This window comes from Sphaerisporangium flaviroseum (assembly GCF_039537005.1).
Classification (GTDB): domain Bacteria; phylum Actinomycetota; class Actinomycetes; order Streptosporangiales; family Streptosporangiaceae; genus Sphaerisporangium; species Sphaerisporangium flaviroseum.
Genome location: NZ_BAAAZR010000009.1, coordinates 1 through 115,343, shown reverse-complemented (window position 1 = coordinate 115,343; position 115,343 = coordinate 1). Strand labels below are relative to the sequence as shown.

Annotated in this window: 78 protein-coding genes; 36 read left to right on the top strand and 42 right to left on the bottom strand. The window is 71.2% G+C overall.

Going from position 1 to position 115,343, the window contains the following annotated elements:
- Positions 1-12: 12 nt before the first annotated feature.
- Positions 13-1,461 carry an amidohydrolase family protein gene (locus ABD810_RS20045; protein WP_344942228.1) on the bottom strand — a complete coding sequence of 483 codons (1,449 nt, stop codon included), beginning with the start codon at positions 1,459-1,461 and terminating at the stop codon, positions 13-15.
- A 205-nt stretch (positions 1,462-1,666) separates the two neighbouring features.
- Between ABD810_RS20045 and ABD810_RS20040 the strand changes: the two genes are divergently transcribed.
- The 5 genes from ABD810_RS20040 to ABD810_RS20020 are packed head-to-tail and all read left to right on the top strand — an operon-like array spanning position 1,667 to position 5,903.
- Positions 1,667-2,857 (top strand): CaiB/BaiF CoA transferase family protein, encoded by a 1,191-nt coding sequence (locus ABD810_RS20040; protein ID WP_344942225.1) that lies wholly within the window; start codon positions 1,667-1,669, stop codon positions 2,855-2,857.
- Entirely contained in the window at positions 2,850-3,692 is an 843-nt protein-coding gene (locus ABD810_RS20035) for a citryl-CoA lyase (RefSeq protein ID WP_344942222.1), read from the top strand. Before ABD810_RS20040 ends, ABD810_RS20035 begins: the two co-directional genes overlap by 8 nt.
- On the top strand, positions 3,685-4,548 hold the full coding sequence (locus ABD810_RS20030; protein WP_344942219.1) for a DODA-type extradiol aromatic ring-opening family dioxygenase: 864 nt from the start codon (positions 3,685-3,687) through the stop codon (positions 4,546-4,548). The genes ABD810_RS20035 and ABD810_RS20030 overlap by 8 nt, the downstream gene beginning before the upstream one ends.
- Positions 4,545-4,907, top strand: a complete 363-nt coding sequence (locus ABD810_RS20025) for a hypothetical protein (protein ID WP_344942216.1) — start codon at positions 4,545-4,547, stop codon at positions 4,905-4,907. Before ABD810_RS20030 ends, ABD810_RS20025 begins: the two co-directional genes overlap by 4 nt.
- Positions 4,908-4,910: 3 nt before the next feature.
- Positions 4,911-5,903: a quinone oxidoreductase family protein gene (locus tag ABD810_RS20020; protein WP_344942213.1), complete on the top strand. Its 993-nt coding sequence runs from the start codon at positions 4,911-4,913 to the stop codon at positions 5,901-5,903.
- Here ABD810_RS20020 and ABD810_RS20015 read toward each other — a convergent pair.
- Together ABD810_RS20015 and ABD810_RS20010 are read right to left on the bottom strand one after the other, a co-directional pair.
- Positions 5,890-7,263: an alpha/beta fold hydrolase gene (locus ABD810_RS20015; RefSeq protein WP_344942210.1), complete on the bottom strand. Its 1,374-nt coding sequence runs from the start codon at positions 7,261-7,263 to the stop codon at positions 5,890-5,892. The genes ABD810_RS20020 and ABD810_RS20015 overlap by 14 nt on opposite strands.
- A 94-nt stretch (positions 7,264-7,357) precedes the next feature.
- On the bottom strand, positions 7,358-9,412 hold the full coding sequence (locus tag ABD810_RS20010) for a hypothetical protein (RefSeq protein ID WP_344942207.1): 2,055 nt from the start codon (positions 9,410-9,412) through the stop codon (positions 7,358-7,360).
- 198 nt (positions 9,413-9,610) lie between these two features.
- On the opposite strand from ABD810_RS20010, the gene ABD810_RS20005 reads away from it, so the two are divergent.
- Positions 9,611-10,483, top strand: coding sequence for an AfsR/SARP family transcriptional regulator (locus ABD810_RS20005; protein WP_344942204.1), 873 nt, complete (start codon positions 9,611-9,613; stop codon positions 10,481-10,483).
- An 11-nt stretch (positions 10,484-10,494) separates the two neighbouring features.
- Here ABD810_RS20005 and ABD810_RS20000 read toward each other — a convergent pair whose 3' ends face one another.
- From ABD810_RS20000 to ABD810_RS19990, 3 genes are read right to left on the bottom strand one after another with little or no spacing between them, the layout of a single operon-like run.
- Complete coding sequence (locus ABD810_RS20000) at positions 10,495-12,384, bottom strand: ABC transporter ATP-binding protein (protein ID WP_344942201.1); 1,890 nt, start codon at positions 12,382-12,384, stop codon at positions 10,495-10,497.
- A 35-nt stretch (positions 12,385-12,419) separates the two neighbouring features.
- Positions 12,420-15,305 carry a type 2 lanthipeptide synthetase LanM family protein gene (locus tag ABD810_RS19995; RefSeq protein ID WP_344942199.1) on the bottom strand — a complete coding sequence of 962 codons (2,886 nt, stop codon included), beginning with the start codon at positions 15,303-15,305 and terminating at the stop codon, positions 12,420-12,422.
- A 4-nt stretch (positions 15,306-15,309) separates the two neighbouring features.
- The gene (locus tag ABD810_RS19990) at positions 15,310-15,555 is read right to left on the bottom strand and encodes a DUF6229 family protein (RefSeq protein ID WP_344942196.1); all 246 of its coding nucleotides are present in this window, start codon (positions 15,553-15,555) and stop codon (positions 15,310-15,312) included.
- Positions 15,556-15,724: 169 nt separating this feature from the next.
- Here ABD810_RS19990 and ABD810_RS19985 point away from each other — a divergent pair, with 169 nt between their 5' ends.
- Positions 15,725-15,970: a hypothetical protein gene (locus tag ABD810_RS19985; RefSeq protein ID WP_344942194.1), complete on the top strand. Its 246-nt coding sequence runs from the start codon at positions 15,725-15,727 to the stop codon at positions 15,968-15,970.
- Here the strand turns inward: ABD810_RS19985 and ABD810_RS19980 are convergent.
- Complete coding sequence (locus tag ABD810_RS19980; RefSeq protein WP_344942191.1) at positions 15,957-17,033, bottom strand: LacI family DNA-binding transcriptional regulator; 1,077 nt, start codon at positions 17,031-17,033, stop codon at positions 15,957-15,959. The genes ABD810_RS19985 and ABD810_RS19980 overlap by 14 nt on opposite strands.
- A gap of 195 nt (positions 17,034-17,228) precedes the next feature.
- Here ABD810_RS19980 and arfA point away from each other — a divergent pair, with 195 nt between their 5' ends.
- Genes arfA through ABD810_RS19960 form a run of 4 tightly spaced genes read left to right on the top strand, consistent with a single transcriptional unit; the run spans position 17,229 to position 21,854 of the window.
- On the top strand, positions 17,229-18,749 hold the full coding sequence (gene arfA / locus ABD810_RS19975) for an arabinosylfuranosidase ArfA (RefSeq protein WP_425566924.1): 1,521 nt from the start codon (positions 17,229-17,231) through the stop codon (positions 18,747-18,749).
- Complete coding sequence (locus ABD810_RS19970) at positions 18,746-20,086, top strand: ABC transporter substrate-binding protein (RefSeq protein WP_344942188.1); 1,341 nt, start codon at positions 18,746-18,748, stop codon at positions 20,084-20,086. The genes arfA and ABD810_RS19970 overlap by 4 nt, the downstream gene beginning before the upstream one ends.
- On the top strand, positions 20,083-21,018 hold the full coding sequence (locus ABD810_RS19965) for a carbohydrate ABC transporter permease (protein ID WP_344942186.1): 936 nt from the start codon (positions 20,083-20,085) through the stop codon (positions 21,016-21,018). Before ABD810_RS19970 ends, ABD810_RS19965 begins: the two co-directional genes overlap by 4 nt.
- The gene (locus ABD810_RS19960; RefSeq protein ID WP_344942183.1) at positions 21,015-21,854 is read left to right on the top strand and encodes a carbohydrate ABC transporter permease; all 840 of its coding nucleotides are present in this window, start codon (positions 21,015-21,017) and stop codon (positions 21,852-21,854) included. Before ABD810_RS19965 ends, ABD810_RS19960 begins: the two co-directional genes overlap by 4 nt.
- Before the next feature lie 56 nt (positions 21,855-21,910).
- On the opposite strand, the gene ABD810_RS19955 is transcribed toward ABD810_RS19960, so the two are convergent.
- Positions 21,911-23,863 carry a hypothetical protein gene (locus ABD810_RS19955; RefSeq protein WP_344942180.1) on the bottom strand — a complete coding sequence of 651 codons (1,953 nt, stop codon included), beginning with the start codon at positions 23,861-23,863 and terminating at the stop codon, positions 21,911-21,913.
- A gap of 297 nt (positions 23,864-24,160) precedes the next feature.
- Between ABD810_RS19955 and ABD810_RS19950 the strand changes: the two genes are divergently transcribed.
- Positions 24,161-25,168, top strand: coding sequence for an iron-containing redox enzyme family protein (locus ABD810_RS19950; protein ID WP_344942177.1), 1,008 nt, complete (start codon positions 24,161-24,163; stop codon positions 25,166-25,168).
- Between the two features lie 230 nt (positions 25,169-25,398).
- Here ABD810_RS19950 and ABD810_RS19945 read toward each other — a convergent pair whose 3' ends face one another.
- The 3 genes from ABD810_RS19945 to ABD810_RS19935 all read right to left on the bottom strand — a co-directional run bounded on the left by ABD810_RS19945 (position 25,399) and on the right by ABD810_RS19935 (position 27,898).
- Positions 25,399-25,632 (bottom strand): CDGSH iron-sulfur domain-containing protein, encoded by a 234-nt coding sequence (locus tag ABD810_RS19945; RefSeq protein WP_344942174.1) that lies wholly within the window; start codon positions 25,630-25,632, stop codon positions 25,399-25,401.
- A gap of 56 nt (positions 25,633-25,688) precedes the next feature.
- Positions 25,689-26,852 carry a carboxylate-amine ligase gene (locus ABD810_RS19940; RefSeq protein ID WP_344942171.1) on the bottom strand — a complete coding sequence of 388 codons (1,164 nt, stop codon included), beginning with the start codon at positions 26,850-26,852 and terminating at the stop codon, positions 25,689-25,691.
- Between the two features lie 296 nt (positions 26,853-27,148).
- Positions 27,149-27,898: a MerR family transcriptional regulator gene (locus tag ABD810_RS19935; protein ID WP_344942167.1), complete on the bottom strand. Its 750-nt coding sequence runs from the start codon at positions 27,896-27,898 to the stop codon at positions 27,149-27,151.
- Positions 27,899-28,197: 299 nt separating this feature from the next.
- On the opposite strand from ABD810_RS19935, the gene ABD810_RS19930 reads away from it, so the two are divergent.
- From ABD810_RS19930 to ABD810_RS19895, 8 genes are all read left to right on the top strand, one after another.
- Positions 28,198-29,013 carry a YndJ family protein gene (locus ABD810_RS19930; protein WP_344942164.1) on the top strand — a complete coding sequence of 272 codons (816 nt, stop codon included), beginning with the start codon at positions 28,198-28,200 and terminating at the stop codon, positions 29,011-29,013.
- Positions 29,014-29,038: 25 nt separating this feature from the next.
- Complete coding sequence (locus ABD810_RS19925) at positions 29,039-29,560, top strand: DUF1990 domain-containing protein (protein WP_344942161.1); 522 nt, start codon at positions 29,039-29,041, stop codon at positions 29,558-29,560.
- A gap of 106 nt (positions 29,561-29,666) precedes the next feature.
- Complete coding sequence (locus tag ABD810_RS19920; RefSeq protein ID WP_344942158.1) at positions 29,667-30,533, top strand: SAM-dependent methyltransferase; 867 nt, start codon at positions 29,667-29,669, stop codon at positions 30,531-30,533.
- Positions 30,534-30,684: 151 nt separating this feature from the next.
- Positions 30,685-31,335 (top strand): maleylpyruvate isomerase N-terminal domain-containing protein, encoded by a 651-nt coding sequence (locus ABD810_RS19915; protein ID WP_344942155.1) that lies wholly within the window; start codon positions 30,685-30,687, stop codon positions 31,333-31,335.
- Between the two features lie 13 nt (positions 31,336-31,348).
- Positions 31,349-31,780, top strand: a complete 432-nt coding sequence (locus ABD810_RS19910; RefSeq protein WP_344942153.1) for an SRPBCC family protein — start codon at positions 31,349-31,351, stop codon at positions 31,778-31,780.
- Positions 31,781-32,100: 320 nt separating this feature from the next.
- A complete protein-coding gene (locus ABD810_RS19905) occupies positions 32,101-34,089 on the top strand; it encodes a GTP-binding protein (protein WP_344942151.1) in 1,989 nt (662 codons plus the stop codon).
- Between the two features lie 3 nt (positions 34,090-34,092).
- Positions 34,093-35,919 carry an ABC transporter ATP-binding protein gene (locus tag ABD810_RS19900; RefSeq protein WP_344942149.1) on the top strand — a complete coding sequence of 609 codons (1,827 nt, stop codon included), beginning with the start codon at positions 34,093-34,095 and terminating at the stop codon, positions 35,917-35,919.
- Positions 35,916-37,826: an ATP-binding cassette domain-containing protein gene (locus ABD810_RS19895; protein ID WP_344942147.1), complete on the top strand. Its 1,911-nt coding sequence runs from the start codon at positions 35,916-35,918 to the stop codon at positions 37,824-37,826. The genes ABD810_RS19900 and ABD810_RS19895 overlap by 4 nt, the downstream gene beginning before the upstream one ends.
- 131 nt (positions 37,827-37,957) lie before the next feature.
- On the opposite strand, the gene ABD810_RS19890 is transcribed toward ABD810_RS19895, so the two are convergent.
- The 10 genes from ABD810_RS19890 to ABD810_RS19845 form a co-directional block, all read right to left on the bottom strand.
- On the bottom strand, positions 37,958-38,608 hold the full coding sequence (locus tag ABD810_RS19890; protein ID WP_344942144.1) for a class I SAM-dependent methyltransferase: 651 nt from the start codon (positions 38,606-38,608) through the stop codon (positions 37,958-37,960).
- A 4-nt stretch (positions 38,609-38,612) separates the two neighbouring features.
- Positions 38,613-39,887, bottom strand: coding sequence for an endonuclease/exonuclease/phosphatase family protein (locus tag ABD810_RS19885; protein ID WP_344942141.1), 1,275 nt, complete (start codon positions 39,885-39,887; stop codon positions 38,613-38,615).
- Positions 39,884-40,906 (bottom strand): glycosyltransferase family 2 protein, encoded by a 1,023-nt coding sequence (locus ABD810_RS19880; RefSeq protein ID WP_344942139.1) that lies wholly within the window; start codon positions 40,904-40,906, stop codon positions 39,884-39,886. Before ABD810_RS19880 ends, ABD810_RS19885 begins: the two co-directional genes overlap by 4 nt.
- A 17-nt stretch (positions 40,907-40,923) precedes the next feature.
- Entirely contained in the window at positions 40,924-42,180 is a 1,257-nt protein-coding gene (locus ABD810_RS19875; protein ID WP_344942136.1) for an endonuclease/exonuclease/phosphatase family protein, read from the bottom strand.
- Between the two features lie 260 nt (positions 42,181-42,440).
- Positions 42,441-43,454: a lysylphosphatidylglycerol synthase domain-containing protein gene (locus ABD810_RS19870; RefSeq protein ID WP_344942133.1), complete on the bottom strand. Its 1,014-nt coding sequence runs from the start codon at positions 43,452-43,454 to the stop codon at positions 42,441-42,443.
- 323 nt (positions 43,455-43,777) lie between these two features.
- On the bottom strand, positions 43,778-44,821 hold the full coding sequence (locus tag ABD810_RS19865) for a glycosyltransferase (RefSeq protein ID WP_344942129.1): 1,044 nt from the start codon (positions 44,819-44,821) through the stop codon (positions 43,778-43,780).
- Positions 44,822-44,823: 2 nt separating this feature from the next.
- Entirely contained in the window at positions 44,824-45,855 is a 1,032-nt protein-coding gene (locus ABD810_RS19860; protein WP_344942126.1) for a glycosyltransferase family 2 protein, read from the bottom strand.
- A 10-nt stretch (positions 45,856-45,865) separates the two neighbouring features.
- Positions 45,866-46,849, bottom strand: coding sequence for a UbiA prenyltransferase family protein (locus ABD810_RS19855; RefSeq protein WP_344942123.1), 984 nt, complete (start codon positions 46,847-46,849; stop codon positions 45,866-45,868).
- Positions 46,850-46,869: 20 nt separating this feature from the next.
- Positions 46,870-47,910: an NAD-dependent epimerase/dehydratase family protein gene (locus ABD810_RS19850; RefSeq protein WP_344942120.1), complete on the bottom strand. Its 1,041-nt coding sequence runs from the start codon at positions 47,908-47,910 to the stop codon at positions 46,870-46,872.
- The gene (locus tag ABD810_RS19845; RefSeq protein ID WP_344942117.1) at positions 47,892-49,334 is read right to left on the bottom strand and encodes an aspartate aminotransferase family protein; all 1,443 of its coding nucleotides are present in this window, start codon (positions 49,332-49,334) and stop codon (positions 47,892-47,894) included. Before ABD810_RS19845 ends, ABD810_RS19850 begins: the two co-directional genes overlap by 19 nt.
- 337 nt (positions 49,335-49,671) lie before the next feature.
- On the opposite strand from ABD810_RS19845, the gene ABD810_RS19840 reads away from it, so the two are divergent.
- On the top strand, positions 49,672-50,856 hold the full coding sequence (locus tag ABD810_RS19840; RefSeq protein WP_344942114.1) for a PucR family transcriptional regulator: 1,185 nt from the start codon (positions 49,672-49,674) through the stop codon (positions 50,854-50,856).
- Between the two features lie 1,245 nt (positions 50,857-52,101).
- Here the strand turns inward: ABD810_RS19840 and ABD810_RS19835 are convergent.
- Both ABD810_RS19835 and ABD810_RS19830 read right to left on the bottom strand, forming a co-directional pair.
- The gene (locus ABD810_RS19835; protein ID WP_344942111.1) at positions 52,102-53,511 is read right to left on the bottom strand and encodes an SAM-dependent methyltransferase; all 1,410 of its coding nucleotides are present in this window, start codon (positions 53,509-53,511) and stop codon (positions 52,102-52,104) included.
- A gap of 279 nt (positions 53,512-53,790) precedes the next feature.
- Positions 53,791-54,720, bottom strand: a complete 930-nt coding sequence (locus tag ABD810_RS19830; RefSeq protein WP_344942108.1) for a glycoside hydrolase family 12 protein — start codon at positions 54,718-54,720, stop codon at positions 53,791-53,793.
- A gap of 68 nt (positions 54,721-54,788) precedes the next feature.
- On the opposite strand from ABD810_RS19830, the gene ABD810_RS19825 reads away from it, so the two are divergent.
- A complete protein-coding gene (locus ABD810_RS19825) occupies positions 54,789-55,667 on the top strand; it encodes an endonuclease/exonuclease/phosphatase family protein (RefSeq protein WP_344942105.1) in 879 nt (292 codons plus the stop codon).
- A gap of 387 nt (positions 55,668-56,054) precedes the next feature.
- Positions 56,055-57,239, top strand: a complete 1,185-nt coding sequence (locus tag ABD810_RS19820; RefSeq protein WP_344942102.1) for a glycoside hydrolase family protein — start codon at positions 56,055-56,057, stop codon at positions 57,237-57,239.
- 78 nt (positions 57,240-57,317) lie between these two features.
- On the opposite strand, the gene ABD810_RS19815 is transcribed toward ABD810_RS19820, so the two are convergent.
- Both ABD810_RS19815 and ABD810_RS19810 read right to left on the bottom strand, forming a co-directional pair.
- Entirely contained in the window at positions 57,318-58,067 is a 750-nt protein-coding gene (locus ABD810_RS19815) for a phytanoyl-CoA dioxygenase family protein (RefSeq protein WP_344942099.1), read from the bottom strand.
- A gap of 35 nt (positions 58,068-58,102) precedes the next feature.
- A complete protein-coding gene (locus ABD810_RS19810; RefSeq protein ID WP_344942096.1) occupies positions 58,103-59,446 on the bottom strand; it encodes a serine/threonine-protein kinase in 1,344 nt (447 codons plus the stop codon).
- A 188-nt stretch (positions 59,447-59,634) separates the two neighbouring features.
- Here ABD810_RS19810 and ABD810_RS19805 point away from each other — a divergent pair, with 188 nt between their 5' ends.
- Complete coding sequence (locus ABD810_RS19805; protein ID WP_344942093.1) at positions 59,635-60,684, top strand: LLM class flavin-dependent oxidoreductase; 1,050 nt, start codon at positions 59,635-59,637, stop codon at positions 60,682-60,684.
- Here ABD810_RS19805 and ABD810_RS19800 read toward each other — a convergent pair.
- Genes ABD810_RS19800 through ABD810_RS19770 form a run of 7 tightly spaced genes read right to left on the bottom strand, consistent with a single transcriptional unit; the run spans position 60,662 to position 84,831 of the window.
- The gene (locus ABD810_RS19800) at positions 60,662-61,951 is read right to left on the bottom strand and encodes an MFS transporter (RefSeq protein ID WP_344942090.1); all 1,290 of its coding nucleotides are present in this window, start codon (positions 61,949-61,951) and stop codon (positions 60,662-60,664) included. The two genes, ABD810_RS19805 and ABD810_RS19800, sit on opposite strands and share 23 nt — an antisense overlap.
- Positions 61,932-65,858 carry an amino acid adenylation domain-containing protein gene (locus ABD810_RS19795; protein WP_344942087.1) on the bottom strand — a complete coding sequence of 1,309 codons (3,927 nt, stop codon included), beginning with the start codon at positions 65,856-65,858 and terminating at the stop codon, positions 61,932-61,934. The genes ABD810_RS19800 and ABD810_RS19795 overlap by 20 nt, the downstream gene beginning before the upstream one ends.
- On the bottom strand, positions 65,855-72,658 hold the full coding sequence (locus ABD810_RS19790) for an amino acid adenylation domain-containing protein (protein ID WP_344942084.1): 6,804 nt from the start codon (positions 72,656-72,658) through the stop codon (positions 65,855-65,857). Before ABD810_RS19790 ends, ABD810_RS19795 begins: the two co-directional genes overlap by 4 nt.
- A gap of 12 nt (positions 72,659-72,670) precedes the next feature.
- Positions 72,671-72,862, bottom strand: coding sequence for an MbtH family protein (locus tag ABD810_RS19785; protein WP_344942082.1), 192 nt, complete (start codon positions 72,860-72,862; stop codon positions 72,671-72,673).
- A gap of 1 nt (position 72,863) precedes the next feature.
- Entirely contained in the window at positions 72,864-78,416 is a 5,553-nt protein-coding gene (locus ABD810_RS19780) for a type I polyketide synthase (RefSeq protein WP_344942079.1), read from the bottom strand.
- Positions 78,413-83,554: an amino acid adenylation domain-containing protein gene (locus ABD810_RS19775; protein WP_344942076.1), complete on the bottom strand. Its 5,142-nt coding sequence runs from the start codon at positions 83,552-83,554 to the stop codon at positions 78,413-78,415. The genes ABD810_RS19780 and ABD810_RS19775 overlap by 4 nt, the downstream gene beginning before the upstream one ends.
- Entirely contained in the window at positions 83,551-84,831 is a 1,281-nt protein-coding gene (locus ABD810_RS19770) for a thioesterase II family protein (RefSeq protein WP_344942073.1), read from the bottom strand. Before ABD810_RS19770 ends, ABD810_RS19775 begins: the two co-directional genes overlap by 4 nt.
- A 791-nt stretch (positions 84,832-85,622) precedes the next feature.
- On the opposite strand from ABD810_RS19770, the gene ABD810_RS19765 reads away from it, so the two are divergent.
- The 5 genes from ABD810_RS19765 to ABD810_RS19745 all read left to right on the top strand — a co-directional run bounded on the left by ABD810_RS19765 (position 85,623) and on the right by ABD810_RS19745 (position 90,873).
- Positions 85,623-86,558 (top strand): linear amide C-N hydrolase, encoded by a 936-nt coding sequence (locus tag ABD810_RS19765; protein ID WP_344942070.1) that lies wholly within the window; start codon positions 85,623-85,625, stop codon positions 86,556-86,558.
- Positions 86,559-86,783: 225 nt separating this feature from the next.
- A complete protein-coding gene (locus ABD810_RS19760; RefSeq protein WP_344942067.1) occupies positions 86,784-87,659 on the top strand; it encodes an ABC transporter ATP-binding protein in 876 nt (291 codons plus the stop codon).
- On the top strand, positions 87,656-88,501 hold the full coding sequence (locus tag ABD810_RS19755) for an ABC transporter permease (RefSeq protein ID WP_344942064.1): 846 nt from the start codon (positions 87,656-87,658) through the stop codon (positions 88,499-88,501). Before ABD810_RS19760 ends, ABD810_RS19755 begins: the two co-directional genes overlap by 4 nt.
- Before the next feature lie 86 nt (positions 88,502-88,587).
- On the top strand, positions 88,588-89,685 hold the full coding sequence (locus ABD810_RS19750) for an ABC transporter substrate-binding protein (RefSeq protein WP_344942061.1): 1,098 nt from the start codon (positions 88,588-88,590) through the stop codon (positions 89,683-89,685).
- Between the two features lie 3 nt (positions 89,686-89,688).
- A complete protein-coding gene (locus ABD810_RS19745; RefSeq protein ID WP_344942058.1) occupies positions 89,689-90,873 on the top strand; it encodes an LVIVD repeat-containing protein in 1,185 nt (394 codons plus the stop codon).
- Positions 90,874-91,010: 137 nt separating this feature from the next.
- On the opposite strand, the gene ABD810_RS19740 is transcribed toward ABD810_RS19745, so the two are convergent.
- The 3 genes from ABD810_RS19740 to ABD810_RS19730 form a co-directional block, all read right to left on the bottom strand.
- Entirely contained in the window at positions 91,011-92,651 is a 1,641-nt protein-coding gene (locus tag ABD810_RS19740) for a GMC oxidoreductase (RefSeq protein WP_344942054.1), read from the bottom strand.
- A 102-nt stretch (positions 92,652-92,753) separates the two neighbouring features.
- Entirely contained in the window at positions 92,754-93,266 is a 513-nt protein-coding gene (locus ABD810_RS19735; RefSeq protein WP_344942051.1) for a carboxymuconolactone decarboxylase family protein, read from the bottom strand.
- Complete coding sequence (locus tag ABD810_RS19730; protein WP_344942049.1) at positions 93,263-94,342, bottom strand: NAD(P)H-dependent amine dehydrogenase family protein; 1,080 nt, start codon at positions 94,340-94,342, stop codon at positions 93,263-93,265. Before ABD810_RS19730 ends, ABD810_RS19735 begins: the two co-directional genes overlap by 4 nt.
- Before the next feature lie 187 nt (positions 94,343-94,529).
- Between ABD810_RS19730 and ABD810_RS19725 the strand changes: the two genes are divergently transcribed.
- The gene (locus tag ABD810_RS19725) at positions 94,530-95,948 is read left to right on the top strand and encodes a pyridoxal phosphate-dependent decarboxylase family protein (RefSeq protein WP_344942046.1); all 1,419 of its coding nucleotides are present in this window, start codon (positions 94,530-94,532) and stop codon (positions 95,946-95,948) included.
- 150 nt (positions 95,949-96,098) lie between these two features.
- On the opposite strand, the gene ABD810_RS19720 is transcribed toward ABD810_RS19725, so the two are convergent.
- Positions 96,099-97,121 carry a ketoacyl-ACP synthase III family protein gene (locus tag ABD810_RS19720; protein WP_344942043.1) on the bottom strand — a complete coding sequence of 341 codons (1,023 nt, stop codon included), beginning with the start codon at positions 97,119-97,121 and terminating at the stop codon, positions 96,099-96,101.
- A gap of 53 nt (positions 97,122-97,174) precedes the next feature.
- On the bottom strand, positions 97,175-98,650 hold the full coding sequence (locus tag ABD810_RS19715) for an MFS transporter (RefSeq protein ID WP_344942040.1): 1,476 nt from the start codon (positions 98,648-98,650) through the stop codon (positions 97,175-97,177).
- A 271-nt stretch (positions 98,651-98,921) separates the two neighbouring features.
- Here ABD810_RS19715 and ABD810_RS19710 point away from each other — a divergent pair, with 271 nt between their 5' ends.
- The 3 genes from ABD810_RS19710 to ABD810_RS19700 all read left to right on the top strand — a co-directional run bounded on the left by ABD810_RS19710 (position 98,922) and on the right by ABD810_RS19700 (position 103,116).
- On the top strand, positions 98,922-99,323 hold the full coding sequence (locus ABD810_RS19710; protein ID WP_344942037.1) for a winged helix-turn-helix transcriptional regulator: 402 nt from the start codon (positions 98,922-98,924) through the stop codon (positions 99,321-99,323).
- A gap of 189 nt (positions 99,324-99,512) precedes the next feature.
- Positions 99,513-99,821 (top strand): antibiotic biosynthesis monooxygenase family protein, encoded by a 309-nt coding sequence (locus tag ABD810_RS19705; RefSeq protein WP_344942034.1) that lies wholly within the window; start codon positions 99,513-99,515, stop codon positions 99,819-99,821.
- Between the two features lie 367 nt (positions 99,822-100,188).
- A complete protein-coding gene (locus ABD810_RS19700) occupies positions 100,189-103,116 on the top strand; it encodes a helix-turn-helix transcriptional regulator (RefSeq protein WP_344942031.1) in 2,928 nt (975 codons plus the stop codon).
- Positions 103,117-103,132: 16 nt separating this feature from the next.
- Here the strand turns inward: ABD810_RS19700 and ABD810_RS19695 are convergent, their stop codons facing one another.
- Positions 103,133-103,894 (bottom strand): SDR family NAD(P)-dependent oxidoreductase, encoded by a 762-nt coding sequence (locus ABD810_RS19695; protein WP_344942028.1) that lies wholly within the window; start codon positions 103,892-103,894, stop codon positions 103,133-103,135.
- 172 nt (positions 103,895-104,066) lie between these two features.
- Here ABD810_RS19695 and ABD810_RS19690 point away from each other — a divergent pair, with 172 nt between their 5' ends.
- From ABD810_RS19690 to ABD810_RS19680, 3 genes are read left to right on the top strand one after another with little or no spacing between them, the layout of a single operon-like run.
- On the top strand, positions 104,067-105,785 hold the full coding sequence (locus ABD810_RS19690; protein WP_344942026.1) for an acyl-CoA dehydrogenase family protein: 1,719 nt from the start codon (positions 104,067-104,069) through the stop codon (positions 105,783-105,785).
- Positions 105,785-107,068 (top strand): cytochrome P450, encoded by a 1,284-nt coding sequence (locus ABD810_RS19685; RefSeq protein WP_344942697.1) that lies wholly within the window; start codon positions 105,785-105,787, stop codon positions 107,066-107,068. The genes ABD810_RS19690 and ABD810_RS19685 overlap by 1 nt, the downstream gene beginning before the upstream one ends.
- A gap of 16 nt (positions 107,069-107,084) precedes the next feature.
- The gene (locus ABD810_RS19680) at positions 107,085-108,338 is read left to right on the top strand and encodes a cytochrome P450 (protein ID WP_344942023.1); all 1,254 of its coding nucleotides are present in this window, start codon (positions 107,085-107,087) and stop codon (positions 108,336-108,338) included.
- Between the two features lie 62 nt (positions 108,339-108,400).
- On the opposite strand, the gene ABD810_RS19675 is transcribed toward ABD810_RS19680, so the two are convergent.
- The 4 genes from ABD810_RS19675 to ABD810_RS19660 are packed head-to-tail and all read right to left on the bottom strand — an operon-like array spanning position 108,401 to position 115,280.
- A complete protein-coding gene (locus tag ABD810_RS19675) occupies positions 108,401-108,586 on the bottom strand; it encodes an acyl-CoA carboxylase epsilon subunit (RefSeq protein ID WP_344942020.1) in 186 nt (61 codons plus the stop codon).
- Positions 108,586-110,136, bottom strand: coding sequence for an acyl-CoA carboxylase subunit beta (locus tag ABD810_RS19670; protein WP_344942017.1), 1,551 nt, complete (start codon positions 110,134-110,136; stop codon positions 108,586-108,588). Before ABD810_RS19670 ends, ABD810_RS19675 begins: the two co-directional genes overlap by 1 nt.
- Positions 110,137-111,627 carry an FAD-dependent monooxygenase gene (locus ABD810_RS19665; protein WP_344942014.1) on the bottom strand — a complete coding sequence of 497 codons (1,491 nt, stop codon included), beginning with the start codon at positions 111,625-111,627 and terminating at the stop codon, positions 110,137-110,139.
- Positions 111,606-115,280: a type I polyketide synthase gene (locus ABD810_RS19660; RefSeq protein ID WP_344942694.1), complete on the bottom strand. Its 3,675-nt coding sequence runs from the start codon at positions 115,278-115,280 to the stop codon at positions 111,606-111,608. Before ABD810_RS19660 ends, ABD810_RS19665 begins: the two co-directional genes overlap by 22 nt.
- Positions 115,281-115,343: the final 63 nt, after the last annotated feature.

Below are 115,343 nucleotides of genomic sequence, written 5' to 3'. Positions count from 1 at the left end.
CCGCCGTGCGGTTCATCGGCTGTGCGTGGAGGCGCTGTGGTAGTCGGTGTAGGTGTAGGGATTGTCGAGGATCGTCGTCTGAGGGATATCCGGGTTCATCCCTTTCTGCCATGCCTCCTCCCCCATGGCCGACCGCAGGTACTCGACGGTCCGCTCCACCTCTTGACGGGCCGCGGCCAGGTCGACGCCGACCAGACGGTGCTCGTGCTTCACCACGCGGCCGTTGACCAGAACGGTGTGCACGTCACCGCGCTGCGCCTGGAACGCGACGTGGCCGAAGGGGTTGAGCATGGGGAACGAGACCGGAGAGTGCTCGTTCTTGATGAGGACGATGTCGGCCTTCTTCCCGGCCTCGATGCCGCCGAGCTCGTGGTCACGGCCGAGGGCGCGCGCCCCGCCCCGGGTGGCCCAGTCGACGACCTGGTCGGCGCGCAGCCCGCAGTGGGTGACCGTCTCCCCCTTGGCATGCGCCTGGAAGTGCTCGCGGGAGCGGTCGGCGCCCAGCGTGGCCCGCATGGCGGAGAACAGGTCCCCGCTCCACCAGACGCTGGTGTCCATCGAGAGCGACACCGGGATGCCGTGGGCGCGGATGGCCCAGGTGGGCGGGTAGCCCTGGCCGGCGCTCTGCTCGCTCTCGGTGGAGACCGAGATCGAGCCGCCGCTGGCGGCGATGCGGTGGTAGGAGTCCGTGGACAGCGACGCGGCGTGCACGTACACCGTCTCGGGGGTCATGAAGCCGTGGTCGTACATGAGGCGGATGCCGTCGTCACCGGTGGCGCCCCAGACGCCGGCATGGGTGGTGACCGCGACGCCGAGCTCGCGGGCGACCTCGAAGGCGGGCTTCTCGGGGAAGGCCGGATCGCCGGTGACGTCGAACGCGAGCTGGAAGCCGAGCATGTCGTCGCCGGTGATCCGGCGGCGCACGAAGTCGCGGAACTCCGGTGCGCCGGTCCACTCGGCGGGTGGCTGCTGGATGTTGCCGTAGGCGAGCACGAACCGGCCGGGCACCGACCGCAGCGCGTCGACGGCCGCGTCGGCGTGCTCGACGGTGCGCAGGCCGTGCGACCAGTCGACGACGGTGGTGACGCCGGCGTCGACGGCCTCGATCGCGGCCAGCACGTTGCCCGCGTGCACGTCCTCTGGCCGGAACAGCTTGCCGTGCTCCAGGTAGTACCAGACGAAGTACTGGGTCAGGGTCCAGTCGGCGCCGTAGCCGCGCATGGCGGTCTGCCACATGTGCCGGTGGGTGTCGATCATGCCGGGCATGACGATGCCGTCGGTCGCGTCGATCACGGCGGTGCCCTCGGGCACCGGCAGATCGGGGCCGACGGCGGCGATCCGGTCGTCGACGACGAGGACATCGGTGCGGCCCAGCACCTGGCGCCCGTCGTCCATCGGCAATACCGTGCCGCCGCGCAACACCACGGGCCGTCCGGGCTCGAACTCGGTCCGCTCAACCATCGATGGTCTCCTCACCGTGCTGGCGACCGAGGACAGGGCACACAGGCCGATTTTTCGGACTACTGTCCGCTGTAAGTCGCCTTATTCGTCGCTACTCTGATCAGCCCGGCCGCTCGTGTCAAGGGTCTGGCGACGCCAACAGGTAATATGCCAGAATCGCCATAGCGGACAGATGTCCGCCCAACGGACGGAAGGGCGAGGCCGGATGACCAACGCTGTACCCGTCGGGCAGGCCCCCGGTGGACCGCTGTCCGGCGTGCTGGTGGCCGACTTCTCCCGTGTCCTGGCCGGTCCGTACGCCACGATGCTGCTGGCGGACCTGGGGGCCGACGTCGTCAAGGTCGAGAGCCCGAAGGGGGACGACACCCGCACCTGGACGCCACCGGTGCGCGACGAGGTGTCGACCTACTACCTGGGGGTCAACCGGGGGAAGCGCTCGATCGCGCTGGACCTGCGTGACCAGGCCGACGCCGAGACGGCCCGCGAGCTGGCACGCCGCGCCCATGTCCTGGTCGAGAACTTCAGGCCGGGCGGCCTGGACAAATACGGGCTCGACTTCGCGTCGGTGCGGGCGGCCAATCCCGGCATCGTCTACGCCTCCATCAGCGGCTTCGGTTCGGGCCCCGGCAGGCACGTGCCGGGGTACGACCTGATGGTGCAGGCCATCTCCGGCCTGATGAGCCTCACCGGCGAGCCGGACGGCCCGCCGTACCGGGCGGGGATCTCGGTGTTCGACGTGATGGCCGGCAACCACGCCGTCATCGGCATCCTCGCCGCACTGCGGCATCGCGAGGCCACCGGCCAGGGCCAGCACGTCGAGGTCAACCTGCTGTCGTCGGCGCTGACGGGGCTGGTCAACCACAGCTCCGCCTACGTCGCCGGCGGTGTCGTGCCGTTCCGCATGGGCAACGCGCACCCGAGCGTGTTCCCGTACGAGCCGCTGCCCACCGCCGACAACGACCTCATCGTCGCCGCCGCCAACGACGGGCAGTTCAGGAGACTCTGCGAGGTCCTGGGCATCCCGGAGGTCGCCGACGACCCGCGCTTCGCCGCGAACGCCGGCCGGACGGCGCACCGCGAGGAGCTGCGCCCCGTCCTCGTCGAGCAGCTCGCCAAGCGCGGCGCGGTCGAGTGGTTCGAGCTGCTGGTCGAGGCGGGGGTGCCGAGCGGGCCGATCAACACCATCGACGGCGGATTCGCGATGGCCGAGCGCATGGGGCTCGATCCCGTCGTCGAGGTCGGTGAGGGCGACCGCGCGGTGCCGACGACGCGGCATCCCATCCGGTTCTCCGAGACCCCGGCCGGCTACGCGCTGCCGCCGCCCGAGCTCGACGAGCACGGCGCGGAGCTGCGCAGGTGGCTGACCGTCCCGGAGAAGGAGGACGACCGTGGCTGAGCGGATCGACCGGCCGGAGTACGCCACCGCGCTCGGGGCCTCCTCACCGACGTCGATCACGCTGCTCGGCCACGACCTGGCCGAGGACGTGATGGGCAAGGTCGGGTTCGGCGAGCTCGCGTTCTGGCTCGCGACCCAGCGGCGGCCGACGCCCGGGGAGACCCGCGTGTTCGAGGCCGTGCTGGCCGCGCTGGCCGACCACGGGTTCACGCCCACCGCGATCGTGACCCGGCTGACATACCTGTCGGCGCCGGACTCCATCCAGGGTGCGCTGGCGGCCGGGCTGCTCGGCGGCGGGTCGCGGTTCCTTGGCGTCACCGAGGACTGCGGCCGGTTCCTGCACGAGGTGCTGGCCTCGCTCGGCGGCGCGCCGCCGGCCGACGACGCCGGATGGGACGCCCTCGCCCTGGACACCGTGAGAGCCCGGCGTGCGGCGAGCAGGTTCGTCCCCGGCCTCGGGCACCACGTGCACAAGGAGGGCGACCCCCGCACTCCGCGGCTGATGCGGATCGCCGCGGAGGAGGGGCTGTTCGGCCCCCACCTGTCGCTGTTCGCCGCGATCGGCCGGGTTCACCCGCAGGTGCTGGGCAAGACGCTGCCGCTCAACGGAGCCGGCGTGTGCGGCGCCGCGCTGGCCGACCTCGGCCTGCCGCTGGAGCTGCTGCGCGGGTTCGCCCTGCTCGCCCGCACCGCCGGGCTGATCGGTCAGCTCGCCGAGGAGCTGCGCCGCCCGGTGGCCAACGACATCTTCCTTTCGGTGGACCTGAACAACCGGTCCGTCGCGCCCGAGCCGTACCCCCCCGTCGCCGACACCGCTGGAGGTCCGCATGGCTGAGCTGGTCGCGGTCATCGCGTCCACCCACCACCCCTTCTACTACCGTGCCAGCACCTCCACCGGCGAGGACCGCCCGCCGTTCGCGGACGAGTGGGTGCGCAAGGTGGAGGCGTTCCGGGAGACCCTGACCAGGGCGCGCCCGGACGTGCTGGTCATGGTGGGCTCGGACCATTTCCACCAGCTGTGGCTGGACAACATGCCGCAGTTCCTCATCGGGAAGGCGCCCTTCTACGACGCGAACTTCTACAACGAGGAACGTGAGTTCGGCCTGCCGAGGATGCTGTGCAAGGGCCAGGAGGACCTGTCGGCCTATCTGCTGCGGGAGGGCATGGACCAGGGGTTCGACCTCGCCTTCTCCAACGAGCTGCGGATCGACCATTCGATCACCTGCCCGATCATCACGCTGCGCCCGCAGAACGACCTGCCGATCGTGCCGATCTACACCAACATCTTCGCCCCGCCTCTGCCACGGCCCAAGCGATTCGTGCAGCTCGGGCGCACCATCCGCGAGCTCGTCGAGTCCTGGCCGGAGGACAAGCGGGTGGCGGTCATCGGCACCGGGCACCTGTCGCTGGAACTGGGCGGGCCGCGCCAGTTCGGGCCGACGGGGCCGGACCCGGAGTTCGACCGCAAGGCCGTCGAGTGGATCTCGTCGGGGGACATCGAGGGATGCCTGGCCGAGGTCACCCTCGACAGCCTCCACCTGCCCGGGAACGCCACCCACGGCTTCATGGACTTCATGCTGATGATGGGCGTGGCGGGTGAGGGCAGGAAGGCCGACTACGTCGACACCTACGACCTGTTCCACACCATGGAGGCCTACTTCACCTGGTATCCCGCCGGAGGTAAGGCGTGAGCAAGTACCTGCTGAACAAGTTCCTGTTCACCGTCGACCGCGATCCCGCGCTCGTCGAGCGCTACCGCGAGGACCCGAGGGCCACGGTGACGATGTGGGAGGCCGAGTACGCCAACCGCATCCTCAACTGCCACGACGGCGAGTCGTCCACCTGGCTGCGGTTCGACGACACCGAGCGCGAGGCCCTGGCCACCCACGACCACCCCAGGCTGTTCGAGCTGGGCGCGCACCCGTTCCTGACGCTCACGCTGTTCATCGCCATGTTCGAGCGCGACCACGAAGCGCCGCTGGGCTTCCAGCTCGACTACGCCCGGCGGCTCGCCCACGTGTCGATGCCCTACCCCGACATCGCGACCTGAGCCATGCGCGCCGCGGAGATCCACACACCGGGCCGGCCGCCGCTGGTGGTCGACCGCGTCATGCCCGTACCCGGGCCCGGAGAGACGCTGGTCGAGGTCCTCGCCGCGCCCATCACTCCGCTGGACCTGCTCTGCGCGAGCGGCACGTCCTACTTCGGCAGGCCAACGACCCCGTACGTCCCGGGAGTCCAGGGAGTGGGGACCGCCGGCGGCAAGCCCGTCTGGTTTCCCACCTCGGCCGGGATGGCCTCGGGCGACGGGAGCATGGCCGAGGTCGCCTCGGTACCCGTGCGGGACCTGGTTCCGTTGCCCGACGGCGCCGACCCGGTCGCCGTGGCCGCGCTCGGGCTCTCCGCCGTCGCCGCCCACATGGCGCTGAGCTGGCGCGGCGACCTGGCCGCCGGCGAGCAGGTGCTGGTGCTCGGCGCCGGAGGCGTGGTCGGGCAGGCGGCCGTGCAGCTGGCCCGCATCGCCGGTGCCCGCAGGGTCATCGCCGGAGCGCGCTCGCCGGTCGCGCGGGAGCGCGCGAGAAGGGCCGGTGCCGACGCCGTCGTCGCCCTGGACACCGATGACGTCGTCGAACTCGCCGCGCGTTTCGCCGCCGTCGCCGACGGGCCGGTCGACCTGGTGCTCGACCCGCTCTTCGGCCCGCCGGCGGCGGCCGGAGCCCGTACCCTCCGGACGGGCGGCAGGCTGGTCAACCTGGGCGGTTCCGCCGCGGAGACCTGCCCCATCGACTCCGCCACGCTGCGCAGCAAGTCGCTGCGGCTGCTCGGCTACACCAACAACGAGCTGAGCCCGGAGCAGCGCTCCGCGGCGATCTCCATGATCGCCGAGCAGGCCGCCCTCGGACGGCTGGCCGTGGCGCACGAGATCGTGCCGCTCGACGACGCCGGGTCGGCGTGGCGACGCCAGGCCGATGGCGCGACGACCGGACGGGTCGTCCTCAGCGCCGTCGGCCGGCCAGGTCCCGCGTCGCCGGTCAGCAGGAAGTGACCGCCGCGGGCAGCACCCGGTCGGTGAAGTAGCGGTCGATGTGGTCGCGGGCGCAGGTGTTGAAGCCGTAGAGCGTGTGACCGGGCCCATCGTGGCGGATGGTGGCGCTGCCCGGCACCTGCTTGAGCACCCTTTGGACGGCGTCGGACTCCCCCCAGGCGCCGGCGCCGAGCATCGGCGGCAGGCCCTTCGGCAGCGGGGCCGGCGGGTTGGTCACCCGCACCGGCCAGCCGACGCAGCCCAGGGTCCCGGTCGCCAGAGTGTTGGCGGTGCCCGCGTCGGGCGCGAGCCTGCGCAGCCGGTGGATCGTCGTCTCCAGCTCGGCGCGCCCGGCGGGGCGGGGCCAGTCGAGGCACTCGGTGACGCCGGTCGACTGGTCGGGGTAGCGTGCGCCGCGGTCGGGCAGGAACCCCGAGGCGTCGCCCTCGGCGGCCATGCTGATGTCCTGCGCCAGCCCGGGCCACGCGGTGACGCCCTGCCTGGCGGAGCTGATCGCGAAGGCCTGCAGGTCGCGGCCTTTGTAGGCCACGCCGGCCCCCTTGGCGGGGATGGGCGTTCGGTCGGCCTCGGCGACCAGCTTGCGCCACTTGGCGGGCACCTCACCGCAGGTGCCGGCGGCGCACCAGCCGAAGAACCGGTCGAGGGCCTGCTGGTTGCTCTTGGCCATCTCCTCCAGCTCGCCGGTCCAGCCGGTGGTGCTGTGGTTCCACGTGCCGTCGAGCACCATGGTGCGCACCTGCCCCGGGAACAGGCGGGCGTAGGCCTGCCCGTAGAACCCGGCGTAGGAGGCGCCGTAGAAGTTGAGCTTGGCGCCGCCGAGCGCCTTCCTGATCGCCTCCATGTCCTTGGCGTTGTCGGCCGAGCTCATGTTGGCGAAGAACTCGGGGTCCTTGTTGCGGCAGGCCTCGGCGTAGCCCCGGTTGGTGTCCGACAGCCGCCCGAAGTCGGCGTCGTCGCCGGGGAAGTCGGGCAGCGGGATGCGCGTCCAGGTGCACGGCAGACCCGTGCTGAGGCCGCCGAACTGCTCGCCGTAGCCCCGCGTGTCCCAGGTGACGATGTCCATGCGCCGTCGCAGTTTGTCCCACCAGTCTCCGGACCGGGTGATGGCGATCCCCGGCCCGCCCGGACCGCCGTAGGCCACAAGGACGGAGCCCTCGGAGGCGCCGGTGGCCTTCAGCCGGCCCAGCTTCAGCGTGATCTCCCGGCCGCCGGTCTTCTGCCAGTCGACCGGGACCTTGAGGTCGGCGCACTCCATCCCGGCCTTGTCGTTGGGGCACGGGCTCCATTCGAGCGGGCCGGCCTGCTGTGCTTGCGCGCCCGAGCCCAGCAGGGCCAGGACGACGGCGATGTGTTTCAGCATGCCGACCACCATCTCCGAACGGCACCGCGGCCACATCGGACCGTGGACGGGTTCGGCGGGCGGCGGATCAGACCAGGGGATGTCATCCCCCGCGTCACCGGCCCAGGACCCTGGCCACGCCTCGGGCGATGGTGGTGGCGAGGACCCACCCCGCCGCGATGAGGCCGTAGGCGAGCCATTGGGCGCCGCCGGCCGGATTGTAGGCGCCCTGCTGGCCGAGATCGACGAACGGCAGCAGCAGGTCGAGCGTGTAGATCACGGGGTTGAAGTCCGGCGCCTCACCTCTCTTCAGCGCCGGAGGGCGCGCCCGGCCGTACACCACGCTCCCCGCCACGAGGAGGACCACGAGCCAGGCGGCGGCGCGCCAGGGCTTGTACCCGAACCCGACCGTGATGTCCTGTACGACGCTCCACACCCGGCCGAGGAAGGTCTTGCTCCCGCGGATCCGGCGCTCCTTGGCGTACAGGACCGTCCGGGCGTCCACCGGATGGCCGGCCAGCGTGTAGAAGGCCGCGAGCTGCTCGTACGGCTGCGGCTGGTACCCGCGGGTGTCGCGGTGCAGCCAGCGTAAGCGTGCCCTGGCCGTGAGCTGCGGTTCCATGGACTCGTAGGTCAGGCCGTTGAGATGCATGGCCGCGGGCCACCGGGCCGGATCGTCGCGCAGCCGACCGACATGCGCGTGATCGAGGATGACGACGCCGTCGGGGGTGTCGCGCGGCAGCATCGCCAACTCCCCCACGTGGAGCCCGGTGGCCTCCAGTGCCACCCCGCCCGGGTTGGCCAGGACGACGCCGCCGAAGTTCAGGTCGCGGGCGATCCGTGTGTGCCCCATGCGGACCTCGCCGTGGACGATCATGTCCTCGCAGTTGAGGTCCGCGGCGACCTCGTTGCGGGTGAAGCGGAGGGCCATCCCGCCGGGGTTGTCGAACTCGGCCCGCATGAACAGGACGGGCCCGCCGAACCGGCAGTTGCGTACCCGGACGCGTCCCCTGGCCTGGAGCCCGTCGAACCGCGCCGGGCCGTCGATCGCCGCTCCCTCGATCACCAGCGGCTCGCCGTCCTGGGGGAGGCGAAGCCGGGCGCGTCGCAGATCGAGCCCGCCGCGTAGCTGGGCGCTCACGAGGCTGACCTGTCCCGCCGACAGCGTCAGGTCGTCCCCCATGACGGCCCCGTCCACCGTGGCGTGGTCGAGGTTGAGCGCAATGCCGCCCTCGTTGGCGAAACCGGCCCCGATGAAGGACAGGTTCGCTCCCAGGCGGGCCCCGATGAGACGTACCTCCCCGACAGCGGTGAACGGCGCGCCGCACCACACGCCTCCCGTCACCGCCAGCCCGCCCGCCCCCAGGGCGAGGCCGCCGGGGTTGTTCAGCCGGGCGCCGCCGAGTTGCAGGCTCGCGCCGACCTGCACGTGCCGTATGCGGACCTCGCCGTCGGCGTGGAGGCCGGCGGCCTGGAACCGCCCCTCGACGACGCTGGCCTCGGCGTCGACCGCCATCCTGCCGTTGCCGGTCACATGCGCGTTCGACAGCTTGACGAAACCGGCGACGCGCATGCCCTGCAGCCTGAGGGTGCCGCGGGCCCGCAGGCCGGAGCAGTCGAGGTTGCCGTCGACGGTGAGCCCGTCGGCCGCCAGCGCGACGCCCTGTTCGTCGGCCTCCAGTACCGCATCCTCCATGAAGACCTCGCTGGCCACCTTCGCCCGGTCGAGCCGCACGCCATGCGCCACCGTGCTGCCGTACAGGTTGAGCAGCCCTTCCAGCCGCAGCCGCGCCCCGTTGAGGCGGACCAGCCGGCTCTGCACGAGCCGTACCGTCCTGGTGGTGGCCTCGACCAGCCGGATCTCCTCGTCGAAGTGACAGTGCTCCACGATCAGCGGCCGGTCGGCGACGGCTCCCATGAGGTCCAGGCGTCCGCTGATGCGCGCTCCCCGCAGCCGGATCGCAGCCGCGCATCCCTCCTCGGCGGCGACGGCGCCCAGGAGGAGAGCCTGGATCACCTCGGCGCGGATGGTGCGCCTCTCATCCCAGTCGTGGACGTTGTCCAGCCTGTCGTGGTCCGCGTCACCGGTTCGAAGATCGAGCCATGCTCCTCTGGCGCATGCCTGGCGCAGCAGTTCCTCCGCAGAGGTGAGGCTCTCGAAGATTGTCACGGGCTCCATACTGATCCAGCCGAACCCGCCGTGGGACGCGCAGAACCCCGAATCCGCCCCCAACCGGCGTGGAACATCGGTGTCACGTGATGTCACGCCTACGAGGAAGGGGAGGACCTCGGCACCCGCGCGCCGGGGGGACGTCACGGGCGCGCGGGTGCACCAGGGGGAGGGTCCGCTGATGCGGCGGGAGATGACATGACCGTGGTGTCGGACGAGTGTACAAGCGGCGTACTGATCAGGCTGGCCGGCACTTTCGCGGTCGAGCGGGACGGCGTGCCATGCCCGCGCGCGCTGATCGGGGGCAGGGCCAGGACCCTGCTGCAACTGCTCACGGTCGAGCGCTGCCACGCCGTGCCGGCCGCCCACATCGTGGACGTGCTGTGGGACGGCAATCCGCCGAAACGGCCGGCGGACAACATCGCCACCCTGGTGAGCAGGCTGCGCAGGACCCTCGGGCCGGCGGCGGTCACGGGCGGGCGACGGGGGTACCGGCTCGGCGAGGTGCCGGCGGTCACCGTGGACCTCGACGAGGCGGCGGCTCTGGTCGCGGAGGCGGAGCACCGGCTGGCCGTGGACGCGGCTTCCCTGGCGAACGGCTCCACGGCACCCGCCGAGCACGAAGGGGCGCCTGCCGGCAAGGAGGCGGCCCTGGCGGGCGTCGCGGCGGCGCGGGCGCTCGCGCTGCTCGGCTGCGGCACGGTGCTGGGCGAGGAGGCCGACGCCCAGTGGGTGACCTCCGCGCAGGGCGAGGCCGAGGACCTGCTGCGGCGGGCACGGCACGCCGCCGCGGCGGCGGGGCTGCGAACCGGGCGTCCGGCGGACGGCCGGCGGACGGTCGAGGCGGCCGTCGCCGCCGACCCGTTCGACGAGGCCGCGTACCGCCTGCTGATGCGGGCGCACGCCGCGTCCGGTGAGCCCGCCCGGGCCCTGCTGGTGTACAAACGGCTGCGCGACACCCTGGCGGCGGAGCTCGGCACGGACCCCGCGGTCGAGACCCGTGACCTGCACCTGGCGATCCTGCGCGCCACCGGGCGGCCGCTCGCCACAGGGGACCGACCCCCACGGTGAGCGGGCCCGTCCTACCGGGCGGGGACGGCCGGAGACTCGGTGTACATCTGTGCCTGCAAGGCGTACATCTCCGCGTACCGGCCCGAACCGGCGATGAGCTGGTCGTGTGTGCCCTCCTCGACGACCTCGCCCTGGTGCAGCAGGTAGATCCGGTCGGAGTTCCTGACGCTCGCCAGCCGGTGCGTGATGAGGATGACGATCCGACCGGCGGCGAGCCGGCGCAGCGACTCGTACACGGCGAACTCGGCCTTGGCGTCCAGCGGCGCGGTGGGCTCGTCCCAGATGAGCAGCGGCGCGTCGCGGAAGACGCCGCGGGCGACGGCCAGCCGCTGCCACTGCCCGCCCGACAGCTCCAGCCCCCCGCGAAAGTACTTCGACAGCAGCGTCTGCCAGCCGAGGGGCAGCGCCGCCACCACCGTGTCGGCCCCGGCCAGTTCCGCGGCCTCGCGCAACGCCACGTCGCCGGGGTCGTCCCGGTCGTGGCGCCCGGCGCGGACGTTGGCGCGAGCGGTGTGCGGCCACCGGATCGGTTCCTGCAGCACCATCACGATGCGGTCGGCCACGCTCCGCGGGTCCATCTCCGCGATGTCCACGCCATCCCAGCTCACCTGACCGGCCGTGGGCGTGTAGAGGCCGGCGATGATCTTCGCTAGCGTGGTCTTGCCCGACCCGTTCTCGCCGACCAACGCGATGGTCTGGCCGGCGCGCACTTCCAGGTCGACCCCCTTGAGCGCGGGCGGCGTACCGGATCCACCCGGGTAGTGGAACCCGACGTCGCGCAGCGCGACCAGTCGCGGTGCGGCCGGCGCCGGACGGGTGGGCGCCCCGTGCCCTCGCGATTCGGCGTCGGCGACGAAACCCTGGTAGTCGGTCACGTACATGCCCTGCTCCAGGAGCTGGTGTCCCGCGACCACCAGGCGGCCGAGCGCCCCGGTCGCCGACCGCACGGCCATCACCGCCGCCCCGGCCACCGCCGGCGCGATCCATCCGGCGCGCAGCAGCAGCGCGAGCGCGAGGAACGTGGCACCGGTCGCCAGCCCGGTGAGCACCCGCCCGGCGGCGTGCGCGCGTACCATCCCGATCCCGACCCGTACCTCCTGGTCGCGCAGCGGATCGGCCACCTCGGCGTACTCCCGCAGCAGGAAGTCCTGGGCCTGGCAGGCGCGTATCTCGGCGGCGGGCCGGCGTTCCGTGCCCAGCTCGGTGATCATTCTCACCCGGCGGTTCAGCGTGACCGTCCGGGTCATGTGGGCGTACGACAGCCGGGCCGACCGCTGCACCGTCCAGCCCGCGGGCAGCACGCCGAGGGCCAGCACCGGCAGCAGCGCGGGATGCAGGACGGCCAGCCCGGTCAGGGCCGCGGCGACCGCCAGGGCGGCGCCGATCAGCTCGACCAGGTTGTCCACGGCGCTCCCGAGGTGGAACAGCCCGCGGTCGCGGGCCCGCTGCATCCTGTCGTAGAACCCCGCGTCGTCGAAGGCGGCCAGCTCGACGCGCAGGCCCGCCTCGAACAGCTCGCCCTCCGCCATCCGCCTGACCGCGGGTGTCACCCGGGCGTGCGCGGACGCGACCGCGGTGTCGACCGCGCCGCGCAGGACGTACGTGCCCACCACCACCGCGATCATGGGCAGCGCGGCCGTCACCTGGCCGGCCGCCGTGCCCGCGGCGAGCAGCTCCTCCAGGACTCCCGCCGTGGCCAGCAGCCCGAAGGCCGTGGCGGCTCCCGACGCGATCTGCAGCACCAGGACGGTGACGGCGTGCCGGGGCGCCGCCCGCGCGATGATCGCGAGCACCGCCCCGGTGGTCGCCGGCAGCCGCCGGAACATCCGCCCCAGGCCGATGTCCCCACCCGCTTCGTCCAGAGACCAGTACGGCGAGGCCATCTGGGCGTCGTCGCTCAAAGGCCCCTCAGCGGAGGCCGGCCGAGCGTCGGAGCTCAAAGGCGTCTCACCGGCCCCGGATCCGGCAGCAGCACCGAGGGGAGCGGGGAGCCGGGATGCATGCGGAGGAGCTGGTAGGCGACCCCGCCGAGTCCCGACAGCAGGCCGGGGGCGAAGGCGTCCCTGGCGTACCCGCTGACCGGCCCGTGCTCTTCGAGGCTGCCGATGACGTGGGCGTCCAGGTGCGGACGGTCCAGCCCCGGCGTGCCGAGACCGGTGGCGATGGCCTCGTCCATCACCTCCCAGGCTCCGAAGTCCCCGTGGCAGAGCGTGTGGTTCCAGCCGATGCCCTCGGCCTGGCATGCCTGCGACGCGCGCCGCAGCACGTCCCGCCACCGCTCCACGTCGCCATGCCCCTCCCGGAGCCGGTCGGCCGCGACGACGCCGATGCCGCCCGCCCCGTGGCACCACGCCGCCGCGGTGACGTCCGGCATGCGCAGGTCGCGCCAGCCGCCGGGCTTGGGCACGTAGAGGGTCTCCTCGTAGTCGAACGCGGCCTCGGCGACGGCGGCGCACTCGGGGTCGCCGGTGACCGACGCCAGCCGCCACAGCGCCCAGCCCATCCCGGTGGCACCGTGCGCCAGGCCGCCGAGCCCGTCGGGGAACCCGGGGTTGGGCCACCACGCGGCGCCCTCCCCTCCCCGGGCGGTGGACGTCAGCCGGCGGCCGATCTCGGCCGCCAGCTCCACCGGGGCCGTCTCCCCCGCGCTCTCGCCGAGCCGCAGCAACGGCACGACGGCCCCGCACATCCCCCGTACCAGGTCGGGTGAGGGGTCGGCGTCCAGCGCGCCGGGGATCTCCTTGACGATCTCCAGCGACCGCGAGACCGCCTCCCGCGCCCCGACGACGCCGAGCCGCGCCAGCAGCAGCCAGCCCCAGATCCGCGACGCGAGCCCGAGGTAGCCGCCGGGAGGGCCGGGGCGGCTCGCGCGGAAGGTGGGCCGGTCCTTGGCCCACTGCCTCTCCGCCGTCCGCATGGTGCGCAGCACGCCGTCGAGCAGCAGGCGCACCTCCCCCACCGGATCGGCGCGCCCGTGCTCCACCTCGTACAGGTAGGCGCCCAGCAGGACGGCGACGCCGGACGATCCCCCGTACATGTCGAGGCCGAGCGGCATGACCGCCCAGCCGGTCGGGTTGAGCACCGGCGCGATCCAGGTGACGGTGCCGTCCTCGGCGCGCAGGGCGGCCTCCGCCAGCGACCGCATGATGTCGGCGGCCATGGCCCGGCGCCGGCGGTCGAGGTCGCGGGTGTCCAGGCCCGGCGGCAACAGGCGCCGCCGGTCGGGCATCCAGCCCTCGTTGAGGTAGGCGCTGACCAGGGCCGACTGGATCACCTGCCGCTCCATGTCCATGTCCGTCGCCCGCCACCGGGCCAGCGTGCCGGCGATCAGGTCCTGCTCGGGTCCCCATCCGGTACCGCGCGGCCCGGTCATCCGGCCGCGGCGGGGAGTGGTGGCGTAGAACGGGATGTCCCCGTCCAGCAGGTCGTCCACCTCCGCCGCGATCACCACCGGGTCCTCGGGCCGGCCCGGCACGTTGGCCGCCTGCCTGGCGAGCAGGTCCTCCGCCCGCGCCCTGGCGGCGGGCTCATCGTGCAGGGATTGCGGGTGCCACAGCATCCGTCCCAGCTCGGCGTAGCCCTCTGTGGACCGCAGCACGACGCGGATCGGCAGGTCGGCGAAGCGCGCGAGCATCGCCTCCAGCTCGCCCGCCTCGTCGATCTTCGTCAGCCGCCGGGTCAGCCGGGTGAACCCGTCGACGATCAGATCCCAGTGCCTGCCCAGCGCAGGGCTCTCACTGGGGTGGTTGAGCGCGGTCGGCACCGGCACCGGCGCGAAGCCGACGCGCGCCCGGTCGGTGCCGGAGTCGAGGATGACCGGCAGGTCGGCGGTCGGCTGCTGGCCGGGCAGCGAGCCGATGGCCGACATGTCGACCCCGCGCCAGCCGAGGACCAGCCCCCGTCCGGGCAGCAGGCCGGTGCCCAGCACCGAGCCGCCGATGAGCGCCGCGGCCCGGTCGCCCGCCAGTCCGTAGCCGGAGGGCCGCAGCGGCGGCTGGGGGGTGAAGAGCGTCTCGCAGTCGATGACGGTCGGGATCGGGCCCGCTGCGATGAGGTTCTCGGCGTGCAGGTCGCTGCCGCCGAGCAGCCGCATCACGGCCAGCCAGTGACCGAGGTTGCGGTAGAAGCAGCGCAGTTCCTCCCCGTCGGCGCAGTACCGGTGGGTCACGTGCTCGGCCCAGCCGTAACCGTCGCCGGCCACCACGTCGGGCACCCGGATGCGCGTGTCGGCCGGCTCGTCGTCGAGCAGCCGGGCCAGCGTCCTTGTGGTGGCGAGGTCGACCTCGACCGACCGGGGCTTGTACACCACGCTGCCGGCGCCGCAGATGAGGATCGCCACCGTCTGCCCGCCCCGGTGGCTGTCGCCCGCGCCGAACCGGACCTCGGCCAGCTCTCCGGGGTCGGTGCCGGCGAGGGCGGACAGCGAGGACCGGTCGGCGGCGAAGCGGCGGGCGAGGCTCAGCGCCGCCTCGCAGCGGTTGCCGATCACCCGGTTCAGTCGCGGGAGCAACGTGGGATAGTGCTCGCCGAGGGAGTCCCAGAACTCCTGGTCGGCCGCGCCGGCCTCCCATTCCTTCCACCGCGCCCGCGCGTCGGGGGCGGTGAGCCTGCCGGTCATCCTGGCGGCGTGGAGCTCCAGGAGCAGGACGCGGTTGGTCTTGAGGCGCACCGCGTTGCGCAGTGCGGTCGCGGCGCCATCGTGGACGGCATCGCGTTCCGTCGCGGCGAGTCCCGTGATCGTGCCGAGACGGGCTGCCAGCCGGTCCAGAGACGGTTCCAGCAGGCAGCCCAGCACGGTATCGCCTACCGTGTTCTCCGGCATCGTGTCAGCAGCACTCGCGCGAGGCGGAATAGGTGCAGGCGGTACCGCAGATGGCGGTTCCACCGGGGCAGCCGACGGTCTGGGTGCACCCGGACGCGGCCAAGATCGACTCCATGGTGATGTCGCCCTCGGCGTACTCCCCGAGGGCGAACAACGGTCCGGCGGGGCTCTCCCACCCTTCGATCGTCTGAACGCCGCTGCGCCAGCCGGCGATGATCCGCGCGGCCTGCTCCGTTGTCACTTCGGACATGGGCTCGGTCCCTTCTCGAACTGGACGGTCGTTCGAGATGCTGTCAGCGGCCATTGCAGTTTCATTGCACCTGGACCTGCCGGGGCACGGTGGAACCCGGCCGAGCGGTGGCGTCGCCGGCTAGGGAACGAGGCTCGCCGGAAAGCGATTCGCCACCATCTGCCCGACCTTGACGCCATCTGTCTGCGTATGGGACGTCGCCACCGGCCGACGGGAGGCGACGGTTCCGGCACCCGCCACCACCATGCTCATCGGCTGGTACAACGACGCCCGCCTCGTGCTCGCCGACGAGACGAAGGACCCCCGCCAGATGGTCGTGGTCGACCTCCAGGGCAAGGTCGTCCGCGTCCTCGCCGACATCCCCTCGGCCGAGTACGGCCTGACGAGACTGCTGATGCGGTTCACCGCGAACTGACGTCGGGGCGAGGCCCGATCCCCCCTGTCCACCGGTCGCCGGGGAGGGAGGCCGCCCTCCGGAGTGGCGGCACGGTGCTCTCCCGGATCAACAGCCGGTAGTCGGCCCGCATCTCCCGTGCCGGGCGGTGGACGGAGCCGTCGAGGCGTTGCTTGAGCAGGTCGACCGCGATGCGGGCGAGCTGGGCCTTGTCCGGCGCCACGGTGGTGAGGGTGGGCGTGCTGAACCGGCCGTCCTCGATGTCGTCCAGGCCGGCCACGGCGATGTCCTCGGGGACACCCGCGCCGGAGGACAGGATCGCCCGCATCGCGCCCAGGGCCAGCAGGTCGTTGAAGCAGAACACCGCGTCCGGCGGGTCGGCCGAGGCGAGCAGGGCGGACATGGCGGCGGCGCCTTCGGCCCGCCCGTAACGCTCGACCTTGACCACCGTCTCGGCCAGCCTGTGGGCCGCCATCGCCTCACGGTATCCGGCCAGGCGCAGCGGCGCGGTGCCACTGGCGGCGTTGTCCTGGGCGCCGAGGGCGGCGACGCGGGTGCGCCCGAGTCCGATCAGATGCTCGGTGACGTCTCTGGCCGCGCGCACGTTGTCGATGGCCACGTGGTCGGCCGGGCCGTCGTGGATGCGCTCGCCGAGCAGCACCAGCGCCGTGTCGTCGGTCCGGGCGGCGAGCTCCTCCTCGCCGATCGCCACCGGGCTGAGGATCAGCCCGTCGATGCGGTGGTCGCGGACCCCGTCGAGCACCTGCCGTTCGCGTCGCAGGTCACCGTCGGTCTGCTCGATGACGACGATCCATCTCTGCTCGGCGGCCGCGGCGATCACGAACCTCGACAGCTCGGAGAAGTACGGCTTGTCGATCTCGGGCAGGGCCAGCGCGATCACGCCGGTGCGCCCCTGGCGCAGGTTGCGAGCCGAGAGGTTGGGCCGGTAGTCGAGCTCTGACAGGGCCTGCTCGACTTTGGCCCTGGTGAGCGGCGAGACGTGGGCATAGCCGTTGACCACGTTGGAGACGGTCTTCACCGACACTCCGGCCAGGTGCGCGACGTCGCGCAGGCTCACTCCCACTAGGTCCACCTCTCGGATCACGATGCGTGGTCACGCGACCTCGTAGCGGCCGCACGACTCTTCGATCTGGGACCCCTCGGCCTCCAGGTCGATCGTAACGTCACGATATCGACCCGGAGAGCAGCTGTTTACAACGTTGAAACAACGTTGTAGAAATCACCTACCGCTTACCTGCGACAACAGAGAGGTCGTGTCTTGGCACCGGCTGCTCGCCTCACGCTTGATCCCTCCTTCCGGATCGCCCCGGTGGAGCCACGCCTGTTCGGTTCCTTCGTGGAGCACATGGGCCGTTCGGTCTACACCGGCATCTTCGAACCGGGGCACCCGCTGGCCGATGCCGAGGGAATCCGTACGGACGTGCTGGAGCTGACCCGCGAGCTGGGGGTCACGCTCGTGCGCTACCCGGGAGGGAACTTCGTCTCCAACTACCACTGGGAGGACGGCGTCGGCCCGGTGGAGGAGCGCCCGGTCCGCCTGGACCTCGCCTGGCGGAGCCGGGAGGACAACCGCTTCGGGCTGAACGAGTTCATGTCCTGGGCGGCCAAGGCCGGGGTCGAGCCGATGATGGCGCTCAACCTGGGCACCCGGGGCGTGACCGAGGCACTCCAGCTGGTCGAGTACGCCAACTACCCAGGCGGCACCCGCCTGTCGGAGCTCCGACGCGCACATGGCGTGGACAAACCACATGACATCCACCTGTGGTGCCTGGGCAACGAACTCGACGGTCCGTGGCAGATGGGCCACAAGACCGCAGGCGAGTACGGCCGGCTGGCCGCCGAGACGGCAAGGGCGCTCAAGCGCTTCGACCCCGGCCTGTCCCTGGTCGCCTGCGGCAGTTCCAACAGCGGGATGCCCACCTTCGGCGCGTGGGAGGCCGAGGTGCTGGAGGCGACCTACGACATGGTCGACTACATCTCGCTGCACGCGTACTACGACCCCTCCGACGGAGACGTCGACTCCTTCCTGGCCAGCGGCGCCGACATGGAGCACATGATCCGGTCCATCGCCGCGACGGCCGACCACGTGGGCGCCAAGCTCCGCGACCGCAAGAAGATCAAGCTCTCCTTCGACGAGTGGAACGTCTGGTACCAGAGCCGCTTCCACGGCGAGTCGTCGCTGGACTGGGCCGAGCACCCGCGGCTCATCGAGGACGCCTACGACGTCACCGACGCCGTCGTGGTGGGCAGCCTGCTGATCACCCTGCTGCGCAACGCCGACCGGGTCGGGGTGGCCTGCCAGGCGCAGCTCGCGAACGTGATCGCCCCGATCATGACCGAGCCGGGCGGCCCGGCCTGGCGGCAGACCATCTTCCACCCGTTCGCGCTGACCGCCCGGCACGCCCGGGGAGAGGTCCTCCGGGTGGAGCCCGAGTGCGCGACGATCGACACCGGGCGGTACGGCGAGGTGCCCGCGCTGTGGTCGACCGCCACGCACGACGAGGCGACCGGCGGGCTGACGCTGTTCGTGGTCAACCGCGACCGCCATGCCCCCTGCACCACCGAGGTGACCCTTCCCGGCGGGCTGCGGGCCGTCGAGCATCTGGAGATCGCCGACGCCGACCCCTCCGCCCGTAACTCGGCGGGCTCGCCCGACCGGGTCGTCCCCCGTCCCGGCACCGGTCTCCATCTCGACGGCTGCAAAGCCACGCTCACCCTTCCGCCCGCTTCATGGACTATTGTCCGTTTCGCTCCCCCCGCCTCCAGGAGTAACCCATGACCAGTCCCCTGTCCCGCCGTTCGTTCCTCGGCATGTCCGGAGCCGTCGGGCTCACCGCGGCCCTGACGGCCTGCGGCGGCGGTACCAAGATCGGATCCGGGTCCTCCGGTGCGGCCTCGGCCGCGCCCACGTTCTCCGGCGGGGAGTACACCGGCCCCAAGGTGACCCTCGACTACTGGAACGGCTTCACGGGCGGAGACGGCCCGCACATGCGCACCATGCTGGCGGCCTTCAACAAGGAGTACACGGGCAGGATCGAGGTCCGTAACGTCACCCGGCGCTGGGAGGACCTCTACCCCGCGATGCCGACGGCCATCTCCGCCGGCAAGGGGCCGGACGTCGCCATCATCCACAACGACTGGATCGGCACCTTCGCCGCCCGCAAGGTGCTCACCCCCCTCGACGACGTCGTCGCCGCGCTCAAGCTGAGCGACAGCGACTTCATCCCGGCCGTCTGGCAGGCCGGCGTCTACGGCGGCAAGCGCTACAGCATCCCGCTGGACGTGCACTGCCTCGGCGACTACTGGAACGCCGCCCACCTCGACAAGATCGGGCTCAAGGAGGCCCCGGCGGACAAGGCGACCTTTGAGGACGCCCTCGCCGAGCTGTCCAAGGCGGGCATCGCCAACCCCTTCTGGATGCCGAACAAGTGGCCCGCGCACCTGATGTTCATGTCACTGCTGTGGCAGCACGGCGGTGAGCTCTACAGCGAGGACGGCGCCAAGGCGCTCTGGGGTGGCGAGCAGGGAACGCAGGCGCTGGCCTGGATGGTCGAGCAGATCGACAGGGGAGTCAGCCCCGCCAAGGTCGCGATCGACACCCAGTACGCCGCCTTCAAGAACGACAAGGTCAGCTTCACCTGGGACGGCATCTGGCAGATCAACGACCTCAAGACCAACGCCCCGAGCCTGCGCTGGGGCATGTCCCCCGTACCCGCCATCGGCGGCACCGCCGCCACCTGGAGCGCCTCGCACAACTTCGTGATGACCTCGCAGGCGGCCAGAGACGTCAACAAGGTGCAGGCGGCCAAGTTCTTCATCGACCACATGAGCCGGCAGTCCACCGAATGGGCCAAGGCCGGCATGATCCCCGCACGTAACTCCGCCCGCCAGGAAGCGGCCATCGCCGACCTGCCCCAGATCAAGCTGGCCTCCGACCTGGACGCCTTCCACTTCCTCCCGGCCCTGCCCGGCGTCGGCGACGTCCAGTCCAAGGCCCTGGAGCTGGCGGTGGCCAAGGCGGTGCTGAAGCAGTCGAGCCCGGCCGACGCCCTCAAGGAAGGCGTCGCGACCGCCGACAAGCTCCTGGCCGAGAACAAGCGGAAGTACGGCCAGTGAGCCTGCTCACCCGTCCGGACTACCTCGAGGGAGCGGCCCCGGCCGCTCCCTCGAGGGCCACGCCACGGATGCGGCCCTGGACGCCGTACGTCTTCCTGGCGCCCTACCTGGTGCTGTTCGCCGTCTTCATGGCGCTGCCGATCGGGTTCGGGTTCTGGACCAGCCTGCACGAATGGGACATCAACCTCCCGGCCAAGCCGTTCGTGGGGGCGGGCAACTACGCCGACCTGTTCGACCCCGGCAGCGTCGACGGCTCCCGATTCTGGATGGCGATGAGGGCGACCGGCATCTTCACCGTGGCGTCGGTGCCGCTGCTCATCCTGCTGCCCCTGCTGGTGGCGCTGCTGATGAACGGCCGGTTCCGTGGCCGCAACCTCTACCGGGCCGTCTACTTCGCACCGTACGTGCTCGGCGTCGCCGTGGTGGGATTCATCTGGCGGTACCTGCTCGACGGGAACATCGGCCTGGTCAACCACTACCTCGGCCTCGACGTGCAGTGGACCACCGACGTGCCGCCCGCGTGGATCGCGCTGGTGGGGGTCACCGTGTGGTGGACGCTCGGGCTGAACGCGGTCATCTTCCTCGCCGGGCTGCAGGACATCCCGCGCGAGCTGTACGAGGCGGCGATGGTCGACGGCGCGGGCCCGCTGGCGCGGTTCCGCTCGGTGACGCTGCCCGGGTTGCGGCCGGTGACGGTGTTCGTGGTGAACGCCACGATCCTCGCCTCGGCCAACATGTTCGGCCAGTCCTACCTGATGACCCGCGGATCGCCCGCCGACCAGACCAAGACCGCGATCTACCTCATCGCCGAGACCGGACTGCGGCAGTTCGACATGGGGACCGCCTCGGCGATGAGCTTCATCCTGGCCGGGTTCCTGATGTGCGCCAGCGCCCTGGTCTTCGGCGCCTTCCGCGTCAGGGGTAAGTCATGACCGTCCCATCCACCCTGCGCGTACGGCGATCCCTGCTCCATCTGGTGCTCGCCGTCGTCGCCGCCCTCTACATCAGCCCGCTCGTCTACATGCTGGTGACCTCGTTCAAGACGCGCGAGGCCGCCGGCTCCACCGAGCCCCAGTGGATTCCCGACCCCGCCACCGTCGCCGGGTACCAGGAGATCCTGAACAGTCCCGACAGCCCGATCCTCACCTGGTTCGCCAACAGCCTCATCGCGGCGACCGGCCACGCCGTCCTGGTGCTGCTCACCGCGGCCCCCGCGGCGTACGCGCTGGCGCGGCTGCGCTTCCGTGGACGTACGGCCATCTTCACGGTGGTGGTCGCCACGCTGTTCATCCCGCCGGTGGTCCTGCTGATCCCCAACTTCCTGATCGTCAACGAGCTGGCGTGGGTCGACAGCCTGCCCGCGGTGATCGTGCCGGCGGCGGCGGGCGGCTTCGGGGTGTTCTTCCTGCGGCAGTTCTTCCTCACGCTGCCCGGTGAGCTGGAGGAGGCGGCCGAGCTGGACGGCTGCAACCGCTGGCAGATCTTCACCACCATCGCGCTGCCTCTGGCCAGGCCCGCGCTGGTCACGCTGTTCCTGCTGTCGTTCCTCACCAACTGGAACGACTTCCTCTGGCCGATCTACGTGCTGCTCAGCCCGGACGCGCTGACGCTGCCCGCGGGTCTTGGCAACTTCCAGAGCGCCAACACCATCCGCTACGACCTGCTGATGGCCGGGGCGGTGATCGCCAGCCTGCCGGTGATCCTGCTCTACCTGGTCGCCCAGCGCTGGGTCATCGAGGGCATCTCCCGCTCGGGCCTCAAGGGCTGACCCCCAGGGCCCGGCGTGTCCGTATGTCAGGTGTCCGGCGTATGAAGGTACGCCGGTCACCTGGCCCGGTAGCAGCAGCGCGCTCCGGTCTCCACCGTCGCGCGCAACTCGGCGCCGATGCCGGGGTCGGCCGCGGTGATCGCGTCCAACGCGCGCCGGATGGCCTTCCCCACCGCGATCCGGGCCCTTTCCGGGCTGCCGGTGAAGGGGCGCAGCCGTCCGGCCAGGCCCGTGGCGCCGGCCACCTCGTCGATCAGCCGGTCACGCTCGGCGCGTAAGGCGGCCACGCGCTCGATCTCGTTCATCGACTCGCATTCGTCGATGTCATCCTGCAGCTGCGAGAGCCGCCGCTTGTAGTCGTGCACCGACCGCTCGTCCAGCGGCGGCGCGCCCCCGACGCGCGTCGCCGCCCTGGCGGGCACCGGGCCCGCGATCAGGTCGGCGGCGGGGATCTCCCGCCCGGGATCGGCCAGGAGCATGGCCAGGTGCCCCATGCCCACGCTGTGGGGGACGAGCACGGTCCGGCCGTCCATCTCCAGCTGCCACTGCCGTCCGCGGCGCCGGCACGTCACCGGAGATGCCCCCTCGCCGGCGTCACCGTTCCCCGCCCGGCGCGCCCACTCCCGCGGCATGCCGACCGGCAGGGCCGTTCCCAGCGCCGCCGCCTCCTCGGCCGCGAGCGCGAGCTCGCGTCGCGCCTCCCCGCCGTGCGTGCCGTCGCGAAGCGCCAGTGCCTGCCCGAGGCGCGCCCGCGAGAGGGCCACGGCCGGCCAGTGGCCCAGCGCCAGGTTGTCGCGAACGGCCGCCCGCAGATGGTCCACGGCCCTGGTGGCATCACCGGTGGTCAGGGAAGCCACCCCGAGCGAATGGTGCACCGACCCAAGGCAGGTGACGCCCAAGGTGGCGAGCACCGGAAGACGCGCGAACGGGGCGAGAAGCCTGTACGCCTGGGCCGAGACCTCCGCCTCTTCGAGCAGATGCGCCGCCTCCACCACTCCGTACATCGTCACCAGCCAGCTGCCCGATCGCGGCACCTCCGCCAGGTCACGGCCGCACAGCCGGGCCAGCATGCTCGCCGCCAGGCGCCGGTCTCCTGCGGTCGCGGCCGCCACGGCCAGGACCGCGAAGTAGGAGTTGTCCCTCGCACCCAGCATCGGCGAGTTCACCAGCTCCGACAGCGTCGGGACAAGCTCGCCCAGACGGCCCTGGTACCAGCGGATGGTTCCTATGTGGCCGACGTACCGTGCCCTGGTGGTGGGGTCATCGGCCGCCGCCCCACGCTCGGCGCAGGCGGAGGCCAGCGCCTCGGCCTCCGCCAACCGGCCCCCCCTGATGCTCAGCATCACTTCGATGCCGCTGACGACGAACCCGACCGCCAGGTGGTCCTCCCTCGCCAGCAGGGAACGCAGTTCCCCAAGGGCCCGTTCGGAGTGCGGGTCCGCCTCGAGGAACAGGTCGACGGTCCGCCACAGCAGCCCCATCAGCAGGTCCGCGCGCCGGTTGGTGCGGGTCGCCTCACCGATCAGTTCCCCGGCCAGTTCCGACCGCAGCGCCCCGTGCTCAGGTCCGGTCACGCAGTTGTGGGCCAATCTCAGGGTCTCGACCAGCGCCACCACGTCACCGGCGCGCCGCGCCTCCGGCACCATGGCCAGGATCTCCGCGTGGTCGCCCGTGCGGAAGGCCTCCTCGGCGGCCAGTCTGGCCCGAAGCCGCAGCGCCAGCGGGGAGCGCGGGTCGATCAGCGACAGCGCGTGGCGCTGGCGGACCCGTACCATGGCCTCGTCCGCGGCCGTGCGGTGCTCGTGGACCCACAACCCGCTGAGGCCCAGCGCGGCGGACGCGGTCGCCACACCGTCGTCGCGGCGCTCGGCCTCGCGGTAGGCCGCGTCGAACCACTTACGGCCGGTTCCCAGGTCGCCCCGCGCGAACAGGGCGTGTTCACCCGCCAGCAGCGACAGCTGGAGATCGTCTTCGCCCGCGCTCGTCGCCGGCCCCCGTCTCTTACCCACAGGCGTCCTTTCCGGCAGCCGTTCGCACGCTCCCCCAAGCGCGTCAGGTCTCGTCAATCAACGCATCTACCAGCTCCTCTTGTCGAATACCTTTTATCGTGGCTTTGAGGGCCGGCGGAGTGCGACCCCTGACATTGCGGCGCCGGTGGCTGCCCCGGATGCCACGCCGCAAACCGTGCGATCCGCCGGCCCGCCGGCGGTGCGAGAGGCACCGCTTCTTCGGGACGGCCGACGGGTTTGCCGCTCCCGGTCCGGGTATAGGAGGCCGCCGATCATCTGAGTCACCTGGAGCGTCTGATGCGGTTGCCCCTTTCCCGAGGTCCGATCACCACCCGGCTCTTCGAACAGCTGGCCCGGCCGCCGCACGACTTCGACCCGTCGCCGGTCCGCGCGACCGGCGCACCGCTGCACGACGGCGATCTGCAACTCGCGCTCTTCGTCTGCTACGAGCTGCACTACCAGGGCATCGACGGCGTGGACGAGCGCTGGGAGTGGAACCCGTCGCTGCTGGCGATGCGGCGGATCCTGGAACGGCGCTTCGAAGACGGCCTGGCCCAGGTCGTGCCGCGCCCATCCGCGGTCCCCCCGGCCGCCGTGAGACCGGCGCTGACCGAGTTGGCGATCGCCGCCGACAAGGGCCCTTCCCTTTCGAAGTTCCTCCAGCGGGAGGCCGATCTCGAGCAGTTCCGCGAGTTCGTCGTGCACCGGTCGATCTACCACCTCAAGGAGGCCGACCCGCACACCTGGGCGATCCCGCGGCTGCACGGCCGTCCCAAGGCCGCCCTGGTGGAGATCCAGGCCGACGAGTACGGCGGCGGGCGCCTGCAGCGGATGCATTCGGAGCTGTTCCGGGCCACCATGCGCCGGCTCGAGCTGGACGACTCCTACGGCGCCTACCTCGACAGGGTGCCGGCGATAACCCTGGCGATCTCCAACGTCATGTCCCTGTTCGGCCTCCATCGCCGGTGGCGTGGCGCGCTGCTGGGCCACCTGGCGGCGTTGGAGATGACCTCGTCCCTGCCCAACATGCGGTACTCCCGTGGGCTGCGGCGGCTGGGCGGCGACGCGGAGGCCACCCGCTTCTACGACGAACACGTGCAGGCCGACGCCGTCCACGAGCAGATCGCCGTCCATGACATGTGCGGTGGCTTCGCGATCGCCCATCCCGGTCTGACCGGTGACGTGCTCTACGGCGCCGACTGCGCCCTGACCCTGGAACGGCTCTTCGCCGAGCACCTCATCGGCTGCTGGCGAGGTGAGACCTCCTCACTGGCCAGGACGGATCTGGTGGCGGGGCGCTCATGATGGTTCTCTCCTACGTGCTCCCCCTGCGCTGGGAGCACGAGGCGGATCCGGGCGAGCCGACCGCCTACCTGCGGCGGCTGGGCCGCAGCGTCCGGGTCCGTGGTGGACGGCTCGCCGGACGAGCTCTTCGCCCGGCACGCCGGTCTCTGACGTGGACTGGTCCGACACGTGCGCCCCGACGACGTCCTCAGGACGGCCGCCCACTCTCCTCGCCTGCTCCGCCGTAACGGTCAGCCGGGCTCGTCGGGCCCGCTCGGCGCCCGGAACCCGGTCGCCTTGTGCGAGCCGTCGCAGAACGGCTTGACCGATGAGCGGCCACAACGGCACAGCGCCACGGTCGCCCTGCCCGGGTCGATCGCCCGCCCGTCCTGAGTCGTCAACGCGAACGGCCCCCGTACGAGAAGCGGGCCGTCCTCGCATGGCGTGACCGTGACCAGGTCCTCAGTCTCACTCCGCTCCGGCATCCACGCACCGTGCCCGAGCCACGTACCGGCAAACGCGCCGGGACGGCCGGCGATCGTCAGCCGCGGGGAACGTACGGGCGATCGGGGAAGTTGGGGATGGCCAGCGTCTGCCGCAGGAGCAGATCCGCGACGTCGGCCAGCCGCCGGCGGCGGTTGTAGGCGGCGCGCTGGCGGGCGGCGCCGGAGCCGCCACACCGCAGCCGGTGCAGCACGGCGGTCACCAGGGCCAGGTCGCCGCTGTCCTCCAGGCTGTGGCACACCTTCGCCAGCAGCTGCCTGACCAGGTGCCAGGTCGGCATCCGGCGGCCGGACAGCAGGTCGACGCAGTCGCCTTCCATGCCGTCGCGAGCCGCTCGCCAGTAGGCGGCGCACAGCGGGGTCTGGTGGACCTGCGGGGCGGCGACGCCTCTCCGCACGTCGGCCAGCGCGGTGGAGGCCAGCGCCCGGATCAGCGCGGCCAGCATGATCGCCTCCTCGACCGTCGCGCAGGTGTCGGCGGTGCGGAACTCCAGGGTCGGCAGGTGGTCGGACGGCCTGACCAGCCAGTACACCATTGCCCTGTCGAGGATGGCCCCAGTGGCGTACAGGGAGTCGACCAGGGCTTCGTAGTGCTCGGCCGAGGAGAACAGCGGCGGCGGCCCGGCGCTGGGCCACCGCGCCCACAGGATCGCCCGCCAGCTGGCGTATCCGGTGTCCATCCCGTCGGCGATCGGGGAGTTCACCGTGAGGGCCAGCAGCAGCGGAAGCCAGGGACGCACGTGGTTGCTCACCTGGATCGCCTCCTCACGGTCGGCGATCCCGATGTGGACGTGGCAGCCGCACGCTGCCTGGCCGTGCAGCAGGGCTCGAAAGTGCTGGTACATGTGCAGGTAGCGAGGCGAGGACGTCAGCGGCGGCATGCCCGCGACGCCCGCGAGGCAGGTGCCGCAGGCGGCCAGGCCCGCCCCCACGCTCGCCGCCGCGGCGGAGGTGACGGTCCGCAGTTCCAGCAGATCGGCCGCGAGCCGCCGCAGATCGGTTCTGACAGGGGTGTTGGTCTCGATCTGGAAGCGGGTCAGCTCGGGTACCACCTGGGTGGCGAGCGGCCCGGGGATGCGGCGCAGAACCTGCTCGGCCGTGGGCCGCGCCCGCCCGGTCCGCGGATCGATGAGCACGAACTCCTCCTCCATCCCCACGGTGAGCCGGGGATGGCCGCGGCGCGAGGCAGGCGATCCGGTCATCGGCGCCACCGCCTGGTGGGAGACCCTCCCTTGGGAACGATCAGTGGTGCCGGCCATCGTGATCGCGTCCTTCCTTCACACCGCCGGGCAGCCGGCACCCGGTTCGCCGAGGTCCAGGGCCACATTCCTCCGGTGAAGATCAATAGGTCGGCATGAACCCTGCGACTGCCATAACTCATGATTGCCGGGCTAATGCCGATAAATACGATCGAAGACGCCTTTTGCCGGGGTCTGCGCTAACTTCATCGCGCCTTGACCGGGCCGGACGCTTGTCACCCTCCATATCCGGGCAGGCCTCACCGGCCGTGACGAGGCGCGTCGCCGGCGGCCTGATCTTCGCCTGTGACGTAGTGGTGCAGGTGGCCGGCTCCTTCCAGCATGGCGGTCGCTCGCTGGTGCAGCCCCTCGCGGCGTTGCGCGATGGCCGCGCGCAGAGCGTCACTGCTGCCGGTCCGGCGCAGGCCGTCGAGGACAGGCTGGATCTGGGACAGGGGGTAACGGCCCTGCCGCAGCATGTTGATCATCCGTGCGTCCCGGACGTCGGCCGAACCGAAGCGGCGGTACCCGGTGCCCGGCTCACGTCCGGGAGTCAGCAGGCCGGCGGACTCCCATACGCGCAGAGCGGATGCGCGCACACCGAGGGAGGCGGCCACCTCTCCGATGCGCATGCCCGACCGCGGCGGCGCCGAGGCGTCCGGGGTCTCCTCCGCGACCGCTTCGAGCGCTTCGCCCGTCGCCTGGAGCGAGAGCCGTTGTTCGTGCAGCATGGCATGGGCGGCGTCCACCAGGGTGAGCGCCAGTGGGAGATCTCCGGCATGGACCGCCTGCATGATCGCTCGAGCGGTGTCCCACCCGTAGCCCCTCGCCAGGGCCCGGTACGTCAGCAGGGCCCGGCGGTGGGCGACGCCGAACCTGCGGTAACCGGCAGGGCTCCGCGGGGCCGGAGGCAGGATGCCGGCGTCCGCGTAGTTGCGGATCTGCTGGGTGGAGATGCCTGCCGTTCGCGCCAGATCGATGGGGCGAAGCCCTGCTTCCTCACGGCTCATCGGTACGCCTTCCCGGTGACGGCTGCGATTTGAAGGTTATCCCCCCAGACCTCTAGTAGAGGCCTCCTGCTGCGCGGAAAGCCTCCACGTGTAGCTTCAATGGAGCACTTGAAGGCCACCCAGCGGCGCCGCGGGCTTGACGTGACCATCGGCATCGGGTTCCACCCGATCACCGTGCCGGCTCCCATCGTGCCGCGGATGGCACGGCGTGAGCCGGGTTCGCGAGCGGCCTCCCGCCGGCGGCAAGCCGCTGATACCCTTCGATGGGTTCGAGTTGAACGTGTTCAACCGGAGGCGCCATGACCACCCTGGTGAACGTCATCATCATGATGGGGATGCTGGTCGTGGTGCCGGCCGGGCTGAGGCTGATCGATACGCCGCCCTGGGTCAGGCTGGTGTGGGTCGCGGGCGCTGTCCCGGGCGCGGGCTCCCTCTGGCTTCCTCGGGGGACGGCCGCGATGGTGCTCGCCATCGTCTACGCGACGGCGACGCTGACCCTCGCCTCGCACGCCGCCATGCGGGCGTGGCGCCACCGGTCGTTGGCTCCGCGCGAGGTGGCGGTGCTCACCGCGCTGGCGACCCCGGCCGTCGCGGGCCTGTCGCTGGTGTGGGAGCGTGCGGGCCACTGGCTGCTCGGCTTCGAGCCCTACATCCTCGCACTGACCGTGGCGCACTTCCACTTCGCCGGATTCGCCGCCGCCCTGATGGCCGGCCTGGTGTGCCACGCCACCGGAGAACGTCCGTTGTCCACGGCCGCCGCGCTCACAGTGCCCGGCGGCACTGCCCTGGTGTTGCTCGGCTACTTCGTCGGCGACTGGGCCGAACTGGTGGGCGCGGTGGTACTCACCGCGGGTATGTGGCTCGTCGGCTGGCTGACATGGACAGAGGTGCGGCGCGGGGTCTCCGATCGGCTGACCCGCGTCCTGCTCTCCACCTCCGCCGTGATCCTGGTGGCCACGATGGCACTGGCACTGAGCTGGGCGCTGGGCGAGGCGACCGGGCTGCCCCACCCATCGCTGACGTGGATGGCCGCCACCCACGGAGTCTGCAACGCCGCCGGATTCGCGCTGTGCGGGGTGGCCGCCTGGCGCAGGCTGCGGCCCCTGCCTCTCTGAACCGGCGAACGAGACGAGGAGCGCGATGGATCTGAAGAGGTACGACGACGCGGAGCCGACCTACGCCGAGGTGGGGGCGACCCGCACGGAAGAACTGCCGGAGGGGTACCGGCGCATCACGCGCCGATACGAGATGGGCGACGGTGCCAGGCTCGGCCGTGCGGCCGACGCCCTTCTGACCTGGCGCATGCACGCCGCCCTCGGACTGTCGCCGCAAGCCACGGCGCCGAGGGCGGCACCCGGTGTCGTCGTGGCCTCCCGCCTCGGGCTCGGGCCGTTCGCCCTGGTCGCACCCTGCCGGGTCGTCTGGACCGTCGAGGAGGACCGCCGTGCCGGGTTCGCGTACGGCACGCTGCCCGGCCATCCGGAATCCGGCGAGGAGTCGTTCCTCCTGGAGGTGGCCGACGACGGGTCCCTGTCGTTCACGGTCCGCTCCTTCACCAGGCCCGGCCGCTGGTACACGCGTGCGGCCTGGCCGCTGGTCGCCATGGTCCAGCGGTTCTTCGTCAACCGCTACGCCGCCGCGCTGCGCCGCCACATCCGCTGAGCCGCCGAACGGCGAGGCCGAGGGCGCTGAAGATCACCCGCCTACGCCGATCGCGGCGGACAGCGTAATCTCCCAGCAGAGAACAACGTGAGGCAGGAGATTCCCCATGGCCGAGGACCCGAGCACCCCGAACCCCTTACCTGCGCCAGATGACTCAGGGCTCGCGGCGGAGGGCGCCGAAAGGCAGAAACCGGCACAGATCGACAGCACCGTGCCGCACTCCGCCCGGATCTGGAACTACATGTTGGGCGGAAAGGACAACTACCCCGTCGACCGCCAGGCGGGGGACAGAGTCCGTGAAGTCTTTCCCGGCATGGTCGACATCGCGCGCCATTCTCGGCACATGCTCACTCGTGTCGTGCGCTTCCTCGCCGGTGATGCGGGTATCCGCCAGTTCCTGGACATCGGCACCGGGCTGCCCACCGTGGACAACACCCACGAGGTCGCCCAGCGGGTGGCGCCGGAGTCGCGCATCGTCTACGTGGACAACGACCCCTTGGTGCTGGTGCACGCCCAGGCCCTGCTCACCAGCACCCCTGAGGGAGCCACCGACTACATCGAGGCCGACGTACGCGACCCCGAGCGCATCCTGCGGGCGGCCGCGAAGACGCTGGACTTCACCCGGCCCACCGCGCTCATGCTGATGGGAATCCTGGGCCTTGTCAGGGACTACGACGAGGCGCGCTCGATCGTGAGCCGGTTGATGGAGGCTCTTCCCTCTGGCAGCTACCTGGCGCTCTACGACGGCGCCGACACCGACCCGTCCTACGTCGAGGCCCTGCAACGCCACAACGCGGGAAGCGGCGTGGTCCCCTACACCCCCCGCAGCCTGGAGCAGATCACGGGTTACTTCGACGGTCTGACGCTGCTGGAGCCGGGCATCGTGTCGGTCACGCGGTGGCGGCCGGAGTCCAACCCCTGGGGCGACGCCCCCGACGTCGCCTGCGCGGGCGGGGTCGCGCTCAAGACCTGAGCGGGCGCCCTGGAAATCCTTGCCGACCTGCTGGACCAGGTCGGCAAGGCCGCCCCGTCCAGCAGCAAGGTCGACGCCACCGCCCCGGACCGGCTCCCCCGATCAGCGATGGGACGCCACCCTCGGACGACCCGACGATATGGTGCCTGCCATGCCGCAATCAGATGGAACGGGGTCATCCTCGGTGACCGCGGACGACGTCGACCAGGCCGTGCGGCTCGCCGTCGGCATCCTCCAGCAGGCGCCCCCGCCGGCCTGGGAGGGCAAGGCAGGCTCGCTCGATTGGGACTGCTGGGAGACCGTCGAACACCTCAGCGACGACCTCTTCTCGTACGCCGCCCAACTGGGCCCGAGGACACCGCCCCTGGAGGGCCTCGTGCCCTTCGCGTGGGAGCGCCGCAGGCCCGGAGGGCCCGCGAACGCCATCCACGCCGACCGCGCGGCGGGACCGGCGGGGCTGTTGCAAGTGCTGGAGGCGAGCTGCGCGCTGCTGACCGCCATGGTGCGCACGACGCCGCCGGAGGTCCGCGCCCACCACACCTTCGGGGTGTCGGACCCCGAAGGCTTCGCCGCGATGGGGATCGTGGAGACCCTGGTGCACACCCACGATCTGGCCGAAGGGCTCGGGCTGGCGTGGAACCCGCCCGCCGATCTGTGCTCCCGGGTGCTCGCCCGGCTGTTCCCCGACGCCCCGGCGTCCACCGACCCCTGGCCCACCCTGTTGTGGGCCACCGGACGCGGCGAGCTCCCCGGGCACCCGCGTCTGACCACATGGCGCTGGTACGCCACGCCCCGGTCATAGATCAGGAGGGGAAGTGCACACGATAGACACGTCCATCGTCATCACCGTTCCTCCGCAGAAGGTCTGGGACGTCCTCGTCGACTTCGGGACGTACGCGGAGTGGAATCCCTTCATCCGGCGGGCCGAAGGCGCCGCGGTGGCGGGCGGCACCCTGAAGCTGTACATCGAGCCGCCCGGCGGTAAGGGCATGACCCATCACCCGACCGTCCTGGTCGCCCAGCCCGCCAGGCACCTGCGGTGGCTGGGAAAGGTCGCGGTGCCCGGCCTCCTCGCCGCCCGGCACGACTTCATCCTGGAGCCGATCGACGAGGGCACCCGGCTCCGTCACCGTGAGGAGTTCACCGGGCTCCTGGTCCCCTTCCTCGGGCGGACACTGAAGCGGACGGAAGAGGGCTTCGCCGCGCTCAACCGAGCGTTGAAGGACCGGGCAGAGGGACGCGTGTGATCCTCACTATGTCCGAGGGCCTGGCTCCCTCATCTCCCGGGCTGTACACGTAGACGCCATCGCCCAGCGTACGGCGGATGACGCGGGCGATGCGGTCGGTCGTCGGCCTCAGTGTGCCGCCAGGTCTGCGGAAACGCGAGCGCGGTGGCGTCGTCCGCGTGGGGAGCGCGGCCGGGCCGTCCAACAATTCGGTTGCCCGGCCGGAGGGCCGTCTGCTGTACTCCCGGCAAGAGCCGGTCGATCAAGGAGACGGAAAATGCGTCGAGCGTTCACATCCCCCCAGAGGAAGGTTTCCGCTTATCTAGAGGGATTGACGCTTAGTGCATACGTTGAACTTGGGGATCCTGGCGCATGTCGACGCCGGTAAGACCAGCCTGACCGAGCGGCTGCTCTACGCCGCCGGTGTCATCGACGAGGTCGGCAGCGTCGATGACGGCAGTACCCAGACCGATTCCCTGGCGCTCGAACGGCAACGCGGCATCACGATCAAGTCTGCCGTCGTGTCCTTCGTCATCGGTGACATCACGGTCAACCTGATCGACACACCCGGCCACCCGGACTTCATCGCCGAGGTGGAACGCGTGCTGAGCGTGCTCGACGGCGCCGTGCTGGTGATCTCCGCGGTCGAGGGAGTGCAGGCGCAGACCCGCGTGCTGATGCGGACGCTGCAGCGGCTGCGCATTCCGACCCTCATCTTCGTGAACAAGATCGACCGCGATGGCGCGCGGTACGAAGGCGTGCTCCGGAGCATCTCCGAGAAGCTGACTCCGGCGATCGTCCCCATGGGATCGGTCCGCGACATCGGCACGCGCGGCGCCGGCTTCGCTCCTCACGACGCGGCCGGCACCGCTTTCACGGCCAGGCTGACCGGTCTGCTCGCCGACCACGACGACGCGCTGCTGGCCGCGTACGTCGGCGACGAGACGACGGTCTCCTACGACCGGCTCCGCCGCGAGCTGGCGGCACAGACCGCGCAGGCACTGGCGCATCCGGTGTACTTCGGCTCGGCCATCACCGGCGCGGGCGTCGATTCGCTGATCAACGGCATCGAGGAGTTGCTGCCCGCGACCGAAGGCGACGCCGATGGCCCGGTCTCGGCCACCGTCTTCAAGGTCGAACGCGGCCCGGCCGGGGAGAAGGTCGCCTACGTGCGCATGTTCTCCGGAACGGTGCGAACGCGGGACCGGCTGCGGCTCCCCGGCGACGACGAGGGGAAGGTCACCGCGATCAGCGTCTTCGACCGCGGCACGGCCGTCCGGCGTCCGTCGGTCGCCGCGGGGCAGATCGGCAAGCTCTGGGGTCTCACCGACGTCCAGATCGGGCACGAGATCGGTCTGCCGCCAAAGGAGAGGTCCGGGAGCGGCCACTTCGCCCCGCCGACGCTGGAGACGGTGGTCGTGCCCTGCCGTCCCGGCGACAAGGGCGCGCTGCACGCCGCGCTCACCCAGCTCGCCGAGCAGGACCCGCTGATCGACCTACGGCAGGACGAGATCCGGCAGGAAGTGTTCGTCTCACTCTACGGAGAAGTGCAGAAGGAGGTCGTCCAGGCCACGCTGGCGAACGACTTCGGCATCGGCGTCACATTCCGGGAGACCACCACCATCTGCGTCGAGCGGCCGATCGGCAGCGGTGCGGCCGTCGAGGTCATGAACAAGGAGGCCAATCCGTTCCTCGCCACCGTCGGGCTGCGCATCGACCCGGCCCCCATCGGCACCGGTGTCGAATTCCGGCTGGAGATCGAGCTAGGGTCGCTGCCGTTCTCGTTTCTCCGGGTCGTCGAGGACACGGTGCGGGAGACGCTGCACCAGGGCCTCTACGGATGGCAGGTGCCCGACTGCACGGTCACCATGACGCATTCCGGCTACGCGCCGCGGCAGAGCCACGCCCACGCCACCTTCGACAAGAGCATGTCGAGCACCGGCTGGGACTTCCGGTGCCTGACACCGCTGGTCGTCATGAGCGCGCTGCGGCGGGCCGGCACCAGGGTGTACGAGCCGATGCACCGCTTCACCCTGGAGATCCCGCCGGACACCTTCGGACAGATGGTTCCGGCGCTGGCGCGGCTGCGCGCCGTGCCGCGGGCTCCGGCGATCCGGGGCTCGTCATGCGTGCTGGAGGGTGAGATCCCGGCGGCTCGGGTGCACGAGCTGCAGCAACAGCTGCCGGCGCTGACGCGCGGCGAGGGCGTGCTGGAGTGCGCCTTCGACGGCTACCAGCCGGTCTCCGGGACGATCCCGACCCGCGAGCGGACCGACCACAATCCGCTCAACCGCAAGGAATACCTGCTGCACGTCATGCGGAGGGTCTAGCCGATGACTCCTCCCACCACCGCCCGGCGCACCGTCCTGCGCCACCTTCGTCCGGCACTTCGCTCCGTCCGGCGCTCGGAATCCGCCGCCGCCCGGAGCGCGGGTCGCACCACCGCCCGGCGCACCGTCCTGCGCCACCTTCGCCCTGGACCCCGCTCCGCGGGAGCCCTGGCCGCCGCCACGGCCGCCATGACGGCGCTGCCGCTGGTCGCGCCCCTGATCACGGGTCGCTTCGTCGACGAGGCGATCGGCGGGGCGAGCACCCGTCACCTCACCTTGATCGCTCTCGGCTACCTCGCGGTCGCGGTCTCCGCGCAGGCCGCGCGGGTGGTCACGGCCTGGCTCGCGAGCCGGCTGGCCTGGGACGGCACGAACCGCCTCCGGGAGCGGCTCGCCGAGCACGCCCTCGGCCTCGACATGGCCTACCACGGACGGCACACGCCCGGCGAGATGATCGAGCGGGTCGACGGGGACGTGGTCGCGCTCGCCGACTTCGTCGTCGCGTTCCTGCTGGACGTCGTGGCCGGCATCCTGCTCCTGGTGGGCGTGCTCGTCGTCGTGTTCACCGTCGACCCGCGCCTCGGCGGCGTCCTGCTGGCCTACTGCGTGCTGATCGGCTTCGGCATGGCACGCGCGCAGAGGCTGGCCGTACCGTCCGCCGCCCGCTCACGAGCGGAGCACGCGGCGCTCATCGGCACCCTCGAGGAACGGCTGGCCGGCGCGGAGGACATCCGGGCCAACGGCGCCGGCCGGCACGCCGTCAACCGGTTCCACCAGGCCGCCGCCGCCTGGTACCACGCGGACCTCCGGGCCGGGAAGATCGGCAGCGGCCTGCTCGCGTGCACCACGGTCGCGTTCGCGACGGGCACGGCGATCGTGCTCGGCCTCGCCGCGTGGACCCAGGCGTCCGGGACGCTCACCGTCGGCACCGCCGTACTGCTCTACCAGTACACGCTGATGGTGCGCGCGCCGTTCGAGCGGTTGATCGACCAGCTGAGGCAGTACCAGACGGCACTGGCCGGCGTCGCCCGCATCGGCGACCTGCTGGCCGAGCGGCGCACGCTGCCCGCGCCCGCCTTCCCGCGGCCGCTGCCGGCGACCGGGCCGCTCAGCCTGCACCTCGACGGCGTGGGCTTCGCGTACGCCGACGACGACGAACAGGTGCTGTCGGGCATCACCCTGAAGCTGGCGCCGGGTGAGACGCTCGGCCTGGTCGGCCGTACGGGCAGCGGCAAGACGACCATCGCCCGGATGGTGCTGCGCCTCTACGATCCGACCGAGGGCGGCGTCCGGGTCGGCGGGCTGGACCTGCGCGACGCCGATCCCGCGTCGGTGCGCCGGCGGATATGTGCCGTCACACAGGATGTGCAGCTCTTCGCGGCGAGCGTCCGGGACAACCTGACGCTCTTCGGCCCGCCTGCCGACGATCGTCGGCTGCGCGACATCCTCACCGGCGTCGGTCTCGGCGGCTGGCTGGCCGGCCTGCCCGACGGGCTCGACACGGAACTGGGCGGCGTCTCGGCGGGTGAGGCGCAACTGCTCGCCTTCGCCCGGGCGTTCCTCACCGACCCCGGGCTCGTGGTGCTGGACGAGGCGTCCAGCCGGCTCGACCCGGCCACCGAGCGGCGCGTCGAGCGGAGCGTCGACCGGCTGCTCACCGGCCGGACCGCCGTGCTCATCGCGCACCGGCTCTCGTCCCTGTCCCGGGTGGACACGATCGCCGTCGTGGACCACGGCAGGGTCGTCGAGTACGGCCGCCGCGAGGATCTCGCCGCGGATCCGGGTAGCCGGTTCGCTCGCATGCTCGACATGGCCGGGGTGCGCCGATGAGGCCCGTGATGCTGGTGGCCACCCGCCTTGCCCGCTTCGACCTGCGCCGCTACCTGGTCGGGGCCCTGCTGTGGATGCCGGTCAGCGTCATCCCCCTCGGGAGCGGGCTGGTGCTGCGGCAGCTGTTCGACCAGATCAGCGGGCATCGCGCCGCGACCCTGGAGCAGTCGCTGTGGCTGTGCGCGGTGTTCGTCGGTGTGGAGGCGGTCCGCGGCCTGGTCCTCGTCATCGCGCATACATACGGCGTCTACTGGTGGGACGCCGCGGCGACCCTGCTGCGGGCCAACGCGCTCCGTTCGATCCTCACCGCGCGCGGCCCCGCCGCGACCCGGCTGCCGCACTCCTCGGGCGAGTCGGTCGCCCGTTTCCGTGACGACGTGAGCGACGTGGTGGAGTTCACCGACGAAGCCGTCGCCCTGGCGGGCGCGGTCCTGTTCGGCGGTGCCGCTCTGGTGATCATGGCGTCGATCGACCCGGTCGTCACCATCGTGCTGGTGCTGCCGATGGTCGCGATCGGGGTGCTGAGCCGCCTGATGAGCGGGGTGATCCGGCGGCTGCACCAGCGTGCCCGCGTGCTCGGCGCGGTCGTCACGGCCTTCATCGGCGAGGCCTTCGCCGGTGTACTGGCGATCAAGACCGCCGGCGCCGAGGACGCGACGCTGCGGCGCCTGCGTGAGCACAACCGGAGGCGGCGCGACGCCGCCGTCAAGGACCGGCTGGCGATCGACCTGCTCGACTCCGCGACGGGAACGACCGTCGAGATCAGCATCGGTCTCGTACTGCTCCTGGCCGCCTCCGCGATGCGTCGCGGCGACTTCACGGTGGGCGATCTGGCACTGTTCACGAGCTACGTCGGCTGGCTCGCGGCGCTGCCGCGCACCATCGGCGTGCTGCTCTACCGCCTCCCCCAGGCGACGGTCGCGACAGAGCGGCTCGGCCGGCTGATGGCCCCGCACGAGGACGCCGGCGACCTGTCGCGGTACACCGGCGTCTGGTTCCACCGGCAACCGCCTCCCGCGATGACGTCACCGCCGGATCGCGACGACGCGCTCGAGCTCTTCGAGGCACGCGGGCTGACCGTACGCCACGACGAGACCGGCCGCGGCGTGCACGCGGTCGACCTGGAGCTCAGGCGGGGATCGTTCACGGTGATCACCGGCACCGTCGGCTCGGGCAAGACGACTCTGGTGCGCGCCCTGCTCGGCCTGGTGGCGTCGGACGCCGGCACGATCGCGTGGAACGGCCGGCCCGTCGATGACCCGGGGACCTTCCTGGTGCCGGACCGCACCGCGTACGCGAGCCAGATTCCGCGCCTGTTCTCCGAGTCGCTGCGGGAGAACCTGCTGCTCGGCTGGCCCGCGAGCGACGACCGGGTCGCCCGCGCGCTGGAGTCGGCGGTGTTCGAGGACGACCTGGCCGAGATGCCGGACGGCTTGGACACGGTCGTCGGCCCGCGCGGCGTACGGTTGTCCGGTGGCCAGGCGCAGCGGGCGACCGCGGCGCGGGCGCTGGTACGGGCGCCGGATCTGCTGGTGGTCGACGACCTGTCGTCCGCGCTCGACGTGGAGACCGAGAAGCTGCTGTGGGACCGCATCACCGGCACCGCCCGCGACGGGCACGGCCCTGAGACGCTGCTGGTGGTCTCACACCGGAGGTCGGCGCTGGAACGAGCCGACCAGATCATCGTCCTCGACCGTGGCACAGTCGCCGGCCGCGGCACGCTCGGCGAGTTACTCGAGAACTGCCCGGAAATGCGGCGGCTGTGGGACGAAGAACGCATCATCGAAGCCGAGGAACAGTCGGACATGCGATGCCGGCCGGAGTCACTACCGCCGGAAAGCGAAGCGGGACTCCGCGATGCCCAGGAACAAGCGACGCCCCCGGCGCCGGACCAACACGGCTCCTGACGTTCCACCTCAGACCAAGACTGCCGGGACCCCGACCGGAGCAGGCCCTGCTTCTCCGACATGGTGACGATCTCCCGCGTTCCTCACAGGTCGCACCCCCAGGGACGGTGGCCGTGCTCGGCGGGGGGAGCTCAGTCCCTCCGCAGGCGCAGGCCGGTGTACAGGCGCAGGGCGGTGCCGCCGAAGTGGGGGGCTCGGATCTCGCGGGTCAGGTGGAAGTGCTCGCGCAGGGCCGGCTGGAGTTTCTCGCGCCTGTCGGCGTACTGGCCGGGCCCTTCCTTGGTGGCCACTCGTAACGCGAGGTTCCACAGCGGGGTGGCGCCGGGGGTGACGACCGCCAGCGTGCCGCCGGGTGCCAGCACCCGCCGTATCTCCCGGCAGGCGGCGTCGATGTCCAGGACGTATTCGAGGGCGCTCACACTCACCACGCAGTCGAAGAACCCGGTCTCATAGGGCAGGGATTCGACGCCCGCACGGGTCAGGGTGGCCTTGACGTCGTGCCTGGCCAGGGCGGCGGACACGTCGTCCGCCATGTCATGGGGGTCGGCGCCGTGGAGCGCTTCACAGCGCAGGGCGAGTTCCGGCATGAAGACGCCGCTGCCGTAGCCGATCTCCAGCAGGCGGCCGAAGCGCATGCCGGAGAGCAGGTCCAGGATGATGCGGAAGCGGAGCCGCTGGACGTGGCCGAGCAGGGGACGGTAGTTCCAGCCCGGGTGGTCCACCGGGCTCGTGCACCGGAGCGCCGACCGCGGGAGCAGGTTGAGCGGGCGGGAGGAGATCATGTGGTCAGCTCCTTGGAGGCTCGAGGGATATGAGCACTTCTTGGGCGTGGTGGTCGGACATTCCCTGGGGGTCGAGGAACCGGTACCGGTGGACTTGCGGACCGGCGGTGAAGGTCCAGTCGAGCCGCCACAGCGTGGGGCCGGCGGCGGGCCATGAGGCGGGGTAGAGGGATCCGGCGGCGTGGCCGGCGTCCGAGAGCCTTGCGGGGAGCCCGCGCAGGTCCCCCATGGCGGCCGTGGTGTTGAAGTCACCTGCCACCACCACCGGGTTGCGGTTGGCGCCGATGTCGAAGCGCAGGCCGCCGAACTGGGCACGGCGGGCGGAGTCCCGCCCGTACAGGTCGGTGTAGAACCTCGGTGTCAGCGGATCGTCGCCCAGCTTGTACTGGGCCGGGATGTGCACGTTGTAGGCCGTCAGCACCGAGGCGCCCACCCTCAGGTCCGTACGCAGGACCTTGGACAGGTCGAACACCGAGCGCCAGGGTGAAGTCGGGCCGAGGGCCCTGGCGGGACCGACCCGAGGGGTCGCCACGATGGGAAAGCGGGACAGCGTGACGAGCTCGCCCTGGACCGCGATGTGGTAGCCGGGGAACTCGCGGCGCAGCCGGGAGAGATCGTCGATCCGGCGGGGAGCGCCGTTCTCCCAGTGCATGTATTCCTGCAGGAGGTAGACGTCGGCGTGCCGGGACTTCAGGTAGCCGTAGAAGCGTTCCGGTCGCTCGCCTTGCGCCCAGTATTCGGTGTTCCATGAGACGAGGCGCAGGGCACCGGCCGGAACCGGTCCGCCGTTCCCGGTCAGCGCGCCGAGATTCGTGCCGCTGTGTCCGGCGCCGAGGACGAGGGCCGCGACCGCCAGGGCGCGGCACCACCGCCGCGACCGGCCGGCCAGGCGCGCGGCGGCCAGCAGCACGAGCGGTGCGGCGAGGTAGACCACCGGCGGGAGCAGGTCGGGCAGCAGCCAGAGCCAGAACCGGCCGGACAGCAGGTGGTGCAGGACGACGAACGCCGTCCATGCCACGGCGGCACCGAGGGTGAGCCACCTCAGCACGGCACCGGCGATCGAGCCCGGCGACCGGGCTCCGGCGGTACCCCGCCGCTGCCGGGTGTCTTCCGAGCCGGTGGTACCCGGTCGTCGAGGGACGTCCTCCGGGCCGGTGGTACCCGGTCGCAGCCGGGTGCTTTCCGGGCCGGAAATGCCCGTTCGCTGCGGGGTGTCTTCCGGGTCGGTTGGATGTCCGCCGGGGGTCAGCGTGCGGGGTGCGGTGTCGTCGAGCCTCACGTCACGGTCACCGGAGCCGGGGCGTCGTAGATCTCGCGGAACCTCGCCGAGGCCAGCCACTGCAGCATTCCGGCGATCACGGCGGCGGAGATGACCAGGTTGACCAGGAAGTGCACGCCGACGAAGTAGACGCCGAAGACCGGGCAGCGCCGGGCGAACACGAACCGGTACATTCCGGCGTCCAAGGCCAGCGACGCGGCCAAGAGCAGCGCGGGCACCGGCGCCCACACCGGGCCGAGCACCAGGGGCAACGGCAGCGCGGCGACGGCGAGCAGCGACGCCAGCGAGCTCCAGGCTCGGGAGGCCGTCTCGTAACCCCGCGCGAACCTGCGCTTCTTCGCGTACAGGGGGACGCGGAGCCGGCCGCGGTGGAACAGCTTGCGCAGCAGCGGTCCCAGCTCGGCGTCGTGGTCCAGCCGGCCGTGGATCGCCGGCGTGCTCAGGAGCCGGTAACGCCGGTTGATCCGGTGGCCGTAGTCGACCTCCTCGGTGTACCTCAGCGACGGGTTGAACGGTCCGACCTCCGCGAAGACCTCCGCGCGCATCGCGAACATGGCCGACCACAGGAAGGAGACCTCGCCGGCCGTGTCGATGGTCCAGTAGTGGTGCTGCAGGGCGCGGTAGTCCTCCACCCTGCTGTCCCGGAACAGCGGGTCCGGGTCCTCGATGCCGCACACCGCGCCGATGCTCGGGTCGGCCGAGAGGAGCGCCACCGCGCGTTCGACCGCGTCGGGGGCCAAGGCGATGTCGGAGTCGACGAAGAACAGGATCTCGCCGCTCGCCTGGTGAGCGCCGGTGTTCCTGGCCACCGCGGACCCGCCGTTGACCTGGGTGCTCATCACGGTTATCCCCATGGACTCCGCGACGCGCACCGAGCCGTCGGTGCTGCGGTCGTCCACCATCACGATCTCCAGCGCGGGATAGGTCTGCTCCTGGACGGCCGCCAGGCACAGCGGCAGGGACCTTTCGTGGTTGTAGTTCGGGATGATGACGGTGACCAGGGGGCGGTACGCGTTCACGGCGATCTCTACCTCGCTCAGGGGCCGGGTTCGATGTGGAAGTCGGCTGTGTCCTCATCCGGTGGGGACACGGTCATGTGCTGGAGGTGATGGCTCGACATGCCCTGCGGTGAGCGCAGCTCATAGCGGTGGACCCCGACACCCGGCGAGACGAGTGTCCAGTCCATCCGCCAGAGCCGCAGACCGGCGAACGTCAGCGTCGCCGGATAGGGCGGCCCTCCGGCCGCCGCCGCGTCCTCCAGGCGGTCGAGCCGGTCGAGGTCGCCCATGCTGGGCAGCACGTTGAGGTTGCCGGAGACCAGCAGCGGGTGGGGATTGGCGTCGACGTCGGCGGCCAGCTTCTCGAACTGGAGCTTCCGCTCGGCGTCCAGCAGGCGCAGGGACCGGTAGAAGTCGCCGCTCAGCGGGCTGTAGTACAGGTGGAACATGTCGTAGAAATGCACGTTGTAGACCGACAGGACCTTCCCGCCGACCAGCAGGTCCGTACGCATCGCCCCGTGCTTCCATCCGTTCAGGAACGGGACGTCCGGCGGTGGCTGCGGGTTGGTCTCCAGCGCCGCCTGGCGCACGATCGGGAACCGGGAGATCGTGATCAGGCCTTCGACGCTCGCGAAGTGGTACCCGGGAAACTCCCGCCGCAGCCGGTCCTGGTCGGGGATCGGCCGCCGGTCCTCCGGCCCACCGCCGACGCACTCCTGGAGCAGGTAGACGTCGGCGTGCTGCCCGGTCAGGTAGCGGTAGAAACGGCCGGGGTCGTCGTGGGTGTTCCACTCAAGGGTGTCCCACGAGACCACGCGCAGCGCGCCCGGAGGAGCCGGCCCGGCCCCGCCGGCCCACAGCGCCCGTGGATTCAGCCCGGCTTCGCCCACCCCGGCGGTCAGGGCGGCCAGCGCGAGGACGAGCGCCCAGCGTCCGGCGGCTGGGGCGCGGCGCAGCCTCAGCAGCGCGACGAGGGCGAGGGCGAGCGGGAGCACCGCGAACATCAGCGGCGGTGTCGCGAGATCGGGGAGGAGCCACACCCACGTCCTGCCGGTGAGCAGCCTGTGCAGGAGGGCCAGTGCCAGCTCGGCCCCCGCCAGGCTGATCAGCACCCGGTCCGAGCGGGGCAGTGACGTGCGCGCGAGCGGCACCATCAGCATCGCACCGAGCGCCACCGGCGGCGCGGCCAAGATCAGCAGCAGCGGCAGCGAACCGCCCCACCACCAGAACCGGCCGGTCACCACCCAGTTGACCAGCGCGATGACGAGCCACCCCACCGGCACGGCCAGCGACACCCACCCAACCCACCGCGCCCCACCCACCCCGAAGGGCTTGACCCCATCCCTCCAGGCCCGGCGCGGCGCAAGATCCCCGCGGTACGGCCGCGCCGGCTCGGCCGCGGCGAGACCCGGATGAGCAGCGGCCCCGGTCCGGTGCCGAGCCACCTCGCCCGCACCGAGACGGCCATCCCCGGACGGCCCCGCCTCCGCCGCGTCCAGACGGTGGGGGGGTTCGGGCTGGGGCTGTTCCGTGTGGGCGGGATCGGGAATGGTGGTCATGGGTCGCTCCGGGGAGGACGGTGGCCGACGGTGCGGGCAGAAGCTCGGCCGATCCAGGCCAGCAGCCCGAGGACGGCGACGGCGGAGGCCATCTCGCCCACGGTGATCAGCACCCGGCTCAGGGCCACCAGGGTGACCAGGCCGGAGCCGGAAAGCTGGGTGGCGAGGGTGAGGCCGAGGACGAGTTCCCTGCCGCCCAGCCCCGACGGCATCACGAGGGTGAAGATCCCGGCCACGGCGGCGAGCGCGAACCCTCCGATGCCCACCGTCATCGCCCCGCCGGGCGGCGCACCGAGCGCGATGGCCAGCACCGCGATATGCGTACCACTGACCAACCAGCCAAGCGCCATCACCCCGGTCACCACAAACAGCACGCGCCGCCCAGGCAGTACGAAGGACCTCCCGGCCAGGTCAGAGGCCCGTCCGGGCTGGGCGGGGGGCCGCTCGGGCTGGGTGGGGGGGTGCTTCGGTGGGGTGGTCGGTGGGCTGTCACGGCGTAGTACTCGTTGGGCGAGGCTGAGGAGGCCGGACAGCAGCCGAGGCGCTGCCAGCGGGACCAGGGCCGCGGCCAGCACCGGCAGCAGTGCCCACCAGATCGCGTCGGCCGCCACCAGCCAGGGCAGGGCGAGCAGTCCCACCGCGAGGCCGGAGATCACGCCAAGCCCCTGGGAGGCCACGAAGGCCCCGGCCAGCCGGGCCGGTGGCTCGCCCAGCGCTCGGGCGGACGCGGCGTGCGCCACCGCGGGCCAGACGCCGCCCGGCAGGTAGCGGGTGAGCCCGGCCAGGAAGAAGACCCGGAGCGCGGCGGCGTGCGTCAGCCGGGTGCCCATCGCGGCCAGCAGCATCCGCCATCCGAAGAACCCCGGCACCCCGCCGACGGCTGCCAGCACCCCGGCGAGCAGGGCGTTCCCCCAGCCCACCAGCCTCAAGCTGGCGCCCAGCCCGTGCCGCACGCGCCACATCTGGTAGCCGAGGAAACCCAGCACCACCAGGTAGCAGGCGGCGCGCAACCCGGTGAGCGCGCGCCGGCGGAGCGGCGAACCCGCCGAATCCCGGCCACCCGCCCTTCCCTGCCCGGCCCCGCCCAGCCTCTCCCCCAGTCCCCGGCGACCCGGCCCGGACTGTGCCAGCCCCTCCGCAACTGCCCCACCATCCCCACGACCCGGCCCGGACCGTGCCGACCCCTCCGCAACTGCCCCACCATCCCCGCGACCCGGCCCGGACCGTGCCAGCCCCTCCGCAACTACCCCACCATCCCCGCGACCCGGCCCGGACTGTGCCGGCCCCTCCCCCGGTGCCGGGCCGTCTCGGTCGGGATCGGTGTTCGTCGCGGTCATGCCGGTGCCTTTCGGTACATGCGGCGGAACGACCGCGAGGTCAGCCACTGGGCGATGCCGACGGCGGCCCCGGCGGCGATGGTCAGGTTGACCAGGAAGTGCATGGCGACGAAGTACAGGCCGAAGGCCGGTCCGCGGCTGGCGAACACGTACCGGTACATCCGCCGGTCGATGGCCAGCCAGGTGGCGAACAGCAGGGCCGGTAGCACCGCCGGCCACAGGGCGCCGGCCGGCAGCGCCGCGGGCCACAGGGCGCCGGCCAGCAGCGGCGCCGGCAGGGTCGTGACCGCCAGCGCGGCAGCCAGGCTCGCGCCGGCCTCCGGCGAGGCGACCACCCCCGCCGCGTACCGGCGTTGCAGGAAGAAGGGCACCTGCACGCGTGTCCGGTAGAACACCTTCCACAGCGCGATGCCCAGCGTGGCGTCGTCGTCGTGGCGGCCGTGCACGGCCGAGGTCAGCCGCACCTCGTACCGGTCGGCCAGTCGTTCGCCGACGTCGGCGCCCTCGCTCTGGGTGAGGTGGGGGTTCCAGGGCCCGACCTCCGCCCACACGTCGGCGGGTATGGCGATCATGGCGCTCGGCAGGAACCCGCTGATCGGCCCCTCGTTGGCGCGGAGCCAGTAATGCCGGAACAGGTTGCGGTAGTCCTTGATCAGCTTGTCCCGGATGAGCGGGACGGGATCGAAGTTGCCGCAGACCGCGCCGATCTCAGGGTCGGACCGCAGGATCGCCACGGCGGCGGCGACCGCTTCGGGGGCCAGGGCGACATCGGAGTCCAGGAAGAACAGGATCTCGCCGCGCGCGTGCTCGGCGCCGAGGTTGCGCGGCACGGACGCCCCCCCGCTGTTGGCCGGCGTGCTGATCACGCGTACGCCCAGCGACTCCGCCACCCGGACCGAGTCGTCGGTGCTGTGGTCGTCGACGCAGATGATCTCAATCGGGGAGTAGGTCTGCTCCTTGACCGCGCGCAGGCAGAGCGCGAGCACGTGCCCGTAGTCGTGGTTGGGGACGATGACGGAGACGAGCGGCCTGGGCTCCATGGTCAGCAACCTTTCGAGGGATCGATCGAACGCCGCCGGATCGCCGGGCGACGCGACGGCCCGAAGGAGGAGTCGACGGTGGCGCGCGCCCATCCGGTGGCGGCCCCGGCGAGCAGCGCCACGTGGACGAGGAAGTGCACGGCGGTGAAGTAGGCGAGGAATCCCGGTCCCTTCTCCCGCAGGACCAGGCGGGACAGCGGCGGGTCGGCGGCGGCGAACAGGGCGAGGAAGGCCGCCGGCAGTCCCAGCAGCGGCGGCCAGGCCAGGCCGAGCGGGAGCGTGGCCAGAACAAGTGCGGCGGCGAGCACGCCGGTCATACGGTTGATCTTCAGGGCGCCCCTGCGCAGCCGGTTCCGCGCGGCGAAGGGCATCAGCTGGGCCCGCCGGTACTGCTCGGCGAGCAGGGGCGGCAGCCGGTCGGCCTCGTCGTGACGTCCGGCCACGGCGTCGGTCAGCCGGATGCGGTACGCGGCGATCAGGCGCTCGCTGTAGTCGTCGTCCTCGGCGCTCCGGAGGTTCTCGTCGAACGGCCCGACCTCGTCGTACACCCGCCGGGGCACGGCGGCGAGGGCGAAGATCGCGCTCTTGGTCAGGCCCACCGCGCGGGTGAGGGCGGAGTGGAGGTGCAGGGTCCGGTACATCTCCACGGGGCCGTCGTCGACGAGCGGCTCCTTGGCGTACACCCCGTAGACGCATCCGCACCCGGGGTCCGCCCGCAGCAGCTCCACGGCGTTGCCCACCGCGTCGGGGGCCAGCGCGACGTCGGAGTCCAGGAAGAACAGGACCTCGCCGCGGCTCGCGGCCACTCCCGCGTTGCGTGCCGCCGACACTCCCCCGTTGCGGGGCTGCTCGACCAGCCTGCAGGGATGCTCGCGGGCGATCACGCGTGACCGGTCGGTGCTGGCGTCGTCGACGACGATGACCTCGACCGGGCTGTACGTCTGGGCCTGTGCCGATGCCAGGCAGGCCCGGAGCGTCTTCTCCGCGTTGTAGGCCGGCACGATGACGGACACCAGGGGGGACGATCGGGACACGGCTCACCTTTCATGGCAGGATCGCGTGGGCCAGGACGGGGTAGTGGACGAGCGCGAGCGTGGCGCCGAGCACGGCCGCCCACAGCCCGCAGATGCCCACCGTGACGCGGTCGCGCAGCAGGACCCGTACGGGATCGGTTCCGCCGCGTCCGGCGAGCTGGATCTGCAGGTAGCGGAAGAGCGCGAACAGGGCGAACGGGACGGACAGCATCATCGCCGTCTGGCCGTGGTCGGGGCCGAAGGGCGCTTCGGTGCGCAGGTAGATGAGGCCGGCGACCAGGGCGAGCACCGAGGTGATCTGCAGCAGCGCGTTGGCCAGTTCCAGCGAGTAGCCGGCCAGCGCGGGCCGGTGCGCGGCGCCCACTCCCAGCAGCTCCTGCCGCCGCTTGCCGATGAGCAACAGCAGGGAGACCGAGAACGCGGTGATCAGCAGCCATCCGGCCACCCGCTCGCCGGTCGCGAGGTATCCCTGGACGACCCGGAGCACGAAGCCGAGCGCCACGGCGCCCACGTCCACCAGGGGGATGTGCTTCAGCACACGGATGTAGGCGACGTTGAGCACCAGGTACGCCGCCACCGGCCAGTACGGCCCGGTGCCCATGCCGGTCACGACGGCGAGCAGGGCGAGCAGGACGGCGCAGTACAGGCATGCGCCCCAGACCGGTACGCGACCGGCGGCGACGGGACGCCGGCGCTTGACCGGATGGCGCCGGTCACGGTGCCGGTCGGCGATGTCGTTGCCGACGTAGACGGCGGCGGACGCCAGGACGAACGCCAGCGCGGCCCAGGCGACCCTGCCGACCACGGCGAAGGTCCAGGGAGAGGCGTCGATGAGCGCGATCGGTATCAGCAGAAGGGCCTTGATCGAGTGAAGCGGGCGTATCAGGCGTACGAGGTCCCCGGCCAGGCCCGGCCGGGCCGCGACGGCCAGGCCCGGCGGCGGTTCAGGCCGCAGCGGCCCTTCGTGTACGCCGGCCGATTCGGCGACGTGCATGTCTCCACCTCCAGCCCGGCTCAGAAGAAGACCTTGGCCAGCGACAGCGCACCCTGCCGCCAGGCGTCGCCGCTGGTACGGCCGGTGGCCCGCGCCGGGCGGTCCGCCCGCTGCCCGCGCCACCACTCGTAGGTGCGCAGGATCGCGTCCCTGTTGGACAGCCGGGGCCGGAAGCCGAGCCTGTCGCGGGCCTTGCCGATGCTGACGTAGGAGTCGGCGCGCAACTTGTGCAGCAGCCGCCCGTATACCGGCGACAGCCCGCTCCGTTCCAGCAACCGGAGCCCGGCGAGCGCGGGTCGTGCGGGCAGCGACACGACGCGCTTGCCGTGCCCCGCGGCGTCGAGCACCGCCTGGAAGTCCGTCCGCAGCGTGCCGAACTCGGCGGCGGCCACGTTGTAGGTGTCGTTGGCGACGTCCGCCGGTGCCGCGAGGACGCTGGTGACGGCCGCCACCAGGTCCTCCACGGCCAGCATCTGGATGCGCACGTCCCCGCTGCCGAGGACGGGGAAGTTGCGGCCCTCCTCGGCCCACTGGAAGAGCATCGCGAACAGGCCCATGCGGCCGGGGCCAAGGAAGGTCTTGGGGCGCAGGACCGGCACGCACATGCCGTCCGCCCGGAACTTCTCGGCCACCTCCTCCGCCTCCGCCTTGGCCCGGGAGTAGACGTCGACGGGTTCGCGCGGATGGTCCTCAGGCGTGGGGACCAGCGCCGGCAGGCCGTACACGGCGGTGGAGGAGATGTGGACGACCCGCGGCACCCCGGCCCGGCGTCCGGCCTCCAGGAGGCTGCGGGTGCCGCCGACGATCACGTCGCGGATCTGGTCGGCCGGATAGCTCGGCAGCGCGCCGGCGCAGTGCACCACCGCGTCCGCCCCCGCCATCGCCTCCGTCATGAGTGAGGTGTCGCGTATGTCCCCCACGCTGTACGGCCACGCCGGTGCCGGGCCCGCCGGTGGGCGCAGGTCCACGCCCAGGACCTCGTGCCCCTCGCAGGCGAGGTGCCGGGCCAGCGTGCTCCCGAGCATCCCGCTGCTGCCTGTCACTACGACGCGGACGGCCATCGCGGCGCCACCTTCTCCCGTACGAAACGGACGAGCAGCCGGGTGAGCCCCTTGGCGAGGGTCTGGTCGAGGCTGTCCAGGAAGTACTCGACGTCGGCGGGCTCGGCCACCAGCGACGGGGCCGCGACCAGAGGGTTGTGGCCGTTGAGGGTGTAGTAGGCGTAGACGCCGTGGTCGCGGTAGAGGGCGTCGACGACCGCGCAGGTGATCAGTTTGATCCGGAAGTTCGGGTCACGGGCCAGTCCCGCCGGGGCGAGCCGCGCCGCGAGGTCGAGGAGTTTCGGCCCTCCGTCCAGGAAGATCCCGTACATCGCGCCGGCGCCGCGCACCTCGGCCACGGAGTCCGCGTGCTCCTTGCGGATACGGTCCAGTCCGGGCGCGAGCACCCGTTCGATCTCGCGGGCGCGTTTGGGGTAGTCGTCCTCGACCGCGATGTTCACCGCCTCGATCGCCGTCGCGGTCTCCTCGCCGAAGCCGTAGTAGGTCGTGCTGGTGCTGTGCAGCAGGGAGTCGGTGAGGTTGTCGTAGGCCTTGCGGAAGATCGGTTCGCGCGCGATGAAGGCCGAGATGGAGGACTTGCCCCCGCCGAAGGACTTGGACGTCGTGAGCACGTCGGGGACGAGGCCGGGGTAGCGCATGAAGTGGAACAGGCTGCCGGTCTTGCCCCACCCGGTGTAGATCTCGTCGAAGATCAACACGATGTCCTCGGCGGTGCAGATCTCCCGCAGGCCGCGCAGGAACTCCTCCGAGCAGAAGCGCACGGTGGACGCGCTGAACGGCTCTATGAGAATCGCGTAAACGTCGCAGCGGCCGTCCGGCCGGCGCGCGGCGGCGATGGCCTCGCGTACGGATGTCAGGTCGCCGTATTGAAAGGTGCAGATGCCGGGGATCGTGGGGAAGGTGAATCGGTTCTGTCCTACGGCGGTGAGCCCGCCGGAGCCGAGCAGCTTGCCGTGAAAAGCGATGTCGGCCCGAAGGATCCGATGTCGCCGACCCTTGTGGTATTTGTACGCCAATTTGACGGCACCCTCCACCGCCTCGGCACCGGAGTTCGGGAAGAACGACATGTTCAGGTCGCCGGGCAGTAATTGGGCGAGATTGTGACCGAGAGCGGCGATGTACGGGGAGAAATACGTCTTGTGCACCTCCATTCGCTCCCTCTCCTGATACCGCCTGCGAGCGGCGAGGATGCGAGGATGGTTGTGACCGTGGTTGAGGACGCCGACCCCTCCGGTGAAGTCCAGGATCCGTCGTCCGCCGCGAGTCCAGATCCACATTCCCTCGGCACGTTCGACCAGCTCACGGCCGAACCCGAATGAGGTCATCAGGGAGACCTGGCTCCGGCTGACGTACTTGCCGTAAAGGCTGTGGACTTGTTGTGCTGTCAGGTGTTCGCACTCGTCGATGCCGATCAACTCGGACACGCATGCCTTCCTTCCATTGCGAGCGGTCAGGGCTCGCGTGGTGGCAGGTTGAGCCCTTTCCTGGGACGGGGCAATGGCAGCCTCAAAGGGCAGCACAACAGTAGGTAGAGCTGCGCGAAGTTACGTAGCATAAGTCGCAGGTTTTATCATTTTTCACGAATTATCGCGTTACTTTCGGCCGGCCACTCACCGGAAAAGCCAACAGGTTTGTGACCGTGCGCAAGTGGCATGTTCGAAACCCATGTTTCGGCCTTTTACGGCCAGAGGTGGCATATGTCGCTACATGCTCGGTACGATCCTTTGCGACCTACGTCCCTGACCGACGGAGGGGCCCACCATGGGCGACTTCTTTCACCTGCTGCGGCTCCGGGTGGAAGCCAACGCCCGCAACGCGGTCGACGTCTACACGCGCGAATTAGCCGAATACCGGGCGCTGTCCACCGGCTCCCTGGGACATGCCTCGCTGCTGGATTTCGCGGTGACCCTGCGCCGCCGCACGTACGCCCTCGCCGAGGACGGCCGGCCCTTCAGCGGTGAGGACCTCGCGTACATGGCGGCGGTCGGCAGGGAGCGCGGCGAGAAGGGGGTGTCCCTGGCCGCCCACCGGCGGGTCCTGGTCCTCCACTCCACCCTCACGCTGCACGAGATCCAGGACGCCGCCGGCCCGCACGACCTCGACGCGCTGATGCTGACGCTCGGCTGGCTGGGCCCGCAGGGGGTGACCGCCCAGAACGCCTACACCCGCGGCTACATGGAGGGGCAGGAACGGTGCCTGTCCCTGGTCACCCGCGTCCAGTTGCTCGCCAAGATGCTGCTCGCCAACGACCCGTCGGCGCCCGAACTGGCCAGGAACCTGGGCATGACCCTTCCCGAGCGCTACGTCGTGACGGTCGTGCGGATCGCGGGCCGGCCGTTCCGCTGGCTCGACCGGGTACGGGACCAGGTCATCGAGGTGCTCATCGAGGGTGAGCGGATACCGCTCGCCTGGCCCACGCCGGAGGAGCTGGTGGCGCTGGTGCCCGAGACGAACGGCACCCCCGCGTCGGCGGAGGATCGCGCGCTGTCCGTGGCGCACGACTTCGCCGAGACCATCGGCCGGCCGTGCTCCGTCGGTACGGCCACCGGCCGCGTTGATGCCCTGTCCGGGGCGCTCTCGCTGGCGCGGCAGGTCAGCCAGGCGGCGCCCATCGAGACCGTTCCCCGCCGCGTCTACACCCTCGCCGACGTCTTCGTCGAGCTCGGGACCGCGCAACTGCCTCAGGTCGACGAGTGGCTGCAGGGCGTGGCCCGGCGGCTCGCCGGCGGCCCGGACCTGGTGACCACCCTGGACGTCTACTACCGCGGCGACATGAACCGGCTGCGCGCCGCGGCCGCGCTGCACATCCACCCCCGCACGCTCGACTACCGCCTCCAGCGCGTCCGTGAGCTGACCGGGCTGAACCCCGGCTCCACGCGCGGCATCCGCGTGCTGAACACCGTGGTCGCCCGGGTGCTCGCCGGCGCCTGGCCCGAGCCGGAGTAGGCACCCCGGCCGGAGCCGGAACCCCGGCCGGAGCCGGGAGCAGGCATCCCAGCCGGAGCCGGGAGCAGGAACCCCGGCCGGAGCCGGGAGCAGGCGCCACACCGACCCGGGAGCAGGCGCGGCCCTTCGCGGTCTCTCGCACCCTCGCCTTAGGCCATCACGCGGGCGCGGTGTCTTTTTCGCATGGCAGGAAGCGGTCAGGGCGGCGCAGCTTGCTGCCGTCGATTCGTCTGGTCGACGGGCTTCGAAAACCGCAGAGTTGTTTGTGCAAGGACAAACAAGAAGCCCGCAGAGAAAAGAGCCGAAGAAATGACGAACACCACCGCCGCCAAGCGCTCCGCCGGAACCACCTGGGACAGCTTCTCCCGCGCTGCGGGAACCACCTGGGACGGTTACTCCCGCGCCGCGGGAACCACCTGGGACTAAGACGACCGACGAATTCCGGAACCGTGACCGACCGTACGATGAATAACTGAAAAGCAACCTCTGAACGTCCGCATCACCCCTCCTCAGACGGAACGACGCAGCCGATCGAGACCATCGCCGTCAGCATGAGACCCGGTGGCATCGGTGATCATCCAAGCGTCGAGCACCCCGATCCCCCAGGCCGCCGCGGAGTCGACGCCAGCCTCCCAGCCTCCTCCGGCCGGCCGGGATCCTTCCCGCCACCAAGGCGCTCCCCCCGATCGCCACCTCTCCCCCCGCGCCCGACCTCGCGCATCTTCCGCGATGGCAGGAAGTGGACAGGGCGGGACAACTTGCTGCAGCCCATTCATCTGGATAACGCGTCCCCGAAACCGCAGAGTTGTTTGTGCAAGGACAAACAAGAAGCCACGAGAAAGAGACGAGAAAATGACGAACACCACCGCCGCCAAGCGCTCCGCCGGAACCACCTGGGACAGCTTCTCCCGCGCCGCGGGAACCACCTGGGACGGTTACTCCCGCGCTGCGGGGACCACCTGGGACTAAGAAATCCGAACCATCAATCAAACCCGGTCCCATTAACCCGACTCAGCCACCAGAATATGTTCGGCAGTACAGAGCACAGGTTCCACCCGGTCGATTGAGACCATCCGCATTCGAACGGATGGCATCGGCGAACTTCGGCAGCGGCCAGGTCCACACCGAGGCGTCTCCCGCCCGGAACGAGCGGCCGGCAGATCCCCGCTCGACGACCCGCCGCGGCCCTCCCGCCCTCTTCTTACCCGCCGGCACCGGCAGGCTCGCGACCCTGCGCCAGGAAGCCTAGCGGGGGATGTGGCCGATGCCGCCGAGCATGCGGATCGGCAGTGGCCGCTCGGCGACACCGTCGGGCCGCCAGTGCTGGACGTCCACCAGACCAGGCTCTACCAGGGTGAACCCATCGAAGATGCCCTCGATCTGCGCGACGCCGCGGAACACCGCCGGTGACACCGCGTCGGCGTACACCTCGCGGAAACGGGCCACCATCTCGGGCGGAGCCCCCTCGTCGGTGCCATGCGATATCACCAGCATGCTGCCCGGCGCCATGACGGCGCGGAACTCTCCTACGATGCCGACCGGGTCGTCGGGAATGAAGTTGAACAGCGACGTCGCGACCAACGCCACCGGCCTGCCGAAGTCGATGACCTTGGCGAGCCTGCGGACCACCTCCTGCGGTTTCCGGACGTCGCCGTACATGATCTGCACACCGCTGCGTAAGGCCCGGCCGTGGGACAGGACAATCGGGTCATTGTCGATACCCACCACGACCACTTCCGGATTCATCTGCCGGACCACCTCGTCGACATTCGGTGAGGTGGGGATCCCGGTGCCGAGGTCGACGAATTGACCGACGGCCGCGGCGGCGAACGCGACGGCCCGGCGCATGAACGCCCGGTTCGCCTTGGCGAGGTCCGGGCTCTCCGGCATCAACTCGATCAGCCGCTGGACCGCCGCCCGGTCGACGGCGTAGTTGTCCTTACCGCCGAGCAGATAGTCGTACATGCGCGCGGTCGACGCCACGCTGGTGTCGATGTGCCGGCACGACTCCTGGGACGCCGGCTTCCACCGGAGGTACCGTGAGGCGTCGTTGAACGCCTGCTCCGACTCGTCGAACGCCCGCTCGGCGATGTGCATGGCGGCCGCGCTGATGTCGTCCGTGGAGGTGTCGGTGTGGGCCCAATTCGCCAGCAGGCCTTCCGAGGCGGCCAGGACGCCCTTGGCGACCAGGCGCCCCTGCGGGTGGTCGGTCCCGCCGAGCAGCGCGGCGAGACGCTCGGCGGTCCGGTCCCTGGAAGGGAGCAGGTGCTCGCCGCCGGTGGCCGCCTCCCGGTACAGGACCCGGGCCCTCCGCGGGTCACCGGTCACGAACAGGACGTACGCGTCGACCGCCAGACGTGTCCGGTCCGGCGAATACGCGTGCAGGCGCGACACCGCCTCCTCGACGGTGCGGATCGCCTCCTCGGCGCACCCTTCGTACACCAGTCTCAGCAGTTCCAGCCGCCCACGCTGGCGGTCGGGGAAGCATTCGTAGAACGTGCGGTAGGACACCGACGCCCGTGCGCAGATGTCCACGACCCTGGTGTCGGTGTACCCGAGGACACCGAACAGCTCGTAGGCGGCGGTGATGAGCCGCTGCTTCTGGTCGGCGAGCCGCTCTTCGGCCGTCTGGTTGGCGTATCTGCGGCCAGACACCAGGCTTCCTTTCTCCGGTGGACGATGCCATTGTCCCCATCCAATGCCGCTGACGCCCAAAATGGATCGACTGAGGCCCTGACAACGAGATACGCCAACCCGCCAAGCCCGGTCCGCGGGCCCGGTGGTGGGCCTCCCTTAGGCTGCACGGGTGCTACTCGGCGACGAGTAGCAGGCCGCTTGTCCATGAGCGAGGGCTACGTGAGGATCTCGGGTCCGCTGGAGGCGCGGCGCCCGGTGCCGGAAGGCTCTCGGCACCGGGCGTGCGCCCGGCCGCGGTCAGCTCGCCGACACGGAGAAGTTGTTGGTGCGGAAGTCCATCCCGCCACTGGACGAGGTGATCTCGTAGCCGAACTGCACATCGCCCAGGGTCACGTCACCGAACCAGTTGTTGGTCCTGAGCCAGGTAAGGATGGCCTTGATGTCGACGGTGCCGGAGTTGGCGTTGCCCTGCCGGATGAACGAGAACACCTGGTTGGAGCCGTTGGAGCCGCGGTAGACGTCCCAGGAGTGGCCGCCGGCCGACGTGCTCGTCTGCCGTGACCCGAGCGGGCCCACCGGGCCGTACTTGTTCATCCACAGCATGATCTCGTAGGTGTGCCCGTCGCACCAGATGTCGTACGCCGTCGCGTACGCGCCGCCGTTCGGCACCGAGACGTTGAAGCTGCTGCGCACGCTGCCCAGCGCGCTGATCCGCCGGTTGACGTTCCTTGTGGCGTTGGGGTAGGACTTCACGCCACCGGTGTTGGGATGGTTCGCCCAGACACCCCAGTTGCTGTAGGAGTTGGCCCAGATCGTCTGCGGGCCCGCACCACCGCCCCAGATGTTGTTGTAGAGGGTGTAACCGCCGTTGGTCCAGGTGCCCCACTGGGCCGACGACGACCAGGTGGCAGCCTGGGCCGGGTTGGCGAGCAGCCCGACGAGGACCACGAGCATGGATGCCGGAACGAGCAGACGTAACGTCCTGAGCATGATCTCCCTCTCCCGATGTTGTCCTGCCGGCGGCCGGAGCCACGTCTGTCGAATCGACTGTCGAAGCGCTTCGACGGCGTTTCGAGTAGATCGCGAACCGGTTCCGCCTGGAGTGGGGTCACCGTAGGTTCGCAGGCGGCCGGGCGCAACGCGTGCGGTAAGCCATTTCCGACCCCCCAGGTCCAGCCACGGGCGGCAGCGCGTCCCCGTGAAACTTCCAGCGTCTCTGCGAGGCATCCGATCGCGCCAAGAAGGTCGCGTGCTGGAGCCCTCGTCCGGCGACGCTTCTGGTTGTATGGCGGGTGATGAAAGCACGGACGATGCTCGCGGCACTCGCCGCCCTCCTTGTCGCGGCTCCCTCCTCGGAGGTACGGACAGAGCTGTCCGTGATGACATGGAACGTCTGCACGGGCACGAATCCCCGCTGCGGTCTCTACCGTGCCGGCGCCGAGCAACTGGCGTGGACCATCGGGCAGTACGCCCTCAACCAGCCGATCAAACCCGATGTGATCTTCTTACAGGAGTTCTGCACCGGGGCCGACAGTGCGCTGGAGCACTCGCTGGAGCAGCGGACCGGCCGCAGGTGGAGCATCCGGTCATGGGGCCTGCTCTCCAGCACCGGCGCCCCGTACGCCTGCCAGCCCGATCGCTCCGGCCGCTCGCGAGGCGCGCAGAGCATCGCCATCGCGGTCGCCTCCGACTCGGTCACCTTCCGTACCCACCTGCTGGCCTCGCCGCCGTGGTACGTGAAGCGGGCCGTGCTCTGCGCCACGATCCCCGCCAAGCGGGTGCGGGCCTGCGGCACCCACATGTCCAGCGGAGAGGGTTACGACGATCGGCAACCGGGCGCCCCGTACCGGACCCGGCAGATCCGGCAACTGATGGCCCACGCCGTCGAACCCGGTTACCGGACCGTCTTCGGCGGTGACCTCAACGTCTCGCCACCGGACAGCGACTCCGGCAGCGCCGCGGGCCGTCGTGCCATCGTGCCCGCCTACCAGGCCTACGGGGAGTGCGACCAGCGCGGGACCGGCCGTACCGGGCAGTGGACCCACAGCGACGGCTCAGGACGGAAGAAGCTCGACTACCTGTTCGTCCCCAAAGGCAGCACGTGGCGATGCCACCTTCCCCCGCTCACCCCGCTCTCCGACCACAGGCCCGTCTACATCAAGGTCGCTTTCTAGCGAGCCACCCTGACGACTCCGGGGCGGCGGACCACGACGACGCGTGCTCACCGGCCGCGGAACCCCCGGACGTGTTCTCGCCGGGCCGACCATAACGATTGACTGTGAACCATCTTTCTGGTTTGCCGCTTTTGCACTGATCGTGGAACGCTTCAATCAGGGCGAACGGCGAGGAACAGGTGAGGATCAGTGTCATCGGGTAGCGGGCGATCGACATGGTGGCGTTCTCATCGGCTGATCGCCCCCACCGCGGGGGCCGTCGTGATGGCGCTGGTCGTGGCGGGCTGTTCACCGGGCCAGGTCGAGGACCGGGCGGCTCCGGCCACGCGAGAGCCCGCGATCTCGTCACCGGCGGCGTCCGGCGCGGAGCCGCGGAAGGGGCCGCCGGTGGACCCCGCATGGCCTCGCTGGGGGTTCACCCACACAGAGGTCAGCGCCAACGACCTCACCGAGCGGTTCGAGCGGGACGTGAGCCGGACGCTCGCCCCGATCCCGATGCTGCAGAACCAGCACATCATGGGGTTCGGCGTGCGCAATCCCCAGCCCCGCCCGCAGGAGTTCGACTGGGAAGACCTCGACAGCCGGATGGACTTCATGAAGAAGTCCGGCAGCACGCAGGTCATCACGCTGTGCTGCGCCCCCGACTGGATGAAGGGCGGCCCCGAGGGCCCGACCAAGGACTCCGCGTGGGACGAGCACCTGGAGGACGCCCCCTACCCCGAGCACTTCGGCGACTTCGCCAAGCTGTCGGCGGCCGTGGCCACCAGGTACAAGGACGTCGAGTACTTCATGGTCTGGAACGAGCTCAAGGGCTTCTGGAAGGACCATTCCAAACCCGCGGACTACAAGGGCTACACCGAGCTCTACAACATGGTCTACGACGCGGTGAAGGCGGTCCGGCCCGATGTCAAGATCGGCGGCCCCTACCTCGGCTTCGACAGCAACAGGACCGGGAAGTCCGAGCTGCGGGGCCCGTGGGGGGTCGTCAACCAGAACGTCCTTGACGCCTTCGAGTACTGGTTCGAGAACAAGAAGGGCGCCGACTTCATCGTGGTCGACGGCGCCTCGCTGACCGACGCCCACGAACTGCTCCCCGACGCGTTCGGAGCGCTGGGCAAGTTCGGCGCCGTCACCGACTGGCTGCGCGACAGGACCGATGACATGCCGGTCTGGTGGTCGGAGTGGTACTTCGTCCCCGAGGACGACACGAGATGGCCCGAGCCCATGCGGCTCGCCGTCCAGGCCGCCTCGATGATCGAGTTCGCCGAGAGCGGCGCCGCCACAGCCCTGTACTGGAATCCGCAGAAGAAGAAGGGCGCCTGCCAGGGCTGCATGTGGCACCCGCGGACCGGCGCCCCCCTCCCGACCGGCCGGCTGGTGAGCGACTTCGCCAAGTGGTTCCCTGCCGGGGCCGAGCTGGAGAACGTCACCTCCTCGGACCCCAAGGTCCGGGTGCTGGCGCAGCCTCGGCGGCTGGTGATGGTCAACACGACCAACACGAAGATCACCACGACCGTGGACGGCAAGGAGTCCACCCTCCGGCCTTACGAGATCAAGTGGAGCGACCGCTAGCCGAAGGCGCGGTGCGCCGACGCCCGTCCGGCCACATCGGCCCGGTCCCGCTGGGCGGAAGGCGATGGGGGCGAATGGTCATGCCGCCGGAGACGGCATGACCGGGTCGACGCCGCGCAGCATCATGCCCTGGCCCCTTGAGCGGTGAACGTCGTCGACGGGTTGGTCCAAGGGGTCGCGGAACTGCACCAGGAAGGTCGTGCGCGCCTCGGCCGCCGTGTTGACACCCGACCCGTGCACGGTGAGGTAGCTGAAGAACAGGACGTCGCCCGCCTCGGCCTCGACCGGAACGGCGGCTCGCAGGGGCCATTCCGACGGCGGCAGGTGCCAGCCGCCCTCCTCGATGTGGGGCAGCGGGCCCTGCTTGTGGCTGCCCGGCACCACGCGGACGCATCCCTTCTCCTCCGGCGCGTCGTCGAAGTGGAAGATGGCCGCGCCGACGGTGTGCCTGGTATGCGGGAGATGCGCGGCGTCCTGGTGCAGGGGGAACGGCGAGCCCTTCTCGGCCGGCTTCACGAAGATCTTGGTGTGATGGAGCTGGACGTTCTCCGTGCCCATCAGCGCCGCGGCCACATCGGTGAAGCGCGGCTCGACCAGGATCCGCGCGAACGCGGCCGAGTAGAACTGCGCGTCGTGGCAGTGCCTCAGCTCGGTCGCTCCGCCGGCCAGCTCACGGGCGCTGCCCCAGGTCGGGTCCGTCGCGCGCAACCGGCCGAGGACCGCATGGCACTCCTCCCGGTACGCCTGCGCCTCCGGCCTGCTGAGCAGGCCTTTGACAAGGAGGTACCCGTTGTCGCGGTAGAACGCGACCATCGCTGGATCGACCATGTCACTCTCCGGTCAGGGCTCGCGTCCACTCTGACTCACGGCTGACCATTCTTGCCGTTCCCACGGCTCTTGCCTGGGGGGTTCGGCTTGTTCTTGACCGGCTTACGCTCAGGCTCCCTGACACGGGTACGGGCGCGGTCATCGCCGGTCTCGATGGTGCCCGTCCCGGGCGTGGCCCCGGCCTGCCTGGGACGGGCAGGGGCGGGGGTGGGATCGTGGCCGGTCACCGACTCGACGGCGATGGAAGGAGCCCTCGACTCCGGCTGGACGGCGATGGAAGGAGTCCCGGGCTCCGGCCGGCCGCCGCGCCACTCGGTGGTGGCGGTGGTGAAGACCACGATGCCGACGGCCAGGCCCGCGGCACAGGTTGACAGGCCACGGCGCCAGGTGACCCGCTGACGTACCGGGATGGACCGGCGATCGCCGAGCACCTGCTCGCCGGTGGGACGGTGGCCGATGCCGGGGCCCTGGGCCGTGCTCTGGGTGGTGCCCGGCGGTACAGGACGGGCGGCCGGGAGCGGTGCCGCGGAACCGCCCGCGGTCCGCTCCTCCAGAGCGGCCACGTCGCGAAGCTGCTCCTGGGCGCGGACGGCGCCGGTGCGGCGAGCGGGATCCTTGTCGAGCAGTCCGGCGATGACGGGCGCCAACGGGCCGGCGCACTGGAACGGCTCCGGTGCGGCCGTCTGCACGGCGGTGAGGGTGGCCAGTGCGGTGCTGCGGTCGAAGGGGGGCCGGCCTTCCGCGGCCGCGTACAGGGTGGCGCCCAGGGACCACAGGTCACTTTCCGCACTGGAGGCGGCGCCGCCGGCCCGCTCCGGTGCGATGTAGGCGGGCGTGCCCATCACCATTCCGACCCTGGTCAGGCTGGCCTCCTCATCGAGGGAGGTGGCCAGTCCGAAGTCCGTCAGGACGGCGTGCCCCTCCTCGGTGAGCAAGATGTTGGCGGGTTTGACGTCGCGGTGCATGACCCCGACCGCGTGCGCCGCCTCCAGCGCCGACAGCACCTCCAACCCGACACGCGTGACGGTGGACACCGGCAGAGGACCTTCATCGGCGATCACCTCGGCGAGGCTCCGTGACCGGACGAACTGCAGCACGATCCACGGACGATCGTCGGCCTGCACCACGTCGTACACGGCGGCGATGTTGGGATGGTTCAGCCGTGCGGTGAGGCGCGCCTCCCTCATGGTGCGTTCGAGCAGGACCTCCCGCTCCGGGCCGGTGAGGTGAGCGGGCATCGTGAGCTCCTTGACCGCGACCTCACGATCGAGAAGCTCGTCATGGCCGCGCCAAACCGTCGCCGTGCCGCCGCTGCCGATGCCCGCCAGAAGACGGTACCGCCCCGCCAGAAGCCGCCCTTCGTGCCGTGAAGAAAGCATGGGGCAGGTCTACCCGATGATCGATCCGGCATGCCGCCAGATCACACGGGTAGTGACAATGTCGCGATGTGCCCGGCCGGCACCGGCGAGCGGCTCCGCCGAAAGGTCGCGTCATGGGCGGGGCTGTCCCGGACGGCCGTCTCCGGGGATGATGCGATCAAGAAGTTCGTTGCGCGGAGGAGGCAATCGTGCGGCTGGGTTTCAGCATCGGCACCCTGGGACCCGTGGCGTCCACGCCCGGCGACCAACTGAAGCTGGTCCAGGAGGCGGAGCGGCTGGGCTACGAGTCCGTGTGGGCCTCTGAGGGCTACGGTGTCGACCCGGCGGCCACCCTCGCCTGGCTGGCGGCGGGAACGGAGCGGATCGAGCTCGGCACGGGGATCCTGCAGATCTCGGGGCGTACCGCCATCGCCACCGCCATGGCCGCGGCCACGATAGACCGGCTTTCGAACGGGCGGTTCCGGCTGGGCCTCGGCACCTCCGGCCCACAGGTGGCGGAGGGCTGGCACGGTCACCGCTACGAGCGCCCGCTGGCCCACCTGCGCGACTACGTCCAGGTGGTGCGCACCGCCCTGGCGGGCCGGCCGGTACGCCACGAGGGGCCCACCCTGGTGCTGCCCCTGCCCGACAGCCGGGGCAAGGAGCTGACCCTGGCGGTGGAGCCGGTCCGCAAGCCGCTTCCCGTCCACCTGGCGGCCATGGGCCCGAAGGCCATCACCCTCGCGGGCGAGGTCGCCGACGGCTGGCTGCCGATCCACTTCCCTCCCGAGCACCTCGCGGAGTCCCTCCAGCGGCTGCGCGAGGGGGCGGCTTCGGCCGGGCGCGACGTCTCCCGCATCGCTGTCTCCCCGATGGTCATGGCCATGGTGGACGACGACGCGGACTACGCGCGGGACCTGGTGCGCCCCATGCTCGCGCTGTATCTCGGGGGCATGGGGACCCGGGAGGTGAACTTCTACAACCGGCTGGCGCACCGTCTCGGCTTCGCCTCCGCCGCGGCCCGGGTGCAGGACGCCTACCTCGACGGTGGCCTGGGCGAGGCCATGGAAGAGCTGCCGGATCCCCTCGTGGACACCCTCACCCTCTGCGGTACGCCCGCACGGGTACGCGAGCGGCTCGCCGCCTACCGCGAGGCCGGAGCCACCACGCTGATCGTCGGCCTGAACGCCCCCACGATGGACGACCGCGTCGAACAGCTCGGCCTGCTCGCCGAGCTCAACTCCCCTCGCCCGAGGTGAGGGGAGTTTCCGGCACCTGGCGCAGTTTGGGGATGGGGGACATCGCCAGCACCGCCATCGGGACGAGCGCCCCGATGAGAGCGGCCACCAGGACGACGGGACGCATGCCCACGGCCTCGCCGATCAGGCCCGCCACCAGCGCGCCGAGCGGTGCCGGCACCAGGCCCATGGCCCAGATGGTGGCGATGACCCGGCCCACCATCTCGCGCGGCGTGGCCGACTGCAGCACGGTGATGTTGTTGACGACGAAGATCTGCGTGGTCAGCCCGACGATCAGCTGCGAGACCGCGAGCATGGCCACCGCCAGCCACAGCGGCCCACCGGCCAGGGGCACCAGCAGCAGCGAACTGTTGCCGATGACCGTGGCCCACAGCATCGTGGGGCCGGGCCCGACGCCCTTCATGAAACGGACCGCCAGCCAGGCTCCGGCGATCGCCCCTACGCCGCCCACGGCCAGCACGCCGCCGACCCAGGCCGCGGGCACGCCGACGTCCTGGACCAGGAAGGGGAAGTAGAGCGTCTGCAGGATGCCGATGTCGAAGAACGAGTACACGGCGCTCGCGATCGCCAGGGGGCGTATCAGGGGCTGACCCATCACCCAGCGCAGCCCCTGGGCGATCGCCTGGAGCATCGAGCCGCCGCCCTCGTCGGCCTGGGGCCTGTCCTCCCGCTTCCTGATGAGCAGCAGGGAGACGGCCGAGATGACGTACGTCATGGCGTCGATGATGATGACCAGCGGCGCGGACCGCGCGGCCACGAGAACTCCGGCGAGACTCGGTCCCACCGCTTTGGCGACCGAGTCGCTGAGCTGCAGTTTGCTGTTGCCGTCGCCGAGGTGCTCAGGCGCCACGAGGCCGGGCAGGTAGGACCGGTAGGCGATCTCGAACAGCACGCCGAAGACGCCCATCGCGAACACCACGACGTAGAGCCACCACAGGACCAGCAGGTCCATGACGAACAGCAGGGGCACCGTGCCGAGCATGACGGCGCGGGCGACGTCGCTCACGATCAGCACCGGGCGGCGGCGCATGCGGTCGACCCAGACCCCGACGACCAGGAACAGCACCATGGGCAGCCTGGCCAGCGCCCCGAGGATGCCCATCTCGGCGACCGAGGCGTTCAGCAGCAGGAACGCCACGATCGGCATCGCCAGGACGGTGACCTGTGTGCCGACGAGCGACAGGCTCTGCCCGGCCCAGAGCTTGAGGAAGTCCTGGTCCCTCCACAGCGTGGCCGGTCCCGTCCGTTCAGTCGTGGGTGACGCCATGATCCATGCACCTTCTCAGCTCGGTGGCCGCGTCGGCGACCAGGGGCTCATACATGACCGTGAAGCGCTCCCCGAGGATGGGCGAGATGCGCAGCCGGCCGGTGACGACGGACCGCCATCCCATGTCGTCCGGCTGCGCGCCCTCCCTGGCCGGCGAGAACAGCAGCACGTCGCCGTCGTAGGGGTCGTGCCGGTAGTCGCCCACCGCGTGGGCGTTGGCGCGGAAGACCTCGACGAAGCGCCGCGCCTGCCGCAGGTCGGCGGTGTCGGGCTGGAGCCGGTCCGCCTTGGCCGCGGCCTCGATGACGGCCAGCAGCCGTGCGTCGGGGTCCATCCGGCGCAGCGCGTCCAGGTCGACCTCCACGGGGCCGCCGGCCAGCGCGTGCATCAGCAGGACCGCGTCGTCCTGGAGCGAGGCGCGTATCACGGGCTCGTTGGCGTCGGAGTAGAACAGCACGACGAGCGGGACCTCCTGCCCGCTCTCCCGCAGCCGCCGTGCCATCTCCAGGGCGATGTTGCCGCCGATGCAGTAGCCGCCGAGGACGTACGGCCCGCGCGGGCGCACCTTCAGCAGGTGGGCGACATAGTCCTCGACCATCTCGGCCAGGGTGGTGTGCGGTTCCTCGCCCGGGACCAGCCCGCTGGCCTGGATGGCGTGGACGGGCTGGTCCGCGCCGAGCCGCCGGGTCAGCGGCAGGTACCGGAAGACCTGGCCGCCCAGGGCGTGCGAGAGGAAGATCGGGGTACGGTCGCCGACCGGCCGCAGGGGCACGATGCGCTGTTCGGCGCCGTCGCTGTCCTGGGGGCGCCGTAGCTCGGCGGCGAGCAGCGCGACCGTCGGCGCGGTGAGCACCATGGAGAGGGGAACTTCACGGTCCAGCTCCTTGCGCAGCTTCATCGCCAGCCTGAGCGCCAGCAGGGAGTGGCCGCCGAGCGCGAAGAAGTCGTCATGGACGCCGATGGCGTCCCGCCCCAGCGTCTCCTCCCACAAGGTCGTCAGGCGCGCTTCGAACGGGTCGCGCGGCGGCAGGTACGGCGCGCGACCGGTCTGCCCGGGGTCGGGCAGGGCGGCCCGGTCGAGCTTGCCGTTGGCGGTGACCGGGAGGGCGTCCAGGCGTATCCAGGCCACCGGCACCATGTGGCCGGGCAGCCGGGCACGGAGCCGCGGGGCGAAATCCACGTCGCCGTCAGGGTCGTGGAGCACCAGATAGGCGGCGAGGGTGTCCCCCCTGAGCGTCACCACCGCGGCCCTGACCTCGGGCTGTGCCACCAGCAGCGCCTCGATCTCCCCCAGTTCGACGCGCTGGCCGCGGATCTTCACCTGGAAGTCGGTGCGGCCGAGGTACTCGATCTCGCCGCCGGGGAGCCACCGGGCCACGTCGCCGGTGCGGTAGAGCCGCTCCCCCGCGGGGCCGTGCGGGTCGGGAACGAACCGCTCGGCCGTCAGCGCGGGACGACCGACGTAGCCGCGGGCGAGCTGGACGCCGCCGATGCACAGCTCTCCGGCCGTTCCGACGGGCACCCGCTCGCCGTGCGCGTCGAGGACCTCCAGCCGGGTGTTGGCGGTGGGCCGCCCGATGGGAACGGCGCTCTCGCCGGGCGCGCAGGGGTGCCAGGAGACGTCCACGGCCGCCTCGGTGGGGCCGTACAGGTTGTGCAGTTCGACTCCGCGCAACCGCTCGTGGAAGCGCCCGGCCAGCTCGGCGGACAGGGCTTCGCCCGAGCAGATGACCCGCCGCATCGCCTGCGGCCGCAGGAACGGCTCGTCGAGGAAGACCTCCAGCATGGAGGGCACGAAGTGCAGGGTCGTGACGCGTTCCCTGGCGATGAGCGCCACCAGGTAGGCGCTGTCCCTGTGCTCGTCCGGCCGGGCCACCACGAGCCCGGCGCCGGTGACGAGCGGCCAGAACAGCTCCCACACCGACACGTCGAACCCGATGGGCGTCTTGTGCAGGACACGGTCCTCGCCGGTCAGCCCGAACGCCTCCTGCATCCACATCAGGCGGTTCGCGATCGCGTGGTGGGAGACGCCCACGCCCTTCGGCCTGCCCGTCGAGCCGGAGGTGAAGATCACGTAGGCCAGCGCGTCAGGCGGGACGGCGGGCCGCGCGGCATCACCGTCCGGGGGCGTGGCCTCGGCGGAGGGTGTGCCGACCCGCAGCGCGACGCCGTCCGGCACCTCGCCGGCCGTCTCCTCGGTGACCAGCACCGTGCGCGCCCGCGTCTCGGCGATCATGTACGACAGCCGTTCGGCGGGCAGCCCCGGTTCCAGCGGGAGGTAGGCCGCGCCCGCCCCGAGCACGCCGAGAAGGGCCGGCAGCAGTTCCGGCCCGCGCGGCAGGTGGACGCCGACCACGTCGCCGGGCCGCGTGCCCGCCTCCACCAGCGCCGACGTCACGGCTCGGGCACGCGCCACGAGTTCGCGGTACGTCAGCCAGGCCTCCTCGTAGCCGACGGCGGGCGCGTCCGGCGTGCGCGCGGCCTGCGCGGCGACGAGTTCGTGCAGGGGCGCGATGTCGTAGGACCGCCGCGTGGCGTTCCATCCCGTGATCGCGTCTTCGTCGGCGGCGAGGTAGGGGGCCGCGGGCCGGGGGTCGGCGTCCGGACCGGTGGCGAGCAGGCGCAGCGCGGTCCGGTAGTGGTCGCGGACGCGCTCGATCTGCTCGGCGGGGAACTGCGCCCGGTCGTAGGAGAGCGTCAGGTCGAAGCCGCCGTGGTCCCTGTTCCTGCCGAAGCTCACGGTGAGCGGCAGGTCGGTCTGCTCGAAGAACTCCTGGTCCACGATCTCGATCCCCGCGGAGGCGGGCATGTCGCGGTAGACGTGGAAGTCGCGGAAGTCGAACAGCACGTCGAGCAAGGGGGTGCGCCCGCTGGCCCGCCGGATCTCGAACAGCGGATAGCCCCGGTGCGGCAGCAGCGCCACCTCCGCCTCGAACACCCGCCTCACCAGCGCGCCCCAGGTGGGCGTGTCCGCCGAGACGCGCAGCGGCACGGTGTTGAGGAACAGTCCCAGAACCTCCTCACCCGACTCGCTCTCGGGGCGGCCGTGCGCGACCAGGCCGGTCATCACCTCAGGCCGGCCGGTGAGAAGGGACAGCACCCGCACATGGGCGGCCAGCAGCACCGTCCGTAGTGGCACGTGGAGCGACCGGGCCACGTCGCGCAGGCCCTCCAGCACGCCGGCGGCCACAGGATCCGTCAGGACCTGGACCGCACGCGCCTCTCCGGCGCCCGCGCCGGGCAACCGGGGTATCCGGGTGTCGGGAGCGTCGGCCACCTGGGCGAGCCAGAACTCCTTCGCCTCCTGCGACGCGACGGCGGCACGTTCGCGGGCCACCATGTCACGGAACGCCGCGCCGGGTGCCTCTGCGGGGAGCGGGGCTCCGCCCAGATGCCCGGCGTACCGGCGGAACAGCTCGGTGGTGAACGCCGCCACGCTCCAGCCGTCGAGGATCGCGTGGTGGAAGCCGAGGCTGAACGTGAACGACCCGCCGGGTAACAGATGCACATGAGCACGCGCGAGCGGCGGGTTCGCCCAGTCGAACGGGCGCCCCTTCTCCTGCTCCGCCCACTCCCGCAGCCGGGCCTCCACCTCGGCGTGGTCGGTGAGGTGCGTGAGGTCGGATACCTCCAGCGGCATGACGGCGGACCGGTGCACGAGCTGGACCGGCTCGCTGAACCCGGTGAGGTCGAAGGAGGTGCGCAGCACAGGGTGCCTGCCGGTCACCTCCGCGAGCGCCGCGGTGAAGGCCTCGCGGTCGAACCGCCCGCGCAGCGTGATGGTCGTCAGGTCGTGATAGGTCGGCGCGTCTGGCTCGTACGCGCTGTGGTACAGCATGCCGGCCTGGAGCGCGGCCAGCGGGTAGGCGTCCTCAAGACCACGTGCGGCACCGGCCGTGACCGTCATCGCATCTCACCTCCGAGCAGTCGGGCCATGTCATCCGGGTTCAGCAGGCCGAAGGCGGCCACGCTCCGCTCCTCCGGCCCGGTCTCGCCTTCCGCGGGCCGTAGCCGCCCGGCCAGCTCGCGCACGGTCTGGTGCAGGAAGATCTGCTCCAGCCGTACGGCGTAACCTTCCTTGCGCAGCCGCGCCACGACCTTCAGGCTGCGGATGGAGTCGCCGCCGGCGGCGAAGAAGTTGTCGTGGGCGGAGACGCGGTCGAGTGCGAGCACCGCGCGCCAGGCCTCGGCGACGGCCACCTCCGCCGGTCCTCGCGGGTCGTCGTGGACGGTCTGGTCATCCGCCCGCGGCAGGGGCAGGGCACGCCGGTCGAGCTTCCCGCTGCCGGTGACGGGCAGCTCGTCGAGCAGCACCCAGCTCCGGGGGATCATGTGGTCGGGCAGGCGTTCCGCGAGCGCCTCGCGCCATTCGCGGCCGGGCGCCGCGTCGAGCGGGCTCTCGGGAACGACGTACCCGGCGAGGCGGAGGCCGGCGCCGTCCTCGACGGCGTGCACGGCCGCCGCCCGCACGCCGGGCAACGCCCCGAGCGCCGCTTCGATCTCGCCGAGCTCGACCCGCATCCCGCGGATCTTCACCTGGAAGTCGGTGCGGCCCAGGTACTCGATCTCGCCGTCCGGCCGCCACCGCGCGAGGTCCCCGGTGTCGTAGAGGCGCGCTCCCGGCGGGCCCAGCGGATCGGGGACGAACCGCTCTGCGGTCAGTCCCGGCCTGTTCACGTAGCCCCGCGCGAGCTGCACGCCGCCGATCCACAGGCGTCCGGGCACCCCGATCGGGACCCGGTCCAGCCTCGCGTCCAGGATCTCCAGCCGGGTGTTGGCGATCGGCCGCCCGATCGGAACCGTGCTCTCCCCCGGTGCGCAGGCGTGCCAGGACACGTCCACGGCCGCTTCGGTCGGGCCGTACAGGTTGTGCAGCCCGGCGGCGGGAAGCTCGCGCAGGAGGCGCCCGGCGAGCTCCGCCGGCAGGGCCTCGCCGGAGCAGACCACGGTCCGCACACCGGCGAGACGCGTTCCGAGGCGGGGCTCGTCGAGAAAGGCGTCCAGCAGCGACGGCACGAAGTGCAGGGTGGTGACCGACTCGGCCTCGATGAGGCCGGCCAGGTAGGCGGGGTCGGCGTGCCCGCCCGGCCGCGCCACCACGAGCCCCGCGCCGGCCATCAGCGGCCAGAACAGCTCCCACACCGACACGTCGAAGGAGAAGGGCGTCTTGTGCAAAACGCGATCGGCGGGGCCGAGGCCGAACGTCTCCTGCATCCAGCGCAACCGGTTGGCGATCGACCGGTGTGACACACCGACGCCCTTCGGCCGCCCGGTGGACCCCGAGGTGAAGATGACGTACGCCAGCGCATCCGGCGGCACGTCCACATCCGGCGGACCGTCTTCTTCCCCGGCAAGGTCCACGTCCAGGACGCCGTCCTCCTCCCCGACGAGCCCCACGTCCAGGACGCCGTCCTCCTCCCCGGCGAGGTCAGCGTCCTCGTCCAGCAGGACGCGGGTCAGGCCGCCGGGCAGCGACGCCGCCGTCGCCGCCGTCGTGACCACCAGCCGCGTCCCGGTCTCGGACGTCATCAGAGCCAGCCGCTCGGCCGGGTGGTCCGGTTCCAGCGGCAGGTAGGCGCCCCCGGCGGCCAATACCGCGTGCACGGCGAGGACCAGGTCGGCTCCACGCTCCAGGCACACTCCGACGACCCGGTCAGGACCCACGCCCAGCGTGCGCAGCCTGCGGGCGAGCCGGTTCACTCTCGCGGCGAACTCGGCGTACGTCAGCCAGGCGCGGCCACCGTCCGTCCTCTCGTACCCGAGCGCCGGAGCCGTCGGGGTCCGTGCGGCCTGCCGGGCCACCAGGCCGTGCAGGGTCTCCCCGGGCGGGCCGCCGACGGTGACGGCGGTCTCTACGCGGTCGCGGCCGGTGGCGTTGGCCGCGGTCTCCACGCGGTCGCGGCCGGTGGCAGTGGCGGCGGCCTCCACGTGGTCGCGGCCAGCGGTCTCCACGTAGTCGCGGCCGGTGGCGTTGGCGGCCTGGATGATGTTCCGCTCCGTGGCCGTGAGCACCGGGATGCCGGACACCGGGGCCTCCGGCGCCGCCACCGCCCCCGCGAGGAACGCCCGGTAGTGGTCGGCGAAGCGCTCCATCCGGTCGTGGTCGAACAGGTCGGTCGCGTAGTGCAGCACTCCGATCAGGCGATCCCCCGCCTCCTCGACCACCAGGTGCAGGTCGACCTGGGCGACACCGGGGTCGACGTCCAGCGTCCGCAGCGCCAGCCCCGCCACCTCGGGCGGTGCGGGCGGGACGTTCTGGTAGGCGAACATCACCTGGAACAGCGGGTTGCGCGACAGGCTGCGCGTCTCGGCGAGCTCCTCGACCAGGACCTCGAACGGCAGGCCCGCGTGGTCGTGCGCCTCGAGGACCCGTTCCTGGGCGCGGCGGAGAAGCTCGGTGAAATCGGGGTCGCCGGAGACGTCGCCGCGGAGCACGAGGGTGTTCAGGAACAGCCCGGCGACCTCCTCCAGTGCGGGATGGTCGCGCGCGGAGACGGGGGTGCCGATCGGGATGTCGGTCCGGCCGGTGTACCGGGCCAGCAGACCCTGGAGTGCGGCGAGCAGCACCGTGAACGGCGTGGCCCGCCTCGCCTGGGCGAACGCCCGTACCGCGGCGACCGTCTCCTCGTCGATGACGAACGTCAGCCGCCGTCCCTCGAAGCTCGGACGTCCCGGCCGGCGCCGGTCGGCGGGCAGGTCCAGGGTGTCGGGAAGCGCGGCGAGGGTGCGCTTCCAGTAGTCCAGCGCGCCGTCGTCCAGGCGGTCACGCCGCCACGCGGCGTAGTCCCGGAATCCCACGGTGAGCTCGGGCAGCCGTGCCGGGTCGCCGTGGATCCGCGCCCGGTACAGCTCCATCAGGTCGCGGAGCAGGATCGACAGCGACCACCGGTCGGTGACGACGTGGTGCAGGGTGAGCAGGAGGTGGTGCTCGTCCCGCGCCGTCCGCAGCAGCGTCGCCCGTATCAACGGCCCCTCAGCAAGATCGAACCGGTGCCGCGCCTCATCCCGCGCAGCAACGGCCGCCGCGTCGGACTTCGCATCGACCACCGCGACGGACGTCACATCGCCCACCGCACCGGACGTCACATCGGACGTCACATCGCCCGCCGCGCCGGACGTCACGTCGACCACCGCATCGGACGTCACATCGGCCACCGCATCCGACGTCGCGGCGGACACGTCGGACGTCACGTCGGGCGTCGCGGACAGGTCCCGCGTCTCCAGCCGGGGCCGGTGGGGGCCCTCCGCCAGCAGCGGCTCTCCGTCCTCGTCCACGATCACCATGCGCAGGATCTCGTGCCGATCCACCAGGGCGTCAAATGCTCCGGCCAGCGCTTCCGCATCCAGCGGGCCGATCAGCCGCTCGCCCCAGGCCACGTTGTACACGGGGTTGCCCGGGTCAAGCTGGTCCATGAACCACAGGCGGGCCTGGGCGTGCGAGGGCCGCACCGGCCCTTCGCCCGCCGGCGGGATCGGTCCGGTGCCGGCCGGGCCGGGCCGGGCGGGGAGCAGCGACGCGAGACCCGCGATCGTCGGGGTCTCGAAGCAGCGGCGCAGCGGGACGTTCACCCCGTACGCCTCGCGGAGCCGGGTCACCAGGCGCATCGCGAGCAGCGAGTGGCCGCCCAGTGCGAAGAAGTCGTCGTCGACCCCGATGTGCTCGTCGTCCAGCAGTTCGGTCCACATGGCGTGCAGCGCCCGTTCCTGCTCGGTGCGCGGGGCGACGCGTGGCCGCCGCTCCGGGCGCTCCCGCGCGGGGGCGGGCAGCGCGGCGCGGTCGAGCTTGCCGCTGGGCAGCGTGGGGAACCGGTCCACCACCACGTACGCCGCCGGGACCATGGCCTCCGGCAGGCGAGCGCGTACGTGCTCCCGAAGCCGCGCCGCCACCTCCGGCTGACCGGCCCCGGCAGAGGCGTCCAAGGTCGATCGGGTGGGGCCGCCCACCGCAGCAGACCCAGCCCCCTCACCCACCCAGGCGTCCGCGGGCGAGGGGGTCGGGCTGCCCACGGGGGCGGACCCGGCCCGCTCACCCGCCCAGTCGACGTAGGCGACCAGGCCGCGGCCGCCCGGAGCGTCATCACGCACCACCACCACCGCACGACGCACCAACGGATGCTCACCCAACACCGCCGCCACCTCATCAAGCTCGATCCGCACCCCACGAACCTTCACCTGATCATCAAGACGACCCAAGAACTCCAACACACCACCACCACGCCACCGCACCAGATCACCCGTCCGATACAACCGCCCACCACCACCCCCGAACACATCCGGAACAAACCGCTCCCCCGTCAGGTCCGGCCGCCCGAGATACCCCCGCGCCAACCCCACCCCACCGATCAACAACTCCCCCGCCACCCCCACTGGAACCGGACGCAACCCCCCATCCACCACATACACCCGCGTATTCGCCACCGGACCACCGATCCCCACCGGCCCGCTGTCCCGCGTGATCCTCATACGCGTCGACCACACCGTCGTCTCCGTCGGCCCGTAGAAGTTCCACAGCCGCGGGGTGATGTCGAGGAGCCTGCGTGCGAGATCGGCGGGGAGCGGCTCCCCACCGCAGATGATCTGAGGCAGCCCGTGCGGCAGCTCGCCCAGCAGCATCTCGGCGACGGAGGGGGTGAGCTGCACCAGGTCGGCCTTCTCGGCCGCCCCGCGCACCTCCTTGGGCGTCTTCACCGCCTCGTCCGGCGTGACCGCGAGGGTGCCGCCGGAGAGCAGCGGAGTGAAGATCTCCAGCGCCGCGATGTCGAACGAGAGCGAGGTCAGCAGCAACACGTCACCGCCGCCCTGCTCCCTGGCCACGTCGGTCACCAGGTTCACCAGGCCCCGGTGCGGCACCTCCACTCCCTTGGGACGTCCGGTCGAGCCGGAGGTGTAGATGATGTAAGCGAGCTGGTCGGGGCTCACCTCGGGCAACGGCTGCACCGGGCCGCCCGTCTCGTACGGCGGCTCCAGCTCGCCGGGGAAGGCATCGAGCAGCAGCTCGGGCGGGCGTTCGGCCGGCAGCCGATCGCGCAGGTCCGAACGAGTGAGCACCAGGCACGCGCCGGAGTCGCCGAGGATGTACTTCAGCCGCTCGGGCGGATAGGCCGGGTCCAGCGGCAGGTAGCAGGCTCCCGCCCGCAGCACCGCGAGCAGTGCCACGATGAGGGTCGCGTCGCGCGGCAGGTACACCGCCACGCAGCGCTCGTCGGTCACCCCACGCGCGCGAAGCGCCCGTGCCAGCGCCGCCGACCGCTCGTCAAGCTCGGCGTAGGTCAGCTCGGTCCCCTCGGCCGTGCGCACCGCCGTCGCTCCGGGAACCCTGCGCGCCTGCTCGGCGATCAGCTCGTGCAGCGGCCGGGCGGGGTACCAGGCGTCGGTGGCGTTCGCCTCGACCAGCAACCGGCGCCGTTGTCCCTCCGTCATCAGGGGAAGTTCCGAGAGGCGCAGGCCGGGGTCGGCCACGGCCGCCTCCAGCAGCACACGGTAGGCGGTGACCAGCCGGGCGACGGTCTCCTCGTCGAACAGCTCGGTGCTGTATTCGACCCATACGCCTATCCCGTCCTCTGTCTTGATCACGTCCATGGTCAGGTCGAGCTGGGCGGTGCCGTTGGAGAACTGGTAGCGTCCGGTCAGGGGCAACAGGTTGAAGCCGACCTGGTAGATCGGCGGGGTGCTCGGATCACGGTGCGGTCGCAGCGCCTCGACGAGCCGGTCGAACGGCACCTCCGCGTGGTCCAGCGCGTCCACGACGGTGGTCCGCACCCGCTCCAGCAGTTCGGTGAAGGCCGGGTCCCCGTGCAGGCCGGTGCGCAGCACGAGCATGTTGACGAACATGCCGATCAGCGGCTCGACCTCGGGCAGCTCGCGCCCGGAGACGGGCGAGCCCACGACCACGTCCTGCCGGCCGGCGAAGCGCCCGAGGACCGCCGTGAATCCGGCGAGGAGCACCATGAAGAGCGTCACGCCCCGCCCCTTCGCCAGCGCCTCCACGCGGGCGGCGAAGTCGGCGGGCAGGTTCACGTGGTACTCGGCGCCGGCGTAGGAACGTCTGGCGGGCCGCGGCCGGTCCCTGGGCAGTCCCAGGTCCGCCGGGATGCCGTCGAGCTGCCGCCGCCAGTAGCCGAGCAGGTCCGCGAGAGTCCCCTCGCCGAGGCGCCCTCGCTGCCAGGCCGCGTAGTCGGCGTACTGGACGGGCAGGTCGGGCAGGCGTGGCGGTCTCTGCCGCCCGATCGCGTCGTAGATCTCCATCAGCTCGGCCAGGAGGTTGTCCCCTGACCGGGCGTCGAACACCGCGTGGTGGGCGATGAGCAGGAGCCGCCAGTCATCGGCGGCCACACGGACCAGGTGGGCGCGCCACAGCGGCGCGCTGCCCAGCTCGAACGGCGCCGCCGCCTCCCGGGCGGCCAGCTCGGCGAACGCCTCCTCCCGATCGCCGCTCCCGGCCGTCAGGTCCGAGACGGCGAGCGTGACGGGCAGCTCCACCTCGACGATCTGGACGAGGTCACCGTCCTCGACCGCCAGCGCGGTGCGCAGCGCCTCGTGCCGCTCGACCACCCCGCCCAGGGCCTGCCGCAGCCGCCCGGGATCGATGTCACCGGGAAGGTCGATCCGCATGTTCAGGTTCTGCACGGGGACATCGGGTTCGAGGCGGCTGAGGAACCACAACCGCTCCTGGGCGAACGACGCCGGGAACACGTACCTGCGCGTCACCTGCTCCCCCTCCTATCCGCCCATGGCTTCGCGCAGGCTGCGTGGCCGCATGTCCGTCCAGACCTGGTCGATGTGGTCGAGGCACTCCTGCTTCTCGCCCGAGAAGCCCGTCGCCCGCCACCCGTCGGGGATGGTCCGGTCGGAGAACCAGATCGAGTACTGCTCCTCGTGGTTGACCACGACCTTGTACAGGCCCTCCTGCATGTCACGCCCTCTCTACTCGGGGCAGCCGCGTGATGGCCACCGGCTTGTCTCCCTCACCCGGCGCGGCGGCCCGGTCGCCGCCCTCGCCGTTCCCGGCGTTCTGCGCGCGTATCTCCTGAACCAGCGCGGCCATCCCGGTGACCGTGGGCACCTGGAAGAGGCTGCGCATGGGCAGCCGCACGCCCAGCTTCTTGCGCAGCAGCGCGATGAGCTGGACGGCGACCAGCGAGTTGCCGCCGAGTTCGAAGAACTCGTCCTCGACGCTCACCCGCTTGGCGCCGAGCACCTCGCACCACAGGGCGGCGAGGGTGCTCTCCAGTTCGTTGCGGGGGGCGACGTGGCCCGCCGCCTCGTCGTCGGCGACGGCCTCCCCCGTCGGCGTTCCCAGCTCCTCGGCCACGGTGTCCTGGGTCAGCTCACGCACACCCGCGACGAACTCGTCGAGGGGGATGGCGTTCACCACGACCTGGCGGCCGAGTTCCACGGCGGCCAACCGGCGGAAGGCGTCGGCCCCCTCCGCCGGGGCAATGCCGTGCGTGGCCCCCTCGGCGTCGAGAACCGCCCCGGCGGCGGCCGACTGCTCGTCGAGGGCCTGCACGCCGGCCGTCTCCTGGGCGCCTTCGTCGACGGTGCGGACGACGTCGTCCGCGTCGATCCGGCGCAGGACGAAGTCGGTGACCTCCACCACGCGGTGCCCGCCGTCGTCGTACAGCGTCAGGTCCAACGCCACGATCTCCCCGCCACCGCCGTCGCGCTGCTGGGCATGGCTCCACAGCCTGGCGGGAAGCGGGCCGTGGACCGTGACGCGCCCGTATCCCAACGGCAGGAATCTGCCCCCGACCGAGGCGTTCACGAAGGAGGTCGCCTCGTCCAGCAGCGCGGGGTGCAGGACGAACCGGTCCAGTTCAGCCGTTACCTCAGGACCCGCCTCCAGCCGGGCCAGGTGCTCGTCCTGCCCTTGGTGAACGGCACGTATATTGCCCCAGCGCGAGCCGAAGGTGAGGAGGCCGGAAGAGGAGGCGGAGAACATGTCGTCGGTGGCGTGGCTGATTCCGCCGGAACACCGGGCGCGCACCTCGGTGAGATCGTCCACACGGCTCACGGGGGAAACCCACAGCGCGACGCCGCGGCAGTGGGTCACCGGCCGCCCTCCGGCGACGCTGGTCACCTCGAACTCCAGGCCGTCGCCTCCGGTGGTGAACGACACGCGGATCTCGGCCACCGCGTCGTCGGCCAGCGACAGGGGCGTCGTGAACGCCACATCGCGCAACTCGACGACGTGACCTGGGCCAGGGCTCGGCGTGGTGGACTCGAAGGCGTGCCGCGCGACCTCCAGGTAACCGGTCCCGGGCAGGACCGCGACCCCGGCGATGCGGTGTTCGTCGAGCAGCCAGTGCGTCCGCGGGGAGATCTGGCCACCGCACCAGGGCAACCGGTCGGCGGGCGGCTCGTGCCGGTGGGTGAGCACCGGATGGCCGAGCGCGCTGACCCGGTCGCCGCGTTGGAGCGCGCGGAACGCCACCGGAGCGGCGACCTCCGCCGCCATCCCCACCTCGAGCCAGGCCCCCCAGTTCACCGAGACCACCCGGCCCGGCCAGGTGTGGGCGTAGGCGTCGAGGAAGTTGTTCGCGGCGCAGTAGTCCACCTGCCCGAAGCCTCCCGCGACCGCGGTCACGGAGGAGCACAGCATGACGATGTCCAGGTCGAGGTCGCCGAACGCCTCACGGAGCGCGATCGCGCCCAGGATCTTGGGCGCCATCACGCGTTCGGCCGCCTGGCGTTCCTTCACCTCGGCCATGCCGCCGCCGGGCTCCCCGGCCGCGTGGACGATGCCGTCGACGCGGCCGAACCGGGCGAGCGTCTCCTCGCGGGCCGCGCGCATGCTCCCGGCGTCGGTCACGTCGGCCGCCAGGGTCACCACCTGCGCCCCGGCCGCCTCCATGCGGCGGATCGCGGCGATCGCGCGTGCCGTGCGGTCACCGCCCTCTTCGAGGGCGTCCCACTCCTCCCGCGGGGGCATTCCCGTACGGCCCAGCAGGACCAGCCGGGCTTCGAGGCGCACCGCCAGGTCCTCGGCCAGGGTGACGCCGATCCCGCCGAGCCCACCGGTGATCACGTACACGCCGTGCCGCCTGAGGCCCGTCTCGCCGGCGTCGGCCACCTCGATCCGCTCGTAGTCCCGCGTCCAGCGGCGCCCGCCCCGCAGCGCGACCGGGGACGGCGGCGCGCCCTCCCCGGGACGGTCGAGCACGGGATCGCGGGCGAGCTCCGCCAGCACCGGGGCGAGGTCGTACGACGGGTCCGCCAGGTCGATGTGGCGCACCCGCAGCCAGGGCGCCTCCAGCGGGACCACGCTCGCGATCCCGGCCACCGTCGCGTGCTCGGGATGCGTCAGGTCGTTCCCCGTGACGGCCTGCGTGCCCGCGGTGAGCACGTCGAGGTGGACGTCCGACCGGCGATCGGCCAGGGACAGCGCCTGCACCAGGTTGAGCAGGCTGAAGAAGCCGAGATCCTGCGCGGCCCACATCCGCCCGGCCGCCGCGCCACCGGAGGGGCCGTCGAGCGCCCACGCGTGGATGATCCGCTCAGGGGCGCCGGTCTCGGCGACGAGCGCCTCGTAGTCCTCGCGGAACCCGGGGCGGACGGTGAAGGAGCCGTCTGGCGACCGCCCGTACGCCTCCCCCGCGGCCACACGGATCACCTCGCCGCCCCCGGCGCGCAGTGCCGCGACCAGGGGATCGGCCGACGGGCCCGCGAAGGCCAGGCAGCGCGGCGAGGGGGACGCGCCGGTGAGGGCGATGGGGGCCTGCCGCCAGGCGGGAACGCTGAACCACTCGCCCACCGGAAGCGCACCCGTACGCACGGGGGCCGGGTAGACCATCTCGGGGTCGGGGAGGATGGGCACCCAGTGGTGGACGCGCTCGAAGGGATAGCCCGGCAGCGGGACCCGGCGGCCGGATCCGGACAGGGCCTCGGCGTCGACGGTCACGCCGGCGGTCCAGAGGGCGCCGGCGGTGGCGTAGAGCACCTGGAGATCCGACTTGCTGTCGGACGGGCCTGGCAGGCTCGCCAGCGGCGCCGCGGCGCCCTCCCGCACATGAGATCTGGCCAGGCCGGCGAGCTGGCGTCCGGGCCCGCACTCGACCAGAAGCCAGTCGCCCTCGGCGAGCAGGGTGACGACGCAGTCGCCGAACCGGACGGTCTCCCGCAGGTGGCGGGTCCAGTACGAGGGGTCGGCCGCCTCCTCGGCGGTGATCCACGTGCCGCTGAGGTTGGACAGGAAGGGAAGGCGGGGCGCGTGCCGCGCCACTCCCGCGACGAGCGCGTGGAACTCCCCGAGGATGGGATCCATCATGGGCGAGTGGAAGGCGTGCGAGGTGCGGAGCGGTGTCCTTCCGATGCCGGCCTCCTCCAGCCGCGCCGCGTACTCCTCCACCAGGTGGACCGGCCCCGCCACCACGCAGGCCCCGGGACCGTTGACCGTGGCGATCGACAGCCCCTCGGGAAGCCGGTCGCGCAGTTCGTCCTGGTCGAGGCGGACCGCGAGCATCGAGCCCGGCGGGACGCTCTGCATCAGCCTGCCCCGGGCCGCCACCAGGCGCAGCGCGTCAGGCAGGTCGAAGACGCCGGCGCAGGTCGCGGCCACGTACTCCCCGATGCTGTGGCCGATCATGCCCGCCGGCTCCACGCCGCAGGCCTGCCAGAAGCGCGCGAGCGCGTACTCCACGGTGAACAGCGCCGGCTGGGTGAACTCCGTGCGGCGCAGCCGCTCCTCGGCGGCCGCGCGGTCGTGTTCCCCGGGCATCAGCAACGTGCGCAGGTCGAGGCCGATCTCGCCGAGGAGGATGTCGGCGCACTCGTCCACGACCTCGCGGAACACCTTCTCGGTGCGATACAGCTCGGCGCCCATCCCCACGTACTGGGAGCCCTGGCCGGAGAAGAGCCACGCCACGCGCGGCGGCCGGCCGGCGCTTCCCTTGATCAGCCGCCGGGGGTCGCGCAGGGCGGCGGCCGCGTCCGCGATGTCCGTGGCCACCACGGTGGCCCTGTGCTTCATCTCGCGCCTGCCGACGCCGAGGGTGAAGGCGACGTCCGCCAGGTCGAGGTCCTGCCCGGGTTCCTCCAGCCGGTCGGCCAGGCGCCCGGCCATGGCCGTCAGCGCCGTGGGGGTGCGGGCGGACAGGCGCAGCAGGTGGGCGCGCGGTTCGCTGGGCACCGGTTCGCGAGGCGGCGCCTCCTGCAGGACGACGTGGGCGTTGGTGCCACCGATGCCGAACGAGCTGACGCCCGCGCGGCGCGGGAAGACCTCCGGTTCCCACTTGACCGGAGTGCTGACGACGTAGAACGGGTTCGTCCCGAAGTCGATCGCGGGGTTCGGCCGCTCGAAGTTGATGCTCGGCGGGATCAGGCCGTGCTCCAGCGCCAGGACCGTCTTGACCAGCCCGGCGATGCCGGCCGCCGGGCCGAGGTGCCCGATGTTGGTCTTGACCGAGCCGATGCCGCACCAGCCGGTGTCCGTCGTGTTCCCGCCGAACACGCTCGACAGCGCCGCCACCTCGATCGGGTCGCCCAGCGAGGTCCCGGTGCCGTGCGCCTCGACGTAGCCGACCGTCCGGGGATCGACGCCGGCCACGCCGAGCGCCTGGGAGATCGCGACCGCCTGGCCTTCCGAGCTCGGCGCGGAGAACCCCACCTTGGTGGCGCCGTCGTTGTTGATGGCGTTGCCGATCACGACCGCGCGGATGTGGTCACCGTCGGCGACGGCGTCGGACAGCCGCTTGAGCACGGCGATGCCTCCCCCGCCGCCCCATACCGTCCCCTTGGCCGACGCGTCGAAGGCCCTGCAGTGCCCGTCCGCGGCGTAGATGCCGTCCTGGTGGTACTGGTAGCCCCACTCGGGGGGCATCTCGATCGACACGCCGCCGGTGAGCACCATGTCGCACTCCCCGGCCCGCAGCGCCTCGCACGCCACGTGCACCGCGACCAGGGATGAGGAGCACGCGGTGTGCATCGTCACGCTCGGACCGCGCAGGTCGAGCTTGTAGGAGACCAGCGTGGCCAGGTAGTCCGGGTGGTTGCCCACGTAGATGCCGAGGTTGCCGACGGAGGCGTGCACCTTCTTGTCCCGCCGGATGTACATCCACTGGTACTCGTCCGAGCCGACGGCGCCGTAGACGCCCACCTCGCCCGAGTAGCGGGCAGGATCGTATCCGGCGTCCTCAAGAGCGGAGTACGCCAGTTCGAGGAACATCCTGTGCTGCGGGTCCCGCGTCTCCGCCTCGCGCGGGGACATCCCGAAGAACGGGGCGTCCAGGGCTCCGTATTCGGCGGCGATGGAGGCGGCCCGTACGAACGTGGGGTCGTCGAGCAGGTAGTCGGGCACGCCGAGTGCCGCCTGCTCCTCTTTGGTGTAGAACCTGACCGACTCCACACCGTCCACCAGGTTGCGCCAGAACGCCGGGACGTCGCCCGCGCCGGGCAGCCGGCAGGCCAGTCCGACGATCGCGATCGGTTCGACCGTGTACTCCCCGTCATTGCCCATCGGGACGGTCATTCGCTGTTCTCCTGTCTGGCCTGGTGAGGCCTTCGCGACGAGGTGCGTGCCTGGCGCACGGCGATCCGCCGGGCGGCGCGCTCCGATCCAGTGAGTCGTCGGTCGCCGTCGAGGTGCGCGGCGAGGGTGCGGACCGTCGGGTAGCGGAAGAGGTCCACGATCGGCACCTCGCGTCCGAGGGAGGCGGCCAGGCGGACCTGCACCTGTGCGGTGGCGAGCGAGTGCCCCCCGATGTCGAAGAAGTTCTCCTCGACGGAGATCCGTGGCACGCCCAGCACCTCGCGCCACACCGCGGTGATGAGACGCTCGGTCCTGGTGGCCGACTCCTGGTCGTGGCCCTGTGCGGGACGCGGCGCCGGGTCGGGCAGCGCGGCCCTGTCGAGTTTCCCGTTCGGGGTGAGCGGCAGGGCCGGCAGCATGATCACGTCGGCGGGCACGGCGTAGCCGGGCAGGCGGTCGCGCAGGTGGCGCCGCAGCTCACCCGGCAGGGTCCCGGCCGCGGCGGGGACGGCGTACGCGCGCAGCACCGGTCCGTCCGGCCGGCCGGCCGCGACCACGGCCGCCGCCCGTACGCCCGGATGCGCCGCCAGGACGCTCTCGACCTCACCCAGCTCGACCCGGAACCCGCGGATCTTGATTTGTCCGTCGCGCCTGCCCGCCGGCACGACCCGGCCGTCGGGGTCGTAGCGGCCCAGGTCCCGCGTCCAGTACCGGCGTGGCGCGCCGTCGCGGCCCTCTCCCGCGAAACGCTCCTTGGTGAGCCGCTCGTCGAGGTACCCCTCGGCCAGCCGGTGACTACGGATCACCACCTCGCCGAGCTCGCCCACGGCGGCCGGCGCGCCGCCGGGTGCGAGGACGAGCAGTTCGGCGCCGTCGATCCCGTGACCGACCGGGACCGTGCCCGCGGAGCCGGCCGCCCGGTCCGTGATCTCGTACATCGCCTGCACCTGGGGTGTCTCGGTCGTCCCGTAGGTGTTCACCAGCCGGACGGCCGGCGCGACCTGCCCGAAGCGGGCCACGACGGCCGGGGTGAGGCGGTCCCCGCCGAACAGCACCAGCCGCAGATCGGGAAGCGGGACCCCCGCGGTGGCGACCAGCGCGGCGAGCTGCGGGGTGAGATGCGCGACGGTGATCGCGGCCTCGCGCAGCCAGGACGCCAGGGCGGCCGGATCGCGGATGGCGTCCTGGCCGGGGACCCGCAGCACTCCCCCGGCCACCAGGGGTGTGAAGGCGTCGCGCAGCAGCGGGTCGTGAGCGAGCCCCGCCAGCAGCGCGAACCTGTCCTCGGAGGTGAGGCGGAACGCGCGCGGATACCAGTCGAGGAAGCGGGCGAGCGGCTGCTCACCCGCACGCACGGGTTTGGGTTCTCCCGTGGTGCCGGAGGTGAACGACAGATACCCCCGCTCCTCCGGCGGTACGACCGGGACCTCGTCACCGTCCGCGCCCGGCGGCTCCGGGGTCAGGACGGGGAGCCAGGCGAGCTCCGTCGGCGGAGTGGCGCCCGGGCATCGGACCAGCGCGCGGGCATCGACCGCCCTTGCCTGGGCCGCCAGCCGTACGGGCGGGAGCTCCGGGTCCAGCACGGCCCACCGCGCGCCGCTCGCCAGCACGCCGAGCAGCAGCGCGGGCAGCTCGTGGTGACGGGCGGCCAGGACCGCGACGGCCTGCCCGGGGGTGATGCCGGCGGCGGAGACGGCGCGCGCGGTCCGGCCGGCGAGGCCGGCCAGCTCGGCGTAGGTGAGCCGGCCATCGGCACCGGCGACCGCGACCTGCCCGGGACGTCCGGCCGCCTGGCGCAGCACACGCTCCACCAGGCCGGTGCCGTGCCACCCGGGCAGCTCGGCTCTGCCGTCCGGAAGCGACCCGCCGTCCGGAAGCGGCCCGCCGTCCGGAAACGGCCCGTGTTCCTTGGACGGTTCCGCGGTCCCGTCCGGGAGGGTGACGCGCAGGGATGGCGTGGCGGCCGGCGGCCGGAGCGGCGCCAGGTGCGCCGGCCTGCCGGGATCGGCGACCAGTTCGCCGAGCAGATGGACATAGCCCGCGAGCAGCGCCTCGATCCGCTCGTGGCGGAAGAGCCGGGGGTTGTGCACGGCGTTGAGGAGGTAGCGGCCGTCGCGCTCCGTGACGTACATCGTCAGGTCGAACAGCGAGCCGGGCAGCCCGGGACGCAGCGGCCGGGCGGTGATGCCCGGGAGGGCGAGCCGCGGCTCGGCGAAGTCGTACATGTTGAACTGGACCTGGATCAGCGGGTTGCGGGACAGGTCGCGACCCGCGACGAGCCGGTCCACCAGGCGTTCCAGCCGGATGTCGAGGTGGGCGAGCGCGCCGAGCAGCGCCCTCTGGCACCCTGCCACGTGCTCCTCGAACGGCTCCCCGTCCCGCACCGTCAGCCGGAGGGGCAGGACATGGACGAAGCAGCCCACCAGCGGCTCGAACGCCGGGTCCCGCCGGTCGGCGACCGGCGTCCCGACGATCATGTCGTCGACGCCGCTGAGCCGCCTGAGCACCTGCGCGAACGCGGTGAGCAGGACGGCGTACGGCGTGACGCCGAGCCGGGCGGCGAGCCGGCGGACGCCCAGGCTCACGCCGGCTCCGACTTCGGTGTAGGACGCGGCGCCCTCGAACGTCTGCACGGCCGGGCGCGGGTGGTCGCCGGGCAGTTCCAGCACGGTGGGCGCCCCGTCCAGCGTCTCGGACCACCAGTCGAGGTCCGCCGGGTTCTCCCTGCCGGCGAGCCAGGCGGCGTAGCCGGCGAAGGACGTGGCGAGCGGGGCGTACGGCTCCGCCCGGTACGCGCGTGCGATGTCCTCCCACAGCACCTTCTGCGACAGGCCGTCGAACACGATGTGGTGGGCGGTGACGGCCAGGACGTGCTCGTCCGGGGCGAGGCGGAACAGCCGTGCCCGCCACAGCGGTCCCCCGGCCAGATCCACCACGCGACGGGCCTCCTCCTCCAGCCGCGCGCGCAGGCCGGGGCCGTCCGGGGCGTGCGGGCCGTCCGGGGCGTGCGGGCCGTCCTGGGCGTGCGGGCCGTCCTGGGCGTACGCGGCGTACGCGGCGCCGGACCCGTTGGGCGAGACGGCCCCGGTCACGTCCTCCACCGGGAGCGGCACCTCGCCCGGCGGGCCGACGACGACCGTCGGCACGCCATCCTTCTCGGGGACCCGCCAGCGCAGCACCTCGTGGCGCCGGGCGACGGCCGACAGCGCGGCGCGTAACGCGCCGGTGTCGAGCGGGCCGGACAGCCGCTGCGCCATCGCGATGTTGTGGGCGGGCGTGCCGGGTGCGAGCCGTTCGACGAACCACATGCGCCGCTGGATCGCCGACAGCGCGGCGGGAGCCGTGCCGGGCGGGGCTCCCGCGGGCGGCGCCGTCCCGATCCGCGCCGCGAGGCCCGCCACCGTCCCGCCGGACAGCACGTCCTCGACGTGGATCTCCCGGCCCAGCTCCGCCCGGAGGGCGGACACCAGGCGCATCGCGAGCAGCGAGTGGCCGCCCGCCGCGATGAAGCCGTCGTCCAGCCCCGGCTCGGCGCCGCCGAACGTCCGTGCCCACACCGCGGCGACCCGGCGTTCCGTCTCCGTGCGGGGCGAGCGGCCGCCGGATGCGACGGCGTCCGTGACGTGCAGGGCGCGCAGGCCGTCCATGTCGACCTTTCCCGCCGTCGTCAGCGGCAGCGCCGGCAGGCCGACGACCTGGGCGGGGACCATGTAGGCGGGCAGGCGGGCCAGGCAGTGCTCGCGGATCGCCGCCGGATCGGCCGCGTCGCGCGGCGTGAGGTAGGCGACCAGATGTCTCAGCCCCGAGGCGCCCGTGGCCACGTCCACCACCGCCTGACGGACACGGGGATGGGCCCGCAGTACCGACTCCACCTCGCCGATCTCCACCCGCTGGCCCTGGAGCTTGACCTGGCGGTCCAGCCGCCCCAGGAATCCGATCCGCCCGCCCGGCTCCATCACGACACGATCGCCGGTGCGGTAGAGCCGGGAGCCCGGCGGGCCGTACGGGTCCGGCACGAAGCGCTCGGCCGAAAGGCCGGGCCGTCCGAGGTATCCGCGGGCGAGCTGCGGCCCGCCGATGCACAACTCCCCGGGCGTGCCGGGCGGGCAGGGGCGCAGCCGGTCGTCAAGGACGTGCGCGGCGCTTCCCGGGAGCGCGCCGCCGATCGGCAGGGGCCGGTCCCACTCGCCGGAAAGCTCGGTGCCGGCCACGCACACCGTGGTCTCGGTCGGCCCGTACCAGTTGTGAAACCTGCGCACACCCGGGCTCGCCCATCTGGCCACCTGTTCTGGCCCCGCGGGCTCCCCGGCCGTCAGCACGTCACGCAGCCCAGGCAGCCGGTCGGGGTCGAGCAGCGGCAACAGGGCGGGCGGAATGGTGCCCCAGCTCACCTCGTGCGCCTCCAGGAAGCGTTGCAGCCGCGCCGGATCCACCCGGTCCTCGTCCGGGACGAACATGACCGAGCCGCCCCTGGCCAGCGGGGCGAAGATGTCGAGCACCGACACGTCGAAGCCGAGCGCGGCGAACCCGATGCTGCGGCATCCGGCGTCGAGCCCGAAGAACTCGCCGGCCATCCTGACGAAGGCGGCAGCGGCTGCGTGGCTCACCACCACGCCCTTCGGACGGCCGGTGGAGCCCGAGGTGTACAGGACGTAGGCCGCGTTGGACGGATGCGGTGTCCGGAGCCCCGCGCCCTCCCGCTCCCCCGGCGCGTGAAGGTGAGCGTCCCGGCCGGCGCCCGCGCCGGTCGAAGGCCGGAACGTCCGGACCGGGAGCCCCGCCGGCAGGTCGCCGCCCTCACTGCCGGTGACCACGTGCCGGATCGCCGCGTCCTCGACGACCCCGGCCAGCCTCGCGGGCGGATGCGCGGGGTCAAGCGGCACGTACGCGCCTCCGGCCCGGAGCACGCCGAGGATGGAGACCAGCAGCTCGGGTGTCCGCCGGGCGCAGACGCCCACACGCGTCTCCGGCCCCACTCCCGCCTGGCACAGCCGCTCGGCCAGGGCGCCCGCGGCGTCGGTGAGCTGCCGGTAGCTCAGCCGCCGGCGCCACTGCCGTATCGCGGTCGCCTCGGGTGTGCGCGCGGCCTGCTCGACGACGAGTTCGTGGAGGAGCGCCCCCTCGGTGTCCCCGCTCAACGTGAACCGCCCGTCAGCGCGGTGAACCGCAGCCGCATCCGGTCGTGCGGCAGCGCAACGGCCGCGACGACCTCTCCTTGCGGGGTGGGCAGTGGCAGGTGGGTGACCCGCCACGGGGTGAGATCGGCCGATGGGCTCGGATCGCGGTGGGCCAGGGGCCGCCACGGGCCGGGAGCGGTGAGGTCGGGGAATCCGATCAGGGCCGGATCCGCCCCGCTCCCGGCCGCCAAAGCCTTCTTCGCGGTACGGGCGCGGAGTGCCACCCACGGCCGGTCCTCCTCTGCCGTGCCCTCGATCTGCTCCCGTTCGTCAGCGCCGAGGGAACCGTCGTCGAGGGCGTCGCCGTCCGGGGTGCCCGGCCGTCCGATGGCGACGCCGACCGGATGGCCCCGGGTGACGGCGGCCAGTGCCAGGCCGTCGTGATGGACGGTGCCGCAGCGCAGGGCCTCTCGGTCGGAGCCGCACCGGCGCGTGACCATGTCCACCAGGTCCGCCGCGGAAGTGTTCCCTGTGACCAGCCAGAGGTGTACCTCGTCGTCCTCGAGCGGCTCGGGGCCGCCGTCCCCGGCCAGATCCCGGGCGATGAACCGGGTGAGGTCCGCGTGCCGGTCGGCGAGGAACAGGTGGCCACCGCGCACGGCGCGCAGGTCGAAGCGGGACCGGGTGTGCCGGCCCCATCCGAGCATCACTGATGGGGGCACCTCCGCGTCGTCGAGGCCGGCGAAGGCCACCAGCGGCACGTCCAGCGGCGGCTCGGGCGTGTACCGGTACTCCTTGATCCAGCCGAAGTCGCTCCGCAGCACGGGCATGGCCAGCTCGCGCAGCTCCGGCATGTCCCGCAGCTCCTCACGGGCGCCCGCGCGACTGATGAGCTGGTCGATGAACGCGTCGTCCGGAAGATCCACCGCGGCGGCGATCGGGACCTTGCGGTCGGGGGGGTGCGCCCCGCCGACGTACAGGCACACGGGCAGGGGCAGCGCGCGCCGGCGCAGCTCCCTGACGACCTCGAACGCGATCCGCGCGCCCATGCTGTGGCCGTAGACGGCGTAGGGCCGGCGCGTGCGGGAGGCCATCTCGTCGGCGATCTCGCCGACCGACACCCGCGGTGGCTCGGCGATACGGGACTCCCTGCCGGGCAGGTGGATCGGGACGACTTCCGCGGCGTCGGCGAGTGCCTTCCGCATGCCCCAGAAGGCACTCGCCGCGCCCCCGGCATATGGCAGGCAGAACAATGTCGGTACGGATTCAAGGGTCGACGGTAGTGAGTACTCGGTCACCAAGCGCAGCGCCCCCTGCTCGGCTGCAAATGCCCCGGAATACGATGTGGTAGGGAGATCTACCACGTTCCTCTACATAATTTTCGTACTTGACCATCACCCTTATATACAGACAGAAGGGACGTCGTCAAGATCTTTTACTGACGTGCGGAGAGCGCATTTACGGGTTGTCCGAAACAAGAGGGACCACCGGCCCGATAGCAGGCGAAACCCTCCATGCGAAGACCCGGGACGGCCGGCGACAGCCCGGCCACGCTCCGCGACAGGGTGGTGTGAATGCCGATGGACCGGGGTTGTCCTGCGGAAACGGCGCTGATCAAGATCGTGATGGCCGGAAAGGCCCCGCCGGGCGAGCATGCCGCGATGCGGACGGAGGCGGTGCGCACCTAATGCCCAATAAGGTAGGCGCCGGTCTGCCTCATCGGCCTCGCGATGCCGTCCGCTCGTTGCTCCCTGATGACTCGGCCGACCCGCCGGACGTCTTCTACCTGCACTGTTCAAAGCAACAATTAACGTCAGAAGACCAGCAGGAATTGTGTCAATACCGCCAATCATAAGATGGGCTATCCGTCAAGATGGACTGGCAATTCACCGTTTATAGAAAATTTTCAACGGGAAAGCGACAATCATCTGGGATGTCACACCCTCGGGTGGCGATCCGTGCCGCGGCACGGCACCATGACAGGATGACCGAACCCACCAGAGTCACGGTGACGCTCCTTCTCGCCGTCTGGGTGCTCTTCGGTTGCGCGACCGGAACCGCTCCGCCGCCAACGCAGAAGAGGGATGCCGTGCAGGACTCGCGCGCGCCCGGGGCCGTCCGGCAGCCCCTGTCGCCCGACCACGCCGCCTCTCTCGCGACCCTGCGCAAGGTCGACGACCACCCCCTGTGGACCATGAACTTCCGTGGCGGGTACGACCCCTTCGCGACGATCGTGCCGGCCCTGCCGCCCACCGCCTTCGGGTGCTCCCTGTTCTCCGCCCACGGTGATCCCGCCGACCCGGTGTTCGGCCGCAACTTCGACTTCGACCACCACCCGGCGCTGCTGCTGTTCGCCTCCCCGCCGAACGGCCACGCGTCGGTGTCGATGGTGGACGTGTCGTACCTCGGGGTGCGGTCCGACGCCGAGTTCACCACCGATGCCGGCAGGAAGGCGTTGCTGAAGGCTCCGCTGCTGCCGTTCGACGGCATGAACGCCAAGGGACTGGTCGTGGGCATGGCCACGGTCCCCGAGGCCGAACCGGGTTTCGACGCCAAGCGGCGCACGGTCGGCAGCATCCGCGTCATGCGGCTGGCCCTGGACGAGGCCGCGACGGTGGACGAGGCCATCGCGGTGTTCGAGCGGTACAACGTCGACTTCACCGACGGCCCGCCGCTGCACTACATGTTCTCCGATGCCGGTGGCAGGTCGGCGATCGTCGAGTTCGTCGACGGCGAGACCGTGGTCCGGCGGGGGCAGGGGCCCTGGCAGGCCATGGTGAACTTCGCCTTCGCCGGGTCGACCGAGCAGAGCAGGCTGGCCGATCCCCGCTACCGCGCGGCCGGCGAGACGCTGGAGGGCGCCAAGGGCCGGCTGACGGCGGAACAGGCCATGGGCCTGCTCGACCGCGTCCGGCAGAGCCACACCCAGTGGTCGATCGTCTACGGGCAGAAGAGCGGCGAGCTGCGGCTGGCCACCGGCCGTCGATACGACACCGTGCACAGGTTCCGCCTCGCGATGGACTGAGGCCCGATCCTCCCCGCTCCATTCCGCGCCGCACCTTCACTCGTCTCATTTTCGCAATCGATTGCGAATACGCCATGACCAGGCAGGTCGAAGAGCGCTCCTAACGGTTACAGAACGCACAAATAGCGCCTTGACGGTGCTGAACCCGTTGGATACCGTCAGCGCAACCGATTGCAGAGGTCAACCAGAGGCAGGAAAACGCACTGATCTGAGCAGGGAGCTGAGATGGGGCATGTGGAGGCTCACAGTGCGCCCGGCGCGCACCGCGCCACGGGTGACCAAGCGTCGGAGCCGGCGCTCATCGAGGCGGTACATGTGACCGCGGGTTACGAGAACAGGCGGGAACTCACTCGGCTGATCGCACTGCGAGACGTCTCACTCCACGTACGACGGGGCGAGTTCCTCGCCATCGTCGGACCCTCCGGATGCGGGAAGACGACCTTCATCAACCTGATCGCGGGCTTCGTCAAGCCGATCGAAGGTTCGGTACGGGTGCGCGGCGGCGAGGTCACCGGTCCGGGCGCCGACCGGGCCATGGTCTTCCAGGACTACGCGCTGCTGCCGTGGCGAACGGTCGAGCGGAACATCCGGTTCGCCATGGAGAACCGTCGCGGGCACGTGCCGAAGGCGGAGCAGGCCCCGCGCGTCGCCCGCGCGCTCGAACTCGTCGGGCTGACAGGTTTCGAGAAGTCCTACCCCCACGAGCTCTCCGGAGGCATGCGCCAGCGCGTCGGGATCGCACGCGCGCTCGTCACCGAGCCCGAGATCCTGCTCATGGACGAGCCGTTCGGTGCGGTGGACGCGATGACGCGCGAGGCCATGCAGGCGGAGTTGGAGAAGATCATCGCCGAGACCCGGCAGACGGTCGTCTTCATCACGCACTCGATCGACGAGGCCATCCTCCTCGCCGATCGCATCGTGGTCATCAGCAGGCGGCCCGGCACCATCCGGGAGATCATCGACGTCGACCTGCCACGACCGCGTTTCGACGAACAGGCCGATGTGAAGCAGTCGCCCAGGTTCGGGGAGATCCGCACTCACCTGTGGTCGCTTCTCGCGGACGAGGCGCTGGGCGCGCAGCAGGCGGGCGCATCACGATGACCGAGACGATCAACGGCACCGCACCCGGCGCGGAGCGCACGACCAGGCAGATCGAGAGCATTCACGTCAGCAGGTTCGCCCGGTTCAAGAACGTCGCGATCACCGTGGTCAACCTGAGCATCTTCTTCGTGATCTGGGAGCTCGTCGCCCGCGCGGAGGTCATCAACGCGCTGTTCTTCCCGCGTGCCACCGCCATGTTCTCCGCCCTCTTCAACGGATTCGCCGACGGCACCATCTGGCCAGAGCTCAGTCACAGCCTGACGAACTTCCTCATCGGTCTGGCGATCTCGGCGGTGATCGGCATCCCCGTCGGCCTGCTCATGGGTGCGAGCAAGGTCGCCGACCTGATCCTCAGTCCGTACGTCTGGGCGATGACCTCGCTCCCCCGTGTCGCCCTCATCCCCCTGCTGATCCTGATCATGGGGTTCGGCAACTCCATGCAGCTGACGATCATCATCCTGTCCGCCGTGTTCCCGATCATGGTCAACTGCATGGCGGGGGTGAAGACGGTCGAACCGTCACTGGTTCGTGCGGGCGAGGTCTTCGGGGCCAGCAGGCCGCAGATCTACCTCAAGGTGATCCTGCCGTACACGCTTCCGTTCGTGATCGCCGGCGTCAACCAGGGCATCGCCCGGGGACTGGTCGGCATGCTCATCGGTGAACTGCTCGGCGGCGGGGGGAACGGGCTCGGCTTCCTGCTCGACAAGGCGGGCGAGCAGTTCGACGCGCCGATGCTGTACGCGACTCTGATACTTCTCGCCGTCATGTCCGTTGGATTGGTGCAGTCGATGCGCTGGCTCGAACAGCGTGCGGCGCCATGGCGCGACATCTCACGCGCGTAGATCTCCCAACCCGCCAGGGCCGGCACGGTTCGCTGTCCCCCCACTAGATACAGCCGCTTCCATGGGACGACGCCCAGGAGTCACCGATGCACAGATCCAAGCAGGTACTGACCCTCTTCACCCTGACGTTCCTCCTCGCGGCGTGCGGAGGCGGAGGCGGCGGTGCCGGCGGCGGCGCCAAGGGCCCGGACGCCACGGCCCAGAGCGTGCCGAAGAGCGCCGAGGACGTCAACGGGACCATCGACAAGAGCAAGGTCAAGCGCGAGCTCGTGGTCGGCGTCGACAACCCCTACTACCTGTTCCACGAAGACATCGTGGTGGCCCAGGAGAAGGGGTACTTCAAGGAGTTTGGCATCGACAAGGTGGACATCAAGACCATCGAGGATCCGCTGCCCGCGCTGATCGGCGGCTCGCTCGACATGGCGCTCTACGACTCCGACACGACGATCGCCGCGGCCAAGAAGAGCAACACGGGAGTCCGGTTCCTGTCGGTCTATCTGGGCGGCGAGGCCAACATCCTGGGCGTCGGCAAGGGCATCAACACGGCCGCCGACCTGAAGGGCAAGACGATCACGGGGGGCCAGTTCAACAGCCGCAACGACGCGATCCTGCGCGAGTTGCTCACCAAGAACGGCGTCGTCCCCGACCAGGACGTCAAGATCGTCAGCACCGGTGGCCAGTCCAACGAGCGGCTCCAGTCCGTGATCGCCGGAGTCGTCGACGGCGCCAGCGTGCAGATCCGCCATCGTGAGCTGCTGGAGCGGGCGGGTGGCAAATTCCTGTTCGAGGAGACCCGCAAGGTGCCGCAGAACGGGTGGGCGGCCAACGAGTTGCTGACGGAGAGCCCGGAAACCGTCACGGCCTTCCTCACGGCCACGCTGAAGGCACGGCAGTTCATCACCGACCAGGCGAACAAGGACGCGGTCCTGGCCATGATGACGAAGAAGGGGTTCGACATCCCGTCCGAGTTCGCGGACGCCTACTCGGCGGAGAACGCCCCGACCTACCACGTGGCCGACGGCGGATTCGATCCCGCGGACATGGACAAGTTCATCAAGGACCAGATCGGGTTCAAGTCGGTCCCTGAGGGCACGGACTGGCGCACGTACACCTCTCTCGTCCCGCTCTGGCGGGCCCAGAAGATCCTGGGCCTGCCGTTCAGGCCCGCCATCGGGAACGTGTGAGCCATGAAGGTGGGAACGGCTCACGCCAAGGGACTCCGGCTTCTCGCACACCATGACCTCGCCGGCAGCGGCGACGGCATGCAGGTGATGCGCGAAGGCGACGCCCTCTACGTCGGCCACAGCGGTACGTCCCGGATGGGGACCTCGATCCTGGATGTGGCCGACCCGCCGCGTCCCCGGCTCGTGGACCAGTGGCCCGCGCCGGACAACACCCATACGCACAAGGTCCAGGTGGCCGGCGGACTGCTGCTCGTCAACCACGAGCGCTTTCCGTACCGGCCGGCCGGGCCGCTCGGCCCGCACTCGGCGGGGCTCGCCGTGTACGACCTGACGGATCCGCTCGCCCCCGAACAGATCGCGTTCTGGGAGTCAGGGGGCAAAGGCGTTCACCGCATCGTGTGGGAAGGCGGCCGGTACGCCCACATGTCGGCGGTGCCCGATGGCTTCACGGACCGTATCTGGGTCGTCGTCGACCTCGCGGATCCGGCGCGCCCCGTCGAGGCCGGGCGCTGGTGGTGGCCGGGCCAGTGGGAAGCGGGCGGAGAGCGGCCGGGCTGGCCGGCGGGACGGCGCTATGCCGCTCACCACGCCCTCATCTCCGGCGACGTCGCCTACCTCGGCTTCGACGATGCCAACCTGGTCGTGCTCGACGTCTCCGACATGGCCGCGCCGAAGCTGCTCGGCCGCTGCGAGTGGGGCGGCGGCGCCACGCACACATGCCTTCCGCTACCCGGCCGCGACCTGCTGGTGGTGTCCGACGAACAGCAGCGCGACGGCCCGCGCGCTCCCGAGCGGCGGATCCACCTCGTGGACATCGCCGACCCCGCCGAGCCGCTGTACCGCGGCGTCCTCCCCCACCCCGAAGGCCCGTACGACGACCTGCCGATGCGCTTCGGACCGCACTGTCTGCACGAGAACAGACAGGGGTCCTACCGCAGCGAACGCCTCATCTTCGCCACGTACTTCAACGCGGGCGTGCGCGTCTACGACCTACAGGACCCAGGCGACCCGCGCGAGGTCGCGCACTGGGTCTCCGAGATCCCGGCCGGCCAGCGGGCGCCACAGGCCAACGACCTGTTCGTCGACACGGACGGACTCATCTGGGTGACCGATCGCACCCATGGCGGGCTGTTCGTCCTCGAGCCGGAGCCGGCCCTGGCCGCGTTGATGGAGGAGGCGCGTGCGTGAGGGCGCCGCCCTTCGCGTGTGCCCCCTTCGGAGGTGATGCAACCGATTGCCGCCAGGGCGGGTCGGGCGTCGTTCATACCGTACGCGGGGAATGTCGGCCACACGCGCCCGTGGCCGACCACCTCGCCGGGGTCCCGCTACAGGTCAGTGGCGATGATCTTCTCGATGTTGCGCTCGGCGAGGGCCGTGATGGTGACGAACGGGTTGACGCTGGTGTTGCCGGGGATCAGCGAGCCGTCGATGACGTACAGGCCGGGGTAGGCGGTGAGGCGGCCGTAGTTGTCGGTGGCCTTGTTCAGGACCGCGCCACCGAGCGGGTGGTAGGTGAGGTGATCGCCCCAGATCTTGTAGACGCCGAACAGGTCGGTCCGGTAGATCGTCCCCTCCTTCGCGTTGATCTTGTCGAAGATGGTCTTGGCCATGTCGATGGACGGCTGCTTCCAGGAGGTCTGCCAGTTCAGGTCGACCTTGCCCGTCGCGGCGTTCCAGGAGAACTGGGCGCGGTTGGGGTTCTTGGTGATCGACAGGTAGAACGAGGCGAAGGTCTCGATCCCGGTGGGCAGCGGTGCCACTTCGGCGAACGCGCCACCGGCGGCCCAGTTGTCGATACCGGAGCAGGGAATGGTCGACTGGAGCGAGCCTGTCGGGTCCCACAGGTGGTTGGCGCGGCCGCACATGACGTTGCCGTTGTCGCCCCAGCCCTTGCCGATCTCGCCGTTGAGGTTGGGCAGGAGGCCGGTGGCCTTGAGCTTGACCAGTAACTTGCTGGTGCCGACGCTGCCGGCGGCGAAGAACACCCTGTCCGCGATGACGGTCTTGGTGGTTGTGGTGTCACCGTTGGTGTTCATCTGTTCGATGACGACCGTGTAGCCGCCACCGGACGCCGGGGCGACCGAGGTGACCTTGTGCAGCGGCGAGATGGTGACCCTGCCGGTGGCCTTGGCCTGGGCGATGTAGGTCCTCTGCAGTGACTTCTTGCCGTGGTTGTTGCCGTAGAGGATCTCTCCGGCCAGAGCCGACTTGGTGGCGGTTCCTGCCGCCTCCTGCTTCATGTAGTCCCAGTCGTACACGTCGGGCACGAAGACGAACGGGAAGCCGGAACGCTGGGCGTGCTTACGGCCGACCCGGGCGTACTGGTAACAGTCGGTGGTGTCGAACCAGGCCGGGTCGATGGTGCCGACCCCGAGCGCGGCGTTGGCCCGCGGGTAGTAGATGTTGTACATCTCGTCGGCGTTCACCGACGGGAGGACGGAGCCGAAGTTCGCCCGCTTGGGGGTGACCGCCATGCCGCCGTTCACCAGCGAACCGCCGCCGACGCCGCGGCCCTGGTAGACCGTGATGCCGCTGAAGTCCTCGGCGTCCAGGATCCCGGTGTAGCGGGGGATGTCCCTGTCGATCGGGAAGCCGAGGAAGTAGTTCAGGGGGGCCTTGGTCCTGGTGCGCAGCCAGTAGGACCGCTGGTCCGGGGCGGTGGTGGCGCAGAAGATCTTGCCATCGCTGCCGGGGGTGTCCCAGGCCATGCCCATCTCGATCATGTGCACGTCGATGCCCGCCTGGGCGAGACGCAGGGCGGCGACGGAGCCGCCGTACCCGGTGCCGATCACCAGTACCGGGACGTGCGCCCCGCCGGTGATCGGACCGGCCGCGCGGGCCGCCGCCTGGGCCGCGGTGCCGCGGCCCGCGAGGGCCGCGACTCCCAGGAGAGAACCGGTTCCGACGATGAACCCACGGCGCGAGACGCCCTTGGAACCGATGCTGCCCGAGGTGTTGTCATTCATGTGGTTCTCACTCTCCATGAAAGGGACCAGGGATTGCTCGCGCCTTAGTGACTTACAAACTCATGAGCGACGTGCCGTCGATCGGGGATCCGGAGCGCCAGGTCACCGCACCTGGGTCCGCTGGGCGGAGGGCGATCGGCCACTGGGCAGCTTGCACACGGTGTCGAGGCCGAGCACATGGTTGAGCCGGCCGAACGCCAGCCAGGAGCCGATGCTCATGCTCAGCTCCACGATCTCCAACTGGCTGTAGTGGGCGGTCATCCGAGTCCAGAACTCGTCGTCGATGCCGTGGTGGTCCAGGGCGTACCGCTCGGCGTACTCGGCGGCCAGCCGGGTGCGGTCGTCGAAGGCGTCGGTGGTGCGCCACTGGGTAACCGCGTCGGCGAACTCCTCCTCGACCTTCTGCCCGTCGCGCTCCGTCCGCCAGTCCAGGCAGAAGACGCACCCGTTGATCTGCGCGATCCGCAGCCGCGCGGCCTCGAACTCGCGCAGCCCGAGGGTCGTGTGCGCGTACACCGCCATGGAGAACTTCGAGGCGGCGATCCCGATGCCGGGAACCATCTCGCCCCACACGTACTCGATCGCGTCCTTGCCATCGGGGATGTCGATCTTCATGGCCGTCTCCTTCCGAGCTTGCCGACAGCGGGGCGCAGTGGGACGTCGAGGGCGTCGTAGAGTCCGGGTTCCGCGTCCACGAGCCAGTCGATGGCGCTCACCAGGCGTCCGACCGCGGTGGCGTTGCCGCCCGCCGCCCGGTTGCCGCTCTCGTCGGTGGCCTCGACGGTGACCTCGATGCGCGGGCTGCCCTCGATGATCACCCGATGTGCCCCGTCGCCGTCGGGCGGCGTCGGCCAGTCCGGTGCGCAGGACGGGTGGATGCGGGTGACGTGCTCGATGACGATGCGGGGTTCGCCCTCGACGATGCCCTGCACCTCGAACCGCACGGCGCCCTGGGTGCCCGCCTCGAAGTCGCCCATCGTCTTGGTGCTCACCGTGTGGTCGAGCGCGCGCCGGTCCAGGGTCTCGTGGATCTCCTCGATCTCGACGCCGAGGGCCCTGGCCATCAGCCGCACCTGCCCGCCCCAGACCATGGTCGGGACCGTCGGCGCGATCATCGGCGGCTCGTAGTCCATCGGCTGGCCCATGCCGACCAGGTACCGGACCGAGTCGGACTGGTCGTAGGCCGAGTAGTCGAAGATCTCCTGGCAGCGGATGACGTCCACGGTGGTGCCGAGTCCGCTGATCAGCAGTGGCAGCACGTCGTTGCCCCAGCCGGGGTCGACGCCGGAGACGAACAGCGAGCCGCCGCCGTCCGCGATGGCGGCCAGCACCGGTTCCCGCAGTTCCGGCGGGGCGTTGCGCTGGTCGTAGAGGGCGTAGAGCGAGGGGGTGACCACCACGGCCCCGGCGCGGATCGCCTTGATGATGTCGGCGAGCGCCTCGTCGGGGCGGATGTCGCCGGACGCCGCGTACACCACGGCGTGCGGGCTGGTGGCCAGTACGGCGTCGATGTCGGCGGTCGCCGCGATCCCGAGATCGTGGCCGAGCCCGCCGAGGTCGCCTGCGTCGCGGCCGACTTTGCCGGGGTCGTGGACGAGCACGGCCGTGAGTTTCAGGACCGGATGGGCCTCGACGGCGCGGATGGCCGCGCGGCCGACGTTGCCGGTGCCCCAGACAATCGTGGACAGCATGGCCGGAGCGTAGCAAGCGCTTGGTTTGGCGTATAGTGTCGTCGCCCCTTTTGCCGCGCGCGCGTCGCCGCCGGGCATCGAACGGCCGTATACGTGGTGCTCGGAGGGAGCCCCCAGAGTCGCGGTGCGGCCGGAAGGACTGGTGTGAGGCGCCACTGAGATGTTCTTCTGAAGGATGAGTGATCCTTTGCACGAACGCGACACGGCCGCCGCGGCGCTGGAGACGGTGGCCGGGGCCGCCCGGCCGTACCTCACCTCCCTGGACGAGCGTCTCGTCCACGACCACGCGGCCGACGCGCTGCTCGACCTGCTCGACGGCGACCTCTCCGAGCGCGGCGAGGGCACGCTGGACAGCGTCGAACGGCTGCTGCGCGTCGGCACCGGAACGGCGACGCACTCCTCGGGACCGCGCTTCTTCCATTTCGTCGTCGGCGGGTCGACCCCGGCGGCGCAGGCGGGCGACTGGGTGACCTCGCTGCTGGACCAGGCCTCGGGGCTCTGGCTGACCTCGCCGCTCGCCGGCCGGGCGGAGACCATCGTGCTGCGGTGGCTGAAGGACCTGTTCGGGCTGCCTGCCTCCTATGGAGGCGTGCTCACCCCGAGCGCGACCTTCGCCAACCTCACGGGGCTGGCGTGCGCCCGCCAGTGGTGGGGCGAGCACCACGGCGCCGATGTGACGGCCGACGGGCTCGCGGGGCTGCCGCGGATGCCCGTGCTGGCCGGCGGCTACATCCACCCGAGCAGCCGCAAGGCGCTGCAACTGCTCGGCTGCGGCCGTGACGCCGTGCGGGTCCTCGCCCGGGACGACGCAGGGCGGGTCGATGTGGCGGCCATGGACCGGGCACTCGGCGAGATCGACGGACCGGCGGTGATCGTCGGGAACGCGGGCGAGGTGAACACCGGCGACTTCGACCCCATCGACGAGCTGGCCGACCTGGCCGGCCGGCATGGTGCCTGGCTGCACGTGGACGGTGCGTTCGGGCTGTTCGCGGCGGCCTCACCCCGCCTGTCGCACCTGGTCAAGGGAGTCGAACGGGCGCACTCGGTGACCGCCGACGGGCACAAGTGGCTCAACGTCCCCTACGAGAGCGGGTTCGCGTTCGTCCGCGACCCGGCGATCATGGGCCGGGCCTTCGGCGCGTGGGGCGCGCCGTACCTTCCCGCCGAGAACGATCCGCAGGTCAACTACAACTGCCTGGGCCCGGAGTCCTCCCGGCGGGCGCGGGCGCTGCCCATCTGGGCGACCTTACGGGCGTACGGCAGGCAAGGCCACCGGGAGATGGCCGAGCGCCACCACGACCTGGCCCTCCGGCTCGGTGGCATCGTCGAGGACTCCCCCGACCTGGAACTGCTCGCTCCGGTGCGGCTCTGCGTGGTCTGCTTCCGCTATCGCCCCCGGGATGTCCCCGAGGCCGAACTGGACGATCTGAACAGGCGGATCGGCCAGGAGCTGATCGCCGACGGCCGGGTCTACGCCGGGACCACCATCTACCGGGGCATGACCGCCCTGCGACCGGCCATCGTGAACTGGCGAACCACCGAGGCCGACATCGACCTCCTGGTCTCGGTCATCCGCGAGATCGCCACCCGGACGTCCGCCGGCTGATCGACATCGCCCCCGATGTGCGCGCCGGTACGGAAGGCGCGCAGCGCAGGCTCCACCGCCTCGCCGCGGCCGGTGACACGCGTGCGGGCGGCCCACCCCTCTCCGGCTGGACAGGGGTGGGCCGCCCGCACGATGTTCGGTACGGCGCCGCTAGGCCGCGGTGCTGGGCCAGTCGGGGACCTCGGTGATCTCCACCACCGCGGCGGTGAAGTTCCAGCCGCCGCCGGCGCCCGACAGCAGGACGCGGTCGCCGACGCTCACCTGGTGGGTCTCCAGCAGGTAAGTGAGCCCACCGAACTGGTCACCCGCACCGATGTGGCCGGTCTCCAGGCCCCAGCGCGTCGTGGTGCGCCCCTCGTCGATGCCGAACGCCTGGTTGCGGATCTTCGCCACTCCCTGGCTGACGTTGGGGAACACGAACCAGTTGATGTCGGCGAAGTCGACCTTGGCGTCCGCGAGCGCGAGTTGCACGCTCTCATGTTGCCGGACGGCCAGGTCCGTCATGATCGTCTTGATGTCGCCCATTCGATCGGTGTACTGCTCCCTGCGCGACCGCAGATCCACCGGCCAGCCCTGCTCGCCGCTGGCGTCGGCCCACTTGGCGTCGCCCCGGCCGGTACCCTCGTGTTTCGGGTCGCCGATCGAGGCCGTGGACAGCAGCCGGGCCACTCCCGGCCGGCGCGACAGCACCAGGGCGGTCGCGCCGTCTCCGCGAGCCATGCCCTTGTCCGAGCGGAAGCGGTCGAACTGCGGCAGGGCGAACTTGTCGGTCGTGGTGAGGAGTGCCGCGGCCGAGAGCGAGCCCACCGACAGGTAGGCGGCGGCCAGTTCGAGCGCGGCCATGCCGCCGTTGCAGGCCTGCCTCACCTCCACCGACTGCGCGCCACTGCCGACCGTGCGGTGCTGAATGTAGGGTGCGGGCGACCAGTGGTCCAGCCCCTGGAAAGAGGTCGTGGCGCACAGGACGATGGTGAAGTCGCCGCCGGGCACCCCGGCCCGCTCGACCGCGACCTGCCCGGCCGACACGGCCATGTCCGCCGGACTGTCGTCGGGTCCGGCGACCGGCAGCGCGATGTAGCCGTCCTCCTGGTACTCGGCGGCGTCGTAGCGTCCTTCGGCGACCGCCTTCTGGACGTCCTCACGCTGCCCGATCCAGGCCGCGGACGCGTTCACATGGATATCGTTCCACTGCATTCTTGTCGTTCTCCTGTTCTGGATTGGCCGGTCTACTCCGCGACCGATGCCGATCCGGCCGTAGGTGTGCCGACTTCGTCGACTTTCGGCCTCGACGCGACGGCCGCGGGTTTCTCCAGCAGGAAGCAGAGGAAGGCCGCGGCCATCGTGGCCGCCCCGGCCACCAGGCCGGCCATGCGCAGCCCGTCGAGGAGCTCCCCTGTGGGTCCCGCGGCGCCGGGTCCGGTCGGCAGGCCGGTCGTGGCGACCGCGACCAGCGCGGCGAGGCCCACGGCACCGCCGATCTGGCGGGCGGTCATCGCCATCGCCGACGCCACGCCCTGCTCCAGCAGCGCGATCCCGGCGCCCGCTCCGGCGAGGATCGCCGGAATGGCGAGCGCGCCGCCGATGGACCAGATCGCGAGGCCGGGCAGCAGCAGCCAGTACGACCCGTTCTCGACGAACCCCACGGCGAGGATGGCCGCTCCGGCGCCGGTCACGAACACACCCGTGAACATCGTGGTACGCAGGCCGCGCTCGCTGAGGAAGGCGGTGCTGAACTTGACGGCGAACGCCATGGAGATGACGGTCGGGGGCAGGAACGCCAGGCCGGCGGCCAGCGGGGTGTACCCCAGCACGTCCTGAAGGTAGGTCGTGAAGAGGTAGTACACCCCGGCGAGGCTGCCCTGGTAGAAGAACGCCGTGGCCATGGTCGTCGCGAGGCTTCGGTGCTTGAGCAGTCGCAGGGGCATCAGCGCGTCCCGGCTGCGCGCCTCGACCACTAGGAACACCACGAGAAGCACGAAGCCGAGCACGAGCGCGCCCGCGCCGCGGGTCGTGCCCCAGCCCACGTCGGGGCCGCTGGCGAGGCCGAACACCACGAGCGTGACGCCGGCCGTGGCGAGCAGCGCTCCGAAGATGTCGAAGCTGCGGTTTCCGCCGAGCGCCGGGGCCGCGGGGAGCACTCTGGGGGCCAGCAGCGCTCCGCCGAGGGCCAGCGGCACGTTGATGAAGAAGACCCACTCCCAGCCGACGTAGTTGGTGAGCAGGCCGCCCAGCAGCGCGCCGGCCGACAGACCGACACCGCCGATGGCGCCGTAGGTCACCAGCGCGCGGTTGCGCGTCGGGCCCTCGTCGAAGCTGCTGAAGATCAGCCTGAGTGTCGCGGGGGTGAGCAGCGCCCCGCCGAAGCCCTGGACGGCGCGCGCGCCGATCAGGATGGAGGGGTCGGTCGCCAGGCCGCCGACCAGCGACGAGATGGCGAAGAGCAGCAGGCCGGTGATGAACATCCGGCGGGCGCCGAGCCGGTCGGCCGCTCGTCCGCCGAAGAGCAGCAGGCCGCCGAGCGCGACGACATAGGCGTTGACCACCCATTGCAGTGAGTGCGCTGTGAAGCCGAGCTCCCGGCCGATGTCGGGAAGCGCGACGAAGACGATGTTGAAGTCAAGCGTGATGACGAACTGGGCCAGGGCCAGGAGCGCGATCCGCTGCCCGGGGCCCGAACGTGTGGAGGTGGTGGAAGCGACCACTGCTTTGCCTCTTCCCCTTCGGTTGAGTCGGGTTCCTTCGTTTGAAAGCAAGGCGGTTCTCATCGCGGTCACCGGCGGTGCCATCGCCGGTCGCCCGGGACATCCCCGCCCGTCAGGCCGGGCCAGGCGCTCCACCCGGCTTCCCACGCGTGCCGGGCCTTGCTTGGTACCAAGTCATGTCCGTAGGACACTCCTTGTTACCCACCCCATGTTCTGACACTGTGGGTGATGTCCATAAGGAGGAATTTCCATGTCACAGAGGAACTCGCGTGTGACCGACCAGGACATTCACCCTGTGGCCTGTCCGATTCGTGAGATCATCGACAGCGTCGCGGGCAAATGGAGCGTGCAAATCGTCCTTCTGGCCGTATCCCGTGGGCCGATCCGCTTCACCGAACTGGAGCGCAGCATCGAGGGCATCAGCCGGCGAATGCTCACCTTGACCCTACGCAACCTGGAACGGGACGGACTTCTCATAAGGACCGTTTTCCCCACCGTGCCCCCCCGGGTGGACTACTCCGCCACGACGATGGCCCGTGAACTTCGCGGCGCCTTCGAGCAGCTCGCCGAATGGGCACTTCGGCACCAGGACGCGATCGCGGCGGCTCGGAAGTCCTACGACGAGGAACACACCGTGAACCAGCGCGCCGAGGTCACGGTGTCGGCGTCCTGACCAGGGCCGGGCTCCCTGATTCCCTTGGCCTGCGGGTGGCGCCGGTCCGGCGGGTGGGGACCACGCCGCCGGAAATAGGGGCCGAATAGGGGTGGCACAAACCGGGACGACCGTTGCTACACTCCGGGATTGCTCCGGTGGTGACGGTCATTCCACCGCCGGTGGTCATGCCCACCAGAGGGAGATCACTTGATTGTCGAACACGCACTTCTTAAGGTCGCTCCGGGTAAGGGCGAGGAGTTCGAGCGTGCTTTCAAGGAAGCCGAGCAGGTCATGGCGAAGGCGAAGGGCTTCCATTTCGTCGACCTGCTTCGCGGTGCCGAGGGGACCGAGGACTACCTGTTGATCGTCGCGTGGGAGTCGCTCACCGCAAGCGTCGACGGCTTTCGGGGATCGCAGCTGCACGACCGTTGGAACGAGTTATTGGGCCCCTACCTCAGCACCACTCCCGAGCATGTGCACTTCGACTTGCTCTCGCATTACACCGGCGAAGCCTGACCGCACGCCGGTAGCCACGCGCCCCGTCATCCTTTTCCCGAGGAGGGCGGGGCTTCCTCGTTTCCGGGGCGTGCGCGCGCCGCCCCCATCGATTTATATAAATTTAACTTGACCGGTCATCGCAGGTTAGGTCGGCCGCAAACTCGCTGCGTCGCCGCCGGTGCACGCATGGCGATCATAACTGCCGGCTTGGTGATGTGGACGACCGATTCCCATGTGATAATGAACTAAGCGCAGTTTAGAACGGCTCAAACCTGCTGCGTTGCCATCGATCGACACACGGTGATCAGGGCCGCCAGATCGTTGTGTGTTCAACCGTTCTGGCCCTCCAACGGCTGTTTCTGGGGGAGATTCATGGGGGAGATTCATGGGCCTGGTGGAACGAGAACGTGAGTGGGACTTATTTAAAGACGCTTGTATCGATTGCTCCGATACCGGCGGAGGCGTGATCGTCGTCAGCGGGGCGGTGGCGAGCGGGAAGACCGTCCTGCTGCAGGCGTTCGCCGAACAGATGCGCAAGCAGGGCTGGGTCGTGCTCAAGGCCGCCGCCTCGCGTATCGAGATAGGCCTGCCCCTCGGCGTGATCGGGCAGCTTGTGTCGTCCGTGGACATGGGGTCCCTCGGCGACGGGTCGGTGAACCGCGCTCCGGGGACGAGCCTGCTCACCCAGCCCTGGGTGAGCGGCGGCTTCGACGTCGCCGGCCGCAGCGAGCTGTCTTATCTGGGCGAACTGCGGACCATGCTGCACCGCATCGGCCAGGAACGGCTGATAGGCATCTTCGTCGACGACGCGAACTACGCCGACGCCCCGTCCCTGCTCTGCCTGCTCTATCTGGCGCGCCGGCTGCGGTCGTCCCGCATCCTCCTGGTGCTGAGCGACGGCCTCGCCGACCGGCCGGAGTACAACTGCTTCCAGGCCGACGTGCTTCGCGAGCCGGGGGCTCGCCACATCAGGCTCAACGCGCTGTCACATCAGGGCGTGGCGAGCATCATCGCCGGCGACCTCGGCTTCTCGCCGGGCAAGGAGCTGGTCACCCGGGCGCACGACCTCACAGGTGGCAACCCGTTGCTGCTGGCCTCCCTGCTCGAGGACCACCACGCGCAGCCGTCCCCCACCGAGACGTTCCACCCCGGGGAGGCGTTCGGCCACGCCGTCACGATGTGCCTGCTGCGATGCGACCACCTGGTGCAGGACGTCGCCCGCGTGATCGCGGTACTGGACGACGAGCACAACCATCCCGAGCTGGTCGCCGAGATCCTCATGATGGACCGGGCGTCTGTGGCCCAGGCGCTCGACGCGCTGCGGGGCACGGGTCTGCTGGGAGGCTCGGGACGTTTCCGCCACCAGGTCGCCCGTGACGCGGTGATCCACAGCTGGGCCAACGAGGACCGGCTGGCCGTCCACGCCCGGGCCGCGCGCGTGCTGCGCGAGCACGGAGCGTCCGCGACGGTGCTCGCCAGGCACCTGATCGCCGGCACGCCCGTGACGGCGGGCTGGGTCATCCCGACGTTGTGCGAGGCGGCCGAGCGGGCGCTGGCCGACAACGAGGTCACCCTGGCCATCGACGCCCTGCATACCGCGCTGGCCCTGTGTCACGACGAGGCGCAGAGAACCAAGATCAGATGCCTGCTGCTGCGCGCCCAGTGGCGCGTCGATCCCTCGGCCGCCGCCCGGCATCTGCCCGAGCTGCTGGCCGCCGGGCTGGAAGGCACCCTGGCCTCGGCCGACACGGTGACGCTGATCGCCTACCTGCTCTGGTTCGGCCATGGCGACCAGGTGGGTGAGCTGCTCGACGCCCTCGAACGAAGGGCCAAGGAGGAGCCGGACAGTCCCGATCAGCCCTTCGGGCTGGTCGAGCTGTGGCTCGGGTGCTCCTACCCGGACCTGTTCTCGCGGCTGAACTCCGGCTCGACCGCCTCCGCCGACGAGGCGCTCCTGTCGGAGCGCAGCGGCCTGGTGCGCGCGGCGAAGCTCCTGAGCGCGGTGCTGCGCGACGGCTCGGACGAGAGCGCGGGTGTCCGGGCCGAGCAGGTGCTGCAGGGCGTCCGGCTGGACGACCGCGGGGTGCTGGCCATCTGCGGGGCGCTGGTCTCCCTCATCTATACGGGCAAGCTCGAAGAGGCGGCGTTCTGGTGCCGATCGCTGCTGGCCGAGCCGTCCGCTCAGAGCGCGCCCACCTGGCGGGCCATCCTCTCGGTGCTGTGGTCCACCATCGAGATGCGATGGGGCCGGTTCACCGAGGCCGAACGCTATGTGGAGGCCTCGCTGAGCCTGCTGTCGCTGGACGGCTGGGGAGCGGCCATCGCGCTGCCCCTGGCGAACGTGATCATGATCAAGACCGCACTGGGCAAGTACGAGGAGGCGGAGTCCTATCTGGCCGTCTCCCTCCCCAAGGGGGTCTGGCAGACCCTCGGCACCCTGCACTACATGCACGCGCGCGGCACCTACTATCTGGCCACGGGCCGTTTCTACGCGGCGCTCGACGACTTCCAGACGTGTGGTGAGGTGGTCGCACGATGGGAACTCAGCAATGTCACGATCGTCCCGTGGGCCGCGAGCGCGGCCGAGGCCCTGCTCGCCCTGGGAGACCGTGACGGAGCCGAGGAGCTCGCCAGACGGGAACTGGGCAGGACCTGTACCAAGCAGTTCGTCGCCAGGGCGGGACTCATACGCGTCCTCGCGGTGACCGGGGAGGGTGAGCGGAGCCTCGATCAACTGGAGCAGGCCGCCGACCTGTACGAGCGGGCGGGCGACCGGTTCGAGCTGGCCCGCACGCTGGCGGAGATCGGCCGGGTGTACGAGACGAGGGGCGACGACGACCGGGCTATGGCGATGGAACGGCGCGCGCAGCACCTGGCGCAGGAGTGCGCCTTCGAGACGATCTACTTGAGAAACCTGTTCGGGGCCGTACCGGCGTGCACCAGGAAGCCACCGGGCACCGGTCACCACGCCCCCACCACGGAACTCAGCGAGGCGGAGTTGCGCGTGGCCACCCTGGCGGCCAACGGGCACACCAACCGCCAGATCGCGGCCCAGCTGTTCATCACGGTCAGCACCGTGGAGCAGCACCTCACCCGGGTCTACCGCAAGCTCAACGTCGGCAGCCGGGCCGACCTGCCCGCGGAGCTGGGAGGGGCCATTTCCGAGCTGGAGACGGTCGGCTGCGTGGCGGAGCGGGCCGATCACCGCCGCGTCGCACTCGAGGCCGGGTCATCGCTCGGGACCCCGCGACCGCCGCCCGGCGGAGGGGGTCTCGCACCGGTGTCCGGCTGCGAACTTCGCTGCGTGGCCTGACGGCCACCCGGGCCCATCAGCGTGCCGCCGGCCGCAGGCCGCCGTCCAGGCGCACGGTCTCCCCGTTGAGCATGGGGTTGCTCACGATGTGCTCCACGAGCGCCGCGTACTCACCGGGGATGCCCATCCTCGCCGGGTGCTGGAACTGCGACTCCAGGGACTTGACCGCCCGCTCGGGCAGCTTCTCGAGCATCGGCGTGTCGAAGACACCCGGCGCGACGGTGACGACCCGGATCTTCTGGTCGGCCAGGTCGCGGGCGATCGGCAAGGTCATGCTCGCGATCCCGCCCTTGGACGCGGAGTACGCCGCTTGCCCGATCTGACCGTCGAACGCGGCCACGGACGCGGTGTTGACGATGACCCCGCGTTCCCCGTGGACCTCGTCGAGCCCGCTCATGCGCTGAACGGCCAGCCGGATGACGTTGAAGGTGCCGACGAGGTTCACCTCGATGACACGCCTGAACTCCTCCAGCGGGAATGGGCCGCGCCGTCCCGCCGTCCTGATGGCGCTGAGGATCCCCGCGCAGTTCACCACGACGCGGAGCCCGCCCTGGCCTGACGCGACGTCGAGCGCGTCGGTCACCTCTTCCTCGCTGGTGACGTCGGCGGGGACGAACGTCGCGCGCTCGCCCAGCCGGTCCGCGACCTTGGCACCCGGCGACGACGGAAGGTCGGCGATGACGACACGGGCCCCGGCCGTGACGAGGCGACCGGCGGTCGCCATGCCGAGCCCGGAGGCGCCACCGGTGACCAGTACCACACTGCCCGCGATGTCCATCGCGCTGTCTCCGTCCTGCCGAGCGGCTTTATCGGAGACAGTCCAGTTTATAGCCGGCACATCATACAACCCTTATTAGCGATAAGGGGTGCGGCGGCCGGATTTTCTGGGGTGGCGATAGGGGGGGTGGCGCAACTAGCGTGCGACACGTCCATTTCGCTTCAGAGAGCTCATGAATATGCCCTCAGGACGTCAGAATGTCACGCCAGAATCCGGTGCGCCGAGTTTTCTCGACGACCTAGCGACCGGGGGGATCGACTGGGACCTGTATCTTCCTTTTCCCACGCAGAATCCGGCGGAGAAGAAAGCCGAAGAGGATTTCGCCGAAGAGGTGGCCGAGTTCGTCCGGTCGAATGTCGATCCCGATGAGGTCGACCGCACCGGCGCGCTTCCCAAGGGCCTGGTCGACGATCTGCGGGCACGTGGTTATTTCCGGCTCCGCAACGGGGCCGGACTCGGCGGTTTCGAACTGTCGCACCACGGCGCCTTCCGCGTGTTCGAGAGGGCGGCCGCCTGGTCGGTGCCCGTAGGCCAGCTTCTGGCGATACAGAATGCCGTAGGGGCGGCGGCGCTGCTCGCCGCACTGCCGCCGGGGCCGCTCCACGACTTCGTCCGGGGCCGCGTCGCCGACGGCGTGGTGTCCGCCTTCGCCGGCACCGAACCCGCCGGGGCCAACAACGCCTGGCCGGGAACCACGGCGACACCGGCGGACGACGGCGCCTCGTACCTCCTGCACGGCGAGAAGCTGTACACCGGCAACGGCGACATCGCCGAACTGCTGGCCCTCACCGTCACACTGCCCGGGGCCGGCGACGACCGCCGGGTGGGCGTGGCCTTCGTCGACACCGGGTCTCCGGGCTTCCGCGTCACATCGCACCTCGAGTTCATGGGGAGCAAGGGCCTGCCGAACGCGGCCCTGCGCCTGGACGGCGTGCGCATCCCCCGCGAGCACGTCCTCGCGGGAGAGCCGGGACAGCCGCGCTTCCCCGCATCGATCGGGCCGATCGCGCTGCTGAGCGCCGTCCACTTCAACGCGGCGCCGGCGCTGGCCATCGCCCGGCAGTGCGTCCGGTGGTCGCGCGAGTTCCTGGCCAGGCGCGCCGTCAACGGCCGGGGACTGGCCGGGTACGAGCAGATCCAGCGCCTGGCGACGGCGTCCCTGGCCGACCTGTACGCCATCGACACCGTCGTGCGGTGGTGCCTGCTGGGGGGCGGGCCGTCGAAGCGCTGGTTCGAGCTGTCCCTCGCCAAGAACATCTGCACGACGGTCGCCTGGCGGATCGTCGACCGCACGGTGTCGCTGCTCGGCGGCGAGGGACTAGAGACGGCGCCCGGCAAACGTCGCCGCGGTGCCACCGCCGCGCCGGTGGAGCGGCTGTTCAGAGACGCACGAGGGCTGCGGGTCTCCGGCAACGTGGACTTCCTGCTGGACATCCAGGCCGGACGCCTGGTGATGGCCCGGTTCTTCGCCGGGCCCCACGACCCGCTCGACCGGCCCGAGCCGCAACCCGGTGGCCTCTCCCCCGCCAACCACCGCCACCTGCGAGCCGCCTCGGCCGGGATCGGGCGCCTGGCCAGAACCTGCTCCGAGCTCGCGGCCCGGTATCCCGACCCCGCCGCGCTCGACGAGCGGCAGCACATCCTCGGCCTGATCGGGAAGATCACCGCGGAGCTGCTCACCATGTGCGCGGTGCTCTCGCGGGCGGCCCACGGAGATCAGGACCTCGCGCACGCGCACTGCGCGGGTGCGCGGGACCGCCTCGAGTCCCTGTGGCGGCTGCTGGACGACCGCGACAGCGCGGACGAACCCGACTTCGCCGGCATCAGCGATTCCTGGCTGGCCGGTAGGTCCCCGAGTTTCCTCACCGACGACCAAGGAGACCGATCGTGATGACGGACGGCGCGGGAGGAGGACTTCCCGCGGTCCTCGACGGCTTCGACCTCACCGACCACGCGCTGTTCGCGCGAGCCGAGCGGGGGTTCCCCTACGAGGTGTTCGCCCGGCTCCGCGCGGAGGCGCCGGTCCTGTTCCACCCTCCGGGCCATACCGATGACGGAGAGGGGTTCTGGGTCCTGAGCCGCCATGCCGACATCGCCGCGGCGGCCGCCGATTCCCGTACCTTCTCCGCCAGGGGCGGCGGGAACCGTACGGGAGGCGGATCGCACCTGGACGACATGCCGATCGGCGGGCTCGCCGGCGTCATCGTGGCGATGGTCGACAGCCCGCGGCACGAGCTGATGGCCCGGTTGCTGGGCGGCGGCCTGACCGAACGGGTCGCCCGGGCGGTCGAACCCGAGTTGCGCGCCCTCGCCGGCGACCTGATCGACAAGGCCGTGGCACGCGGGGAGTGCGACTTCGCCACCGACATCTGCGAGCCGTACGCCTTCCTCGGCATCGCCCTGCTGCTGGGAATACCCGTGGAGGACCGGGCCGAGGTCGCGAGCTGGGCGCACGCGTCCACCGGGTTCATCGAACGCAGGTCGGGTCTGCCGGACACGACATCGCGCCGGACCATGCAGGCCACCCAGGACTACGTCCGCAAGCTCATCGTCCGCAAGCGCGCCGACCCCGGCGAGGACCTCGCGTCCATCCTGGCCAACGGCGAGCTCGCGGACGACCCGGGCGAGGAACCGCTGAGCGAGCACGAGAGGGAGATGAACCTGCTGCTGTTGCTGCTGACCGGCGGCGAGCAGCCGAGGAACACCATCGCCGCCGGGGTCCTCGGGCTCGCCGGGCACCCCGGGCAGTGGCACGACCTGCGCACGGACCGCACCCTGCTCCCCACCGCCCGCGAGGAGATGCTGCGCTGGGCGCCGCCCAACCCGTACAACCGGCGCACCGCCACCTGCGACGTGCGGATCGGGGACGCGGAGATCAGGGCCGGTGACAAGGTCACCCTGTGGTGGCCCTCCGGCAACGCCGACGCGGACGTCTTCGAGGACCCGATGGCGTTCGACGTGCGCCGCACCCCCAATCCGCACCTGACCTTCGGCCACGGCCACCACTACTGCCTGGGCAATCTCGTGGCCAGGCTGCAGTTCGACTGGCTGATGGAGGAACTGCTGGAGCGGGTCGGAGAGATCCGGCCCGCCGGACCGGTCGGCTACCAGCCCAGCAACAAGCACACGATCGTGTTGGACATGCCGGTCCGGCTCGAACCCGCACCGAGATGACGAGGGAATGTGAGTGATGAGCGAGCTGCCCGTCTTCGATCCGAGCCTTATCCCCATGCTGCTGCCGTTCGACCCGTTCGACGCGTCAGTGCATGCCGATCCCTATCCCACCTACCACAAGATTCGTGACGAGCACGGTGCCGTCTACCGGTCGCCGGCGGGCATGGTTTCCACCTTCAGCCATGAGGCGGCCTCCGTGGTCCTGAAGAGCCCGGACTTCGGCTGGGGCGACAACCCGATGCTCGCCGACCAGATGGTCCGCGACCCCGACGCCCCGGACGGTCCGCCACGGCGCATCCTGATGTTCATGGATCCGCCCGACCACACGAGGGTGCGGGGCCTGGTGTCCCAGGCGTTCACGCCACGCACGGTGGAGTGGCTGCGGCCGAGGGCACACCGGTTCGTCGAGTCGCTGATCTCCGACGCGCTCGCCGCGCGGGACGCCTCGGGCGTCGTCGACCTGCACAAGACGGTCATCAGCCCGCTGCCGGGGCTGGTGCTGAGCGAGCTGCTCAAGGTCCCGGCCAAGTACCACGCGGACTTCCTGACCTACTTCCGCGACAGCGGCATCGGGATCGACCCCGCCTTCCTGCTGACGCCCGAGCAAGTACGGGCGCGCGACGACGCGCGCGCGGGCTTCATGGCGGCAGGCATGGAGATGGCGGCCGAGCGGCTGGCCGACCCCGGCGAGGACCTGGTGAGCCGGCTGGCACTGGCCGAGCAGGACGGGGACCGGCTGAGCAGGGCGGAGCTGGCGCTGACGCTGATGAACCTGCTGGCCGCCGGCTTCGGCGCCACCGTCGCGATGATCGCCAACTGCATGCTCGGGCTGCTGCGCCATCCCGCCCAGCTGCGCTGGCTGCGTGACAACCCCGATAAGATCGCCGGAGCCGTGGAGGAGCTCACGCGGTACGACTCGCCGCTGCAGATGACGTTCCGCTCCGCCTTGCGCGACACCGAACTCGCCGGGGTCCAGCTGGCCGCGGGCCAGCCCGTCATGGTGGTGCTGGGCGCGGCGAACCACGATCCGGCGGCCTACCAGTCCCCCGATGTGCTGGACCTGTCTCGGACCTCCGGTAAGAACCTCGGGTTCGGGCACGGCATCCACTTCTGCGTGGCCGCGCCGATCGCCCGGCTCACCGCGCAGGTCGCGATCTCCGCGTTCGCCGCCCGCGAGATCGAACTGGCCGACCACGACCCGGCACGCCCGCCGGGCATGGTCCTGCGCACCATCGACGAGCTGCCGGTCAAGCTGGGTGATCCCATCTGACCCGGTAGCACGCCCACAAGAGAGGGCCCGCCGTCCCGGCGGGCCCTCTTCGGCGTTCACGCTCAGGTCATCCAGGAGCCGGCGGGAGCGGGCCGGATGGGACGGTCCCGGTCCCACCCGGCCCGCGTGACGGCGGGCGCGGCCTCCGCGACCGCCTGGAGGCGTACCGCCATGAGCACCGCCACCACGGCGGCGAGCTCATCGTCGTCCACGTGACCGCGGACGATGCGTATGACGGGCGCGTCCATCACATCGGTGGGTTGCCGTGCTTGCGCGAGGGCACCTCGGCGTGTTTGGTCCGCAGCATTGCCAGCGCCTGGATGAGCGTGGACCGGCTGTCGCGCGGATCGATGACATCGTCCACCAGCCCGCGCTCGGCGGCGTAGTAGGGGTGGATGAGGGTGTTCTGGTATTCCTTGATCTTCTGGGCCCGCATCAGCTCGGGCTCGTCGGCGCCCTCGATCTCCCTGCGGAAGATCACGTTGGCCGCCCCTTCCGCGCCCATGACCGCGATCTCGTTGATCGGCCAGGCGAACGACAGATCGGCGCCGACAGATCGGGAATCCATCACGATGTAGGCACCGCCGTAGGACTTGCGCAGGATGAGCTGGACGCGGGGGACGGTCGCGTTGCAGTAGGCGTAGAGCAGCTTGGCGCCGTGCCGGATGATCCCGCCGTGCTCCTGGTCGAGTCCCGGCAGGAACCCGGGCACGTCCACGAGGGTCAGCAGGGGGATGTTGAAGGAGTCGCAGGTCTGCACGAACCCGGCGGCCTTCTCGCTGGCGTGGATGTCCAGCGCTCCCGCCATCGTGGCGGGCTGGTTCGCCACGATGGCCACCACGTGCCCGTCCAGCCGGGCCAGGGCGCAGATCACGTTGGTGGCCCACCCCTCGTGCACCTCGAGCAGGTCCCCGTCGTCGACGATCTCCCGGATCACCGCGCGCATGTCGTAGGGGATGCGGGGATCGGGGGGGACCAGGTCCAGCAGCCGGTCGGTGCGGCGGTCGGCCGGGTCGTCGGTCGGGACGCGCGGCGGCAGCTCACGGTTGTTCGCCGGCAGCAGCGACAGCAGGTATCGGACGTCCTCCAGGCAGGTCTCCTCGTCGTCGTGGACGAAGGCGGCCACGCCAGAGGTGGTGGCGTGCACGTCGGCTCCGCCGAGGTCGTCCTGGGTGACGTCCATCCCGGTGACCGCCCGCACCACGCCGGGACCCGTGATGAACATCTGCGAGATCCCGCGCACCATGAAGACGAAGTCGGTCAGCGCCGGGGAGTAGGCCGCTCCCCCGGCGCACGGCCCGAGCATCACGCTGATCTGCGGGATCATCCCGGAGTTGCGGGTGTTGCGCACGAAGATGCCTCCGTACCCGGCCAGCGCGGTGACGCCCTCCTGGATGCGCGCCCCCGCCCCGTCGTTCAGGCTGACCAGCGGCGCGCCGGCCGAGGCCGCCAGGTCCATCAGCTTGTGGATCTTGGCGGCGTGCGCCTCACCGAGCGATCCGCCGAAGACCCGGAAGTCATGCGCGTAGACGAAGACCGTCCGGCCGTGGACGGTCCCCCAGCCGGTCACCACGCCGTCTCCGTGCGGCCGTCGCGCCTCCATGCCGAACCCGGTCGCGCGGTGCCGCCGTAACGGCTCCACCTCGTGGAACGACCCCTCGTCGAGCAGCAGCCCGATCCGCTCATGGGCGGTCAGCTTGCCTCTGGCGTGCTGGCGGCCGGTGGCCTCGGGGTCATTTCCCTCCCGGACGGTCTGCTTGAGCTCGGCGAGCTCGTCGAGTCCTCGGGCGATCCGCATTCAGTGCTCCTCGCGGCCGTCACGGCCAGTGGGGGTCAGTCCCGCGAGCAGGTGCCCCGCGCGGTCCAGGTCGTCGGGCGTGGTCCCGGAGCGGGCGACGAAGCCGTCGGGCCGTAGCAGCAGGAAGCCCCGGCCACGCTCGGAGTGATGGTCGTGGCTCACCAGGCCGGGCATCGTGCCGGCCAGGTCCTGGGCACGCCGGCGCAGATCGCCGTCCCGGTCCCCGAGGGTCAGCAGCCGGAACGTCCCCTGACCCGGCTGCGACGGCGCCGGCACCCAGGGCGGCACACGCGTTCCCGGTGACGGCATGCCGCGGGGGGCCGTCACCGGGCCGGTCGTCGCGAACAGCGCATCTGGATAGCTCACCCTCCAGCCGGCGAGCAGCGGCACGAACCGGCGTCGCAGCAGCCCCGTCGCCTCCAGGCCGCGCCACGCGGTGTTGCGCATGCGGGCCTTGGCGGGGCTCAGCATGAACATCTTGGCGAAGCGCCCGGTGTTCTGGACGGTCTGCTGGGCGGCCTGCCTGCGCTCGGGCTCGTAGGAGTCGAGGATCGCCGGGTGGAACACGCCTCGTACGACGCCCGCCAGTTTCCAGGCCAGGTTGTGCACGTCCTGCAGCCCGAGGTTGAGCCCCTGCCCGCCGATCGGCGAGTGCGTGTGCGCGGCGTCCCCCACCAGGAAGCAACGGCCCTTCCGCAGGGCGGCCGCGATGCGCTCCTGGCTGCTGAAGGTGGTGATCTCGTCGAGGCTCTCCACCCGCATCCCGGTCGAGCCGCGCTCGCGCAGCAGTCGCTGGACGGTGGCCTCGGTGAGCTCGGTGCCCTCGGGGATCGGAGCGCCCAGGCGGACCTTCCCCCCACGCAGCGGTGCCACCACCATGGAGCCGGACGCACGCAGGAAGTAGTGCACGTCACCGGGTTCCAGATCACCGAGAATGCGTCCCTCGGTGGCCAGATAGGTCGTCGGCAGGGCCACGCCGGGGAAGTCGATGCCGAGCGCCTGCCGCACGGTGCTGCCCACTCCGTCGGCCGCGATGAGCCAGTCGGCCTCGATCAGCTCGGTGGAGTCCGGCTGCTGGGCCTTCACGGTGATCCCCTCGCCGGTGGAGGCGACGTCGACGACGCGCGTCGACCGCTCCACCCGCCCTCCAAGCTCCTCCAGGATCCGCTCGAGGATGAGGCTCGTCTGGTCCTGTGCCAGCACCAGCGCCTCGTTCTCGGCGCCGACCCGGGTGCGCAGCCGCTTGTCCCCGTCCATGTGGTACTGGAGGGCGTTGAGCCGCAGCCCGCGCCGCTCCGCCTCGGCCAGCGCGCCGAGGCTTCGCAGCACCGCCAGGCCGAGCGGCCAGAGCAGGGTGGCGCGCGACCCGGCGTTCGGGCCGGGCCGGGCCTCAAGCAGCCGTACGGAAACACCCATGCGGCGCAGCTCGCAGGCGGCGGCCAGGCCGCAGGTCCCCGCGCCCACGATCACTACTGAGGTCTTGTCTCCCATTGCGCCATCGTCTCCTTCGGCATCGTGGCGTTCCGCGACAGCCATTCCGCGACGGCCTGCGCGGTGGTGGCGACATGCTCTTCGATCACGCTGAAGTGGTCCCCGGGCACTTCCACCCGGTCGTCGGCCGGCGTTCCGGCGCGGTCGAGGCCGGCCGCGCCGGCGATCGGCTCCGCGGCGGCCACCAGCAGGGTCGGGGCCGTGACGGGCTTGGGCTCGCGGCCGATGAGCAACCGCAGGTAGGCCCCCATGGCGGTGAGCCTGTCATCGTCGAGCGGCATGACGCCCTCCGCCCGCTCGGCCATCGCGGACAGCACACCGGGTGCCGTTCGCTCGAGGAAGTCCTCGTCGATGGGGTAGGAGTCCACCAGGACGAGCCCGTCAGGCCGTACACCCAGCTCCTCCAGCCGGGCGGCGGCGAACCGGGCCAGGATGCCGCCCGATGAGTAGCCGAGGAGCACGAACGGCTCGCCTTCCGCGTGGCCGCGCACCGCCTCCACGGTCGCCTCGACGAGCGCCTCCAACGACGCGGGCAGGCGCTCTCCGTTCCGGAAGCCGGGCAGCGCGAACGCGGTGATCTCCCGTTCACCGCTGCCGCCGTCCTCGGCACCTCCCTCACCGGCGCCGGCACGACCGCCCTCGGTGGCGCCGTCGCCGGAGCGCAGGCGTGCGGCGAGCCTGGCGTACTGGTGCGGGCCCGAGGTGGCCAGCACCGTGGGAAGGCAGATGAGACGGGGCCGGCCGCCTCCCCGCACCAGAACCGTGGGCTCGGGCAGGTCCGGCTCGGCGGCGCCGAACTCCGGCCGGAACCGCGCGGCGTCGGCGAGCAGGCCGGTGAACGGGGCGAGCCGGCCGGACTCCCTGGCATGGGCGAACAGGGCACCGAAGGCGCCACCGTGCGGTGCGTCCTCGGAGACCCCCTCCTCGCCCAGCTCGGCGTCCAGCATCCGGGCGATCGCCTCGGGAGTGCCCGCGCTCACCACAAGGTTCCCGCGGACCCGCAGGCCGGTCGCCGCGCTCAGCCGGTTGCGCAGTTCGACCATGGTCAGAGAGTCCATCCCGAGCTCCAGCAGGCCCCGCCGGGGATCCACCGCGTCCGCGGAGGCATGCCCGAGCACGGCGGCCACCTGGCCGCGCACCAGGTCGAGCACCTGCCGTAGCCGTTCGGGGCCGGGCGCCCCCGTGAGCCTGGTCGCCGCGCCGGGCGTCGCGGCCGCCCCGGCCCGGCCGGCCGCCGGCCCGTACCGGGCGGCTTCGGGGATCTCGCCGAGCAGCGGGCTCGGACGCGTGGCGGTGAAGCGCCGTGCGAAGCGTTCCCAGTCGACCTCCACCAGGGTGACGGCCGTCTCGTCATGGTCGAGCGCCTGGCGGAGCGCGGTGAGCGCGAGGCTCGGCTCCAGGGCGGGCAGCCCTCGCTCCACCAGGCGGGCCGCGCGCAGCGCCTCGAAGTCCGCCTCCTCCTTCGTCCCGCCCGGGTTCGCCCACGCGCCCCACGCCAGCGACGTCGCGGGAAGGCCCAGGCCACGCCGGTACGCGGCGAGCGCGTCCAGGTAGGCGTTGGCCGCCGCGTACACCCCGACCCCGACGCCGCCGCCGAAGGTCGCGGTGAACGAGGAGAACATGACGAACGCCGACAGCTCGGCGCCGAGGGTCAGCTCGTGCAGGTTCTGGGCGGCGGTCGCCTTGGCACGCAGGACCGCCTCCACCGTCTCGGCCGCGAACGACTCCAGCGGGCCTTCCTCGAGCCGCCCCGCCGTGTGGAAGACAGCGGTGAGGGAGACCTGGGCGAGCACCTCCGCCAGCGCGTCACGATCGGCCGCGTCGCAGGGCACGACGGACACGCTCACTCCCGACTCGGACAGTTCCGCCACCAGTTCGGCCGCGTGGCCGGGTGGCGTGCCCGGTTCGGTGGTCAGCAGCAGCCGCTCGGCGCCTTCGCGTGCCAGCCAGCGGGCCACCTCAGCTCCCTCGCCGCGGGTGCCACCGGTGACCAGGATGGTGCCTCGCGGCCGCCACGCGCGGCGCGCGGGCCGGTCGCCCAGTGGCGCGGGGACGACCCTGCGGGCCAGTATCCCGGCGGGCCGGACGGCGATCTGGTCTTCGCCGCCTGGACCGGCGAGCACGGCCGCCAGCAGCGACAGCACCCGCTCGTCCGGCTCGGCGGGAAGATCGATCAGCCCGCGCCACAGCCGGGGATGCTCCAGCGCCGCGACCTGCCCGAGCCCCCAGACCCGCGCCTGGGCCGGGTCGACCGGCGCGTCGGTGCCGGTCGCGGCGACCGCGCCCCGGGTCAGCGTCCACAGCGGCGTCTCGGCGCCGGACTCGGCCAGCGTCCGGATCAGCATCAGCGTTCCGCTGAGGTCCGCGTCGGAGCCGGCCAGCAGCGACACCACCCCGTGGACCTCTCCGTCCAGGGCCGTGCGCAGCCGGCGGGCGGCCTCGGTGTCGCTCGGCGCCGTCGCGTCGACCGCGATCCGGATCGTCCGGGCGCCTCGTCGTTCGAGGGCCGTGACAACGTCCTCGCCAGGATGTCCGGCCGGCTCGACGATGATCCAGTCGCCGGTGGGCTCCGCCTGGGCCGGCTCCCCGAGCGGGCGCCACGCGACCCGGTAGCGCCACGAGTCGGGGCGGCCGGATCGCGCGGTCGAGGTGCGACGTGACCTCACCCAGTGGCGTTGGCGTTGGAAGGGGTAGGTCGGCAGGTCGACCTGGTCATACCCGCCCAGCACCGGCGACCAGTCGACCTGCACACCCTGGGCCCATGCCTGCCCCACCGAGGTGTACAACCGCTCCAGCCCACCCTCACCACGGCGCAGCGACCCCACCGCCACCACCTCACCACCAGCCGCCTCGGCGATCTCCTGCACCCCCATCACCAGCACCGGATGCGCACTGGGCTCAACGAACACCCCGAACCCATCAGCCAGCAACGCCTGCACCGCCGCACAGAACTCCACCGGAGACCGGCAATTGTCAAACCAATACCCCGCCCCCAAATCCGCCCCATCGACCACCCCACCACTCACCGTCGAATACAACGGCACCCGCCCCGACACCGGACGCACAAACCCCAACGACTCCACCAACCGCCCACGCAACCGCTCCACCTGCGGCGAATGCGAGGCCACCGACGCCTCCACCACCCGCGCCCGCACCCCCTCACCCTCCAACACCGCCACCAACTCCCCCAACACCCCAACATCACCGGCCACCGTCGTCACCGACGGCCCATTGACCCCCGCCACCACCAACCCCGCAAAACCCCCCAACCGCGCCTGCACCTGCTCACGCCCCAACCCCACCGACGCCACCGCACCCCGCCCCACCAACTCCCGCGCGAACAACCCCGACCGCTCCACCACCAACCGAGCCCCATCACCGAGGGTCAACGCCCCCGCCACACACGCCGCCGCGATCTCCCCCTGCGAATGACCCACCACCGCAGAAGGCACCACCCCCAACCCCTCCCACACCGCCGCCAACCCCACCTGCACCGCGAACAACACCGGCTGCACCACATCAATACGCCCCAGCAACCCCCCATCCCCCAACGCCTCCACCACCGACCAATCCACCCACCGCTCCACCTCCGCCGCACACTGCCCAAACCGCTCCGCGAACACCCCAGACGACCCCAGCAACTCCACCCCCATCCCCACCCACTGCGAACCCTGACCAGGAAAAACGAACACCACCTTCCCCCGGCGCCGCGCCAG

Bases quoted from the DNA above. Each gene is read 5' to 3' on its own strand.
- ABD810_RS20045 (WP_344942228.1), bottom strand. From the start codon at position 1,461: ATGGTTGAGCGGACCGAGTTCGAGCCCGGACGGCCCGTGGTGTTGCGC.
- ABD810_RS20040 (WP_344942225.1), top strand. From the start codon at position 1,667: ATGACCAACGCTGTACCCGTCGGGCAGGCCCCCGGTGGACCGCTGTCC.
- ABD810_RS20030 (WP_344942219.1), top strand. From the start codon at position 3,685: ATGGCTGAGCTGGTCGCGGTCATCGCGTCCACCCACCACCCCTTCTAC.
- ABD810_RS20020 (WP_344942213.1), top strand. From the start codon at position 4,911: ATGCGCGCCGCGGAGATCCACACACCGGGCCGGCCGCCGCTGGTGGTC.
- ABD810_RS20015 (WP_344942210.1), bottom strand. From the start codon at position 7,263: ATGCTGAAACACATCGCCGTCGTCCTGGCCCTGCTGGGCTCGGGCGCG.
- ABD810_RS20005 (WP_344942204.1), top strand. From the start codon at position 9,611: ATGACCGTGGTGTCGGACGAGTGTACAAGCGGCGTACTGATCAGGCTG.
- ABD810_RS19995 (WP_344942199.1), bottom strand. From the start codon at position 15,305: ATGCCGGAGAACACGGTAGGCGATACCGTGCTGGGCTGCCTGCTGGAA.
- ABD810_RS19990 (WP_344942196.1), bottom strand. From the start codon at position 15,555: ATGTCCGAAGTGACAACGGAGCAGGCCGCGCGGATCATCGCCGGCTGG.
- ABD810_RS19970 (WP_344942188.1), top strand. From the start codon at position 18,746: ATGACCAGTCCCCTGTCCCGCCGTTCGTTCCTCGGCATGTCCGGAGCC.
- ABD810_RS19960 (WP_344942183.1), top strand. From the start codon at position 21,015: ATGACCGTCCCATCCACCCTGCGCGTACGGCGATCCCTGCTCCATCTG.
- ABD810_RS19950 (WP_344942177.1), top strand. From the start codon at position 24,161: ATGCGGTTGCCCCTTTCCCGAGGTCCGATCACCACCCGGCTCTTCGAA.
- ABD810_RS19945 (WP_344942174.1), bottom strand. From the start codon at position 25,632: ATGCCGGAGCGGAGTGAGACTGAGGACCTGGTCACGGTCACGCCATGC.
- ABD810_RS19940 (WP_344942171.1), bottom strand. From the start codon at position 26,852: ATGACCGGATCGCCTGCCTCGCGCCGCGGCCATCCCCGGCTCACCGTG.
- ABD810_RS19935 (WP_344942167.1), bottom strand. From the start codon at position 27,898: ATGAGCCGTGAGGAAGCAGGGCTTCGCCCCATCGATCTGGCGCGAACG.
- ABD810_RS19930 (WP_344942164.1), top strand. From the start codon at position 28,198: ATGACCACCCTGGTGAACGTCATCATCATGATGGGGATGCTGGTCGTG.
- ABD810_RS19925 (WP_344942161.1), top strand. From the start codon at position 29,039: ATGGATCTGAAGAGGTACGACGACGCGGAGCCGACCTACGCCGAGGTG.
- ABD810_RS19920 (WP_344942158.1), top strand. From the start codon at position 29,667: ATGGCCGAGGACCCGAGCACCCCGAACCCCTTACCTGCGCCAGATGAC.
- ABD810_RS19915 (WP_344942155.1), top strand. From the start codon at position 30,685: ATGCCGCAATCAGATGGAACGGGGTCATCCTCGGTGACCGCGGACGAC.
- ABD810_RS19900 (WP_344942149.1), top strand. From the start codon at position 34,093: ATGACTCCTCCCACCACCGCCCGGCGCACCGTCCTGCGCCACCTTCGT.
- ABD810_RS19895 (WP_344942147.1), top strand. From the start codon at position 35,916: ATGAGGCCCGTGATGCTGGTGGCCACCCGCCTTGCCCGCTTCGACCTG.
- ABD810_RS19890 (WP_344942144.1), bottom strand. From the start codon at position 38,608: ATGATCTCCTCCCGCCCGCTCAACCTGCTCCCGCGGTCGGCGCTCCGG.
- ABD810_RS19865 (WP_344942129.1), bottom strand. From the start codon at position 44,821: ATGGAGCCCAGGCCGCTCGTCTCCGTCATCGTCCCCAACCACGACTAC.
- ABD810_RS19855 (WP_344942123.1), bottom strand. From the start codon at position 46,849: ATGCACGTCGCCGAATCGGCCGGCGTACACGAAGGGCCGCTGCGGCCT.
- ABD810_RS19850 (WP_344942120.1), bottom strand. From the start codon at position 47,910: ATGGCCGTCCGCGTCGTAGTGACAGGCAGCAGCGGGATGCTCGGGAGC.
- ABD810_RS19840 (WP_344942114.1), top strand. From the start codon at position 49,672: ATGGGCGACTTCTTTCACCTGCTGCGGCTCCGGGTGGAAGCCAACGCC.
- ABD810_RS19830 (WP_344942108.1), bottom strand. From the start codon at position 54,720: ATGCCTCGCAGAGACGCTGGAAGTTTCACGGGGACGCGCTGCCGCCCG.
- ABD810_RS19825 (WP_344942105.1), top strand. From the start codon at position 54,789: ATGAAAGCACGGACGATGCTCGCGGCACTCGCCGCCCTCCTTGTCGCG.
- ABD810_RS19815 (WP_344942099.1), bottom strand. From the start codon at position 58,067: ATGGTCGATCCAGCGATGGTCGCGTTCTACCGCGACAACGGGTACCTC.
- ABD810_RS19810 (WP_344942096.1), bottom strand. From the start codon at position 59,446: ATGCTTTCTTCACGGCACGAAGGGCGGCTTCTGGCGGGGCGGTACCGT.
- ABD810_RS19800 (WP_344942090.1), bottom strand. From the start codon at position 61,951: ATGGCGTCACCCACGACTGAACGGACGGGACCGGCCACGCTGTGGAGG.
- ABD810_RS19795 (WP_344942087.1), bottom strand. From the start codon at position 65,858: ATGACGGTCACGGCCGGTGCCGCACGTGGTCTTGAGGACGCCTACCCG.
- ABD810_RS19785 (WP_344942082.1), bottom strand. From the start codon at position 72,862: ATGCAGGAGGGCCTGTACAAGGTCGTGGTCAACCACGAGGAGCAGTAC.
- ABD810_RS19780 (WP_344942079.1), bottom strand. From the start codon at position 78,416: ATGACCGTCCCGATGGGCAATGACGGGGAGTACACGGTCGAACCGATC.
- ABD810_RS19760 (WP_344942067.1), top strand. From the start codon at position 86,784: ATGGGGCATGTGGAGGCTCACAGTGCGCCCGGCGCGCACCGCGCCACG.
- ABD810_RS19755 (WP_344942064.1), top strand. From the start codon at position 87,656: ATGACCGAGACGATCAACGGCACCGCACCCGGCGCGGAGCGCACGACC.
- ABD810_RS19750 (WP_344942061.1), top strand. From the start codon at position 88,588: ATGCACAGATCCAAGCAGGTACTGACCCTCTTCACCCTGACGTTCCTC.
- ABD810_RS19745 (WP_344942058.1), top strand. From the start codon at position 89,689: ATGAAGGTGGGAACGGCTCACGCCAAGGGACTCCGGCTTCTCGCACAC.
- ABD810_RS19740 (WP_344942054.1), bottom strand. From the start codon at position 92,651: ATGAATGACAACACCTCGGGCAGCATCGGTTCCAAGGGCGTCTCGCGC.
- ABD810_RS19735 (WP_344942051.1), bottom strand. From the start codon at position 93,266: ATGAAGATCGACATCCCCGATGGCAAGGACGCGATCGAGTACGTGTGG.
- ABD810_RS19730 (WP_344942049.1), bottom strand. From the start codon at position 94,342: ATGCTGTCCACGATTGTCTGGGGCACCGGCAACGTCGGCCGCGCGGCC.
- ABD810_RS19700 (WP_344942031.1), top strand. From the start codon at position 100,189: ATGGGCCTGGTGGAACGAGAACGTGAGTGGGACTTATTTAAAGACGCT.
- ABD810_RS19695 (WP_344942028.1), bottom strand. From the start codon at position 103,894: ATGGACATCGCGGGCAGTGTGGTACTGGTCACCGGTGGCGCCTCCGGG.
- ABD810_RS19690 (WP_344942026.1), top strand. From the start codon at position 104,067: ATGAATATGCCCTCAGGACGTCAGAATGTCACGCCAGAATCCGGTGCG.
- ABD810_RS19685 (WP_344942697.1), top strand. From the start codon at position 105,785: ATGACGGACGGCGCGGGAGGAGGACTTCCCGCGGTCCTCGACGGCTTC.
- ABD810_RS19680 (WP_344942023.1), top strand. From the start codon at position 107,085: ATGAGCGAGCTGCCCGTCTTCGATCCGAGCCTTATCCCCATGCTGCTG.
- ABD810_RS19675 (WP_344942020.1), bottom strand. From the start codon at position 108,586: ATGGACGCGCCCGTCATACGCATCGTCCGCGGTCACGTGGACGACGAT.
- ABD810_RS19670 (WP_344942017.1), bottom strand. From the start codon at position 110,136: ATGCGGATCGCCCGAGGACTCGACGAGCTCGCCGAGCTCAAGCAGACC.
- ABD810_RS19665 (WP_344942014.1), bottom strand. From the start codon at position 111,627: ATGGGAGACAAGACCTCAGTAGTGATCGTGGGCGCGGGGACCTGCGGC.
- ABD810_RS19660 (WP_344942694.1), bottom strand. From the start codon at position 115,280: ATGGGGGTGGAGTTGCTGGGGTCGTCTGGGGTGTTCGCGGAGCGGTTT.